Below are 111,694 nucleotides of genomic sequence, written 5' to 3' on the forward strand. Positions count from 1 at the left end.
CATGGACCGGGCGAAGCGCGGCGAATGTCCGGGAGCCCATAATCCGGATTGCCCGCGCTGTGACGCCGGCCCGCTGGACACCCAGGCGTACGCATACCTGCTCGGGCTCTACCTCGGCGACGGCCACATAAGTCACCACTCGGCCCACCGCGTGCCCAACCTCATGATCACCTGCGATGACAAATGGCCCGGCCTGACGAATTCCGCCGAACAGGCGATGGGCCGGGTCTTCCCGCAAAACCGCGTGTGCCGGGTCCGCAAGGCGGGCTGCCACAACGTCAAGGTCTACTCGAAGCACCTTGAATGCCTGTTCCCGCAGCACGGACCCGGGAAGAAGCACGAACGCCGGATCGCCCTGGAGGACTGGCAGCAGGAGATCGTCGATGCGCACCCCTGGGAATTCGTCCGGGGGCTGATCCACTCCGACGGGTGTCGGGTCACCAACTGGACCACCCGCGTGGTCGGCGGCGAGCGGAAGCGCTACGAGTACCCGCGGTACTTCTTCACCAACAAGTCGGATGACATCCGGGGGCTGTGCACGGACACGCTCACCAAGGTCGGCGTGCGGTGGACGGTCCTGGCCCGGGGCAGCGACCCGTTCAACGTGTCCGTCGCACGGAAGGAATCCGTGGCGCTCATGGACGCCCACATCGGCCCCAAGTACTAGGGCCTGTCCGGGCGGTTGGGAACGGGGACATGTCGATGGTTCTGCCGGGCAGGCGAGGGTGGCGGGCCGGCGCCCAGTCGGCGCGGAGGCGGGAAGGACGGGCGGCATGGGTGCGCAGCCGGTGGAGAGCGGTGTCCTGGAAGCGGTGAGCGCGGCCTACGGCGCGTTCGGCGATGTCGTGCGGGGGCTGGGCGACGCGCAGTCGTGGGCGCCGAGCGGGTGTACGGGCTGGGCGGTGCGGGATCTGATCTTCCACTGTGCGGGTGACGCGCAGCGCGGGCTGGTGGCGTTGCACACTCCGGCGGAGGGGCCGGCCGACCGTGACGCGGTCACGTACTGGCGGGACTGGCGGCCGGGCGGGGTGGGGGCAGCCCATGGGCGGCGTTGGTCCCGGGTGTGCGCAGGCATGTTCCTCGACTTCGGGCAGCTGCGGGAGCTGTATCTGGAGACGACGGCGGCCCTGGTCGTCGCCGCGGGGCGGGCGGATACCGGGCGGAGGGTCGGCACGCAGGGGCACGTGCTCAGCGTCGGGGACCTGCTGGCGACCCTGGCTGTGGAGGCCACCGTCCATCACCTGGACCTGATCGTCGGGCTGCCGGGCGCCCAGGGCCCTTCGGAGGCGGGGCTGGGGTGTGTCCGCGCGACGTTGGACGGTCTGTTGGGCCGGGCGGTGCCGGTGGGCTGGGGCGACGAGCACTATGCGCGGGCGGGCACCGGGCGGGTGCCGCTGACGGATCCGGAGCGGCGTCGGCTGGGCTCGGACGCGGAGCGGTTTCCGTTGTTCGGCTAGGGACGTGTGCGAACGATCGTGTGCGGGGTGATCGCGGATGTGGGCCGCGGTGGGCCGCGGTGCCCCGCGGTGCCGGGTGATCGCGTCGGGTTCCGGGGCGGCCTAGGGTGACGGCATGAGTGAGAGCATGCGCATGCGGATCAGGCTGGGTGGACCGGACGACGCGGTGGCCGTTCTCGGCATGCTCGACTCCGCGGTGGCCTGGATGAACGCGCGGGGCAATACGGAGCAGTGGGGTACGGCGCCGTATTCGCAGCGGCCGGGCGGGGTGGCGCGGGTCGAGCGGTACATGACCGAGAACGTGCCCTACGTCGCGGAGTTGGACGGGGTGCCGGTCGGGGCGCTGGTGTTGGATTCCGGGCCCAGTCCGCAGATGCCGATCGCTCCGGCCGGTGAGCCGGAGCGGTATGTCCGGCTGCTGGTCTCGGACCGGCGGTATGCGGGGCTGGGGATCGGGGCGGCGTTGTTGGCGCGTGCCGCGGAGGAGACCCGGCGGGCGGGTGTGGAGCTGTTGCGGGTGGACTGCTGGGCGGGCGGCGGGGGCGAGCTGGTCGCGTTCTACGAGCGCAATGGTTTCGCCCCCACCGAGCGTTTCCTGTCCGAGGACTGGCCGGGTCAGGTGCTGGCCCGGCGGGTCGGCTGACGACCCGGTACGGGGCCGGGCGCTCCGGGGAACGGCAGGGGGTCCGCCGGGAACCGTGCCTCGGGTTCACCTCGGCGGGTCCTCGCCCGTGAGGCCGTCGACGGATTCGCGGAGCCGAGCTGGTCCGGCCCGCCCTCGCCGAGTGCCGTGTCGACGACGGCACGGGAGCGGCCGACCCACTCCTGCCAGAGGGCGCACAGTTGCTCGGGGGTGTCCTCGGCAGCGGAGCGGTAGTCCCGGTCGGGGGTGAGGTCCCAGTCGACGGTGTCCCAGGGAGCGCCGACGGCGGAGCCGAGCCAGAGCCGGGGGAAGGGGCTGTCTTCTCCGTGCGCCAGATGGTGGAGCAGGCCGCCCAGTGTGAGGGGGGATGCGCCGACGGTGGCTCGCAGACCGGCGGCGTCCAGCCCGGAGCACTTCCAGCCGAGCGTGGCTCGCCCGGCGTTCGAGGGCGCCGATGACGGCTGCCGCCTCGGTGCCGCGAGTGGGGGTTCGGCCATGGCTCCGCTGTGGTCTCCGTCGTGCCTGCAGAGGCGGGTGCCGGGACTGACGGTGCGGCTGCGCCGGACGTCCCCGGGGAGGTAATCGTTGCCGCCGAGACGGGCGACCAGGAGGCCAGGGGGCTGGGTGAGGTGCCTGGGAGTATTCCTTGATCGTCATGTGATGAGCGGATGGCCTCGGGCTAGGTTGAGGTCAAGGTCGACAACGATGAGGGGAACCGTGATGAGTGAGAAGGCCCGCAAGCTGTTCGACGCGCTCGATCTGAACGAGGACGGTGAGTTGACCCGGGTGGAGGTGATCTCGGCCTTGCGGTCGAAGGGGCCGATGCTGGCCGCGCGCGGGGATCTGCCGTTCTGGGGCGTGGGTGATGCGGACGCCTCGTCGGCTCTGTTCGACGCGGCCGACGCGAACGGGGACGCGGTGTTGACCTTCGAGGAGTTCGCGGCCGTGGTCGACCGGCGCTTCGGCTGGTAGCGCCGGCGTGGGTGACCGCGTCGGGCCGGTGGTGCCTGCCCGACGCGGTGCGTCTCGTACGTGAGGTGCCGGAGCCGCGGCTGCCGCGGCGGGCGGGTTCAGCGGACCGCGTCGCCGATGTGGTGGATGCGGACGAGGTTGGTGGATCCGCTGACGCCGGGGGGCGAGCCGGCGGTGATGACGACGGTGTCGCCGGGGACGCAGCGGCCGATCCGCAGGAGCTCTTCCTCGACCTGGGCCACCATGGCGTCGGTGGAGTCGACGTGGGGGCCGAGGAAGGTTTCCACGCCCCAGGTGAGGTTGAGCTGGGAGCGGGTTGCGGGGTCGGGGGTGAAGGCCAGGAGCGGGATGGGTGAGCGGTAGCGGGAGAGCCGGCGGACGGTGTCTCCGCTCTGGGTGAAGGCGACGAGGAACTTGGCGTCGAGGAAGTCGCCCATTTCGGCGGCCGCGCGGGCGACGGCCCCGCCCTGGGTCCGGGGCTTGTTGCGGTCGGTCAGGGGCGGCAGGCCCTTGGCGAGGATGTCCTCCTCGGCGGCTTCGACGATGCGGGACATGGTCCGCACGGTCTCGACGGGGTATTTGCCGACGCTGGTCTCGCCGGACAGCATGACGGCGTCGGTGCCGTCGATGACGGCGTTGGCGACGTCGGAGGCCTCGGCGCGGGTGGGCCGGGAGTTCTCGATCATCGAGTCGAGCATCTGGGTCGCGACGATGACGGGCTTGGCGTTGCGCTTGGCGAGCTTGACGGCCCGCTTCTGGACGATCGGGACCTGTTCCAAGGGCATTTCGACGCCGAGGTCGCCGCGGGCGACCATGATGCCGTCGAAGGCGGCGACGATGTCGTCGATGTTCTCGACGGCCTGGGGCTTCTCGATCTTGGCGATGACGGGGAGGCGGCGGTCTTCCTCGTCCATGACGCGGTGCACGTCTTCGATGTCGCGGCCGCTGCGCACGAAGGAGAGGGCGATGACGTCGGCGCCGGTGCGCAGGGCCCAGCGGAGGTCTTCGATGTCCTTCTCGGACAGGGCGGGGACGGAGACGGCCACGCCCGGGAGGTTGAGGCCCTTGTGGTCGGAGACCATGCCGCCTTCGATGACCCGGGTGTGGACGCGGGGTCCGTCGACCGCGGTGACCTCGAGGGTGACGCGGCCGTCGTCGACGAGGATGCGTTCACCCGTGGTGACGTCGGTGGCGAGTCCCTTGTAGGTGGTGCCGCAGGTGTGGCGGTCGCCCTCGTGCTCTTCGACGGTGATGGTGAACTCGTCACCGCGTTCAAGGAGTACGGGTCCTTCGCGGAAGCGGCCGAGGCGGATCTTCGGGCCTTGAAGGTCGGCGAGGATGCCGACGCTGCGGCCGGTCTCGTCGGAGGCCTTGCGTACGCGCTGGTAACGCTCCTCGTGTTCGGCGTAGGTGCCGTGGCTGAGGTTGAATCGGGCGATGTCCATTCCGGCTTCGACCAGGGCTTTGATCTGGTCGTATGAGTCGGTGGCGGGGCCCAGGGTACATACGATTTTCGCTCGGCGCATGAAGGCGAGCGTATTCCCCTACCAGAGAGTAGGTAATCGCTTGCGGGTGTCCACTCAACAACCTTTGAGCAAAAGGTTGTTGACAACTGTTGAATGTGCATGGGGGTGCTCTGATGAGCACCCCCGGGGTGCCGATTTCGCGGGTTGTTCAGAGCCGCGGAGGGGTCATCGTGAAGCGGGCGTTCACCTGGGCGTGGACGGTCTGGCGCTGCGGTTCGAGGTCGAGCGGCGGCGGGCCGGCGTCCTCGGCGGCGCTGAAGGCCATGGTGCGCATTCCGGCGCCGGCGGCGGGGAACGGGTTGGCGTCCTCGGCGCCGAGGTCCGCCAGTTCGACGAGGGCGGCGAGTTGGGCACCGAGCGCCTCGGCGTATTCGCGGGCGCGCTGGACGGCTTCGAGCACGGCCTGGCGGCGGGCTTGGCCGTGGGCGGGCGAGGTGGGCCGCAGGGCCCACCAGGGGCCGTCGACCTGGGTGAGTTCGAGGTCGGCGAGGCGGGTGGTGAGTTCGCCGAGGGCGGTGAAGTCGCTCACCTCGGCGGTGAGGTGCACACGGCCGTGGTAGGCGCGGACGCGTTCGGCGCGGCCGTGGCGGGTGAGTTCGGGGGTGATGGAGAAGGAGCCGGTTTCCAGCTTCTCGACGGGGTCGCCGTAGCTCTTGATGAGGTCGAGGACGGTGTTGTTGCGCCGGGTGAGGTCGTCGAGTGCGGAGCGCCGGTCGGCGCCGCGGGCGCTGACGGTGACGCCGATCCGGGCGATCTCGGGGTCGACTTCGATGCGGGCTTCGCCGCGGACTGCGACGCGGGGTACTTCGGGGGTGCCGTAGGGCTGGTGCGATGCGTCCTGGGTCATGGCTTCACTCTCGCACTGTCGCCCGTTCGGGTGTGGTCATCGGATCGAAACCTGCCGGGGGTGTTGCTGCTTGTTACCAGTGGGTCAGAATCTACGCGCGTTGTTCATGGCTCAAAAGGGGAGATGGCATGGCGTTCGACCGCAGGACTTTTCTGGGGACCACGGCCGCGACAGGTGCGGCCGTCGCGCTGGCGGGGGCCACGAGCACCCCGGCCGCCGCGCAGCAGCAGGAGGTGGGGGCCCCGGCGCCGCGGACGTACTCGTTCACGGTGATGGGCACGACCGACCTGCACGGGAACGTCTTCAACTGGGACTACTTCACGGACAAGGAGTTCGACGACAAGGCGCACAACGACGTCGGCCTGGCGAAGATCTCCACGCTGGTGAACCAGGTGCGGGCGGAGAAGGGGCGGCGCAACACGCTGCTGATCGATGCCGGTGACACGATCCAGGGCACGCAGCTGTCCTACTACTACGCCAAGGTGGATCCGATCACCGCGCGGCGGGGCCCGGTGCACCCGATGGCGCAGGCGATGAACGCGATCGGCTATGACGCGGCGGCGCTGGGGAACCACGAGTTCAATTACGGGATACCGGTGCTGCGCAAGTTCGAAGAACAGTGCGACTTCCCGCTGCTGGGGGCGAACGCCCTGGATGCGAAGACGCTGCGGCCTGCGTTCGCGCCGTACAGCATGCACCGGCTGCGGACGCCCTGCGGGCGGGACGTGAAGGTGGCGGTGCTGGGGCTGACGAACCCGGGGATCGCGATCTGGGACAAGGCCAATGTGCAGGGCAAGATGACGTTCCCGGGGCTGGAGGAGCAGGCGGCGAAGTACGTGCCGAAGCTCCGTTCCATGGGGGCCGACGTGGTGATCGTGTCGGCGCACTCGGGGTCGAGCGGTACGTCCTCGTACGGGGACCAGCTGCCCCACATCGAGAACGCGGCCGGGCTGGTGGCGGAGCAGGTGCCCGGGATCGACGCGATCCTGGTGGGGCACGCGCACACGGAGATCCCCGAGTACCGGGTGAAGAACAAGGCGACCGGCAAGGACGTGGTGCTGTCGGAGCCGTTGAAGTGGGGTCAGCGGCTGACGCTGTTCGACTTCGAGCTGACGTGGGTGAAGGGCCGCTGGTCGGTGGCGAAGGTCGCGGCGAAGGTGCTGAACTCCAACACGGTGGCGGAGGACCCGAAGATCACGGGGCTGCTGTCGGACGAGCACCGCAAGGTCGTGGCGTACGTGAACCAGGTGATCGGTACGTCCACGCAGGCGATGTCCTCGGCGGACGGCCCGGTCAAGGACGTGGCGATCATCGATCTGATCAACCACGTGCAGGCGGAGACGGTGAAGGCGGCGCTGGCGGGTACGGAGTGGGCGGCGCTTCCGGTGCTGTCGCAGGCCTCGTGCTTCTCGCGGACGGCGGCGATCCCGGCCGGTCAGGTGACGATCAAGGACGCGGCGGGGCTGTACCCGTTCGAGAACACGATGGAGGCACGGCTGCTGACGGGTGCGCAGCTGAAGGACTACCTGGAGTACTCGGCGCGGTACTTCGTGCGGACGGCGCCGGGTGACGCGGTGGACCCGGCGAAGCTGACGAACGCCGAGAGCATCCCGGACTACAACTACGACGCCGTGTACGGGCTGGCGTACGACATCGACATCGCGCAGCCGGCGGGTTCGCGGATCACGGGGCTGACCTTCCAGGGGAAGGCCGTGGATCCGGCGGCGCGGTTCGTGTTCGCGGTGAACAACTACCGGGCCTCGGGCGGCGGGAACTTCCCGCACGTGCCGCAGGCGAAGCAGCTGTGGTCGAACTCGGACGAGATCCGGAACACGATCATCCAGTGGGTGAAGGCGAAGGGGACGATCGACCCGGCGCAGTTCGCCTCGGTGGACTGGCGGCTGACGCGGGCCGGCGTGCCGGTGTTCTAGTCCGTTCGCGGGCCGTGCGGCCGGGACCTGCTGTGGCGGGGTCCCGGCCGCTGTGCGTGGGGGCGGGGCCGCGGCCGTCGGCCGGGGTTCAGCACTGCCAGAGGAATGCCGCGCGGCCGCAGGGGGTGCAGGTGTGTGCGTAGGCGCGGCCGGAGCCGAAGTTCATGGCGGTGACCGGGTCGGGGCCCTCCGTCAGCTCGGCGGGGGAGGAGCAGGGCGAGGTTGCCGCCCGCGGTGGGGCTTCATTGTTCGCACCGCCCGGGGCGGTTCGCGCACATGAAGAGGGCCAGTACGCCCGGGGCGGGGGCGGTGGGGTCAGGGGTGTTCGACCAGCGGGAGCAGTTCGCCCGCGGGCCGGGGGCGGGTGTGCTCCCGCTGTTCGAGGCCGAAGGTGGTGAAGGCCGTGCGCGCGGGCTGGGGGTAGGGGTCCTTGCCGGTGAGGGTGTTCAGGATGGCGGCGCTGCGCCAGGCGGCGAGGCCGAGGTCGGGGGCTCCGACGCCGTGGGTGTGGCGTTCGCCGTTCTGGACGAAGATGCTGCCGGTCACGGTGGGGTCGAGGATCATCCGGTAGCGCTCGTCGATGCGCGGCCGGCCGGCCGAGTCCTTGCGCAGGTAGGGGTCGAGGCCTGCGAGGAGGCCGCCGGGGGGGCGTTCCCGGTAGCCGGTGGCGAGGACGACGGCGTCGGTGGTGAGGCGGGAGCGGGTGCCCTGTTCGACGTGTTCGAGGTGGAGTTCGACCTTGGTGGTGGCGACGCGGCCGGCGGTGCGGACGCTGACGCCGGGGGTGAGGACGGCGTCGGGCCAGCCGCCGTCGAGGGTGCGGCGGTAGAGCTCTTCGTGGATGGCGGCGATGGTGCCGGCGTCGATGCCCTTGTGGAGTTGCCACTGGGCGGGGACCAGCTGGTTGCGTACGGGCTCGGGGAGGGAGTGGAAGTAGCGGGTGTAGTCGGGGGTGAAGTGTTCGAGGCCGAGCTTCGAGTACTCCATGGGGGCGAAGGAGGGGGTCCGGGCGAGCCAGGTGAGGCGTTCGCGGCCGGCGGGGCGGGCGCGCAGGAGGTCGAGGAAGACCTCGGCGCCGGACTGGCCCGATCCGATGACGGTGACGTGGTCGGCGCCGAGGATGCGCGGGCGGTTGTCGAGGTAGTCGGCGGAGTGGATGACGGGGACGGTGGGGGCTTCGGCGAGAGGGCGCAGGGGTTCGGGTACGTAGGGGGCGGTGCCGATGCCGAGGGCGAGGTGGCGGGTGTAGGTGCGGCCGAGGGCCTCGACCTCGCCGGCGGCGTCGAGCTGGGTGAAGTCGACTTCGAAGAGGTCGCGTTCGGGGTTCCAGCGGACGGCGTCGACCTGGTGGCCGAAGTGGAGCCCGGGGACGCGGCCGGCGACCCAGCGGCAGTAGGCGTCGTATTCGGCGCGGTGGATGTGGAACTGCTCGGCGAAGTAGAAGGGGAAGAGCCGTTCCTTGTGCCTGAGGTAGCTGAGGAAGCTCCAGGGGCTGGTGGGGTCGGCGAGGGTGACGAGGTCGGCGAGGAAGGGGACTTGGAGGGTGGCTCCTTCGATGAGGAGTCCTGGGTGCCAGCGGAAGTCGCGTCGCTGGTCGTAGAAGGCGGTGGCGAGTTCGCCTGCGCCCTGCTGCGGCAGGCCGTGGGCGAGGGCCGCGAGGGACAGGTTGGAGGGGCCGATGCCGATTCCGACGAGGTCGTGGGGGGCATCGAGCTGGGCGGTCATCGGTGGGTGCTGCCTTCCAGGAGGGCGATGAGGGTGTCCAAGTCCCCCGCGGTGGTGTGCGGGTTGAGCAGCGTGGCCTTGAGCCACAGGCGGCCGTCGGCGCGGGTGCGGCCGAGGACGGCGCGGCCTTCGTGCAGGAGGGTGCGGCGCAGGGTGGCGAGCTGGTCGTCGTCGGCGTGGGTGGGCCGGAAGAGGACGGTGGTGATGGTGGGGGCGGAGTGGAGTTCGAAGCCGGGGTGGGCGTCGAGGAGTCCGGCGAGGTCGTGGGCGAGTTCGCAGGTGCGGTCGATCAGGCGGGCGAGGCCGTCACGGCCCAGTGAACGCAGGGTGGTGGCGATCTTGAGGGCGTCGGGGCGGCGGGTGGTGCGCAGGGAACGGCCGAGGAGATCGGGCAGGCCCGCTTCGGTGTCGTCGGTGGCGTTGAGGTAGTCGGCCTGGTGGGCGAGGGGGGCGAGCAGGGCCCGGTCGGGGACGGCGAGGAGTCCTGCGGCGACCGGCTGCCAGCCGAGTTTGTGCAGGTCGATGGTGAGGGAGCGGGCGCGGCCGAGTCCGGCGAGCTTGTCGCGGTGGCGGGGGCTGAGGGCGAGGAGGCCCCCGTACGCGGCGTCGATGTGGAGGTCGGCGCCGTACCTGTCGCAGAGGTCGGCGATGCGGTGGAGGGGGTCGATCAGTCCGGCGTCGGTGGTGCCGGCGGTGGCGGTGACGAGGGTGGGGCCGGGGTTCGCGGCGAGTTCCTCGGCGAGGCGGGCGGGGTCGAGTACGCCGGCGGGGGTGGGGAGTTCGGTGGCCGGGCGCAGGCCGAGGAGCCAGGCGGCGCGCGGGATCGAGTGGTGGGCGTTGGCTCCGTGGAGGACGGTCAGGGCGGAGCCGTGGCGTTCGCGGGCGAGGAGCAGGGCGAGCTGGTTGGCCTCGGTGCCGCCGGTGGTGACGAGGGCGTCGGCGTGGGGGGTGTCGTAGAACTCGGCGGCGAGGGCCTGGGTGAGGAGGGCTTCGACGGCGGAGGCGGCGGGCGCCTGGTCCCAGGAGTCGAGGGAGGGGTTGAGGGCGCTGGCGGCGAGGTCGGCGGCGGCCGCGACGGCGAGCGGCGGGCAGTGCAGGTGGGCGGCGCAGAGGGGGTCGGCGGGGTCGGCGGCGCCCGCGGCGAGGGTGTGCACGAGGGTGCGGAGCGCTTCGTGGTCGCCGGTTCCGTGGGCGGGCAGTACGTCGCCCAGTGCGGCCCGGACGCGGGCGGCCTGTGCCTCGGGACCGCCGGCGGGCAGCGGCCCGCCGCGGTCCCGGGCTCCGGCCCGCAGGGCGTCGAGGACGGTGTCGAGGAGGGGCCGCAGCGCCGCGGGGCCGGTGGCTCCGCCGGCGAGCGGGGGCGGAGTGCCTGTGCCAGTGCCTGTGCCAGTGCCGGGCGGCGCGGTCATCGGGGTCCTCCGGTGCTGGGAGGGGTGCGGGGCGGGGCACCCTGCCAGTACAACGATCCGACCCGAATGGGGTAACCGCCGGGGTTTGTCCGGTGTTTCCGGTGGGTGTGGTGTCCCTGCCCCGGCCCTCGCCTCATGCGCCGGCGGGGCTCGAAGACCCGGGGCTCCGCCCCGGACCCCGCTCCTCAATCGCCGGAGGGGCTGAAAGAGCAGGGCGGAGCCCCAGGGACGGGGTGGGGCCGGTCAGCCCGTGCGGACGCGGAGGGCGCGGGCGAGGTCGTCGAGCTGGTCGACGAGTTTGCGGCGCAGGAGGGGGAGGATGTCCGGGTCGGCGAGGCAGGCGTGGCCGGCCTGGAGGTTGGCCTCGTCGACGGCGTAGGCGGGGAAGGCCCAGCGGCCGGCGGCTTCGCCGATGGCGGGGCCGCGGCGGGCGCCGAGGGCGACGGCGTCGGGGTAGTAGCGGGCCACGTATTCCTGTACGAGCTCGGCCTGTTCGGGCTGCCAGAAGCCCTGGGCGGTGGCGCTGAAGAGGTAGTTGGACAGGCTGTCGTCGTGGAAGAGCCGGTCCCAGGCGGCGGCCTTGGCCTCCGGGGTGGGGAGAGAGGCGCGGCAGCGGGCCGCACCCTCCTGGCCGGTGGCGCTGGGGTCGGCGGCGAGGGCGGCGTCGATGTCGCTCTCCTCGACGGCGCCGAGGACGGCGAGGCGGGCGAGGATACGCCAGCGCAGCTCGGGGTCGAGTGCGGGGCCGCCGGGGACGGTGTCGTCGGCGAGCCAGGCGTCGATCGTGTCGGGCCGGGTGGCGCTGTCGATGAGGGTGCGTACGGCGGTGAGGCGCAGGCCGGCCCCCGAGCCGTCCTCGGTGCGGCGGATCAGGTCGCGGGCGATGGTGGTGAGGGTGGCCAGGGCGGCGGTCCGCTCCGCGGGGGCGACGTAGCGCACGGCGACCTGGGTGCGGGCGAAGGAGAGCACGCCCTGGACGATGGCCAGGTCGTGTTCCTGCGGCAGGTGCGCCTCGGCGGTCAGCAGGTAGTCCCGCGGGTCCAGTTCGCCGTCACGGACCATGTCGCGCAGGGCGTTCCAGACGACGGCGCGGGTGAGGGCGTCGGGGATGCCGGACAGGCCGTGCAGGACCGTTTCGAGGGAGGTCTCGTCGAGCCGGACCTTGGCGTAGGTGAAGTCCCCGTCGTTGAGGAGGAGCAGCGCCGGGCGGGCGCCGCTCACCGAGACGACCTCGTCGGAGGGGATGTCGAGGGCGAGGGGCTCGCGGGGTTCGAGGGTGCGGCCGTCGGCGGGGTCGCGGTCGTAGATGCCGACGGTGACGTGGTGCGGGCGGCTGCCGCTGCGGTCGACGGTGAGGGTCCAGCCTGCGGCTCCGTCGGCGCCGTGGGCGGCTTCCTCGATGCGCGGGGCGAGGGTGTCGATGCCGGTGGTGCGCAGCCAGATGTCGGCCCAGGCGCGGACGTCGCGTTCGGTGTGGGCGGCGAGGGAGTCGATGAAGTCGGCGAGGGAGGCGTTGGCGAACTTGTGGCGGGCGAAGTGGGTGTTGATGCCGGCCAGGAAGTCCTTCTCGCCGAGCCAGGCGACGAGCTGGCGCAGGGCGGAGGCGCCCTTGGCGTAGGAGATGCCGTCGAAGTTGAGGAGGGCGGAGGCGGTGTCGGGGACGTCTTCGGGAGCGGGGGCGACGGGGTGGGTGGAGGGCCGCTGGTCGGCGTCGTAGCCCCAGGGCTTGCGGGTGACGCCGAAGTCGGTCCAGGTGTCGGTGAAGCGGGTGGCTTCGGTGAGGGTCTGGTAGCCCATGTACTCGGCGAAGGACTCGTTGAGCCAGATGTCGTCGAACCAGGCGAGGGTGACGAGGTCGCCGAACCACATGTGGGCCATCTCGTGGGCGATGACCATGGCCCGGGACTGGCGTTCGGTGTCGGTGACGGCGGAGCGGTAGATGTACTCGTCGCGGAAGGTGACGAGTCCGGGGTTCTCCATGGCGCCGGAGTTGAACTCGGGTACGAAGGCCTGGTCGTACGAGTCGAAGGGGTACGGCTCGCCGAACTTCTCCTGGTACCGGTCGAAGCAGTCTTTGGTGATGGACAGGATCTCGTCGGCGTCGGCGTCCATGTGGGGGGCGAGGGACCGGCGGCAGTGGATGCCGAAGGGGAGTCCGGCGTGTTGGGCGGTCACGCTGTGCCAGGGGCCGGCGGCGACGGCGGCGAGGTAGGTGGAGATGACGGGCGTCGGGGCGGAGGTCCAGACGCCGGCGCCGTCCGTGTCGCGGTCGGCGAGGCGGGTGGTGATGCCGTTGGCGAGGACGGTCCAGTGGGCGGGGGCGGTGACGGTGAACTCGAAGACGGCCTTGAGGTCGGGCTGGTCGAAGGCGGGGAAGACGCGCTGGACGTCGTCCATGAACATCTGGCTGTAGACGTACGTCTCCCCGTCCGTGGGGTCGGTGAAGCGGTGCAGGCCCTCACCGGTGCGGGAGTAGCGCATGCGCGTGTCGAGGTGCAGCTCGTGGGGGCCCCGGGTGAGGCCGGTGAGCGGGAGGCGGTTGTCTTCGAGGGCGGCCGGGTCGAGGGGGCGGCCGTCGAGGGTGACGGAGCGCAGCTCCTGCGGCTTCAGCTCGACGAAGGTGTCACCGGGGGTGCGGGCGGTGAACCGGATGACGGTGGTCGAGTCGAAGGTTTCGTCGTCGTCGACGCCGCCGCCGCTGGTGAGGTCGAGGGTGACGGCGTAGTGGTGGACGTCGAGGAGCCGGGCTCGGAGCTGCGCTTCGTTGCGCGTCAGTGCGGACATGGGGCCCATGCTGCCCCAGCGGGCGACGGAGCCCGGTCTTCCGGTTCCCTCTTCGCTGCGCTTTGCGCGGCGCTTGCGCTGCGCCTTGCGCTGCGCTCTTGTGCCGGGCTCTTGCGCTGCCCTTTGCCCTGCCCTTTGCCCTGCGCTTTGTGCTGCCCTTTGCCCTGCCCTTTGCCCTGCGCTTTGTGCTGCGCTTTGTGCTGCGCGGCTGCTGCTCCGGTCCACGGCTCCCGAGCGGCGGCTACTCCTCGCCCGCGGCGATCGTCTCGTGGTGGCGGATGACCTCGGCGATGATGAAGTTGAGGAGCTTCTCGGCGAAGGCGGGGTCGAGCTTGGCGTTCTCGGCGAGCTGGCGCAGCCGGGCGATCTGGCTGGCCTCGCGGCCCGGGTCGGCGGGCGGCAGCTGGTGCCGGGCCTTGAGGTGGCCGACCTGCTGGGTGCACTTGAAGCGTTCGGCGAGCATGTGGACCACGGCCGCGTCGATGTTGTCGATGCTGTCCCGCAGGCGGGCGAGTTCGGCTGTGACGCTCTCGTCGATGCCGCCGGCGGCGCCCTTGCCGGTGCCCGCGCCCGGGCCCGCGCCGTTGTCGAGGTCGCTGATGTTCATGGTTCCCGAGAATACGTGGCGACGGCCGGTGAGTCTCCGGGCAGTCGGCCTGTGAGACGGGGTGGGCGGTGGGGGCGCCCGGGCCCGTCGTCGAGCGCCAGTCGGCTGCGCCGCTCGGGCCGGATACGGGGGGCCGGTTACGCCGAAGCGAGCGGGCGGGAGGCCTGTCGTGCCGGGGCCGAGCCGGCGGGGGCCGGTTGTGCCGGGGGCGGGCGCCGGGTGGCTGCGCCGCGCGGGCCGGCGGCGGGGCAGGGGCCGGTGCGCCGAAGCCAAGCGGGCGGGGGGGCCGGTTGTGCCGGGGGCGGGCGCGCGCCGGGGCGTCTCCTCGGGCGCCGAACGTGACGAGGGGTCGGAGGGTCTGGCGGAATTGCGTTCGACGCCCTGCGGGGATCACCCCGACACACACCCACCCCCGTCCCAACCGGCCCGGTTCGGCCTCACCGCCAATCCAGCCCCGCCGCACAATCCAGCCCCTCCGGCGTTTGAGGAGCGGGGTGCGGGGCGGAGCCCCGATCCTTGAGCCGCACCACCCAACCCCACCGCACCCTCCGGCCTCGCCCCGCCATCCAGCCCCTCCGCACCCCTCCAGCCCCGCCGGCGTTTGAGGCGCGGGGTCCCGGGCGGAGCCCCGATCTTTGGGCCGCACCACTCCAGCCTCCGCCGCACCATCCAGCCCCTCCGGCGATTGAGGAGCGGGGTGCGGGGCGGAGTCCCGGTCCTTCGGCTTCGCCGCACCACTCCAGCCTCGCCGGCGTTTGAGGCGTGGGGGGTGTGGGGCGGCCACAGAGGCGGCGCCGCACCGGGAGCCCGCAACCGCACGGTGCTCCGACCGGCCTTGCGCACGGGCGGGGCGGGGCGCCTCGTCCTTCCGGCCGGATCGCGCCGTGCGCGTCCGGCCGGAAGGACGAGGGGGTGCTACATGCTCGCCGCGGCGCTCTTGATCGCGGCGGCGAAGGTGGAGACCTCGGTGTAGACGCCGGGGTAGTTCGGCCGGGCGCAGCCTTCGCCCCAGCTGACGATGCCGACCTGGATCCAGGCGTTGTTGTTGTCGCGGCGGAACATCGGGCCGCCGGAGTCGCCCTGGCAGGTGTCGACGCCGCCCTGGGGCAGGCCGGCGCAGATCTCCTCGCTGGGGACGAGGTCGCTGCCGTAGGAGGACTGGCAGCTGGCGTCGGAGACGAAGGGGACGGTGGCCTTCATCAGGTAGCGCTGCTGGCCGCCGCCCTCGCGGGTGGCGCCCCAGCCGGCGACGGTGAAGGTGCCGTTGTCGTAGGCCTTCGTGTCGGCGATCTTGAGGGTGGGGAGGTTGATGGGCTTGGCGAGCTTGATCAGGGCCCAATCCTTGCCCTTGCCGTTGTAGCCGGGGGCCTGGAGGACCTTGGTGGACTTGACCTTGATGGCGCTGGAGCTGTTGAGGTCGACGACTCCGGCGGTGGCGGTGATGGAGGTGTTGTTGCCGGAGCCGTTCACACAGTGGGCGGCGGTGAGGACGATCTGCTGGGTGTAGAGGGCGCCGCCGCAGCCCATGGAGAGGCGCACCATGAAGGGGAACTCGCCCTGGGCGGCGCGGGTGCCGCCGACGACGGGGGCCGTACCGGCGGAGGCGGAGCCGGGCTGGAGGCTGACCGCCGCGAGGGCGACGGCTCCGACGGCGAGGCTGCGCTTCATGAACTGCACAAGGGTGGTCACAGTCAACACACTGCCTTTCGTGGGGGGTTGGGCCGTGCGCGTCATCGGGTGAATGACGGGTCCATGACACATCAGGGCTGCGGGCGCCATCAAGAACGCATTTTCGGCCAATCATGCGTTCGGACGGCAGGGATTGCGGCGAAGGGGACGCGATGACGCAGAACGGTGGGCCGGGAGGTCCGATCGAGCACGGATTTCCGCATCTGGCGACGGTGCGGGCCTCGATCACCGCGCTCTTCCGGCGCCTGTCGGCGGAGGGGATCCGCGCCTACGCCGCGAGCGTCGCGCCCGCCGACGCCGCCTTCGACGCCGCCGACGACGTGCACCTGGGCGCGCAGCGGGTGGCCTCGGCGATGGTGCGCGCCCTCCGGCTGCCCGATGCGCGCATGGTGGTCGCCTTCCGGCCGATGGAGCAGGCGGCCACCGTGGAACTGACCGCGGGTCCCGAGTACTTCGTCGAGGTCAGCGACCGCTTCCGCACCCACCGCCGGGACCTGGCGGCGGCCCTGTCCCACGAGGTCACCCACGTCCTGCTGCACCGGCTCGGCCTGCGCTTCCCCGGCACCGAGGAGAACGAGATCCTCACCGACACCGCCGCCGTCTACCTCGGGGCGGGCTGGCTGCTGCTCGACGCCTACCGCGAGGACGCGCTCACCCACCAGAAGTTCGGCTACCTCACACCGGAGGAGTTCGGCTACGTCCTCGCCCGACGGGCCGCCCTGTTCGGCGAGGACCCCTCCACCTGGTTCACCAGCCCGCAGGCGTACGAGGCGTACGTGCGCGGGCGCGCGCAGGCCGAGCGGGACCACCGGCGGCCCCCGCTGGCGGCCGCGGGCCCACTGGCGCGCCGGCGGTACGCGAAGGCCCGGCGGTCCGGGCCCACCCCGGCGGACGGACCGGCGAAGGGGTCGGCGGAGCGGTCGGCGGAGGGACCGGCGTACCGCTTCGAGCACGAGGACTCCGGCCCCGGGCTGCGAGTGAGCTTCCCGTGCCCGGTGTGCGGGCAGCGGCTGCGGCTGCCGGTGGGCGGGCGACTCCGGGCCCGGTGCGGCCTGTGCCGCACCGTCCTCGACTGCGAGACCTAGCGACGGGGGGCATCCGGACGATCTTCATTCACCGGTCGGCCACGAAAAGTTTCTTACCGGCCAGTAGACACGGGGGCGGATCTCGCCAACTCTGGTCGCGTACACGTCAATTCGTGACCGAGGAGCGCCCCCACATGCGCAGCACCCGCCGCACCCGTATGTCCCGTACCACCGCCATCGGCGTGGCCGCGGCAGCCACCGTCATGACGCTGGCTCCGGCCACCGCCGCCCAGGCGGCCCCCGCCGCCGCGCCGGCGCCGGCGCCCGCGTCCGTCTCCGTGTCCGCCTCCGCTCCCGGTGGCAACGCGGCGATCCTCGGCATCGACTACGCCACCTGGCAGCGGGACGTGGCCGCCGCCGTCGACGCGGCCCGCCCCGCCATCGAGCAGCGCATCGCCGCCTCGCCCGCCGGCGAGAAGCCGGCCCTCGTCCTCGACATCGACAACACCTCGCTGGAGACGGACTTCCACTGGTTCTGGACTTTCCCCACCCCGGCGATCACCAAGGTGCGCGACCTGACCCAGTACGCGAACGCCCACGGGGTCGCCGTCTTCTTCGTCACCGCCCGCCCGGGGATCATCCACTCCCTCACCGAGCGCAACCTCAAGGCCGTCGGCTACCCGGTCTCGGGGCTCTACGTGCGTGACCTGCCCGACCTGTTCGACGAGGTGAGCGCCTACAAGACGGGCAAGCGCGCGGAGATCGAGGCCCGCGGTTACACGATCATCGCCAACATCGGCAACAGCCCGACCGACCTCGTCGGCGCTCACGCCGAGCGCACCGTCAAGCTGCCGGACTACAACGGCAAGCTGTCCTGACCCGAGGGTTCCCGCCCCGGGGTTTCGAGCGCCGCGGCGATGGCGTTGACCGCCGCCCAGCCCAAGGCCATCGCCGGGCCGATCGTGGCGCCCGGGCCGGGTGGGTCCCGCCCGTCACCGCCGCCGAGCAGTTCCCGGAGGCGTAGAGGCCGGCGATCGGCGCGCCGTCCTCGCGGAGCACCCGGCCGTCCCCGTCCGTGACCAGGCCGCCCTTGGTGCCGATGTCCCCCGGGTGCACGGGGACCGTGTGGTAGGGCGCCTTGTCGAGGGGCGCCAGGTTGGGGTTGGCCGGCGTCGGGTCCGCCGCGATCCGCCGCTGTCCGGGGAGGAGGCCGACGAAGAGGTACCGGGCCCTCGAGCGGGGGTCGAGGACCAGCCAGGCACGGCCGCAGGGCCTGGCGCCGGCGGTCTCGGAACAGCCGATGGACAACATGATGGGCTGGCTGCGGTTCAGCGAGTGGATGTAGCGGGTAGTCATATCCCACCGCAAGAAACGAAGACCCGGTCCCGACCCCTCGCCAGGGGGCCGGGCCCGCTTCGTTTGGGCCCCGGAATCAGCGCGCCGGCCCCACCGGCTCCACCGTGCCGGAGCAGCGGGCCCGTTCGGCGGCCAGCACCGTCAGGTGGCTGGTGAGCGACTCCCGCGGGCCCGACCTGACCAGGCCCGGGTCGCCGGTGGCGACGGCGGCGACGAAGGCGTCCATGAGGCCGGCGTCCCCGCCGCCGTGGCCGCCCGCGGCGTCCATCGGGCCGCCCGCGCCGATGGCGACCCGCTCCTCGGTGCGGGTCAGGAAGTCGTAGACCGTGATGCCGCGGCCGTCGCCCCGCAGTTCGCCGCGGGTTCCGAAGATCCGGGTGTGGCGGTCCGCCTGCTCGGTGAAGGCGGTCATGGTGAAGGTGGCCGTCGCCCCGGAGTCGAACTCCATGGCCACCACCTGGTGGTCGACGACGTCGTTGTCGCACGCGTACACGCACCGCCCGTAGGGCCCCTCCCGCAGGGCGGTCTCCAGGGCCCGCGGGGTGAACTCGTCGATCAGCACGCTCAGCGGCCAGCGGTGGCGGCCGTCGGCCAGCCGGTCCCCGTACTCGCGTGCCGCCGAGTACGGGCAGTCGGGCTCCACCGCGCAGTCCAGGCAGCGGTCCGCCGCACCCGGCGGCCTGTTCTCGGGCCGGAAGTGGGAGAGGCGGCCGAAGCTGGAGACCCGTACGGGCGGGCGCCCCAGCACGTACTGGAGCCAGTCCAGGTCGTGGCAGGACTTGGCCATCAGCATGGTCGTCGCCTCGTCGGCGCGCCGCCAGTTGCCCCGTACGAACGAGTGGGCCTGGTGCCAGAAGCCGACCGGCTCCAGGTGCTGGACGCTCACGATCTCGCCGATGCGGCCGGAGTCGACGAGGTCCTTGAGGGTCCGCGTGTAGGGCGTGTAGCGCAGGACGTGCCCGACGGAGAGGATGACGCCGGCCCGCTCGACGGCGTCGACGATGCGCCGGCACTCGTCCTCCGTGAGGGCCATCGGCTTCTCCAGCATGATGTGGTAGCCGAGCGCGGCGAACGCGAGGACCGGCTCCAGGTGGTCGCGGTCCAGGGTGCAGACGAGCACCGCGTCCGCGATCCGGCCGAGGGCGGCCAGCTCCCGCCAGTCGCCGAGCACGTACCGGCCGTCGATGCCGTGGGCGGCGGCGAGCCGCTCCCGCCTGGGCGCGCGCGGTTCGGCTACCGCGACCACCCGGGCCCGGTCCGGATGGGCCAGGGCCCATCCGGCGTGGCCGCTCCCCCGCTCCCCCGCCCCGACGACGGCGAGCGTGATGGTGTCGGACATGGGCCCAGCCCCGCTTCCCGAACCGATTGCCGCGCGCCGCAAGCGCTTTCCCCGGAGAAGCTAGCGGCCGCGCGTCCTGCCCGACACCCCCTTCACCCGTACGTGATCCGCACGGCGGGGCCGAGCGGGAGGGCCTGGCAGGCCAGGACGTAGCCCTCGGCCGGGTCCGCCTCGTTTACCTTGTGCCCGGTGACGGCGGCGCCCTCGGCGCAGCGGCGGCGGATGTTGAGGAGCTGGATCCCGTACGCGTCCCGCGCGCCGATGCCCTCGTAGAGCTCGGTCAGCGGCCGGACCGGGAGCTCCGTCGCCGCGCGGCCTACAGGATCGCTACGGCCTCGCGCCGGTGCCGGTCGTTCAGCACGGGGGCCTCCCGGCTGCGGTGGTGTGTGGGTGGGGTGCGGCAGACGGGAGGCGCGGGGCGGCCGAGGGCGGGAGGGCGTGTTCCCGCCGAGCGGGAAAGGCTGTCGGAGCTCCGGGCCGGGGCCGGCCCTGGAGATGCTCGGCCTGGAGCAGCCCGGGCCGGGCGACGCCGAGGCCTGAGCGCGTCGCGTCACCCGCCCGCGCTGGGTGGGGCCGCGACGTTCAGCTGCCAGGAGACGCCGAAGCGGTCGTTGACCCAGCCGAACCGGTGGCTGAATCCGTACGAGCCCAGGGGCATCAGCTCCTGGCCCTGCTCGGCGAGCGCGCCGTAGAGGCGGTCGATCTCGGCCTCGTCCGCGCACTGGACGTACAGCGACACCGCGGGCGTGAAGCCGAACGCGTGCTTGGCCGGGCTGTCGATGCACATGAACTGCTGGCCGGCCAGGGAGAAGGTCGCGTGCCGTACGGTTACCTCGGGCCCGGCCCCGGGTCCGGTCTCGTCGGGGCCGTAGCGGCTGAGGGAGAGCACCTCCGCGTCGTCGAAGAGCGAGATGTAGAAGCCCATGGCTTCCTCGGCCCGCCCCTCGAACATCAGGAACGTGGTGATCTTCTGCGGGGTCGGTGTGACGGCCATCGTCGGTTCGTGTCCCTTCGGCTCGTGTCCCGGACCAGGAACCTTAGCCTCCGCCCCGGCCGCCGGGACCGGACCGGCCCCCGCTACCGCGCGCCGTACACCGGCAGCGGAGCCTGCGCCGCGGCGAGGAGTTTCAGCGTGGCCTCGCCTGCCTCGGCGGGGGTCCAGCGGGAGTCACGGTCGGCCGTGGGGCCGGGCCGCCAGCCCTCCATGACCGTGATCCGGCCGCCCTCCGCCTCGAAGACCCGGCCCGTGACCCCGGCCGAGGCGTCCGAGCCCAGCCACACCACCAACGGGGACACGTTCTCCGGTGCCATCGCGTCGAAGCCGCCCTCCTCCGGGGCGGCCATGGTCTGCGCGAAGGTCTGCTCCGTCATCCGGGTCCGGGCCGCCGGGGCGATCGCGTTGACCTGGACCCCGTACCGGCCCATCTCCGCCGACGCGACCATGGTGAGGCCGAGGATGCCGGCCTTGGCCGCGCTGTAGTTGCCCTGGCCGACCGAGCCCAGCAGCCCGGCCCCCGAGGAGGTGTTGACCACCCGGGCCGCGACCTGCCGGCCGGCCTTGGCCTCCGCCCGCCACCACCGGGCCGCCGCCTTCAGCGGCAGGAAGTGCCCCTTCAGGTGGACGCGCATGACCGCGTCCCAGTCGTCCTCGTCCAGGTTGACCAGCATCCGGTCCCGCAGGAACCCGGCGTTGTTGACCAGGGTGTCCAGACGCCCGAACGCGCCGAGCGCCGTCTCCACGAGGGAGGTCGCGCCCCCGGAGGTCGCGATGTCCCTGCCGTGCGCCACCGCCTCCCCGCCGAGCGCCTCGATCTCGGCGACCACCCGCGCCGCCGGACCGTCCGGCCCGGGCAGCCCGTCCAGGCCGACGCCCAGGTCGTTGACGACGACCCGCGCCCCCTCGGCCGCGAAGGCCAGCGCATGGGCCCGGCCCAACCCCCGCCCCGCGCCCGTCACGACCACGACCCGGCCCTCGCACAGTCCCGCCATCTCAACTCTCCTTGTTGACAGTTGCCGCATCCAGAAACGCCGGGCGCTCCCCGCCGCCGTGCACCAGCAGGCTCGCCCCGCTCACGTACGCCGCCCGGCCGGAGGCCAGGAACACCGCGGCCTCCCCCACGTCCGAGGGCTGTGCCAGCCGCCCGAGCGGGACGGTCGCGGCCACGGCCGCGACCCCGGCCTCGTCCCCGTAGTGCAGGTGCGTCAGCTCGGTCCGCACCATGCCCAGGACCAGCGAGTTCACCCGGACTTCGGGCGCCCATTCCACGGCCATGGACCGGGCCAGGTTCTCCAGGCCCGCCTTCGCCGCCCCGTACGCCGCCGTCCCCGGCGAGGGCCGGGTGCCGCTGACGCTGCCGATCATCACCACCGACCCGCGGGCCTCCCGCAGCCACGGGTACGCCGCGAGCGAGGCCGTCATCGGCGCCACCAGGTTCAGCCCGACGACCCGCGCGTGGCGTTCCGCCTCGCCCTCCCCCAGCAGCCGGTACGGGGTGCCGCCGGCGTTGTTGACCAGGCAGTCGAGGCGCCCGTACCGGCTGACGACCGTGCCGAAGAAGTCCTGTACGGCGGCGGGATCGCGCAGGTCGACGGCGTTGAAGGAGGCCTTCCGGCCATCCGCCGAGACCGGTTCCTCCGGCGGCCGCCGGGCGCAGACGACGACGTCCGCGCCGGCCGCGAGGAACGAGCGGGCGATCCCGGCTCCGACGCCCCGGGTTCCTCCGGTGACGACGACGACCCTCCCGTCGAGCTCCATGGGCTGCTACCTTCCTCACCTAACAAATGTTTGGTGGAAAGGTAGCTGATCCGCTCATGGGTGTCTCCACCTCCGGCCCGGACAAGGGCATCGCACTCGTCACAGTCGACTTCCCGCCCGTCAACGCGCTGCCCGTGCAGGGCTGGTACGACCTCGCCGACGCCCTCCGCGCCGCCGGCCGCGACCCCGAGGTCCGGTGCGTCGTCCTCGCCGCCGAGGGCCGCGGGTTCAACGCCGGGGTCGACGTCAAGGAGATGCAGCGCGACAGCGGTCACGCCGCCCTCATCGGCGCCAACCGGGGCTGTTACGAGGCCTTCGCCGCCGTCTACGAGTGCGAGGTGCCGGTCGTCGCGGCCGTGAACGGGTTCTGCCTGGGCGGCGGCATCGGCCTCGTCGGCAACGCGGACGCGATCGTCGCCTCCGACGACGCCGCCTTCGGCCTGCCGGAGCTGGACCGGGGCGCGCTCGGCGCCGCCACCCACCTGGCCCGCCTGGTCCCGCAGCACCTGATGCGGGCCCTGTACTACACCTCGCGCACCGCCACCGCCGCCGAACTGCACGCGCACGGCTCGGTCTGGAAGGTGGTCCCGCCGGGCGAACTGCGCGCCGCCGCCCTGGAACTGGCCGCCGAGATCGCCCGGAAGGACGGCTACCTGATCCGGCTGGCCAAGGCGGCCATCAACGGCATCGACCCCGTGGACGTCCGCCGCAGCTACCGCTTCGAGCAGGGCTTCACCTTCGAGGCCAACCTCAGCGGAGTGGCCGACCGGGTCCGCGACACCTTCGGGAAGGGAGAGCGCTCATGACCGACAAGTCCATGACCCCCGAGGAGGTGGTCGGACAGCTGCGCAGCGGAATGACCGTCGGCATCGGCGGCTGGGGATCCCGGCGCAAGCCCATGGCCCTGGTGCGGGCACTGCTCCGCTCCGAGATCACCGATCTCACCGTGATCTCGTACGGCGGCCCCGACGTCGGGCTGCTGGCCGCCGCCGGCCGCATCCGCCACCTCGTCGCCCCCTTCGCCACCCTCGACTCCATCCCCCTGGAGCCCCACTTCCGGGCCGCCCGCGAGCGCGCCGCCTTCACCCTCACCGAGCTCGACGAGGCCATGTTCATGTGGGGCCTGCACGCCGCCGCCAACCGGCTCCCCTTCCTCCCCGTCCGCGCCGGCCTCGGCTCCGACGTGATGCGGGTCAACCCCGAGCTGCGCACGGTCACCTCCCCCTACGCCGACGGCGAGGAGCTCGTCGCCGTCCCCGCGCTGCGGATGGACGCCGCCCTGGTCCACCTGAACCGGGCCGACCGCCTCGGCAACGCCCAGTACCTGGGCCCGGACCCGTACTTCGACGACCTCTTCTGCGAGGCCGCCGACGCCGCCTACGTCTCCTGCGAGCAGCTCGTCGAGAGCGCCGAGCTCGCCAACGCCGGCCCCCCGCAGTCCCTGCTCGTCAGCCGCCACTCCGTCACCGGCGTCGTGGAGACCCCGAATGGCGCGCACTTCACCTCCTGCGTCCCCGACTACGGCCGCGACGAGCCCTTCCAGAAGCTCTACGCGACCACCCCCTGGCCCGAGTTCTCGGCACGCTTCCTCTCCGGGGCGGGCGAGCACGACTACCAGTCCGCCGTACGGACCTGGCACGAGGAGCAGCAGCCGTGACCACCACGCCGCCCACCGCGACCGTCACCCGCGCCGAATACTGCGTGATCGCCTGCGCCGAGGCCTGGCGCGACAACGGCGAGGTCCTCGCCAGCCCGATGGGCCTGATCCCCTCCTTCGGGGCCCGGCTCGCGAAGCGGACCTTCTCCCCCGACCTGCTCCTGACCGACGGCGAGGCCCTGCTCGTCGGCCTCGACGGCACGGCTGAGGGCTGGCTCCCGTACCGGCGCCACCTGACCATGGTCACCGGCGGGAGGCGGCACGTGATGATGGGCGCCGGCCAGATCGACCGCTTCGGCAACCAGAACATCTCCTGCATCGGCGACTGGGAGCGGCCGGCCCGCCAGCTCCTCGGGGTGCGCGGGGCCCCCGTCAACACCTTGAACAATCCGGTGAGTTACTGGGTGCCCAAGCACTCCACCCGGGTCTTCGTCGCGCGCGTGGACATGGTCAGCGGGGTCGGCTACGACCGCGCCGAGGCGGCCGGGGTGACCCGCTTCCACCACCTCCCCCGGGTGGTCAGCGATCTCGGCGTCTTCGACTTCGGCGGCCCCGGCCACGCGATGCGGCTGGTCTCGGTGCACCCGGGGGTCACCGTAGAGGAGGTCAGGGCGGCCACCGGGTTCGAGCTGGCCGCCGCCGAGGAGGTCCCGTACACGCGGGAGCCGACGCCGGACGAGCTGCGGCTGATCCGCGAGGTGATCGACCCCGAGGGGCTGCGCGAGCGCGAAGTGCGGGGCTGATCCGATGGAGACGGCATTCACCAAGCTGGTCGGCGTCGAGCACCCGATCGTGCAGACCGGCATGGGCTGGGTCGCCGGCCCCCGCCTGGTGTCGGGCGCGGCGAACGCGGGGGCGCTGGGGATCCTGGCCTCGGCGACGATGACCATGGACCAGCTGCGGTCGGCGGTCCACGAGGTCAAGTCCCGCGTCCCGGAGGGAACTCCCTTCGGGGTCAACCTGCGCGCGGACGCCGGGGACGCGGCCGAGCGCGCCCAGCTGATCATCGACGAGGGGGTGCGGGTCGCCTCCTTCGCACTCGCGCCCTCCAAGGAGCTGATCGGGCGGCTCAAGGAGGCGGGCGTGGTCGTCATCCCCTCGATCGGGGCCCGGCGGCACGCCGAGAAGGTCGCGGCCTGGGGCGCCGACGCGGTGATCGTCCAGGGCGGCGAGGGCGGCGGGCACACCGGGGACGTGGCCACGACCGTGCTGCTACCCCAGGTGGTGGACGCCGTGGACATCCCGGTGGTCGCGGCGGGCGGCTTCAGCGACGGCCGCGGACTGGTCGCGGCCCTGTCGTACGGGGCCGCGGGCATCGCCATGGGCACCCGGTTCCTGCTGACCTCGGACTCCACCGTCCCGGACGCCGTGAAGGCCGAGTACCTGAGGGCCACGGTCAAGGACGTCACCGTCACCACCGCCGTGGACGGGCTGCCGCACCGGATGCTGCGCACCGCGCTGGTCGACTCCCTGGAGCGGGCGGGCCGCACCCGGGCACTGGCCCGGGCGGTCCGGCACGCGGCCGGCTTCCGGAAGCTGTCGGGGCTGAGCTGGCCGCAGATGGTCCGCGACGGCCTCGCGATGAAACACGGCAAGGACCTGTCCTGGAGCCAGGTCCTGCTCGCCGCGAACACCCCCATGCTCCTCAAGGCGTCCATGGTCGAGGGCCGTACGGACCTCGGCGTCATGGCATCGGGCCAGGTCGCGGGGGTGATCGACGATCTCCCGTCCTGCGCGGAGCTCGTCTCCCGCGTCATGGCCGAGGCACAACAGGCACTCGAAGCACTGCACTCGCTCCGCACCCTGCCACCACCAGGGTGATCCCCCTTCTCCGTCACAGGAGTCGCCTCCATGAGCCGTGCCCGCATCCGCCTGGCGAGAGCGGCGGCCGCCGCCGCTCTCGCCATCGGGACCCTGCCCGCCTCCGCGTACGCGGCGGCGCCCGGAGCCGGGGTCAGCGCCCGGCACCACCAGGCCCAGCCCCAAGCAGAAACGATTCGCCAGATCTCCCTCCAGGGCGCCGTCAACGTCCGTGACATCGGCGGCTACCGCACCTGGACCGGCGGCGAGGTCCGCCAGGGACTCGTCTACCGCTCCGACGCACTGAGCAAGCTGACCGACGCCGACGTCACCACCGTCTCCGGTCTCGGCCTCACGAAGGTCGTCGATTTCCGCATCCCCATGGAGCTCCAGTACGACGGCGCCGACCGGCTGCCGTCCGGGCTCACCGCCACCTCGCGCCCGGTCAGTGACCTGGGCCTCTACGGAACCCTCGTCGACGCGATCGCCAGTGGCGACCCCGTCACGCAGGAGCAGATGCTCGGCGGCGGCCGCGCCGAGGCCTACGTGCGCGACATCTACCGGACGTTCGTGACCGGCCCCGAGAACCGGGTGCAGTTCGCGGCGACCCTGCGGGAGCTCGCGGACGGCGGCCAGGGCCCGGTCCTCTACCACTGCACGTCCGGCAAGGACCGGACCGGCTGGATGAGTTACGTCCTGCTGCGCGCGCTGGCCGTCCCCGAGGACACCGCCGAGCGCGACTACCTGGCGTCGAACACCTTCCGCGCCGCCTACGACGCCCGGCTGCGGGCGGGCCTCAAGCAGTCGGGGCGCATGCAGAACCCCGACCTGCTGATCCCGCTCCAGGAGGTCCGCCAGGACTACCTGGACGCGGCGACGGCGCGGATGGAGGCGGACTACGGCAGCTTCTACGGTTACCTGACCGAGGGCCTCGGCCTGGACCTGTGGACGCTGGCGAAGCTCCAGAACAAGCTGGTCCGCTAGCGGACAGCACGACGCCGGGCAGTGCGCGAAGCACTGCCCGGCGTCGTGGTCACCGTGTACGTCAGACCGCGCGGCGGCGGCCCTGCCCGCCCGATCCGACGCGGCTGCGCGCCGAAGCCGCGGCCGCACCGCCGGAGGCCGCGCCGCCACCGGTACGCCGGCCGCGCTCGCCGGAGCCGGCCGCCGCGCCGCCGCCCTGACCGCCGCGGCGGGCCTGGCCCGACCCGGCGGCCGCCGGGGCCTGCCCGGAGGCACCGCCACCGGAACGGCGGCCGCGACCGCCGGCCGCCGGCTGGGCGCCGCCCGTGGCGGAGCCGGTGCGCGGCCCGCCCGAACGGCGGCGCGAGCCGGAGCCCGAACCGGAGCCGGAGCCGTTGCGCGGCTTCGGCGGGGTCGGCTGCGGCACGTCCAGCACCACCGGGATGCCCGAGGGCTCCTTGGCGCCGGTCAGCCGGGACAGCTCCTCGTCGGAGGACTTGATCTGCGCGGTGCGCGGGGAGATCCCGGCGTCCGACATCAGACGGGTCATGTCCCGCTTCTGGTCGGGCAGCACCAGGGTGACCACGCTGCCGGACTCGCCGGCACGGGCGGTACGGCCGCCGCGGTGCAGGTAGTCCTTGTGGTCGGTGGGCGGGTCCACGTTGACGACGAGGTCGAGGTCGTCGATGTGGATGCCGCGCGCGGCGACGTTCGTCGCCACCAGCGCGGTGACCTCGCCCGTCTTGAACCAGTCCAGGGTGCGGTTGCGCTGCGGCTGGGAGCGGCCGCCGTGCAGGCCGGAGGCGCGGACGCCGTCCGCGAGGAGCTTCTTGACCATGCGGTCGACCCCGCGCTTGGTGTCCACGAACATGATCACCCGGCCGTCGCGAGCGGCTATACGCGTCGCCACGGCCTTCTTGTCGGTCTCGTCCATGACGTACAGGACGTGGTGCTCCATCGTGCTGACCGCGCCGGCGGACGGGTCGACGGAGAAGGCGACCGGGTCGTGCAGGAACATCTTGACGAGTTTGTCGATGTTCTTGTCGAGCGTCGCCGAGAAGAGCATGGTCTGGCCCTCGGGCCGCACCTGCTTGAGCAGCGCGGTGACCTGCGGCATGAAGCCCATGTCGGTCATCTGGTCGGCCTCGTCGAGGACGGTGATGCCCACCTGCGAGAGGTCGGCGTCACCGCGGTCGATGAGGTCCTTCAGACGGCCGGGGGTGGCGACGAGCACCTCGGAGCCGCGGCGCAGGGCGCCGGACTGACGGTTGATCGACATGCCGCCGACGACGGTCGCGATGCGCAGGTTGACGGCCGTGGCGTACGGGGAAAGGGCGTCGGTGACCTGCTGCGCGAGCTCACGGGTCGGTACGAGGACCAGCGCGAGCGGCTGCTTCGGCTGCGCGCGGTGGCCGGCGGTACGGGCCAGCAGCGCCAGGCCGAAGGCCAGCGTCTTGCCGGAGCCGGTGCGGCCGCGGCCGAGCAGGTCACGGGCGGCGAGCGAGTTCGGCAGCGTCGCGGCCTGGATCGGGAACGGCTCGGTGACGCCCTGGGCGGCGAGGGTCTTCAGCAGCGCCTCGGGCATGTCCATGTCCTCGAACGCGGCGACCGGCGGGAGCGCCGGGGTCAGCGGTTCGGGCATGGTGAATTCCTGCGGCCTGGCAACGGGGGCGGACTTCTGCCGTCCCGCACCAGCCTTCGGACGTCCCTGGGCCGCGCCTCGGCCCCGGGTGGGGCGGCGGCTGGGTCGTGCGGAGCTGGAGCTGGTCATGCGGAAATGCCCTCCTGAAACCGGCAGGTACAACAAGGTCGAAACAGCAGACAAGCCGGGGTCCGCACCTCACGGTGCGGACCCCGGCAAGCTGAAATACTTAGTTGGCGGGGAGGATGTTCTCCGCCTGGGGGCCCTTCTGGCCCTGGGTGACGTCGAAGGACACGCGCTGGCCCTCCTGGAGCTCACGGAAGCCCTGGGTGGCGATGTTCGAGTAGTGGGCGAAGACGTCCGGGCCGCCACCGTCCTGCTCGATGAAGCCGAAGCCCTTTTCCGAGTTGAACCACTTCACGGTGCCAAGTGCCATTTTGAATCTCCTGAATAGGCGGCAAAGGGCCCCATCCGGAGAGTCCGGCAAAACAATAAAAGCGCCTGAGGATCATTCCCGTCAGGCGCACATAAAGTTCATGGGTACCACAACTGCAACGAGCTCTAAGCTAGCACACCTCCGTGCGTCGGTGTACCCACGGCCGTGTGACCTGCGCCGTCCGTGTGAAAAGTCCCGGCGGGGCCCGGCTCCGCCGGGGGTGTCGGGGCCCCCGCCGGGGCCGGGGTCAGAGCCGCTCGATGATCGTCACGTTGGCCTGGCCGCCGCCCTCGCACATCGTCTGGAGGCCGTAGCGGCCTCCGGTGCGCTCCAGCTCGTGCAGGAGCGTGGTCATCAGCTTCACCCCCGTCGCGCCCAGGGGGTGGCCCAGGGCGATCGCGCCGCCGTTGACGTTGACCCGCTCCGGATCGGCTCCGGTCTCCTTGAGCCAGGCCAGCACCACCGGGGCGAAGGCCTCGTTGATCTCCACCAGGTCGATGTCGGCCAGCGACATGCCGGTCTTCTTGAGCGCGTACGCCGTCGCCGGGATCGGCGCCGACAGCATGCGGATCGGGTCCTCGCCGCGGACCGAGAGGTGGTGGATGCGGGCGCGGGGCCGCAGGCCGTGTTCCCGTACGGCCCGCTCGGAGGCGATCAGCATGGCCGCCGCGCCGTCCGAGACCTGGGAGGAGACCGCGGCGGTGATGGTGCCGCCCTCGACCACCGGCTTGAGGGCCGCCATCTTCTCCAGCGTCGTGTCCCGGCGCGGGCCCTCGTCCACGCTCACGTCCCCGTACGCCACCGTCTCGCGCGCGAAGCGGCCCTCGTCGATGGCCCGGATCGCCCGCCGGTGGGAGCGGAGCGCGAATTCCTCCATGTCCTGCCGGCTGATCCCCCACTTCCGCGCGATGAGCTGGGCGCCGTGGAACTGGTTGACCGGGGCGTCGCCGTACCGGGCCCGCCAGCCCGCCGATCCCGCGTACGGGCCCTCCGTGAGCCCCAGGGGTTCCGCCGCCTGCCGCGAGGCGAAGGCGATCGGGATCATCGACATGTTCTGGGTGCCGCCCGCGACCACCAGGTCCTGGGTACCGGAGAGCACCCCCTGCGCCGCGAAGTGCACGGCCTGCTGCGAGGATCCGCACTGGCGGTCGACGGTGACCCCGGGCACCTCCTCCGGGAGGCCCGCGGCCAGCCAGGCCGTCCGCGCGATGTCGCCTGCCTGCGGACCCACCGTGTCGAGGCAGCCGAACACCACGTCCTCCACGGCGGCCGGGTCCACCCCGGACCGCTCGACCAGCGCCTTCAGGACGTGTGCACCCAGGTCGGCCGGGTGGACGGCGGACAGTCCGCCCTTGCGCCGCCCCACGGGGGTGCGTACCGCGTCGACTATGTAGGCCTCGGGCATCGGGACTCCTCGGATCGGATCTGTCACGTGGGGCGGAGGGCGATCCCGTCCAGCACCATCGACAGGTACTGGCGGGCGATCTCCTCGGGGCTGTGCTGTCCGCCCGGCCGGTACCAGGACGCCGCCACCCACACCGTGTCGCGCACGAAGCGGTAGGTGAGGCGGATGTCGAGGTCGGCGCGGAAGACCTTGGCGGCGACCCCCCGCTCCAGCGTCCCCAGCCAGGCCTTCTCGAACTTCTGCTGCGAGTCGGACAGGTAGTGGAAGCGGGGCTGCGCGCAGAGCGTGCGGGACTCCTTCTGGTAGATCGCGACGGCGGCGCGGTGCCTGTCGATCTCCCGGAAGGACTCGGTGACGAGGGCCTCGATGGTCTCCCTGGGGCCGAGGCCCGCGGCGAGGACGGTGTCGTACCCCTCCCACAGTTCGGTCAGGAAGGCGGAGAGGATCTCGTCGAGCATCGATTCCTTGGAATCGAAGTGGTAGTAGAGGCTGCCGGCGAGCATGCCGGCGGCGTCGGCGATCTTGCGGACGGTAGTGGCGTTGTAGCCCTGGGCGGCGAAGACCTCGGCGGCGGTGTCGAGGAGTTCACGGCGCCGCTCGGGCGAGGCCGTCACCTGCGGCTTCTTCTTGGGTGTCGGCTGGTTCGGCTGGTTCGTTGGCACGCGTCCATTCTCGGCCTAGGCGTGCTGGCTGCTGACCGACACGGTCTCGCCCGTCATGTACGAGGAATAGCCGCTGGCCAGGAAGACGATGACGTTGGCGACCTCCCAGGGTTCGGCGTACCGGCCGAAGGCCTCGCGGGCGGTGAGTTCGGCCAGCAGCTCCGCGCTGGTGACCTTCACCAGGTGCGGGTGCATGGCCAGGCTCGGGGCGACCGCGTTGATCCGTACGCCGAACTCCGCGGCCTCCAGGGCCGCGCAGCGGGTCAGTGCCATCACCCCGGCCTTGGCGGCGGCGTAGTGGGCCTGGCCGGTCTGGGCGCGCCAGCCGACGACGGAGGCGTTGTTGACGACGACCCCGCCCCCGCCGGACGTCCGGAACGAGCGCAGTGCGGCGCGGGTGCAGCGGAAGGTTCCGTTCAGGGTGACGTCGAGGACCTTGCCCCACTGTTCGTCGGTCATGTCGACGAGGGCGGCGGTGCCGCCGAGTCCGGCGTTGTTGACGACGACGTCGAGGCGGCCGTGGGTCTGTTCGGCGAGCGCGAAGAGGGCGGCGACCTGGTCCTCGTCGGTGACGTCGCAGGGCAGGGAGGTGACGCGGTCCGTCCCGAACTCGGCGGCGAGCGCCTCCTCGGTCTCCTTGAGGCGGCGGGCGTGGGCGTCGCCGATGACGATGCGGGCTCCCTCTTCCAGGAAGCGGCGGGCGGTGGCCCCACCGATCCCGGCTCCGGCGGCCGCGGTGATGACGGCGGTGCGGTCCTTCAGCAGTCCGTGCCCGGGGACGTAGTCGGGGGTGCTCACGCCCGTACCTCCTTGGGAAGGCCGAGGATCCGCTCGGCGATGAGGGTGCGCCGGATCTCGTCCGAGCCCGCGCAGATCGTGTCGGCGCGGGAGAAGGGGAAGAGCCGCTGCCGGTCGTCGGGCGCGTACGGGTCCCCGTGCGCGCCCGCCGCGAGGAGCGAGGCGGCGGCGCACACGTCCATGGCGAGCTCGCCGAGCTCGCGGTGCCGGCGGGACCAGGGCTCCCGGCCGGGTCCGCCGCGACCCTTGAGGGTGGCGAACTCGCCGGTGAGGTGGGCCCGTAGCCCACTCCGAACCTCGGTGCGGAACTCCTCGACGCTGCTCATGGCGGTACGTTAACCTACCAAACACTTGTTAGGGAAGGATCTCCGCATGCCCGAAGCCCCGGTGGTGCTGTACGAGCGGCGCGGCCCGGTCGCGTACGTGACCATGAACCGCCCCCGCTACCGCAACGCGCAGAACAGCGCCATGACCTACGCCCTGGACGACGCCTTCTACCGCGCCGCCGACGATCCCGAGGTGCGGGTGGTCGTCCTGGCGGGGGCCGGGGAGCACTTCTCCGTCAACCGGGCCGAGGACCTCCAGGGGCTGCACACCGGCATGGACTCGGTGTTCGGCCTGCACCACCCGGCGCACGCCCACCACGCGGAGACGGCCGCGGACTCGCTCGGCGGCATGAACGTGTCCGCCATGAAGAGCGCCGCCCTGAAGGAGGCGAACGGCTGATGGAGCTGGTGCACACGGCGGACACGGAGGCCTTCCGGGCCGAGGCGCGCGCCTGGCTGGCCGAGCACGTCCCGGCGCGGCCGTTGCCCTCGCTGGAGACGCGGGAGGGGTTCGCGGCCCACCGGGAGTGGGAGGCGCTGCTGCACGCGGACCGCTGGTCGGTGGTGTCCTGGCCCGAGGAGTACGGGGGCCGGGGCGCGGACCTCGTGAAGTGGCTGGTCTTCGAGGAGGAGTACTGGGCGGCGGGCTCGCCCGGCCGGGTCTCGCAGAACGGCATCAACCTCCTCGCGCCGACCCTCTTCGACCACGCGACGGCGGAGCAGCGGGCCCGGGTGCTGCCGTCGATGGCGAGCGGCGAGGTGATCTGGGCGCAGGCCTGGTCGGAGCCGGAGTCGGGCTCCGACCTGGCCTCGCTGAGGTCGCGGGCGGTGCGGACGGAGGGCGGCTGGCTGCTGTCCGGGCAGAAGACCTGGTCCTCGCGGGCGGCCTTCGCCGACCGCGCCTTCGGGATCTTCCGCACCGACCCGGACACCCCGAAACCGCACCAGGGGCTGACGTACCTGATGTTCGACCTGCGGGCGCCGGGGGTCACCGTGCGGCCCATCGGCCGCCTCGACGGCAAGCCGGCCTTCGCGGAGCTCTTCCTGGAGGGCGTCTTCGTACCGGACGAGGACGTGATCGGGGAGCCGGGGCAGGGCTGGCGGATCGCGATGTCGACGACCGGCAACGAGCGGGGGCTGACCCTGCGCTCCCCCGGCCGCTTCCTGGCGGCGGCGGACCGGCTGTCCGGGCTGTGGCGTGCGCAGGGGGACCCCTCGGACACCGCGCTGCGGGACCGGGTGGCGGACGCGGTGGTCGGGGCGCGCGCCTACGAGCTGTTCACCTGGGCGGGCGCCGCCCGGTTCGCGGCGGGCGGTGGGGGCACCCCCGCTCGAGCGGAGCCGAGAGTGGGGGACATCGGCGCCGAGTCCAGTCTGAACAAGGTGTTCTGGTCGGAGTACGACATCGCCCTGCACGAGACGGCGCTCGACCTGCTGGGCGCGGACGCGGAGCTGGCGGAGGGCGAGTGGGCCGAGCCATGGGTCTTCTCCCTGGCCGGGCCGATCTACGCGGGGACGAACGAGATCCAGCGCGACATCATCGCCGAGCGGCTGCTCGGCCTTCCGAAGGGCCGCCGCTGATGCGCTTCCTGCCGACCGACGAGCAGTCGGACTTCGCCCGTACGCTGCGCTCCCTGCTGGGCTCGGCGGGGGTCCCGGCGACGGTACGGGCCTGGGCGGGCGGCGAGCACGGGCCGGGGCGGGCGCTGCGGTCCCGGCTGGCGGGGACGGGCCTGTTCGCGCTGGCCGCGCCGGAGCCGTACGAGGGCCTCGGGCTGCTCCCGGTGGAGCTGTCGCTCGGCTTCGTGGAGCTGGGCCGGGCGGGGGTGCCGGGGCCGCTGGTGGAGAGCGCGGCCCTCTCGGTCCTCCTGTCGGAGCTGGGTGACGAGGGGCTGGCGAAGCGGTTCGTCCCGGGCCTGGTCGCGGGCGGGTCCTCGGCCACGCTGACCCTGCCGGGCGGCGGCCCGTACGCCCTGGACGCGGACGCGGCGACGCACTGCTTCACCGTGTCGCCGGCGGGCGAGCTGCGGCTGGCGGGCGGGCACGGGGAGCTGCTGGCCTCGACGGACCCGGCGCGGCGGCTGTACCGGCCGGCCCCGGACGGCGAACTGCTGGCCGCGGGCCCGGCGGTGGTGGCGGCGGCGGAGGTCGCCCTGCGCTGGGCGCGCCTGCTGACGGCGGCCCAGTGCCTGGGCGTGGGCGAGGCGCTGCTGGCCAGGACGGTGGAGTACGCGAAGCAGCGCACGCAGTTCGGCGCCCCGATCGGGTCCTTCCAGGCGGTGAAGCACCGCCTGGCGGACACCCTGCTCGCCCTGGAGTTCGCCCGCCCGCTGGTGTGGGCGGCGGCCCTGTCGCCGGCCGCGCCGGACGTGGCGGCGGCGAAGCTGTCGGCGGGCGAAGCCTGCCACCGGGCCGCGATGACCGCGCTCCAGCTGCACGGCGCGGTCGGCTACACGGAGGAGCTGGACCTGTCCCTGTGGCTGCGCAAGGCCCGCCCGCTGCGGGACGCGTGGGGCACGCCGTCGGCCTGCCGGGCGGAGGTCCTGCGGCCGCGCGAAGGGTAGGGGCCGGTTGGCTGCCGCGGGTCGGCTGCGCCGCGGGTTGGCTGCGCCGCCGGTTGGCTGCGCCGCTCGGGCCGGTCGTGCCGGGGCGGGGTCGGGCGGGGGGCCGGTTGAGGCGGGGGCGGGCGCGCGCCGGGGCGTCTCCTCGGGCGCCGAACGTTTCCAGGGGTCGGAGCGCGGAGGCACCTTGCGTTCGGCACCCTGCGGGGATCACCCCGACACACACCCACCCCCGCCCCAACCGTCCGGTCCAGCCCTGCCGCACCATTCAGCCTCCGCCGAACAATTCAGCCTCGCCGGCGTTTGAGGCGCGGGGTGCGGGGCCGAGCCCCGATCTTTCAGCCGGGCTGTCCAGCCGCGCCGCACCACTCCGGCCTCGCCGCGCAAATTCAGCCCCGCCGGCGTTTGAGGCGCGGGGTCCGGGGCGGAGCCCCGATCTTTCAGCCGGGCTGTCCAGCCGCGCCGCACCACTCCGGCCCCGCCGCACCAATTCAGCCCCGCCGGCGTTTGAGGCGCGGGGTGCGGGGCCGAGCCCCGGCAGCGGCGCCGCGCGTGCGCTACCGCCGGCGCGTCACGTCCGGGCGACGCTGAGGGTCACCACGTACTGCTCCTCGACCGTGCCGTCCGGGAAGAGCGGGGTCAGCAGCTCCCGTTCCGCCGCGAAGTACTCGCGGGTGCCGGCTTCGCCGAGGACCAGGAAGGCGGAGTGGCTGGCGAGGTTGGCGAGGTGGGCGTCGAGCGTGATGCGGCGGGACCAGCGCAGGGTGCGGGTGGTGAACTCGCCCAGCCCCTCCGGCAGGGTGCGGAAGCCGTTCACCCCCTCGGCGGCCCGGAAGAAGACGCGCAGCCGCTCCTCCTGCTCGGCGATCCACGGCACGCCTGAGTCCGTGTCGTTCCACCAGACTGCGAGCGCCCCGCCCGGACGCAGCACCCGGCGGGCCTCGGGGACGGAGCGGGCCGGGTCGGTCCAGTGCCAGGCCTGGGCGTAGGTGAGGAGGTCGAACGCGCCGCTCGCCAGCGGCAGCCGGTCCCCGTCCCCGCGCACGAGCGGGATCGAGGGGTTCGCCCGCCGGAACTCGGCGGCCATCCCGTCCCCGGGCTCCACGGCGACGACCTCGGCCCCGCGCTCGTGCAGCAGTGCGGTGGCGATCCCGGTTCCCGCCCCCACGTCGGCCACCCGCGCCCCGGCGAGGGGCCGCCCGGCGAGCTCCTCCAGGGCGTCGAAGAGGGCCGGCGGGTAGCCCGGCCGGTTCGCCGCGTACAGAGCGGCTGCGGAATCGAAGGAACGGGCGCGCGTCGTCATGCGTCCATTGTTTTCGATCACGCAAACGAGCAACAAGATCGGGGTACCGGAAACATGCGAAGGACGAAGACCGCGCTGTCCGCGATGACGCTGTGCGCGGCGGCGGTTCTCCTGACGGGCTGTGGCAGCGACGCCCCGAAGCCGGCCGTCGACAGCGGCAAGCCCGCTGCCGCCTCTCCGGCGCCCGCGTCGTCCGCGCCGCCGGCCAAGTCCGGCGGCGCGACGCACGAGGTGACCCTGGAGGTCGGCGGCACCGGCAAGACGGCAGTCATGTACAGCGGCATCGGAAGCGGTTTCGAGCAGCAGACCCTGCCGTGGTCGAAGTCGGGCACCGCCGAACTCACGGCCGCGGAGCGGAAGGTGGGCTACCTGGTGAACGTCGTCCCGGGCACGATCACGGGCGCCGACGGCAAGCTCCAGCAGGCCCCCTGCACCATCAAGGTCGACGGCAAGCAGGTCGCGGAGAGCGACGGCGTCAAGAACACGAAGGGCTGCTCCTACATCATCAAGGACTAGGTCGTCCCTTTCGGGTCCGGCGGCAGTTCCCGATCGCACACACGTACGTGGCCTGCGTTAGTCTCTCGGGGCGCAGAAGCGGAACGGAAGTGTAGACGGGGGAGCCGTGTATTCGGAGCGCTGGCAGGAGCTGTTCGGACCGGCCGAAGGCGGGCCCGCGATGAGGCTCGCCTCGGCGGCCCCCGATCCGGGGACCGGCGGGGGCGGGACCGGAGGCCTCAATCACAGCAACGGCCCTTGGACCAGTGCTTCCGGCACCGCCGGCGACCTGCGCACCAGCACGGAGACGAGCCGGTCGGCGCTCGGCCCCGGACACGAGGGCGTCGAATCGGGAGCCGCCGGATTCAGTTCCGTCGCCGCCCTCAAGAGCGTGCTGACGTCCTGGGAGGAACGCCTTCAGGCGGTGCGGGACGAGTGCGAGCAGCTCAAGGGAACCCTGCTGACGGTCGCCAAGGAGATGGGCGAGACGGAGACCGCGATCGAGACGTCCTTCAAGGGCGTCGACGGCGGCGGCAAGGCGGACGGGAAGCGATGACCGGAACCCTTACCTGGCAGCAGCTGCGCGACCTCAAGACCTCCGAGTTCACGGAGGCGGGCGACAAGTGGCACGAGGTCTCGGACCGCTCGGACTCCGACCGCGTACGGGTCGACCGCGCGATGTCCGCAAAGCTCCGCGAGACCCAGGAGAGCGAGTCGGCGGAGGCCGCCCTCGGCAGGCTCCAGCGCCTCAGCCGCAACTTCCAGTACCTGCACACCGAGTGCGGGCTCGTCCGTACCGCGCTCAACGGCCTCGCCGCCGACCTCGCCGAGCCCCAGAAGCAGTTGACGCAGGCCCTCGCGGACGCCGCCGCCCTGAACTTCACCGTCCACGAGGACGGTTCCGTCAGCTACCCGGCCACCGAGGTCCAGGACCTGACCGGGGCGAAGAAGGAGGCCCCGGGCAGTAAGGTCCAGGGCAGCTCCCGCCTCGCGCTGGAACCGCCCGGCCTCGGCACGCAGGGGCAGTCGCCGCTGTACCCCGGCTACTCGGGCTTCAAGCCGCTGAACCCGAACGCGGCGAAGGCGCAGGACGTGGCCGACCGTATCGCCCGGGCCATGCGGTCCGCCCAGGAGATGGACGCCCGGTACGCCAAGACCCTCAGCGGTCTGAAGGCGGAGAAGGGCCTTGATGTCACCGAGGCCACACTGAAAGACGTCTTCCGGGACACCTCCGACGTCCGTTCCACCGCCGCCAGGTACCTCGGCAAAGGCATCCCACAGGACAAAAACCCCGCCGAGCGAAAGCAGTGGTGGGACGGCCTGACCGATGAACAGCGCCAGGAGTACCTGGAGATCGCACCAGACCTGATCAGCGGCTTGGACGGCATACCGGCGGTCTCCCGCGACGAGGCAAACCGCAACTACCTGCCGGTCCTCATCGACAGCTTGGCGCACCAGGGCGGCGATGACGCGAAGACCAAGGTCGATGCCCTCCGCATGATCCAGGGCAAGCTGAACGAGCCGAGTCGCCCGCCCATGTTCCTCCTGGGCATCGGAGACGAGGGCAACGGACGCGCGATCGTCTCCTATGGCAACCCCGACACCTCCAAGAACGTCTCGGCCTACGTCCCCGGTCTCAGTACCAAGCTCAACGACGAGTTCGTCACGGGCACGATGAAGCGGGCCCAGGACACCGCCAAGGGTGCCCAGCGCGTGGACCCGTCCAGTGCCTCGATCGTCTGGTTGGGCTACGACGCCCCGCAGAACGTGGACGTGATGACGAGGGGCGATGCGCAGCGGGGCGCCCCGGCCTACAACCAGTTCATGGCGGGCATCTCGGCGACGAACGAGAACAAGGACCCGCATGTGACGGCGATCGGGCATTCCTACGGCTCGCTCACCGTGGGCACGGCCGCCAAGCAATCCGGCGGGATCCCCGGCGTGGACGACGTGATCCTGCTCGGCAGCCCCGGCGTGGACGCGCAGAAGGCGACGGAGCTCGGCGTGGGCAAGGACCATGTGTTCGTCGGCGCCGCCGACAACGACCCGGTCACCCACCTGCCCACGAAGGGCGAGACGGCGCTCGGCTGGGTGCTGGGAGGCCCGGTGGTGGGGGTTGCGGTCGGACGTGACCTCTTCGACATCGGCAACGACGACGTGTACTTCGGCAAGGACCCGGCGAGCAAGGCCTTCGGGGCACAGCGCTTCCTGGTCGACGACGGGCCCAGGATGATCCGCGACGGCGGAGGGTTCGATGCCCACTCCCAATACTTCACTCCGGAGAAGGACCAAACCTCGGCGAACAACATCGCCAGGATCGTCGCCGGACATCCGGAGGACATCGTGAGGGAGAAGCACCGATGAAGCGCACCACACGGACCGTTCGCCTGGCCTGTGCGATGGCTGTGGCCGGCGCGCTGCTCGCCGGGTGCGGGCCCACGGACGGCGGCAAGCAACGAGAAGGGGCAGTGGCAGGCATGGACATGCAGGGAGCGGCGGAGCGCGCCGACGCGATGTTCTACGCGACGGTCGGGGCGATCAAGCCGGAGATCGAATGGGTCCACGACACGACGACGACCGGCAGCTGCGACGTAACCCGCTACTGGACCGTGATGACGGTCGTCTCCGAGCAGCGCCGCGGCAACTTCCTCGGTGTGGTCGAGAACTTCTGGAAGGCGAGCGGCTACCGGATCAAGACAGTGAATCCGGACAAGGACATGCCTGAGATCATCGCCACGTCCCCGGACGGCTTCGGCATCATGGTCATGTTCGGTCACGCTGGGCAGGCCTTCTTCGAAGTCACCAGCCCCTGCGTGGACGAGTCGAAGGTGGCAGCGCCCACGAAGGTGGCGAACGGCCGCACGTACGAAGGCGACATCCCCACCCCCAACGTCCGCTCCGACTTCTGGTCCGCCGAGATGTGATCACACGGCCCGGGGCCGGCTTGCCGGTCGGGCCGGTTCAGGTGCGGGGGCGGCGCAGACAGAGCACGCCGAGGGTCGCGCTCTGCAGCAGGAGCAGCGCCGCGGTGCCGGCCGCCTGCCAGAGCGGGCGGCCGGGGCGCCCGCCCAGGGACCAGGACGGGCCGTCCGGGTCCGTCGTCACGGTCAGGCGGGCTCCGACCTGCCGGTCCAGGGTCACCGGTCCGGGCAGGTCGCGGCCCGCCTCCGTCCGCAGGTGCAGGGAGGGGACGTAGCCGGAGCCGTCCTCCACCATCGTGCGCGAGACGACGACCGCCGTCTCCTCCCGGCCGCGTTCGTGGAGGGTGTGCCGGTCCCAGGTGATCCCGGCGAGCACCACGATCCCCACCGCGAAGAGCGCGACCGCGGTGCGGGCGACGAACTCCGCGCCGGTGCCGTGGGGGACGGCCGCGCCGAGGACGAAGACGGCCAGCAGGACCGGGACCCAGGCCCACTCGGGCCCCCGCAGCAGCAGGACCGCACCGAATTCCGCTGCCAGGAGGAGGCCGTTGCGCAGGATCGCCCCGACCAGCCTCCGTATCAGTTCCGCCATGGACACATCATGCCCCGGGAAACTCCGGTGCGCCGTGCCCCCGCCCGCCCGTAGGATCCGGGGCAAGGGCGGGGTCGTAGCACAGAGGTAGTGCGCCTACACAGCATGGAGGAGGACGCCGGTTCGAATCCGGCCGCCCCGCCCCCCTATTCGCCCCCTTGCCGAGGGGTGGCCGCCAGCCAGGCCGCCGCCCCCGCGAGGGCGTCCCGCGCGGCCGGCAGCGGCAGCCCCAGGAACCCGTGGAAGACGCCGGGATGGAGCTGGACCGTGCAGTCGACGCCGGCCGCCGCGAGCCGGCGGGCATAGACGAGGCCCTCATCGCGCAGCACGTCGCAGTCCGCGAGGACGACCAGCGCGGGCGGGAGGCCCGAGAGGTCGGGGGCGCACAGCGGCGAGACGTGCGGATGCCGCGGGTCTCCGCCGTACTCGTCCCAGTACCAGGCCATGTGGGCGGCGGTGTGGAAGTAGCCCTCCGCGTACGTCTCCACCGAGGCGCGGCGCATCGAGGCGTCCAGCGGCGGATAGAACAGCAGCTGCCCCGCGAGGAGTTCGGGCGCGCGCAGCGCGGTCACCGCGGCGAGGTTGCCGCCGCTGGAGTCCCCCGCCACCACCACCCGGCCCGGGTCGCAGCCGAGTACGGTCGCCTCCTCGCGGGCCCACAGCAGGACGGCGAGCGCGTCGTCCACGGCCGCCGGCCAGGGGTGCTCCGGGGCGAGCCGGTAGTCGACGGAGACGACCACCGCGCCCGAGGCCGCCGCGAGCGTGCGGCACGTCGCGTCGTGGGTGTCCAGGCCGCACATCACCCAGCCGCCGCCGTGGAGGAAGACGACCAGGGGGCGCTCGCGCGCGCCCGGCGCGGGATCGTAGATCCGGACCGGGACCCCGCCCGCGACCGCGTCGGACACCGAGGCCACGGCCGGGCCCGGCCGGGCGGACACCGCCGCCGCCCTCAGGGCCGCCGTGTCGCCCGGCCCCGGGAAGCCCGCCGTCATCGCGTCGCACAGCAGCCGGGCCGCCGGCGACAGGGGATCGCCCGCGCCGTCGTGACCCGTACCGTCGTCGTGCGTGGGGGAGTCGCTCATGCCGTCGTCATCCCGCCGTCCACGGTGAACTCCGCGCCCGTTACGTACGAGGACGCGTCCGAGCAGAGGAAGAGGACGAGCTCCCCGACCTCCTCCGGCCGGCCCATCCGCCCCAGCGGCAGGTGCGACCAGTCCCGGCCCGCCACCGCCTCGGCCACCATCGGGGTGTCGATGGCCCCCGGGTGCACCGAGTTGACCCGGATCCGGTCCCCGGCCAGGTCGAGCGCCGCCGACCGGGTCAGTCCGCGCAGCCCGAACTTGGTGGATCCGTAGGCCGCGTGGCCCGGTATCCCGACCAGTCCGGCGGTGGAGGAGATGTTGACGACGGAGCCGCCCCCGCCCGCCCGCAGCACCGGGGCCACGGCCTGGATGCCGAGGAACGGCCCCAGCAGGTTGACCCGCAGCAGGGCCTCGAAGTCGTCGAGCCGCTGCTGCTCCACGTGGGCCGTGCGCCACAGGGCCGCGTTGTTGACCAGCGCCGATACGGTGCCGAAGGCACGGACCGACTCCCTCACCACCGTCGCCCAGCTCGCCGCGTCGGCCACGTCGTGGCGGACGTACAGACCCTGGTCGCCGAGTTCCGCGGCCACCGCCCGGCCCTCGTCCTCCCGTACGTCCGTGACGACCACCCGCGCCCCCGCCTCCGCGAACAGCCGGGCCCCGGCGGCGCCCTGGCCGCGCCCGGCGCCGGTGACCACGACGACCTTCCCTTCGAGGCAGACACCCACGGCTCAGCCCTCCAGCGCGCGGAAGTGCGGGATGACCTTCTCGCCCCACTGGCGGATGGTCTCCATGCACGCCTCCTGGGGCACCGTGCCCATCTGGATCAGGCACATCACTTCGTCGACGCCGATCTCGCGCAGCTGCTCGACGTAGGCGATGGCGGTCTCGGCGCTGCCGTACGCGTGGTCCGCGTTGTAGGTGCCGGTGTCCACCGGGCGGGCCGGGATGTTCGCCTCGTGCAGGCGGGCGACGAGCTCCTCGCGGCCCTTGGCCAGCGCCCCCACGTGGTCGTCCTCCTCCGCGTGCCCGGTGGGCACGGGACCGTTGCCGTACCAGTGCGCGATGGATTCGGCGAAGAAGCGCTGGCCGCGGGTGCCCAGCCGCAGGGCCCGCTCGGCGTCGTCGAGGACGACGGTCGGGCAGAGGGCGGACAGGTGGTCGTTGACCTCGGACGACACCAGGCGCTCGCCGGTGCGCGTGGCGATGGCCTCCTCGTACACCTTGCGCATGGCGCGTACGTCGTCGGCCCCGGCGAAGCCCATCACGAGGGCGCCGATGCCGAGTTCGGCGGCCAGCTTGAGCGTGTCGTGCTGGGAGCAGGCCATGAAGAGCGGCGGGTGCGGGTCCTGGACCGGGCGGGGCAGGATCGCGCCCGGCCCGATGTCGAGGGAGCCGTGCCATTCGAACTCCGGCTCCCGCCAGGCGGCGGAGAAGATCCGCAGCGCCTCCTCCATCTGCGGGTAGGTGTCCTCGGGCCGGACCCCGTACATGGACATCTCCTGGCGGGTGGCCCCGCGGCCGGCGCCGATGTCGACGCGGCCGCCCGAGAGCACGTCGAGCATGGCCGCGCGCTCGGCGACGCGCACCGGGTGCTGGTAGCCGAAGGGCATGGTGACGACGCCGTGGCCGATGCGGATCCGCCGGGTGCGGGCGGCCACCCAGGTCAGGAAGATCTCGGAGGCGCTCATGTGCGCGTACCGGGTGAGGGAGTGGTGCTCGACCGCCCAGACGCGGTCGAATCCCATCTCCTCGGCGAAGACGGCCTGTTCGACGCAGTCGTGGATGACCTGGCGTTCGCGCTCCGGGGTCGGGTCGACGAGCTGCGCCTCGAAGATCATCGAGAACTTCACGGGGCCTCCGTAGGTTCGGGACGAGGGGCGATATTTCTAATAGAAATACTTCTAGCAGTCATGACTTGCAGGGGGAAGGGTGCCGCGAGGACCGGTCGTAGACTGCGCTGCGTGGCAGACGAGACGAACAAGCGCGCGCTCCCCGCGACCAGCTGGGCTGTGCTCGGGCTGCTCTCCTTCGGGGAGGAGCTCTCCGGCTACGACCTGAAGAAGTGGTCGGACTGGTCGCTGCGGTTCTTCTACTGGAGCCCGTCGTTCAGCCAGATCTACAGCGAGCTCAAGCGCCTGGAGAAGGCCGGCTACGCCTCCTCGCGGATGGTCGCCCAGGACACCGGGACCCGCGACAAGCGGGTGTACCGGATCACCGACGAGGGCATGGCGGCCGTACGGGAATGGGCCCGCGAGGCCCCCGTCGACCCGCCCGTCCTCAAGCACGGGCCGATGCTGCGGCTGTGGCTGGGCCACCTGCTGGAGCCGGAGCAGATGCGCGAAGTCCTCGTACGGCACCAGGAGTTCGCGGAGCAGATGCGCCGGCGCGCGGTGGCCGACGTGGAGGTCGCGAAGGACGAGGCGGCGTGGGCGTACCCGACGCTCACCCTCAAGTGGGCGGAGCGGTACTACGCCTCCGAGCGCGACCTCGCGGCGAAGATGCTCGAAGACATCAACGAGCTCGGGGGGCCCGGGGAGCCCGGCAGGCCCGGGGAGCCCGGCAAGCTGCCGTAGGAGCGGAAGTACAGCAGCGGCGGAGCGCCGCGGTGCGCGGTCAGGCCGGTGACCCGGTCGAGCACGATGACATGGGTCACCACCGTCCAGCACGCCCTCCGGATCGCCAGCGGCTCCCTCCCAGGCCGTGGAGCACCGGCTCGCCGACATGCACACGGCGGTGGAGACGGCCGGGGCGCTCGCCCACGCGGCGGCCACAGCCGACGCCCCGCCGCGGCTCGCGGCCGGGCCCACGGCTCCGCCCTCCTGTTCGGCTCACCGGCCGCGCACCGGGCTCGGCTTGCGGCGGACCTCGGTTTCGGCGGGGCGCTCTGACGTACCCTCGCCCCATGACGGGCAGTGCGATAAACCTGTGCAAGGTCGAGGAGACGGCTCCGGCCCTCGTGAGCCTCTACAAGAGCGCCGGGGTCTCCCTGCGCAAGTACGGCCTGGAGGGCGGGCGCGCCGCGGTCTACCTGGTGCTGGACTACTCCGGGTCGATGCGCCCGTACTACGCGGACGGCAGTGTGCAGGCCCTCGCCGACCGGGTGCTGGGACTCTCCGCGCACCTGGACGACGACGGCCGGGTACCGGTGGTCTTCTTCTCCACGGAGGTCGACGCGGTGGAGGAGATCTCCCTCGCCGGGCACGAGGGGAAGGTCACCGCGATCGCCTCCCGTCTCGGCCACATGGGCAAGACGGCCTACCACGCGGCGATGGACGCGGTGATCGACCACTACCTGGACTCCGGCGCGACGGACCCCGCCTTCGTCGTCTTCCAGACGGACGGCGGGCCGATCAACAAGCTCGCGGCGGAGAAGTACCTGTGCAAGGCGGCCCGGCTGCCGCTGTTCTGGCAGTTCGTCGGTTTCGGCAACACGCGCAGCACTCAGTTCGACTTCCTGCGCCGGCTGAACGAACTGCCCGTCCCCTCCCGGCGCGTGGTGGACAACGCCGGCTACTTCCACGCGGGCCTGGATCCGCGCACGGTCCCGGACGCTGAACTGTACGACCGGCTGGTCGGGGAGTTCCCGGCCTGGCTGGCGGCGGCGCGCGGCGCGGGCATCGTGCGCGCCTGACCCGGGACCGCCCCGGCCACGCGCTTTCATGGACGTATGACGCACACCAGCTGGGCAGTCTTCGAGAAGGCGGAGCCGGAGTTCGCGGCGGCCGTCCAGGCGCGCTTCGCGCAGTACCCGCACCATGTCCTGGCCACCCTCCGCAAGGACGGCTCCCCCCGGGTTTCCGGGCTGAACGTCGACATCCGCGGCGGTGAGCTGTGGCTCGGCATGATGGCGGGATCGATGAAGGCCAGGGACCTCCAGCACGACCCGCGCTTCGCCCTGCACACCAACCCGGGCGCGGGCGAGGAGATGCCCGACGGGGACGTACGGATCTCCGGGCGGACGGTGGAGCTGGTGGACCCGCCCGAGCTGCACCGGTACGCGGAGGAGACGGAGACCCCGCACCCGTTCCACCTCTTCTACGCCGACCTGGCGGAGGTCGTCCACATCGGCGTGGAGGGCGATGAGCTGGTGCTGCGGTCGTGGACCCCGGCGCGCGGCGTGCACACCGTCCGCCGGGGCAACGACGACGAGCCGCCGCGCGAGGACCCGCAGCCGGGCGAGCAGGCACCGGGCGAGCCGGAGCCGGGCGGCGCGGCCGGCTGAGCGGTTCGGCCAGTTGAGCGGTTCGGCCAGTTGAGCGGTTCGGCTAGCTGAGCGGGGGCAGGCCGCCGATCGGGCCGAGGGCGGCCGGGTCCACGTCCACCCAGTTGCGGTCGATGTTGATGGTGACCCCGCCGTAGGTGGCGTTGTGGTCGCCGCGGAACTGGTGGGCCCGGCGCGGGCCGGCCCACCGGGCCGTGCCCCTCGGCAGGCCCATGTCGGCGTCGCCGACGGAGGCCGAGAGGTTCCAGCGGGCGGCCCACAGCACGTCCGGCATGGCCTGCGGGGCCTGGTGGTAGTGGGCGCTCAGCGCCTTGACCCCGGAGCTCACCGAGACGTAGGCGGCGGAGCGGAAGCCCAGCTCGTGCAGCCGCTCCGTCCAGGCGGTCAGGTAGGCGACGACCGGGGCGTCCCAGGTGACGCGGTCCGTGTAGTTCTCCAGGTCGTTGTAGAGCACCGTGCCCTCGGGCATTCCGAGGGACCGGGCGGCGTCCACCGCGCCCTCGGCGGCCTCCCGCCCCTGCCCGTTGGCCTCGGAGGGGTCGGTGGACAGGCCGGTGCTGGAGCTGTTCCAGGGCTGCGGGCCGACCCAGATCGGCATCAGGTGCCAGCCCGCGGCGGCCTGCCGCTCGACCCAGCGGGCCGTGAGCCGCGGCTGGGCGCATGCCCGGGCGCGGCCGCCGATGTAGATGCCGATCGCGCGGAAGGGGGAGTCGGTCCGCCAGGTGTCCATGGCCTGCTGCGTCGGGGCGGTGCAGGCGTCGAAGCCCTCGCCCTTGAACGCCTCCTGGACGCCGCGGTGCCCGGCGCCGCCGGGGGCGACGGCGGGCGTCGCGGGGCGCGGGTCGGGGGTGGCCGCGCCCGGGCTCGCGCTCAGGGCGCGCGCCCGGGTGAGGACCCTGCGTACGGCGTCGGGCGCGTCCCCGTAGGAGACGGTGGCCATGACCCCGGGCCGGAGCAGGGCGTAGCGCAGCTCGTTGCTGGCGGAGGGGTGGGGGGCCTCGGGCAGGGCGGTGGCGGTCTCGACGGTGACGGTGGGGACGTCGGCGCGTTCGGGAGCCCCGTCGAGGGGTTCGAGGTGCAGGGTGTCGGCGCGGTTGACGACGGCCCGGCCGGCGCATTCGCTCTGGGTACCGGCGTGGCCGAGGTACAGGGTGGGCAGGTCGAGCCGGAGGCAGGCGGCGGGATCGCGGTCGAGGTCGACGACCCGCCAGTCGGCGGGGACGGTGAGGCGCAGCCCGTGGTAGTCGACGGTCTGCCGGTCGGCGGCGGCTACGGAGGACTGGACGGACAGCAGCAGGGCGGCGGCGCCGAGCAGCCCGCTCAGCAGGGTTCGGGTGGGGGCCATGATCCGGATAGTTACCAGACGGCGCGGCCCTCAACGGTGCGGCGTTACACCCCGGATGGGCCGTCCGGCCCAGACCGGATCGTGCCGGTCCGCGGGCGCCCGCCGGGTCGGTCGCGAGGATCCGTCCCTCTCCTCGTCCCCGAGCTCGACGAACGGCGGGAGCGCCCCCTCCCGTCGGGCATCACCCGCACGAGCGAACCGATCCGAGCGGACCCGAGGGTCATGCCCGGGACGTCAGCAGGCGCGACCGCCTTCTCTGCCGGAGCGAGCCGTTCAAGTCTGCGCACATGTGGCGTATTCAGCCGCCACCGACTCGATCATGACGAGGGACGCCCCGAACGACAATGCAGCAACCCTGGCCAGGTCGTAATGCCTCCAGTGGCGGCGGACCAGAGCCGCGTCGTCGAACAACTGCCCCACGCTGGGCCCCTCCGTGTACACCACGTCGCCGGCGTCGGCGAACTGCATGATGCTCACAAACGAACCCAGGGCACCATGGGCTCCGGCCGAGAAGGGCACCACCTGCACGGTGATCCGATGGGCACGGACATACGAGGAGATGTGCCGCAACTGGGCAGCCATCACCACGGGCCCCCCGACCGCCGTACGCAACACCGCCTCGTGCAGGATGACCGAGAGTTCAGGGGTCGACGGAGCATCAAGGAGTCGTGCGCGCTCCAAACGGGACGCGACCAGGGCATCGACGTACTCGGCAAGCGCGGTGGGGTTGGCACCACGGATCACGGCCCGGGCGTAATCCTCCGTCTGGAGCAACCCGGGCACCAGAGTGGGGCCGTACTCATAGAGGGCTGTAGCCCGATGTTCCAGCTCGGCCACGACGGCGAAGTCCTCAACCTGCTTCGACTTGAACGCCCTGGACAGGCGCGTGAAGTAATCCCCGGTGTCCAGCGCCTTGTCGATGTGCGCAGCGATCTCCGGACGGAGTCGGCGCTGGCCGTTCTCCATCTGTCCGACGTACGAACCGGTGGCGAAGATCCTGTCGCCCAGCCTCTCCTGAGTCAGCCCGGCGGCCTCGCGGCTGCGCCGCAGTTCCTCGCGGGTGAACTCCTCCGGCGTCTGCGCCCCACCCTCGTCCTTCGGCTTGGCCATGAGCCAACTCCCCGCTTCCGCAGTGCCCGCACTCCGCGAAGGAGCGTAGTCCTCGCCGCGACGCCGGAACAACGGAACGCATTGATATGACCACGGAACGCCACAGCGCCCGCCATCCCTGGTCGGGGACATGGCGGGCGCTGTGTCAGAGTTCCGCACTCCGTTGTACGGACCGTATGAGGGGTCCCGCCCGAAGGGCGGGGGTACCGCGGGTATTACACCGTCAGGGAGCGGTCCGTCGGCTTGACCGGGTACGGGAGGGCGCTGGTGCCGGTCAGGAAGCGGTCCACGCCGCGGGCGGCCGAGCGGCCTTCCGCGATGGCCCAGACGATGAGCGACTGGCCGCGGCCCGCGTCACCGGCGACGAAGACGCCGTCGACGTTGGTCGCGTAGGAGGCGTCGCGCTCGATGTTGCCGCGGGCGTCCAGCTCCAGGCCGAACTGGTCGACCAGGCCGTTGGCCTGGTCCGTGCCCGTGAAGCCCATCGCCAGGGTGACCAGCTGGGCCGGGAGGACCCGCTCGCTGCCCGGCTTCTGCTCCAGCTTGCCGTCCTTGAACTCGACCTCGGCCAGGTGCAGCGCCTGGACGTTGCCGTCCTCGTCGCCCTCGAAATGGGTGGTCGAGACGGAGTAGACCCGCTCGCCGCCCTCCTCGTGCGCCGAGGTGACCTTGTAGAGCATCGGGAAGGTCGGCCACGGCTGGTTGGCGTTGCGCTCCTCGCCCGGCTTCGGCATGATCTCCAGCTGCGTGACCGAGGCCGCGCCCTGGCGGTGGGCGGTGCCCACGCAGTCCGCGCCGGTGTCGCCGCCGCCGATGACGACCACGTGCTTGCCCTCGGCGGTGATGGGGGGCGCCATGAAGTCGCCCTCCTGCACCTTGTTCGCGAGCGGCAGGTACTCCATCGCGAAGTGGATGCCGTTCAGCTCGCGGCCCGGGACCGGGAGGTCGCGGGAGACCGTGGCGCCCGCCGCGATGACCACCGCGTCGAACCGCTTGCGCAGGTCGGTGGCGGTGATGTCGCGGCCGACCTCGATGCCGGTACGGAACTTGGTGCCCTCCGCGCGCATCTGCTCGATGCGGCGGTTGATGTGCACCTTCTCCATCTTGAACTCGGGGATGCCGTAGCGCAGCAGGCCGCCCACGCGGTCGGCTCGCTCGTACACCACCACGGTGTGCCCGGCCCGGGTCAGCTGCTGGGCCGCGGCGAGACCCGCCGGGCCGGAGCCGATGACGGCGGCCGTCTTGCCGGAGAGGCGCTCCGGCGGCTGCGGGGTGACGTTGCCGTTGTCCCAGGCCTTGTCGATGATCGAGACTTCGACGTTCTTGATCGTGACGGCGGGCTGGTTGATGCCCAGCACGCACGCCGACTCGCACGGAGCGGGGCACAGACGGCCCGTGAACTCCGGGAAGTTGTTCGTGGCGTGCAGGCGCTCGCTCGCCGCCGACCAGTCGTCGCGGTACGCGAAGTCGTTCCACTCGGGGATCAGGTTCCCGAGCGGGCACCCGTTGTGACAGAACGGGATGCCGCAGTCCATGCAGCGGCCGGCCTGCTTGCTGATGATCGGGAGCAGCGAGCCCGGAACGTAGACCTCGTTCCAGTCCTTCAGCCGGTCGGCGACAGGACGGGTGCAGGCGGTCTCGCGCTGGGTGGTGAGGAAGCCCTTCGGGTCAGCCATGGGTCGCCGCCTCCATCATCTTCTCCGTGGTCTCGGATTCCGAGAGTCCGGCGAGCTCAGCGGCGTCCTTGGCGGCGAGCACTGCCTTGTACGTGGTGGGGATGATCTTGCTGAAGCGGTCCGCCGAGACGGACCAGTCGGCCAGGAGCTTCGCGGCCACGGTCGAGCCGGTCTCCTCCTCGTGGCGGCGCACCACATCGTGCAGCCACTGCTTGTCGGTGTCGGACAGGGCCTCCACCGCGCCCGCGTTGCCGACGTTGACGTTGTCCGGGTCGAGGTCGATGACGTACGCGACGCCGCCCGACATGCCGGCCGCGAAGTTGCGGCCCGTCTCGCCGAGGACGACCGCGGTGCCGCCGGTCATGTACTCGCAGCCGTGGTCGCCCACGCCCTCCGAGACGACCAGGGCGCCGGAGTTGCGGACGCAGAAGCGCTCGCCGGTACGGCCGCGCAGGAACATCTCGCCGCCGGTGGCTCCGTAGCCGATGGTGTTGCCGGCGATGGTGGAGTACTCGGCGAGGTGGTCGGCGCCGCGGTCCGGGCGGACCACGATCCGGCCGCCGGAGAGGCCCTTGCCGACGTAGTCGTTGGCGTCGCCCTCCAGGCGGAGGGTGATGCCCTTCGGCACGAAGGCGCCGAAGGACTGGCCGGCCGAACCGGTGAAGGTCAGGTCGATCGTGTTGTCGGGCAGACCCGCGCCACCGAACTTCTTGGTGACGTGGTGGCCGAGCATGGTGCCGACGGTCCGGTTGATGTTGCGGATCGCGACCTGGGCGCGGACCGGCTGGGCCGTCTGCGCGGACTCGGCGTTCAGCGCGTCGGCGGCGAGCTCGACGAGCTCGTTGTCGAGGGCCTTCTCCAGACCGTGGTCCTGCTCGATCAGGGCGTGGCGGACCGCGCCCTCGGGCAGCTCCGGCACGTAGAAGAGCGGCTCCAGGTCGAGACCCTGCGCCTTCCAGTGCGTGACGGCCTTCGTCGTGTCGAGCAGCTCGGCGTGGCCGACGGCCTCCTCGATCGTACGGAAGCCCAGCTCGGCGAGGAGCTCGCGCACCTCCTCCGCGATGAACTCGAAGAAGTTGACGACGAACTCGGGCTTGCCGGCGAAGCGCTCGCGCAGGACCGGGTTCTGCGTGGCGATGCCCACCGGGCAGGTGTCCAGGTGGCAGACGCGCATCATGACGCAGCCGGAGACGACGAGCGGCGCGGTCGCGAAACCGAACTCCTCGGCGCCGAGCAGCGCGGCGATGACCACGTCGCGGCCGGTCTTGAGCTGGCCGTCCGTCTGGACGACGATGCGGTCGCGCAGCCCGTTGAGCAGCAGGGTCTGCTGGGTCTCGGCGAGGCCGAGCTCCCAGGGGCCGCCCGCGTGCTTGAGCGAGGTGAGCGGGGAGGCGCCCGTACCGCCGTCGTGGCCGGAGATGAGGACGACGTCCGCGTGCGCCTTGGAGACACCCGCGGCGACCGTGCCCACGCCGACCTCGGAGACCAGCTTCACGTGGATGCGGGCGACCGGGTTGGCGTTCTTGAGGTCGTGGATCAGCTGAGCCAGGTCCTCGATGGAGTAGATGTCGTGGTGCGGCGGCGGGGAGATCAGGCCGACGCCCGGGGTGGAGTGCCGGGTCTTGGCGACCCACGGGTAGACCTTGTGGCCGGGCAGCTGGCCGCCCTCGCCGGGCTTGGCACCCTGCGCCATCTTGATCTGGATGTCGTCCGCGTTGACCAGGTACTCGGAGGTGACGCCGAAGCGGCCGGAGGCGACCTGCTTGATCGACGAACGCCGCGCCGGGTCGTACAGGCGGTCCGGGTCCTCGCCGCCCTCACCGGTGTTGGACTTGGCGCCCAGCTGGTTCATGGCGATGGCGAGGGTCTCGTGCGCCTCCTTGGAGATGGAGCCGTACGACATGGCGCCGGTGGAGAAGCGCTTGACGATCTCGGAGACCGGCTCGACCTCGTCGATGGAGATCGACGGGCGGTCGCTCTTGAAGCCGAACAGGCCGCGGAGCGTCATGAGGCGCTCGGACTGCTCGTTCACGCGGTCCGTGTACTGCCGGAAGATGTCGTACCGGCGGTTGCGGGTGGCGTGCTGGAGGCGGAAGACCGTCTCCGGGTCGAACAGGTGCGGCTCGCCCTCGCGGCGCCACTGGTACTCGCCGCCGATCTCCAGCGCGCGGTGCGTGGCCGCGATGCCGGAGACAGGGTACGCCTTGGCGTGGCGGGCGGCCACCTCCTTGGCGATGACGTCCAGGCCGGCGCCGCCGATCTTCGTGGCGGTGCCCGCGAAGTAGGTGCCGACGAAGTCCTCGTTGAGGCCGACGGCCTCGAAGACCTGGGCGCCGCGGTAGGAGGCGACGGTGGAGATGCCCATCTTGGACATGACCTTCAGGACGCCCTTGCCGAGCGCGTAGATCAGGTTCTTGATGGCCTGCTCCGGCTCCAGGCCGGTCAGGAAGGTACCGGCGCGCAGGAGGTCCTCGACGGACTCCATGGCCAGGTACGGGTTGACCGCGGCGGCGCCGTAGCCGATCAGCAGCGCGACGTGGTGGACCTCGCGGACGTCACCGGCCTCGACCAGCAGGCCCACCTGGGTGCGCTGCTTGGTGGCGATGAGGTGGTGGTGCACGGCGGAGGTGAGCAGCAGCGACGGGATCGGCGCGTGCTCGGCGTCCGAGTGGCGGTCCGAGAGGACGATGAGGTGCGCGCCGTTCGCGATGGCCGCGTCGACCTCGCCCCGGATCTCCTCGATCCGCGCGGCCAGCGCCTCGCCGCCGCCGGAGACCCGGTAGAGGCCGGAGAGCGTGGCGGCCTTCATGCCCGGCATGTCGCCGTCGGCGTTGATGTGGATGAGCTTGGCCAGCTCGTCGTTGTCGATCACCGGGAAGGGCAGGGTGACGCTGCGGCAGGACGCGGCGGTCGACTCCAGCAGGTTGCCCTGCGGGCCGAGCGAGGACAGCAGCGAGGTGACGAGCTCCTCACGGATGGCGTCCAGCGGCGGGTTGGTGACCTGCGCGAAGAGCTGGGTGAAGTAGTCGAAGAGCAGCCGGGGGCGCTCGGACAGGGCCGCGATCGGGGAGTCCGTACCCATGGAGCCCAGCGGCTCGCCGGCCGTGCGGGCCATCGGCGCGAGGATGACGCGCAGCTCTTCCTCGGTGTAGCCGAAGGTCTGCTGGCGGCGGGTGACCGAGGCGTGGGTGTGCACGATGTGCTCGCGCTCGGGCAGGTCCGACAGCTCGATCTCGCCGGTCTCCAGCCACTCCGCGTACGGGGCGGCGGCGGCCAGCTCGTTCTTGATCTCGTCGTCCTCGATGATCCGCTTCTGGGCGGTGTCGACGAGGAACATCTTGCCGGGCTGCAGGCGGCCCTTGCGGACGACCTTGGCCGGGTCGATGTCGAGCACGCCGACCTCGGAGCCGAGGACGACGAGGCCGTCGTCGGTGACCCAGTAGCGGCCGGGGCGCAGACCGTTGCGGTCGAGGACCGCGCCGACCTGGGTGCCGTCGGTGAAGGTGACGCAGGCCGGGCCGTCCCAGGGCTCCATCTGCGTGGAGTGGTACTTGTAAAACGCGCGGCGGGCCGGGTCCATGGAGGTGTGGTTCTCCCACGCCTCCGGGATCATCATCAGCACGCTGTGCGGGAGCGACCGGCCGCCGAGGTGGAGCAGCTCCAGGACCTCGTCGAAGGAGGCCGAGTCGGAGGCGTCCGGGGTGCAGATCGGGAAGATCCGGTCCAGCACGCCGTCGCCGAAGGCCTCGGAGGCCAGCTGGGACTCGCGGGCCTTCATCCAGTTCCGGTTGCCCTTGACCGTGTTGATCTCGCCGTTGTGCGCGACGAAGCGGTACGGGTGGGCGAGCGGCCAGGACGGGAAGGTGTTCGTGGAGAACCGCGAGTGGACCAGGGCGAGCGTCGAGGCGAAGCGACGGTCGGAGAGGTCGGGGAAGAAGGGCTCCAGCTGGCCGGTGGTCAGCATGCCCTTGTAGACGATGGTGCGCGCGGAGAGCGACGGGAAGTAGACCCCGGCCTCGCGCTCGGCGCGCTTGCGCAGCACGAAGGCCTTGCGGTCCAGCTCGATGCCGCTGGTGCCGTTGGACACGAACAGCTGCGAGAAGGCCGGCATGGTGGCGCGGGCGCCGTTGCCGAGCAGGTCCGGGGTGACCGGGACCTCGCGCCAGCCGAGGACCGTGAGGTTCTCCTGGGCGGCGATGGCCTCGATCTGCTCCACGGCGACGGCCTGTGCGGTGCCGTCGGCGGGGAGGAAGGCGATGCCGACGGCGTACGCGCCGGCCTCGGGGAGCTCGAAGCCGGCCACCTCGCGCAGGAACGCGTCCGGGACCTGGCTGAGGATTCCGGCGCCGTCGCCCGAGTCCGGCTCGGAGCCGGTCGCGCCGCGGTGCTCGAGGTTCCGCAATACGGTCAGGGCCTGCTCAACGAGGGTGTGGGTGGCCTCGCCGGTGAGGTTCGCCACGAATCCGACGCCACAGGCGTCCTTCTCGTTGCGCGGGTCGTACATGCCCTGCTGGGCGGGGCGACCGTCCATGGGCGACCAGGCGGTGGTGCTGAGGCCGGTCGCGGAGTGCGTGGATGCGGAACGCATCGGCTCTCCCGTCGTCGTCGTGGCATATGTGCATAGCCGAGGGACGACGTTGGCCCTCTGCGAAATTTCGTGCAGATTACATGATGACGACAATCCCGAGAAGCGGATACGCCATTCCAGCATGCGGACACTGCGCGAAGCAGAAAGAGGGGACTTCCGCGGCGTTCCACGAACGCAGACCGACGCGACACGAGGCGGAGGTCCCGGGTGCAGGGCGGGCATCGTTGCCCGGAGTCCTGGTCTGATTCCCGGCGGACACAGGATCGAAACCGCCGAGTAACGGAGTACTTATGTGGTGCGCTGCATAGTGTCTCACTCCGAGGCCGGTCAGCCTATGGCTCCGCCGATCCAGGTTCCCAGGATGTACGTCACACCGGCGGCCGCGCCACCCAGGACGAGCTGGCGCAGACCGCTGTACCACCAGGACCGGGCGGTGACCCTGGAGACGACGGCGCCGCAGGCGAAGAGCCCGACCAGCGCGAGCAGCACCGCGGGCCACAGGGCCGTGGCGCCGAGCAGGTACGGCAGTACGGGGAGCAGCGCGCCCAGCGCGAAGGAGCCGAAGGACGAGACCGCGGCGACGATCGGCGAGGGCAGGTCGTCGGGGTCGATCCCGAGCTCCTCGCGGGCGTGGATCTCCAGCGCCTGCTCGGGGTCGCGGGACAGCTGCGTGGCGACCTGGCGGGCGAGCGCGGGCTCGACGCCCCGGGAAACGTAGAGCTCGGCCAGCTCCTCCATCTCGTCCACCGGGTGCTTGCGCAACTGCTGCCGCTCTATGTCCAGTTCGGCGAGGACCAGTTCGCGCTGCGAGGCGACGGAGGTGTACTCGCCGGCCGCCATCGAGAAGGCGCCGGCCGCGAGGCCCGCCAGTCCGGTGATGACGACGGTCTGCGGGGCGACGGCGCCGCCGGCCACGCCGGTCATGAGGGCGAGGTTGGACACGAGCCCGTCCATGGCACCGAAGACGGCGGGCCGCAGCCATCCGCCGTTGACGTCGCGGTGGGTGTGGTTGTCCCGGTGCGCGGTGTGCAGCGGTGCTTCGATGTCGATGATGGACATGCTCAGATATCTCCCCATTTGTGCCAACGGGTGCCGCGAGACACCCCGCTCCCCTGAACACCTCGAAACTACGCACGATTTCTGCCGCCCGCCAGCAAGGAAGGCCGTACTTACCTGCGGTTTTGCGGGTCGGCGACCGGGTGACGACAGGGTTCGCGGGGTGTTTTGCGACGAGCGACAAACCACATGCCATGGCACAAATCCCCCAAGGGCTCATGATGAGCCCCATCCAATGTGGGAGAGGCGCGCCATGGAGCCGGTGAAGCTGATTGCATGCAATCCGCAGGTCCTCCTCGAACGGGCCAGGGGCGCTCTTCTCGGGCTCGCGGTGGGCGACGCGCTGGGCGCCCCGGCGGAGAACATGAAGCCTTCGGAGATCCGGGCGAAGTGGGGCCGCATCGAGGGCTTCGTGTCGGAGGACCCGGCGGGCACGGACGACACCGAGTACGCGATCTTCTCCGGGCTGCTGCTGGCCCGCCACGGCTCGGCGCTCACGGTCTCCCACGTGGAGCGGGCCTGGCACCACTGGATCGCGGACCTCGACGAAGGCCCGTTCCGGGGCGCGGGCTTCTCGGAGCGCGGCACGCTGGAGAACCTGCGCCGGGGGCTCGCGGCCCCCATCTCCGCCCAGCACCGGCACGCGTGGTCGGACGGTCTCGCCATGCGGGCGGCCCCGTTCGGCGTCTTCGCCGCGGGCCGGCCCGCCGAAGCGGCCCGGCTCGTCGCCATCGACGGCTCGGTCAGCCACGACGGCGAGGGCATCTACGGCGGGCAGGCGGTGGCGGCGGGCGTGGCGGCGGCCATGGCCGGCGGCAGCCCGGCGTCCGTCGTCTCCGCGGCCCTGTCCGTGATCCCGTCCGACTCCTGGACGGCCCGCTCCCTGCGCCGGGCGGTCACCGCCGCCCCGCGCGGGGAACGGGCCGTGCGCTCGGCGGTGGTCATCGGCGGCTACCCGTGGACGGACCTGGCACCCGAGGCCGTCGGCCTCGCCTTCGGCGCCTTCGCCGCCTGCCGGGGCGACTTCCCCTCCTCGGTCCTGACCGCGGTCAACATGGGCCGCGACGCCGACACCACGGCGGCGGTGGCGGGCGCCCTCTCCGGCGCGATGTCGGGCGCCGCCGCGATCCCCGCCGCCTGGTCCTCGGCCATCGGCCCGGTCCGCGGCAGCTGCCTCCCCTCGATGCGGGGCTACCACGTCGTCGACATCGCGGACCTCCTCACCCCCGAATACGAGGCCCCCCGATGACGCCCCCGGACCCCACCCCGCCTCCCGCCCCTACGGGCCCAGGACCTCGCGCACCACTGCCCGGGCCCCTGGCTGGGGCCGGAGCCGTAGCCACAACCGTGGCCGGCGCCGGGGCCGGAGCAGCAGCCACGGCCGGGCCCCTGGGCGGAGGCGGACCGCTGGTCGGGGCTGCGGTCACGGTCGGGTGGGGCGGGGGTGTGGGCTTCGGGGTGGTCGGCGGAGGGCCAGGCCTCCGCATCGCCGGGGTCCGGGTCATCGACCGGATCGTCGAGCGGGCCCCCGTGACCACCGAGCCCCCCGCGGGCGCCCCGAGGATCGTCGAGCCGGCCCCCGCACCCGCCAAGCCCCCCGCCGGGGCACGGACCGTCGAGCCGGCCCTCGCAGGGGCACCACGGACCGTCGAGCCGGCCCTCGCAGGGGCACCTCGGACCGCCGAGCAAGCCCCCGCAGGGGCACCACGAACCGTCGAGCCGGCCCCCGCACCCGCCGAGCCCCCCGCAGGGGCCCGGCGGATCGAGGGCCTCCTCCTCGGCCTCGCCGCAGGCGACGCGGCCGGGTGGCCCGCCGCCCGCCACCGCGCCAGCCGGATGCCCGAGTGGACCCGCCGTCTCACCCGCGAGCTCGACACCTTCGCCGAGCAGAACGCCACCACCACCCTCCCCGTCCCCATCGCCCTCAACCAGCCCCCCGAACCCCTGCGCCTCGGCCCGTCCGACGACGCCGAGTGGGCCGCCTTCGTCGCCGAGTCCGTGCTCACCGCCGCCGGCGTACTGCTCAGCGACCTCTCCCGGTCCCGCCGCATGCGCGCCGCGATCGACCTCGCGTGGAACGCCCTGGCCTCCGAGGTCGCCGCGGCAGCGGAACGCGCGCCCGAGGTCGAGTCCGCCGTCCTCCCCCTGCGCGCCCGGATCTCCGTACGCGCCGGCCTCGGCAACCTCGCCACCGGCCTGCGCCCGCCCGCCACCGGCCACGACAACCCGCACTACTTCGACGACGCCGCCTGCATCCGTGCCTGCGTGCTCGCCGTCGTCCACCCGGGCGACGCCGCGGCCGCCGCCGACCTCGCCGAGTTCGACGCCCGCTACACCCAGGACGGCGACGGCGTCCACGGCGCCCGCGCCATGGCCGCCGCCATCGCCACCGCCCTCACCACCGCGGACGTCGACGCCGCCGTGGAGGCCGCCCTCGCCCAGCTCCCCGAGGCCACCGAGATCGGCCGCAACGCCCGCCACGCCGTGAACCTCGCCCGGACCCGCACCGACGGCGGCGGCGCCTTCGCCATCGTCCCCATCCTCGAACACGAGATCGTGGACCACGTCTACAGCTACGGGATCGCCGCCGCCGAGACCGTCCCCGTGGCCCTCGCCCTCGCGACCGCCGCCCGCGGCAGGGTGACCGAGGCCGTCCCGGCGGCCGCCTGCCTGTCCCGCGTCGCGGACTCCGCCCCCGCCCTCGCCGGCGCCCTCACCGGCGTGCTCGGCGGCGGCGATTCGATCCCCGCCGCCTGGCGCGAGGCCTGCCGCACCCTGTCCGGCTGCGCCCTCCCCCGCCTCGCCGGCACCGACCTCGTGGAACTCGCCGCGCTCCTCGCGCGCACGGAACTCACCTCACCCACACCTCAGGGGATGATTCGGACATGACGCTCACGTTGGAAGACCGGGCCTGTGGCGCTCTCGTCGGAGCCGCCGTCGGTGACGCGCTCGGCGGCCCGGTGGAGGGCTGGACCCCGGACCAGATCGTGGAACGGCACGGCGGCCGCGTGCACGGCATCGTCGGCCCGTGGCACGAGAACTGGCGCACGGCCCGCCCCATCGCCCCGTACCACAAGGGCGACGGGCACGTCACGGACGACACGTTGATGACGCACGCGCTGGTCCGCGTGTACGAGGCCGTACGCGACCACCTCGACTCCCACGCGATCGCCGAGCACCTGGTCCCCGACCTCATGAACAACCCGCGCTGGATCCCCGAACTGGAGGCCGAGGCACTGCCGTTGCAGCGGATCTTCCTCGCGGAGAAGTGGATCGTCACCCGCCTGCACTACGCGCACGTCGACCCCCGCGAGGCCGGCAGCGGGAACATCGTCAACTGCGGGGCGGCGATGTACATGGCGCCGGTGGGCCTCGCCAACGCGGGCAACCCGGCGGGCGCGTACGCGGAGGCGCTGGACATCGCCGGCGCGCACCAGTCCTCGTACGGGCGGGAGGCGGCGGGCGTGTTCGCGGCGGCGGTGGCGGCCGCGTGCGTGCCCGGCGCGACGGCCGCCTCGGTGGTGGACACGGCCCTGTCCCTGGCCAAGGACGGCACGCGCGCCGCGATCGCCGCCGTCCGCGAAGTGGCCTCCGGCCACCGGGACTTCGAGTCGGCGCTGGCCCCGCTGCGGACGGCGGTGGCCCCGTACGACTCGGTCGGCCCGGACTACCGCGCCCCCTCGCTCGACGCCCGCCGCCCCTCCCGGCTGCACTCCATCGAGGAACTCCCGATCGCGCTGGGCATGCTGCTGGTCGCGGACGGCGCGTACGAGGCCTCGGTGCTCGGCGCGGTCAACTACGGCCGCGACTGCGACTCCATCGCCACCATGGCGGGGGCGATCGCCGGGGCCCTGGGCGGCGAGGCCGTGGTGCCGGCCGTCTGGGCCAAGCAGGTCGCCGAGGCCAGCCGCCTCGACCTGCACGCCCCGGCGCTGGCGATGGCCGCCGTGGCCCGGGAGGTCTTCGCGCTCGACCGGGACCGCCGCCGGACCCACGAGTCGGCCTTCACCACGATCTCGGCCCCGCGGTGACGGCGCGCGCGGCCTGCGCCCCGGACTCCGTCCGGCTCACGTGGGCCCAGCCCGAGGACCTCGTCGGGCACGAACTGCGCCAGGCGGCCGAGGACGGCCGGAACCCGGAGCCGGCCCGGCGCGCCTGGCTGGCGGCGGGCGGCAGCCCGCCCCCGGACCGCGCCGGCGCCTCCCCGACCCCGGCCCCGCCGGAGCTCCGCGCCCTCGCGGTCGGCCTGCTGGACGAACTCGCCGCGCAGAAGTCCCCGCTGTCCGCCGCCGAACCCCAGCCCTGGCAGGCGATCGTCGCCGCCTGCCCCGACTGGCCCCGCCCCACCCCCACACCCCCCGGCACCCCGCACACAGAGCGGGACCCCGCCCCGGCCGGGCACGACGTACGGCCCCGGCCGGAAGCCACCGGACAGGCCCGGGGTCCCGGCGGACGCGGCCCGGGCGCCTCGGCGGCAGAGCGGAACGCCGCCCGGTCCGGCCGGCCGCAGACCCCCGGCGGGGACGGCCCGGCCCCCTCCCCCGGAACCCCGGCCGCAGGACCGGACCCCGCCCGGGCCGGGCAGGACGTGGACCTGGAGCCGGACCTGGCGCTGCGGACCCGGCTGGAAGCCGCCTGGTTGGGGCGGGCCGTCGGCTGCCTGCTCGGCAAGCCCGTCGAGAAGCTCCCCCTGGAGGGGATCCGGGCGCTGGCCCGCGCCACCGGCAACTGGCCGCTGAACGACTGGTTCAGCGAACGCGGCGTACCGCGGGAGGTACTGGCCGCGTACCCCTGGAACCGCCGCTCCGCCCCCACCTCGCTCGCCGAGAACATCGACGGCATGCCCGAGGACGACGACCTCAACTACCCCCTGCTCGGCCTGGTCCTCCTCCAGCGCCACGGCAAGGGCTTCACCACCGCCGACGTCGCCCGCCTCTGGCTCGACGCGCTGCCCGCCGGGCGGACCTTCACCGCCGAGCGCGTCGCGTACCGCAACCTCCTCCTCGGGCTGGAGCCGCCCGCCACCGCCACCCACCACAACCCCTTCCGCGAATGGATCGGCGCCCTGATCCGCGCCGACGTCCACGGCTGGACCAACCCGGGCGACCCGGCCGCCGCCGCGGCCCAGGCCTACCGGGACGCCGCCCTGACCCACACCGGCAACGGCGTCTACGCCGCCCTCTTCGTCGCGGCCGCCACCGCCGAGGCCGCCACCGGCCGGGCCGACGTCCACACCGCGCTCCGGGCCGGGCTGGCCGTCGTACCGCCCCGCTCCCGCCTCGCCGAGGCCGTCCGCCTCGGGATCCGGGCGGCCGCGGACGAACCGGACTTCGACCTCGTCGTCGACCGGCTGCACGCGCGCTACGGGCACTACCACTGGGTGCACGCCGTCCCCAACACCGCCCTGATCGCCGCCGCCCTCACCCACGCCGACGGGGACTTCACCCGTTCCGTCTGCCGCGCCGTGTCCGGCGGCTGGGACACCGACTCCAACGGGGCCACCGCCGGCGCCCTCGCCGCACTGCTCGCCGGCTCCCCGAGCGCCCTCCCGGACCGCTGGAGAGCCCCCCTCAAGAACCGTCTCGCCACCACCGTCCCCGGCTTCGACGGCATCGGCTTCGACACCCTCGCCCACCTCACCGCACAGGAGGCAGCACGCTCATGACGGCAATCGCCGTGCTCGGCAGTACGAACATGGACCTCGTCGCCTACGTCCCCAAGGCCCCCCGCCTCGGGGAGACCGTCACCGGCCGGTCCTTCCGCACGGTCCCCGGCGGCAAGGGCGCCAACCAGGCCGTCGCCGCAGCCCGCTCCGGCGGGGAGGTGGTGATGATCGGCGCGGTCGGGACGGACGAGTTCGGCGTACGGCTGCGCTCCGCGCTCACCGCCGACGGGATCGACACCGCGGGCCTGCGGACCGTCGAGGGCGCGAGCGGCACCGCCCACATCACCGTGGACGACGAGGGCGGCAACAGCATCATCGTCATCCCCGGGGCCAACGCCCGCGTCACCGGCCTGGAGGCCGGGGACGAGGCCCGGATCGCCGCCGCCGGCGCCCTCCTCCTCCAGCTCGAACTCCCCCTCACCGCCGTCCTCGCCGGCGCCCTCGCCGCCCGCGCGCACGGCGTCCGTACGGTCCTCACCCCGGCCCCGGCCCAGCCGCTGCCCGCCGAACTCCTCGCCGCCACCGACCTCCTGGTGCCCAACGAGCACGAGGCGGCCGCCCTCACCGGCCTCACCGACCCCGGCCAGGCCGCCGAGGCCCTGCTCCACGACGTGCCCGAGGTGGTGATCACCCTCGGCGCGGCCGGAGTCCTGTACGCGTCCCGCGGCCGGGAGCCCCTCTCCGTCCCCGCGCCCCGGGTCCGGGCCGTGGACACCACCGCCGCCGGGGACACCTTCGTCGGCGCCCTCGCCGTGGCCCTGGGCGAGGGCCGGCCGATGCCCGAGGCGCTGCGCTGGGCCTCGGCGGCGGCCGCGCTGTCCGTCCAGCGCGCCGGCGCCCAGGACTCGATGCCGTCCCGCCCCGAAACCGACACCGCCGCCGGTGCCCTGGCCGGGCGGATGCAGGAGGGTGCCCGGGCCCCGCTCCCGGGATCCGGCGACGCGGGCCCCGCCCGCACGGACCGCACACCCGGGAACAACCCCGGGGCCGGCGCATGAGCCCCGGCCGGCAGACCCCGGCCGGGGCCCGGCAGGGGCCAGGGCCGCTGGAGGGGTTGCGCGTGCTCGACCTGGCCACCCTCTTCGCCGGGCCGCTCGCCGCCACCCTGCTCGGCGACTTCGGCGCCGAGGTGGTCAAGGTCGAGCACCCCGGCATCCCCGACCCCTCCCGCGGCCACGGCCCCGCCAAGGACGGCATCGGCCTGTGGTGGAAGCTGCTCGGCCGGAACAAGCGGACGATGACCCTCGACCTGTCCACCCCGGGCGGCCGGGACACCCTGCTGCGCCTGGCCGCCACCGCCGACGTGGTCATCGAGAACTTCCGCCCCGGCACGCTGGAGAAGTGGGGCCTCGGCTGGTCCGAGCTGTCCGTCGCCAACCCGCGCCTCGTCCTGGCCCGCGTGACGGCCTTCGGCCAGCAAGGCCCGTACGCCCACCGCCCGGGTTTCGGCACCCTGGCCGAGGCCATGAGCGGTTTCGCCGCGATCACCGGGGAACAGGACGGACCGCCGACCCTGCCCCCCTTCGGGCTCGCCGACTCGATCGCGGCGCTGACCACCGCGTACGCGGTGATGACGGCCCTGGCCGGGCGCGACCGCACCGGGCACGGCCAGGTCGTGGACCTGGCCATCATCGAGCCGATCCTCACGGTGCTCGGCCCGCACCCGCTCTGGTACGACCAGCTCGGCTACGTCCAGCCCCGCACCGGCAACCGCTCCGCGAACAACGCCCCCCGCAACACCTACCGCAGTGCCGACGGCCGCTGGCTGGCGGTGTCCACCTCCGCCCAGTCCGTCGCCGAGCGGGTCGTACGGCTGGTCGGCCGGCCGGAGCTGATCGCGGAGCCCTGGTTCGCGACGGGCGCGGGGCGGGCCCGGCACGCGGACGTCCTGGACGACGCGGTCGGCGGCTGGATCGTCCGGCACAAGGCCGAGGAGGTCGTCGCCGCCTTCGAGGACGCCGAGGCGGCCGTGGCCCTGGTGTACGACATCCGGGACGTGATGGCCGACCCCCAGTTCGCGGCCCTCGACACGGTCACCGAGATCGAGGACCCGGAGCTGGGCCCGCTGCGGATGCAGAACATCCTCTTCCGGCTGTCCGAGACCCCCGGCGGGATCCGCTGGGCCGGCCGCCCGCACGGCGCGGACACCGACGAGGTCCTGACCGAGCTCGGGCTGACCCGGGCCGAGATCTCCGCGCTGCGGACCGAGGGGGCCCTGTGATCCTGACCTGGCTGTACGCGCCCGGCGACCGCCCCGAGGTGGTCGCCAAGGCCCTCGGCTGCGGGGCGGACGCCGTGATCGTCGACCTGGAGGACGCGGTACCGGCCTCCCGCAAGGAGTACGCCCGCGCCGCGACCGCCGAACTGCTCGGCGAGCGGCCCGCGGTCCCGGTGCACGTCCGCGTCAACGCCCTGGACTCGCCCTGGGGCGGCGCCGACCTCAACGCGCTCGCCGGGCTGCGCGGGCTCGCGGGGCTGCGGCTGCCCAAGATCAGTGCCCCGGAGCAGATCGGCGCCGTCGCCGACCGCACCGGCGGGGTCAGCCTCCACGCGCTGCTGGAGTCGGCGCTGGGCGTGGAGCGCGCGTACGAGATCGCCCGCGCGCACCCCGCCCTGCGCGGGCTCTCCCTCGGCGAGGCGGACCTGCGGGCCGATCTCGCCGTGAGCGCGGAGGCGGGCCTGGACTGGTGCCGGTCGCGGGTGGTGGTGGCCGCCCGTGCGGCGGGGCTGGCGCCGCCGGCCCAGTCGGTGTTCCCGGACATCCGGGACCTGGAGGCGCTGGCCGACTCCTGTGCCCGCGGCCGGTCCCTCGGCTTCTTCGGCCGGGCGGCGATCCACCCGCGCCAGCTGCCGGTGATCGAGCGGGCCTATCTCCCGGCGCCGGAGGAGGTCAACGCGGCCGTGGAGGTCCTGAGCGCGGCGCGGGCCACACCGGGGGCGCTGGCGCTGCGGGACGGGCGCTTCGTCGACCCGGCGGTGGTGGCGGGGGCGCACCGCACCCTTGCGCTCGCCGCGCGCATGGCCGCCCGCTGATCGCTGCCCGCCGTCTCCCGGGCTCTGCCGCGCCCCGCGAGGGTCCCGCCGAGTCCGCGCGCGGCGCCGCGTCTCGGGGCTCCGCCCCGAACCCCGCGCCTCAAACGCCGGCGGGGCCCGATGATGCGGCCGGGCTGGATGGGATCGGCTGGAGTGGACGGTGCAGCGCGAAGGGGGGTGCCGCGGTGTGCGCGGGACCCCCCTTCGGGACCGATTCGGTCAGAGCTTGCCCGGTTCCGGGGCCTTGGCCTCCGCCTTGGCCTGCGCCTCGGCCTTGGCTTCGTCCTTGGTCTCGGCCTCGGTGTCCTTCGTCAGGACCGGGGCCTTCGGTCCGTCGGCGGCCTTGGCGGGGGCTTCCGCGTCGTCGCCCTCAGCGCCCGAGGTGACCGGTTCGACCACCGTTTCCCGGCCCGGCCGCAGCTTCGCCGACAACACCAGGTAGACCACGGCCAGGACGAAGACGACGATCGAGGTCCAGACGTTCAGCCGCACGCCCAGGATGTGGTGCGCCTCGTCGACCCGCATGTACTCGATCCAGCCGCGGCCCACGCAGTACGCGGCGACGTACAGGGCGAAGGCCCGTCCGTGGCCGAGCGTGAAGCGGCGGTCGGCCCAGATGACCAGCAGCGCGACGCCGATGCACCACAGCGACTCGTACAGGAAGGTCGGGTGGTAGGTGCCGGCGTCCCGGTTCGGGCCCGCGCTGATCTCCAGCGCCCACGGCAGGTCGGTGGCCCTGCCGTACAGCTCCTGGTTGAACCAGTTGCCCCAGCGGCCGCAGGCCTGGGCCAGCGCGATGCCGGGGGCCAGGGCGTCCGCCCAGGCCGGCAGCGGGATCCCGCGCAGCCGGCAGCCGATCCAGGCGCCCACCGCGCCCAGCGCGATCGCGCCCCAGATACCGAGGCCGCCCTCCCAGATCTTGAAGGCGTCGACCCAGTCACGGCCTTCGCCGAAGTACAGCTGGTAGTCGGTGATCACGTGGTAGAGGCGACCGCCGACGAGGCCGAAGGGCACCGCCCACACGGCGATGTCCGCGACCGTGCCCGGCTTGCCGCCGCGCGCGATCCAGCGACGGTTGCCGAGCCAGACGGCGACGAAGACGCCGATGATGATGCAGAACGCGTAGCCGCGGAGCGGGATCGGTCCGAGATGGATCACGCCGGTCGACGGACTGGGGATGTAAGCAATGTCCATGGCAGACATGACGCTACCCTGCCGGGCGGTGCGGACGGCAACCCGCCCGGCAAGACGAAACCAAATCCAGACATGGACCGGCTGGTAACCGGTGCTCCGTCAGTCCCCCGAGGAGCCGTTCGAGGAGCTGGTGGAGGAACTGGTCGACGAGCGGTTCGCGGAACCGTTGCCCGCCGTCTTCGTGGCCGACGGGGAGGCCTTCGCCCCGGACTTCGTCCCGGATCCGGTCGAGGGCGAGGCCTTCCCGGCACCGGTTTCCGCGCCGGTTCCGCCGGAGCCCTTGGCCGCGGCCTCCACCCGCTCCTTCAGCTTCTGCGGGGTCACCGGGTTGGCCTCGTCGGCGAAGATGTTCTTGCCGTCCAGCAGCACGGTGGGCGTGCCCCGGAACTTCCCGGCGGTGAACGCCTCGTGCGACTTGCCCACCCAGCTGTTGTGGGTGCCGTTCTCGACGCAGGAGCGGAACTCGGGGGTGTCCAGTCCGTTGACCTTGCCCGCCAGTTCCAGCAGCTTGGCGTTCTTGCCGTAGGCGTCGTCGACCTCCTGCGGCTGGTTCTGGAAGAGGACGTCGTGGTACTCGGTGAACTTGCCCGCGTCCTGCGCGCAGGCCGCGGCGTTCGCCCCCTTCAGCGAACCGCTGCCGCCCATGTTCCCGTCGATGAGCGTGACCAGGTGGTAGTCGACCTTGAGCAGGCCCTTGGCCTCCAGCTCGTGGATCGTGTCGCGGTAGTTGTCCTCGAAGGACTTGCAGGCGGGGCAGCGGAAGTCCTCCCACACGGTGAGGGCGGACTTCGCCTCGGGCTTGCCCGTCTGGATGGCGAGGGCGTCCTTGCCCGTGGCCCCGGAGGGGGCGACCACCGGGCCCGCCTTGGAGCTGCCGCTCTTGCCGGTGTTGGCCGCGATCACGCCGACGACGGTCGCCAGGCCGAGGACGCCGACCACCGCCGACGCCACGATGAGGGTTCGCCGGCGCTTGTCCCGGGTCTTCTGCCGCTGGCGCTCCTCCTGGAGTCGCTCCCGGGCCGATCGTTTCGTCGCATCGCGGTTGCCACCGTCGCTCTTCTCGCTCACGTTCGGCCAAACGAAGCAGGGAGGCACTCGCGTGCCCCCCTGCTCCCGTTTCCACCCGATCGGGCTACAGAACCCGATCACAGGTCCGCGCTTTCGATCGAACGCGCGCCGTCAGCTCCTGCGTACGCCTTCCGCGAGCTCGCCCGCGAGCGCCCGTACGGCGTCCAGCCCGGCGGGCAGGTCCGGGGCGTCCAGCAGGAGCTTCACGAAGGCCGAGCCGACGATCACCCCGTCGGCGAAGCCCGCGACCTCCTTGGCCTGGGCGGCGTTGGAGACGCCGAGGCCGACGCAGACCGGGAGGTCGCTGGTGGCGCGGGTGCGGCGCACCAGGTCCGCGGCCTGGTTGCCGACGGACTCGCGGGTGCCCGTGACGCCCATCAGCGAGGCGGCGTAGACGAAACCGGAGCCGGCCGCCGTGATGGTGGCCAGCCGCTCGTCCTTGCTGCTGGGAGCGACGACGAAGACGGTCGCCAGACCGTGCTTCTCGGCGTGCTCGCGCCACAGCGCGGACTCCTGCACCGGCAGGTCCGGCAGGATGCAGCCGGCGCCGCCCGCCGCCGCGAGCTCGGCCGTGAACCGCTCGACGCCGTAGCGGTCGATGGGGTTCCAGTACGTCATCACGAGGACCGGGGCCCCGGTGGCCTCGTGGGCCTCGCGGACCGTACGGATCACGTCGGCGATCTTGACTCCGCCGCGCAGGGCGATGTCGTCGGCGGTCTGGATGACCGGTCCGTCGAGGACCGGGTCGCTGTGGGGCAGGCCGATCTCGACGACGTCCGCACCGCCGGCGATGACGGCCTTGACCGCCTCGATGCCGCCGTCGACGGTCGGGAAGCCCGCGGGGAGGTAGGCGACGAGGGCGGCGCGGTCCTCGGACTTCGCCTTGGCGAGGGTGGCGCTCAGCAGCTCGATGTTGCCGCGTCCGTGCGTGGAGCTCACTTGTCGTCCCCCTCGGAGAACTCGTTGTCGGCGACTTCACCGTCGGTGTCGTACAGGTTGAAGTAGCGGGCGGCCGTGTCCATGTCCTTGTCGCCGCGGCCGGAGAGGTTGACGACGATCAGGCCGTCCTTGCCCAGCTCCTTGCCCAGGTCCAGGGCGCCGGCGAGGGCGTGCGCGGATTCGATCGCCGGGATGATCCCCTCGGTGCGCGACAGCAGCCGCAGGGCCTGCATCGCGGCGTCGTCGGTGACCGCGCGGTACTCGCCGCGGCCGGAGTCCTTGAGGTAGGAGTGCTCCGGGCCGATGCCCGGGTAGTCCAGGCCGGCCGAGATGGAGTACGGCTCGGTGATCTGGCCCTCCTCGTCCTGGAGGACGTACGAGCGGGAGCCGTGCAGGATCCCGGGCTCGCCGGCGGTCAGCGTGGCCGCGTGCTCGCCGGACTCCACGCCGTGCCCGGCGGGCTCGAAGCCGACCAGGCGGACGCCCGCGTCCGGGATGAAGGCGTGGAAGAGGCCGATGGCGTTCGAGCCGCCGCCGACGCAGGCCGCGACGGCGTCGGGCAGCCGGCCGGCGCGCTCCAGGATCTGGCGGCGGGCCTCGACGCCGATGACCCGGTGGAAGTCGCGGACCATGGCCGGGAAGGGGTGGGGGCCGGCGACCGTACCGAAGAGGTAGTGGGTTCGGTCCACGTTGGCGACCCAGTCGCGGAACGCCTCGTTGATCGCGTCCTTCAGCGTCCGGGAACCGGACTTCACGGCGATGACCTCGGCGCCCAGCATGCGCATGCGGGCGACGTTCAGCGCCTGGCGCCGGGTGTCGATCTCGCCCATGTAGATCACGCACTCGAGGCCGAAGAGCGCGCAGGCGGTGGCCGTGGCCACGCCGTGCTGGCCGGCGCCGGTCTCGGCGATGACCCGCGTCTTGCCCATGCGCTTGGTGAGCAGCGCCTGGCCCAGCACGTTGTTGATCTTGTGCGAGCCGGTGTGGTTCAGGTCCTCGCGCTTGAGGAAGATCCGCGCGCCGCCGGCGTGCTCGGCGAAGCGGGGCACCTCGGTGAGGGCGCTGGGGCGGCCCGTGTAGTTGACCATCAGGTCGTTGAGCTCGGCCGCGAAGGCCGGGTCGCCCTTGGCCTTCTCGTACTCGACGGCGACCTCGTCCACGGCGGCGACGAGCGCCTCCGGGATGAACTTGCCGCCGAAGTCGCCGAAGTAACCCTCGGCGTTGGGAACGTGACCCTCCGGGTCCGGAATGAAGAACTCGCTGGACATGTGCCAGTGCTCCTACGGGTGCGAGATGCGGCGGGGGTGGATTCACCGTATGGCGCCGCCCGCAAGTACCGCGCACACCCCGCTGGGGGATGTCGCGCGTACGGTGCGGAACGGCCCGCGTCCGGTGCCGGTCGGCTCGGACGGCAGGCCGTACGGGAGCTGGGCGCGGCGCGGTACGTCTCGCGTACCGGGCCACGGCGGCCCTCGTTACAGCGCGCCTCCGCGGCGCCATCGCATGCCGTTGACCTGACCGGGCTCGGAGCCGATCACGTACCGCACCCGCCGCCCGTGCACGCGCCGGGCCGGGGCGCGGCAGCCGCGGGGGCGGCAGCCGCGCGCCAGGGGCGCGTGCGCCGTCGGTACGCGGACCGGGCCGCGGCGAGCTGCCGGCGGCGCGGACTGCGTACGGACGGAGGGCGGGATGCGGGTCATGGGGACGGGTCAGCTCCGCCCGTGGCGCAGGGCGGGGTGGGCGCCGGCGGCGACGAGGTCGGCCACGGCCGCCTTCGGGTCGCGGCCGGTCACCAGGGACTCCCCGACGAGGACGGCGTCGGCGCCCTCGTTGGCGTAGGCGATCAGGTCGTGCGGCCCGCGGATGCCGGATTCGGCGACCTTGACGATGTGGGCCGGGATCTCTCCGACGACGCGCTCGAAGGTGGAGCGGTCGACCTTGAGGTCCTTGAGGTTGCGGGCGTTGACGCCGATGATCTTGGCACCGGCGGCGACCGCGCGCTCCACTTCCTCCTCGTCGTGGACCTCGACGAGCGGGGTGAGACCGATGGACTCGGCCCGCTCGATGAGGGAGACGAGGGCCTCCTGTTCCAGGGCCGCGACGATCAGCAGCACGAGGTCGGCGCCGTAGGCACGGGCCTCCCAGAGCTGGTACGCCGTGACGATGAAGTCCTTGCGCAGGATCGGGATGTCCACGCGGGCGCGGACGGCCTCCAGGTCGGCCAGCGAGCCGCCGAAACGACGCTGCTCGGTGAGGACGGAGATGACCGCCGCACCGCCCGCCTCGTAGTCGGCGGCGAGCCCGGCCGGATCCGCGATCGCGGCCAGCGCGCCCTTGGAGGGGCTGGAGCGCTTGACCTCGCAGATCACCTTGACGCTGTCGCCGCGCAGGGCAGCGACGCCGTCCTTGGCCTGGGGCGCCTTGGCGGCACGCTCCTTGAGCTCGTCGAGGCTCACGCGGGCCTGCCGTTCGGCAAGGTCTTCGCGGACCCCTTCGATGATCTCGTCGAGCACACTCACGCGAGCGGCCCCCTTCCGGGTCGATGACGGTCGGCCGCCTTGCAGACACGTACAACTGCAAGGTCAGCAATTCAAATGGTATCCGCAGGAGGCCTGGCCCTCCGCACGTGGTTGACGGCGTCCCAGTACCTGGACATCCGGAACCCGGCCTTCATATGGCCTGCTCAAAGGGCTCGGGGCGCTCAGGGGGCCAGCATCGAGCCGAAAGAAAGATTTCGGACGACGACGAAGACCAGGGCCAGCGCACCGAGCCCCCACCAGTACGGCGCCCGCATGACGATCCTGGGGACGGGGCCGCCGCGGAAGGCGCGGACCAGCCACAGGATCATGAACCCCGCGAAGAGGAAGTAACCGGTGACGGCGAGGGCGTTCGCGCCGAGAGCCGTGACCAGATCGCCGTGGGCGAACGCGTGCGCGCTGCGCAGTCCGCCGCAGCCCGGGCACAGGATTCCGGTCAGCCGGAACAGCGGGCAGACCGGATAGTGGCCCGGCTCGTTGGGGTCCACGGTCCCCACGTAGGCGAAGGCGGCGACGGCGCCGGCCAGGTAGGACGCGGGGACGGCGAGCCTGCGGGCCCGGGACCGCGGGGGCGCGGGAGGTGCGGGAGGCGCAGGGGGCACCTGGTGCGCCGAGTCCGCCGGGGGCGTGCCCGGCGGCAGGACATCGGGGGTGCGAGAGGCGTCCACCAGCTGATTCTCTCCGGTCATGACAAAAGGCGCAGCCCGGCGGGGCCACGCCTTTCGGCTGAGCTGCGTCTCGTCGCGCACCCCGTCGGTCGCGCTCAGACGTTGGCAGGGACCTTGCTGGCGGCGATGACCTCGGCGAGGTCCTTGTGGGTGGCCTTCGGCGCGCCCATGCCCGCGGCCTTCATCGCCATGCCGACGACACCGCCGAGCACGACGACGACGAGACCGGCCCAGAAGCCGAGCGGGTTCGCGATCACCATGAAGGCGCCGGAGATGCAGAAACCGATGAAGGCGATGATGACACCGGTCCAGGCGGCCGGGGTGTGTCCGTGGCTAGTGCCCGCCATGAGTTGCTCCTCGTTGCTCTGTCGCGCTGCTGTGTCGAACGTGCGGTCTGTGTCGAACGCTCGGCGACCATTGTCCCGCACCGGGCGGCTTCGCCGTCCAGGGGGGTCGGGTCAGTGGGACCGGTCGGCGCCCGGGTCGGTGGTCGGGTCCTCGCCGCGGTCCAGAGCCTTCCACAGATCTTCCGGCCGGTCCGGATCCACCGCCGCGACAGTCCGCCTACGGGGGCTGCCGTCACGCTCGTAGCGGCCTCCCATCGAGGGCCAGCCCCGGCCGAAGCGCAGCGCCAGCAGTCCGGCGGCCAGGATCAGGACCGCGCCGGCGGCCGTGACGTACGGCCACGTCGTCTGGGTCAGCGCGGCCGCGTGTGCGGCGCTGTCCGCGGTCGTACGGGCGGCCTCCGCGTCCAGGGCGCGACGGCCGTCCGAGCCGAAGAGCGCGGACAGCGCCGCGCCCAGGCCGCTGAGGGCCAGCAGGCCCGACACCAGCAGGCGGCTCCTGCCGCGTACGGCGAAGACGGCGACCAGCGCGGCCAGGCCCACGATGGCCAGGGCGGCCGGGAGCCCGGTGACGGCCCTGCCGTCGGCGGTCAGCTGGAGCGAGTCACCGCCGATGGCGGTGGTGCCCCGGGCCCAGGTCCGGCCCGAGGCGAGCAGGACGACGGTGGCGCCGAGGGCGCCCAGCAGCAGCGCGGCGGCCACGCTGCGGCGGGCGCTGCGGCTGTCGGGAGCCTCGGGTTCGGACGGCTCGGACGCGGCATCGTTTCGGGGCGGGGGTACGGCACTCACGTACCCCACTATCCCCTACGCCCTCAGGAGCCGTGGAGGCGGTTCGCCGCTGCCACCGCGCGCAGCACCGCGGCCGCCTTGTTGCGGCACTCCTTGTCCTCCAGCTCGGGCACCGAGTCGGCGACGACACCGGCGCCGGCCTGCACGTACGCCGTGCCGTCGCGCAGCAGCGCGGTGCGGATGGCGATGGCCGTGTCGGAGTCCCCGGCGAAGTCCAGGTAGCCCACGCAGCCGCCGTAGAGACCGCGGCGGGAGGGCTCCAGCTCCTCGATGATCTGCATGGCGCGCGGCTTGGGCGCGCCGGAGAGGGTGCCGGCCGGGAAGCAGGCGGTGAGCACGTCGAAGGCGCTCTTGCCCTCGGCGACGCGGCCCGTGACCGTCGAGACGATGTGCATGACGTGCGAGTACCGCTCGACGCTCATGAAGTCGACGACCTCGACGGAGCCGGGCTCGCAGACCCGGCCGAGGTCGTTGCGGCCCAGGTCGACGAGCATCAGGTGCTCGGCGCGCTCCTTGGGGTCGGCCAGCAGCTCCTCGGCGAGCTCGTGGTCCTCCTGCGGGGTCGCGCCCCGGTGGCGGGTGCCGGCGATGGGGTGGACCATGGCCCGCCCGTCCTCGACCTTGACGAGCGCCTCGGGGCTGGAGCCGACGACGTCGAAGCCGTTCTCGAAGCGGAAGAGGTACATGTAGGGCGACGGGTTGGTGGCCCGGAGCACGCGGTAGACGTCCAGCGCGGAGGCCCGGCAGTCGGTCTCGAACCGCTGCGAGGGCACCACCTGGAAGGCCTCGCCGGCCCGGATCCGCTCCTTGATGTCCTCGACGGCCGCCTGGTACTTCTCGCCGCCCCACAGGGCGGAGACTGTGCCGTCTTCAAAACTCGGCAGCTCGGAGGCGGGCAGCGGGGCCGGGGTGTACGGGGCGGGCCGGGCGAGGTCGGCCTCCATGGCGTCGAGCCGGGCCACGGCGTCGGCGTGGGCCTCGTCCACGCCCGTGTCGAGGTCGTTGTGGTTGATGGCGTTGGCGATGAGCTGGACGGTGCCGTCCCAGTGGTCCAGGACCGCCAGGTCGGAGGTGAGCAGCATGGTCAGCTCGGGCAGTTCGAGGTCGTCGGCCGTGTGCTCGCCGATCCGCTCCAGCCGGCGCACGATGTCGTAGCCGAGGTAGCCGACCATGCCGCCGGTGAAGGGCGGCATGGCCTCCGCGAGGTCGCGCGGGGTGTGGAGGGCCTCGACGGTGGCGCGCAGGGCGTCCAGGGGGTCGCCGTCGGTGGGTACGCCGACGGGCGGGGTGCCGATCCAGTGCGCGCGGCCGTCCCGGGCGGTCAGGGTCGCGTCGCTGCGTACGCCGATGAAGGAGTACCGGGACCAGGAGCGGCCGTTCTCGGCGGACTCCAGCAGGAAGGTGCCGGGGCGTTCGGCGGCCAGCTTGCGGTAGAGCCCCACCGGGGTGTCTCCGTCGGCCAGCAGCTTGCGGCTCACGGGGATGACGCGGCGGTCGGCCGCGAGCTTGCGGAACGTCTCGAGATCCATTGCGTGGGGACCCTACCTAGTCGGCTGCGCGGAGGAGGACATCGTCGTCGAAGCAGGTCCGGGCCCCGGTGTGACAGGCGGCTCCGACCTGGTCGACCTTGACGAGCACGGTGTCGGCGTCGCAGTCGAGGGCGACGGACTTCACGTGCTGGAAGTGGCCGGAGGTGTCCCCCTTCACCCAGTACTCCCGGCGGCTGCGGGACCAGTAGGTGCAGCGGCCGGTGGTCAGGGTGCGGTGCAGGGCCTCGTCGTCCATCCAGCCCAGCATGAGCACCTCACCGGTGTCGTACTGCTGGGCGATGGCCGGGACCAGTCCGTCGGCGGAGCGCTTGAGCCGGGCGGCGATGGCGGGATCGAGGGAGCCGGGGCGGGGGGACGTACTCATACGGCCATTGTGCCGGGCCGGGAAGGGGGCAATGATCCGCGTCCGCCTGATGGGCGGGCACACGACGGGTTCCGGCCGTAGGCTGGCCTGCATGTCTACCCATGCGAAGCGTGAACGTCTGTTGCTGGCGGACCTGTTGGAGGCGGCCGGACCGGAGGCCCCCACGCGGTGCGACGGCTGGACCTGCCGGGAGCTGGCCGCGCACGTCGTCGTCCGGGAGCGGCGGCCGGACGCGGCGGGCGGGATCCTGCTGAACGTGCTGAAGGCCCGCCTGGACAAGGCCATGGAGGAGTACGCAGCCAAGCCGTACGAGGAACTGATCCAGCTGATCCGCACCGGCCCGCCGCGGATGTCGGTGTACGCGCTGAAGCAGATCGACGAGGCGGCGAACGCGGTGGAGTTCTTCGTCCACGCGGAGGACGTCCGCCGGGCGCAGCCGGACTGGTCCCCGCGGGAACTGGACCCGGTGTTCTCGGACTCGCTGTGGTCCCGCCTGGAGAGGATGGCCCGCCTGACGGGCCGCCGCTCCCCGGTGGGCTTGGTCCTGCGCCGCCCGAACGGCCAGACGGCGGTGGCGCACAAGGGTGCGCCGGTGGTGACGGTCACGGGCGAGCCGGGCGAACTGACCCTGTTCTGCTTCGGCCGTCAGGACGCGGCCGACGTCTCCCTGGACGGGGAGAAGGAAGCCGTGGCGAAGTTGACGGTGGCGAAGCTGGGCATCTGACCCTGCGGGCCCGGGCTGAAAGATCGCCTCAACTCCGGCGGGGCTGGAAAATCCAGCCCCGCCGGCGGGCACCTCCCAGCGGTGGCTGGGGGAGTCTGAGGCGCGGGTCCCGGCAGGGCCCGGGCTCCGCGCAGCGGCCTAGCGGACGGGGTGCCCTGCGTCCCGCAGCGCGGCCTTGACCTCGGAGATCCGCAGGTCGCCGAAGTGGAACACCGACGCCGCCAGCACGGCATCCGCACCCGCCTCGATCGCCGGCGCGAAGTGCGCGAGCGCCCCCGCACCGCCCGACGCGATCACCGGCACGGTCACGTGCTTGCGTACGGCCGCGATCATCTCCGTGTCGTAGCCGTCCTTCGTCCCGTCCGCGTCCATGGAGTTCAGCAGGATCTCCCCGGCGCCCAGCTCGGCCGCCCGGTGGGCCCACTCGACGGCGTCGATGCCGGTGCCCCGGCGGCCGCCGTGCGTGGTGACCTCGAAGGAGCCCGAATCGGTCCGGCGGGCGTCGACCGACAGCACGAGGACCTGACGGCCGAAGCGCTCCGCGATCTCCTGGATCAGCTCGGGGCGGGCGATGGCGGCGGTGTTGACGCCGACCTTGTCCGCGCCGGCCCGCAGCAGCTTGTCCACGTCGTCCGCCCTGCGGACGCCGCCGCCGACGGTGAGCGGGATGAAGACCTGCTCGGCGGTCCTGCGCACCACGTCGTACGTGGTCTCGCGGTTGCCTGAGGAGGCGGTGATGTCGAGGAAGGTCAGCTCGTCGGCGCCTTCGGCGTCGTACAGCTTGGCCATCTCCACCGGGTCACCGGCGTCGCGCAGGTTCTGGAAGTTGACGCCCTTGACGACCCGGCCGTTGTCCACGTCCAGGCAGGGGATCACGCGTACGGCGAGGCTCATCCGGCCACCGCCCCGTACGCCTCGACCTCCACCTCGACGACCATCGAGGAGTCGACGAAGCCGGAGACGATGAGCATGGTCGCGGCCGGGCGGACCGCGTCGAAGAGTTCCTTGTGCGCGCGGCCCACCTCGTCCACGTCGCGGGCGTGCGTCAGGTACATGCGGGTGCGGACGACGTCCTCGGGGCCGAGCCCGGCCTGGGCGAGGGCCTTGAAGGCGACGCCGAAGGCCGCGACGGTCTGGTCGTACGGACCGCCCGCGTCGGCCGCGGTGCAGCCGGAGACGAGCACGAGCCCGTTCGGCAGCTGCACGGCGCGGGAGTACGCGATGACGTCCTCGTAGGGGCCACCGGAGGAGATGCGGCGTACTTCTGCGGAGCTCATGCGGAGACCACCTTCAGGGCTTCTTCCAGGGTGAAGGCCTTGGCGTACAGGGCCTTGCCGACGATCGCGCCTTCGACGCCCAGCGGCACCAGCTCGGCCAGGGCCCGCAGGTCGTCGAGGGAGGAGATGCCGCCGGAGGCGACGACGGGCCGGTCGGTGGCGGCGCAGACGTTCTTCAGCAGCTCCAGGTTGGGGCCGGTGAGCGTGCCGTCCTTGCCGATGTCGGTGACGACGTAGCGGGCGCAGCCCTCGGAGTCCAGGCGCGCGAGGGTCTTGTACAGGTCGCCGCCCTCGCTGGTCCAGCCGCGGCCCTTGAGGGTGGTGCCGCGCACGTCGAGGCCGACCGCGATCTTGTCGCCGTGCTCGGCGATGGCCTTGGCGGCCCACTCGGGGGTCTCCAGGGCGGCGGTGCCGAGGTTGACGCGGGTGCAGCCGGTGGCGAGGGCCGCGGCGAGCGAGGCGTCGTCGCGGATGCCGCCGGAGAGCTCGACCTTGATGTCCATGGCGCCGGTGATCTCGGCGACCAGGGCGCGGTTGTCACCGGTGCCGAAGGCCGCGTCGAGGTCGACCAGGTGCAGCCATTCGGCGCCGGAGCGCTGCCAGGCGAGGGCGGCCTCCAGCGGGGAGCCGTAGGAGGTCTCGCTGCCGGATACCCCGTGCACGAGGCGGACGGCCTGACCGTCGCGGACGTCGACCGCGGGGAGGAGTTCCAGCTTCGCTGAGGACACGGTCATCACAGGGTCTCGATCCAGTTGGTGAGGAGCTGGGCGCCGGCGTCGCCGGACTTCTCGGGGTGGAACTGGGTGGCCCACAGGGCCCCGTTCTCCACCGCCGCGACGAAGCGTTCGCCGTGGGTGGCCCAGGTGACCTTGGGGGCGCGGATGAGCGGGTTGGTGGTCTCCAGGCTCCACTCGCGCGCCGCGTAGGAGTGCACGAAGTAGAAGCGGGCGTCGGCGTCCAGGCCGGCGAAGGCCTGGGTGTCGGCCGGGGCCTCGACGGTGTTCCAGCCCATGTGGGGGACGATCGGGGCCTTGAGCGGGCCGACCGTGCCGGGCCACTCGTCCAGGCCCTCGGTCTCCACGCCGTGCTCGATGCCGCGTTCGAAGAGGATCTGCATGCCGACGCAGATGCCCATGACCGGGCGGCCGCCGGAGAGCCGGCGGCCGATGATCCAGTCGCCGCGGGCCCCGCGCAGGCCCTTCATGCAGGCGGAGAAGGCGCCGACGCCGGGGACGAGGAGTCCGTCGGCGTCCATGGCCTTGTCGTAGTCACGGGTGATCTCGACGTCGGCGCCGACGCGGGCGAGGGCGCGCTCGGCGGAGCGGACGTTGCCGAAGCCGTAGTCGAAGACGACGACCTTCTTGGTGGGGCGTGCTGTGCTCATTCCCAGATTCCTTGGATCCGCAGGACTCCGGCGGCGAGGCACATCGCGGAGCCGATGGCGAGCAGGACGATGACCGACATCGGCATCTTCTGCTTGTGGAAGGAGTAGACGCCGCCGGCCAGGAACAGGCCGAGGACGATCAGGATGGTGTTGAGGCCGTTCACGGCTAGAGGGCGCCCTTCGTGGAGGGCAGGATGCCGGCCGCGCGCGGGTCGAACTCGGCGGCGTAGCGCAGGGCCCGGGCGAGGGCCTTGAACTGGCACTCCACGATGTGGTGGGCGTTGCGCCCGTACGGGACGTGGACGTGCAGGGCGATCTGGGCCTGTGCGACGAAGGACTCCAGGATGTGCCGGGTCATCGTGGTGTCGTACTCGCCGATCATCGGCGCCATGTTCTCGGGCTCGGTGTGCACGAGGTAGGGGCGGCCGGACAGGTCGACGGTCACCTGGGCGAGGGACTCGTCGAGCGGCACGGTGCAGTTGCCGAAGCGGTAGATGCCGACCTTGTCGCCGAGGGCCTGCTTGAAGGCGGCGCCGAGCGCGAGGGCGGTGTCCTCGATGGTGTGGTGGCTGTCGATGTGCAGGTCGCCGTCCGTCTTGACCGTGAGGTCGAAGAGGCCGTGGCGGCCGAGCTGGTCGAGCATGTGGTCGTAGAAGCCCACGCCGGTCGAGACGTCGACCTTGCCGGTGCCGTCGAGGTTTATCTCGACGAGGACCGAGGTCTCCTTGGTGGTCCGTTCGACCCGTCCGATGCGGCTCATGCGTGCTGCTCCTTCTTCAGTGCGCGAACCGCTTCCAGGAACGCGTCGTTCTCTGCCGGGGTGCCGGCGGTGACGCGCAGCCACCCCGGTACTCCGTTGTCACGGACCAGGACACCCTGGTCGAGGATCTTCTGCCATGCGGTGTGGGAGTCGTCGAACTTGCCGAACTGGATGAAGTTCGCGTCGGAGTCGGTGACCTCGTAGCCGATGGCCCGCAGTTCGACGACCAGCCGGTCCCGTTCGGCCTTGAGCTGCTCGACGTAGCCCAGCAGGGTGTCGGTGTGCTCCAGGGCGGCCAGCGCGGTGGCCTGGGTGACGGCCGACAGGTGGTACGGCAGGCGCACCAGCTGGACGGCGTCGACGACGGCGGGGTGCGCGGCCAGGTAGCCCAGGCGCAGACCGGCGGCGCCGAAGGCCTTGGACATGGTCCGGGAGATCACCAGGTTCGGGCGGCCCTCGATGAGGGGCAGCAGCGAGGCGCGGTGGCTGAATTCCACGTACGCCTCGTCCACGATCACGAGGGAGGGCTTGGCGGCCTGGGCGGCCTCGTAGAGGGCCAGGACCGTCTCCGCCTCGACCGCGGTACCCGTGGGGTTGTTCGGCGAGGTGATGAAGACGACGTCGGGGGTGTGCTCGGCGATCGCCTGCTCCGCCGCCGCCACGTCGATGGTGAAGTCCTCCCGGCGCGGGCCGGAGATCCACCCGGTGCCGGTGCCGCGGGAGATCAGTGCGTGCATCGAGTACGAGGGCTCGAAGCCGAGGGCGGTGCGGCCGGGTCCGCCGAAGGTCTGCAGCAGCTGCTGGAGGACCTCGTTGGAGCCGTTGGCGGCCCAGACGTTCTCCTTGGCGACCGGGTGCTTGCCGGTACGGGTGAGGTAGGCGGCCAGCTCGGTGCGCAGCTCGACCGCGTCCCGGTCCGGGTAGCGGTTGAGGGTGCGGGCGGCCTCGGCCACCCGCTCGGCGATCCGCGCGACGAGCTCGGCGGGGAGCTCGTACGGGTTCTCGTTGGTGTTCAGCTGGACGGGCACGTCCAGCTGGGGGGCGCCGTACGGGGTCTTGCCGCGCAGCTCGTCCCGGATGGGGAGGTCGTCAATGCCGGTCACGCGGGGGGAACCTTCCATCCGAAGCGGGCCTTGAGGGCGGCGCCGTGCGCCGGCAGGTCCTCGGCCTCCGCGAGGGTCACCACGTGGTGGGTGACGTCGGCGAGGGCGTCCCGCGTGTAGTCGACGATGTGGATGCCGCGCAGGAAGGACTGCACGGACAGGCCGGAGGAGTGGCAGGCGCAGCCGCCGGTGGGCAGCACGTGGTTCGACCCGGCGCAGTAGTCGCCGAGCGAGACCGGGGACCACGGGCCGACGAAGATCGCGCCGGCGTTGCGGACGCGGGCGGCCCAGGCGGCGGCGTCGGCGGTCTGGATCTCCAGGTGCTCGGCGCCGTACGCGTCGACGACCTTGAGGCCGTCCTCCAGGCTGTCGACCAGCACGATCGCGGACTGCTTGCCGGCGAGTGCGGGCTTGATCCGGTCCTCGACGTGCTTGGTCGCGGCGACCTGCGGCTCCAGCTCCCGCTCGACCGCGTCCGCGAGCTCGGCGGAGTCGGTGACGAGGACGGCGGCGGCCAGCGGGTCGTGCTCGGCCTGGCTGATCAGGTCGGCGGCGACGTGCACCGGGTCGGCCGTGGAGTCCGCGAGGACCGCGATCTCGGTCGGGCCGGCCTCGGTGTCGATGCCGATCTTCCCGGTGAAGTAGCGCTTGGCGGCGGCGACCCAGATGTTGCCGGGGCCGGTCACCATGTTGACCGGGAGGCAGTCCTCGGTGCCGTACGCGAACATCGCGACGGCGACGGCGCCGCCGGCCGCGTACACCTCGTCGACGCCCAGCAGCGCGCACGCGGCGAGGATCGTCGGGTGCGGCAGGCCGCCGAACTCCCTCTGCGGCGGGGACGCGAGCGCGATCGACTCGACGCCCGCCTCCTGGGCCGGTACGACGTTCATGACGACGGAGGAGGGGTACACCGAGCGGCCGCCCGGGGCGTACAGGCCCACGCGCTCCACCGGAACCCACTTCTCGGTCACCGTTCCGCCGGGGACCACCTGGGTGGTGTGCTCGGTGCGGCGCTGGTTGCGGTGCACGATCCGGGCGCGCCGGATCGACTCCTCCAGGGCGGCGCGGACGGCCGGGTCCAGCTGCTCCAGGGCGGCCTTGACGGCCTCCGCGGGCACCCGGACCTGCGAGAGCTCGACCCCGTCGAACTTCTGCGCGTACTCGATCAGCGCCGCCGTGCCGCGATGATGGACGTCCTCGCAGATGGGCCGCACCTTCTCCAGGGCGGCTTCTACGTCGAACTCGGCACGGGGCAGCAGATCGCGCAGGGCGCCACCCTCGGGGAGGGCGTCACCGCGCAGGTCGATACGAGAGATCACCTCCCAATTCTCTCAGACCGCCTCGTGCCACCGTTCGCCCGTATCACTGGCTGATACACGTCCCGGATGTCACAGGCGCCCGATAACTTTGATCTACACGTACATGTCAGCGGAGGGGGGCCGCCATGACCGAGGCGCGCGCGGGCGAGGAACCGGCGGATCTCACCGCTTCCGAGCACCGCATGTGGGAGGCGTTCCGCACCGGCAGCGTCTGCGACCTCAGCGCCCGCGCAGCCGACCAGGACGATCCGCACGCCGACCGCGTCTGGGGTCCGGGGCGCAGCGTCCGCGCCCAGGTGGTGGCCCTGCTGCTGCTCCACGGTCCGCCGCCGGTGCCGGGCCGGGTGGCCTCCCTCAAGCTGCGGGGCGTGCGGATCGCGGGGCGGCTGGATCTGTCCGGTGGCACGGTGGCCCCGTACGTGGAGCTCCAGTCCTGCCGCTTCGACAGCGAGATCCAGCTGTCCGAGGCCCGCGTCGGCACGCTGCGCCTGATCAACTGCGCGATTCCGCGGCTGGAGGCGGCCCGCCTGCACACCGAGGGCGACCTGCACCTGCCGCGCTGCCGGGTGGCGCGCGGGATCCGGCTGACCGACGCCCAGATCGGCACCGACCTGCTGGTCAGCCAGGCCGTGGTGCAGCGGGACAGCAAGGGCCGGGCGATCGCCGGCGACGGGATGTCGGTCGCGCAGGACTTCCAGGGCGAGCTGCTGGAGACGTACGGGGAGGTGAGCCTGCGCGGCGCCAAGGTCGGCGTGTCGATGAACCTGCGCGGGGCCGCCCTGCGCAACCCGTCCGGGCGGTACGCGCTGAACGCCCCGCAGTTGACCGTCGAGCGGACGCTGTACCTGACCTCGATCGCGCTGGGCTACCTGCAGGGCGGGGACGGCTCCTCCACTCCCCCGTACGGGCTGGGGCCGACCCCGACGCGCGGGCAGCGGGCGCAGCGCTTCGAGTGCCGGGGCGGGCTGCGGCTGGACGACGGCCGCTTCGGGGACGCCATCGACTTCTACGGCGCGCGGTTCGAGCTCACGGACGAGCAGGAGATATCCCTGCGCCGGATCCAGACCCCCGAGCTCCGTTTCGTCGGGGAGCGGCCGGAGCACGGGCGTGTCGTGGTGTCCGGGGCCAAGGTGGTGAAGCTCGTCGACACCTCCACGAGCTGGCCGGGCCCGGGCGCGGTGTCCATCGAGGGGTTCGTCTACGAGAACCTCGCGCCCCGCGGCCACTTCCCGCTCGCCCGGCGCCTCGCCTGGGTGGCGGCGGCCACCCCCGAGTACTCCCCGGATCCGTACGAACGGCTGGCCGCCGTGCTGCGCGCCAGCGGCGAGGACGCGGACGCCCGCGAGGTGCTGCTGGCCAAGCAGCGGCGGCGCCGGACCACGCTGCCGCCGGGGCCGAAGGCGTGGGGGTACCTCCAGGACTGGACGGTGGTCTACGGGTACCGCCCGGGCCGGGCGGCGCTGTGGATGGCGGTGCTGTGGGCGGCGGGCGCGCTGATGTTCTCCCAGCACGAACCGCCGGCCCTCAAGGAGGACGAGCATCCGCAGTGGAGCGCCGCCCTGTACGCGCTGGATCTGCTGCTCCCGGTGATCGACCTCGGTCAGCAGGGCCAGTGGAAGCTGGAGGGCGGCTGGCAGTGGGGGGCGGCGGGCCTCGTCATCATGGGCTGGATCCTGGCCACGACGGTGGCCGCGGGAGCGTCCCGGCTGCTGAGGCGGGGGTGACGGGGTCTGTGCCCGGGCCATTACCCTGTGCCTCGTGACCACCGTTCGCCTGCCCCTCTTCCCGCTGAACTCGGTGCTGTTCCCGGGACTCGTCCTCCCGCTGAACATCTTCGAGGAGCGTTATCGCGCCATGATGCGCGAGCTGCTGAAGACCGGCGAGGAGGAACCGCGCCGGTTCGCGGTCGTGGCGATCCGCGACGGCCGTGAGGTCGCACCGACCGCGCCCGGCCTGCCGGACCAGACGGCCCTGCCCGAGCGCGGCCCCGCGGCGGGCTTCGGCTCCGACCCGATCCAGGCCTTCCACCGGGTGGGCTGCATCGCGGACGCGGCGACGATCCGGGAGCGGGAGGACGGCAGCTTCGAGGTCCTGGCGACCGGCACGACGCGGGTCCGCCTGCTGTCGGTCGACGCGTCCGGGCCCTTCCTGACGGCCGAGCTGGAAGAGCTCCCGGAGGACTCGGGCGACGGCGCGGGGGCCTTGGCCGAGGGGGTGCTGCGGGCGTTCCGCAACTACCAGAAGCGGCTGGCCGGGGCCCGCGAGCGGTCCCTGACGGGCGCGGAACTCCCCGATGAGCCGTCCGTGGTCTCCTACCTGGTGGCAGCGGCGGCGGTGCTGGACATCCCCGCGAAGCAGCGGCTGCTGCAGGCCCCGGACACGGCGACACGGCTGGCCGAGGAACTGAAACTGCTGCGTGCGGAGACGGCGGTGATCCGCCACCTCCCGTCCCTGCCGGCGGTGGACCTGACCCGTGCCCCGACCAGCCCGAACTGACGGATCACCGATGGCGAAGAAGACGAAGCAGGCGGCCGGCACCCCGGCGGTCGTCGCTCTCACGGCGGCAGGCGTCCCGTTCACCACGCACGCGTACGAGCACGACCCGGCGCACCCCTCGTACGGCGAGGAGGCGGCGCAGGCGCTCGGTGTCTCGCCCGCGCAGGTGTTCAAGACCCTCGTCGCCGATGTGGACGGGGTCCTGACGGTGGCGGTGGTCCCGGTCTCGGGGTCCCTGGACCTGAAGGCGCTGGCGACGGCGGTCGGCGGCAAGCGGGCGGCGATGGCCGATCCCGCGCTGGCGGAGCGCACCACGGGTTACGTGCGCGGCGGCATCTCGCCGCTGGGACAGCGCAAGCGGCTGCGCACGGTGCTCGACGCGTCGGCTTCGGGGCACGCCACGATCTGCGTCTCGGCCGGCCGCCGGGGCCTGGAGGTCGAGCTCGCCCCGTCGGACCTGACCACCCTCACCTCGGCGGTCCTGGCCCCGATCGCCCGTTCCTGACGTTCCTAAGGGCGTTCGAAGGCCTGGAGCACCCCGCCGACCGAGAAGCACAGGGCGCCGGTCAGCGTCCCCCAGTTGGCGATGCCGGCGTTGACCAGGCCTCCGGTGGCGGGCCGGGTGAAGGCGGCCAGGGCCGAGAGCATGAACAGCACCGACCCGAGCTGGTTCACCGCGACGATCCACCAGCCGAGGCTGCGCGAGCGGAGGCAGGGCCGGGGCCGGTGGCAGATCTCGGCGAACGCCAGGTGCCCCGAGACCAGGAACAGCACGCAGCCGATCACGTCGGGCGTCCAGATCAGCCGGTTGACCTGCTGGACGCTGAGCCCCTGCAGGAACGAGTCCAGCAGGTTGACGCCGAACACGAGCGTCCCGACGAACAGCACGAACGTGCTCAGCCAGTCCAGGCGCGTCGGCTCGTACCCCCACCACCTCCAGTCGGCCGTGACCAGTCGGCCGCCTCCCGGGGAGTGGCGGGGCGCGTTCAGCACCTGGAGGAGCGAGGTGTAGCCCCCGGTGTTGAAGAAGAGGCCCCCCGCGAAGTAGATCGCGGCGCTTTCGAGCGCGTCGCCCGAGCCGAACTGGGAGACCGCGGCGCCGAGGGCGAAGAGGGCTCCCCCGATGACGAACGCCCCCGAGGCGAGGGCGTTGAGGTCGCGCAGGCGGCGGAGCGCCTCGGCATCGGCGGTGGTGGTGGTCCGGTCGACGGTCTCCCCCGGACCGCGGACGGAGAGCACCCCGCGCCTGCGCGCGACCCGCGACTCCCACACCACCGTTTCCCCTTCGGGCCGGTACCAGGTGCGCCGGGTGGTGAACGGTCCTGCGCCTTCGGCGCGCTGCTCGGGCTGTGCCACGGGCCCGAGCGTAGCCGTGCGTGCGTCGCCCGCCCCCCAGCCCCGCCGACACGCGAAACGCGAAACGCGGACCCCGGTCTTTCACCCCCGCGGGGGCTCGGCGTCGGCCTGCGGGGGCTGGTAGTAGCCGGACCAGCCGTAGACCGGGACGGGGTCCGGTTCGCGGGGGGCCCACAGGGCCGTGAGGCCGAGGTGGAGCAGGACCGCGGCCATCGGCCACGCCAGCAGCGCCCCGTGCGCCAGCAACTGCAGCGGCGCGTCGAACGGCACCCCCTGCCCCGCCTTGGCGGCGGCGGCCGGCAGGTCCGAGGTCGGCCCCAGCCACAGCCCGAACCGCCATCCCACCAGCGCGGCGAAGCAGGAGCCGACGGCGAGCCCGATCACCAGCGGCACACCCCCGGCCCGGCGCCACAGGAACACGGCGACGGCGCTCAGCACGCCCAGTCCCACCGACAGCAGGACGAAGGTGCCGTCGGAGGCGATCCGCGCCTCGCTCTCGCTGTTGCGCAGGAAGACGGACTCCCCGTTGGCGACGTACTGCACGCGCGGCGCCAGCCACACCCACAGCGCGCCGAGGAGCAGGCCGGCCACTCCGATGGCGAGGGCGACGACGGCCGCGTCCCGGATGTCCTCCGGAGCGACGGCCCGGGCGGTCCCACCCGGCTTCTCGGGCGGGAGCGAGGGCGGGTCGAATGGAGACGGCGGGGTCACGGCTTCGGTCACCCCCACATCGTGCCAGGTGCGCCCGGCGGCGGTGTCGCCGGACCGCTTCAGCGGACCGCGGCCCGCCGGTACGCCCAGGTGGCGAGGGCCAGGGAGAGGACTCCGACGGCCCCGCACACGCCGAGGTCGAAGGCGACGGCGGCCCAGTCGGGTTCGGGGGCGAAGGTCCGCGCGAACGCCTCCACCCCGTACGTCGACGGCAGCAGGTCCCGCGCCCACACGATCACGTCCGGCATCCGCTCGGGCGGCAGCACCCCCAGCAGCAGCGCCGCCGACATGCCGAGCTGCCCGGCGAGCGTGGCCAGCTCCTGCCGCGGCGCCAGCAGTCCCAGCGCCGCGCCGAGCCCGGCCAGCGCGGCCCCGGCCAGCGGCACCACGGCCGCCAGGATCCACAGTCCGCTCATCGGCAGGCCGAAGAGCACGCACCCGAAGACGGCGGTGACCAGCGTCCCGGGCAGGGTGAAGGAGGCGTACGCGGCGGCCGCGCCGAGCACCACCGAAGCGGGCGGCACGGGCAGGGTGGCGTAATGGTCGAGCCCGCCGCCCGCCCGCAGCTGCCCGAAGTACTGCGCGAGCAGGTTCAGCGCGACGAAGGCGACGACCAGTACGGACGAACCCGCGACGACGGCCCGGGCCTCCGAGCCCCCGTCCACCACGCCCCGCATCAGGATCATGATCCCGACGGACTGGAAGGTGGCCACGAAGAGCAGCGGTATCCGCGCCACCCGGGCCCGCGACAGCTGGGCCCGGTACACGGCGGCCAGCGCGGGCAGGAACCGCGCCCGCGGGGCCAGCGGCGCGGCGGCGCGCTCCTTGGCAGGGGTCGGCAGGACAGCGCCCGCCGTACGGTCGCTCACGACTTCACCAGGCCTTTCGTCTTCCCGCCGAGAGCGAGGTACACGTCCTCCAGGCTCGGCGTGGCCAGCGTGAAGTCGTCGAGGGCGGCGAAGGCCGGCCCGCCGGTCACCGAGGCGACGGCCGCCCGGGCCTCGTCCGGCCCGAGCCGCAGGACCCAGCGCCGTCCGGACTCGACGGCGTGCCCGCGCAGCGCCGCGACCTCGGGGACGTCCAGCGGAGCGGTCTCCCGCCACACGAGCTCCAGCCGGACCTCGCCCGAGACCTCCGCCTTCAGCCCGGCCGGGGTGTCGCAGGCGATGACCCGGCCCTGGTCGATGACGGCGACCCGGTCGAGGACGGTCTCCGCCTCGATGACGTTGTGGGTGACGAGCAGGACCGTCGCGCCGTGCTGTGCGCGCCGCCGGTCCACGGCGGACCAGACCGCCCGCCGGGCCACCGGGTCCATGCCGGTGGTGGGCTCGTCGAGGACCAGTACGGGCCGCTCCCCCACCAGTGCGGCGGCGAAGCAGGCGAGGCGGCGTTGTCCGCCGGAAAGCTTCTTCAGGGGCCGCCCGGCGATCCCGGTCAGCCCGAGCTCCTCCAGTACCGCGTCGCGCGCGGTCCGCGCCGCCCGTGCGCCGAACCCGCGCAGCCGCCCGGTGGTCTCGGCGGCAAGCGCCACCGTGAGCTCGTCCAGGGCGGTGGACTCCTGCCCCAGGTAGGCGAGCAGTCGCGAGGCCCGCTCGGGGTGGCGTACGAGGTCGTGGCCGAGCAGGGTGACGGTGCCCGCGTCGGGCCGCATCAGGCCGGTGAGCTGGCGGACCAGGGTGGACTTGCCGGCGCCGTTGGGGCCGAGCAGACCGAAGATCTCGCCGCGCCGCACGTCCAGGGAGACGCCGTCGTTGGCGCGGGTCTCGGGGAGTGCGGGAGCCCCGCGCCGGCCGCGGACGGCGGGATACGTCTTGACCAGGTCACGCACCGCGCAGATCACGTCCGAAGCCGCTCCCGCGGCCGCCGCCGTGCTGTTTTCCGCTTGTGCTGTGCCCGTACTCACGAGGGAGCAGCCTACGGGGTTCCCGCCCCTACTCGGCCGCCGGGGTCAGCGGGGCGCCGAGGTCGCCGGTGCCGGATCCGGGCGCGGCGGCCGGTACGGCGGCCACGTGTTCGGCGGCCGCGCGGACGTCGATCTCGCGCCAGAACCCGGCGCGGATGGCGTAGCGGTCGTGCTCGTCGATCTGGTCGTCCTTGTGCGCGAGCAGCCCGAACCGGGCGGCGTAGCGCAGCAGCTCGCCGTCGATCCGGTGCGGGATGCGCGGGTACATGGTGGCCAGCTTCTGCAGGTGCACGGTCTCGGGGAGCCGTTCCATCCAGCGCCGGGCGAACACCTGTCCCACCTCGAACGGGTCCCCGCCGACGGTGGTGATGTCCTCCTCGCGGTCCGCCCAGCGCTGTTCGGCACTGGTGAGCTGGGCGAGGGTGGGCAGCGAGGCGGTCTCGGCGGGCTCGCCGAGCGGTCCGGCCCGGTCGATCCAGCCCTTGTCGGAGGACCAGCGCAGGGCGCTGGCCGGGGCCGGTCCGCCGGCGGCCCCGGTCTGCGGGCCGGGGGCGCGCAGGGCTCCGGCGAGGTCCTTGGGCGTGGGCACGGCCTTGCCCCCGGGGGCGGCCGGCGCCGGTACGGGTGCCCCCTCGCGGTCGTCGTCGCCGGTGGCGGCGGCGCCGTTGCGGGCGGCTTCCGCGAGCGCCGCCTCGGGCAGCGGGGCCGAGAGGATGGCGGCGATGTCGGGGCGCGGCGCGGGCGGCGGTGAGCACAGGCCGGTGAGGTCCTTGGCGCGGACGGCCCGGGTGATCCAGGCCCGGTCCAGGACGCGGCGTTCGTCGGCCTCGGCGACGAGGTCCTCGGACTGGTTGTAGTCCCCGTCGGCGGCCTGGACGGCCCACAGGTGGACGGCGACCCCGTGTTCCTTGGCGGACATCAGGCCGGGCAGCAGGTCTCCGTCGCCGGTGACCAGGACCACGTCGGAGCAGGCGCGGTTGCGCGCGAGCTCGGTGAGCTCGGCGTGCATGGCCGCGTCGACGCCCTTCTGGGCCCAGCGGCCGTCGCTGCGGGTCAGGGCGCCGAGGCGGACGGTGACGCGGGACATGACGCGCAGCCGCCGGTGTTCGGGCTGGGGCACCCGGTCGGGTGCGCCGTCGAACCAGTAGATGCGCAGCAGGGGCTGCTGGGTGTCGGCCTCGGCCCGCTCGCGCAGGCCCTGGATGAGGGCGGCATGGTCCACGGTGATCCGGGAGCGGGAGGGCTCCCCGGCGAGAAGGCTGGCGGCGGCGCCCAACAGGTAGCCGGCGTCCACCAGGACGACGCAGCGGTCCACGCGTTCCACCCTCTTCCCTGGGGGTCCTCTGTGTTTCGGCGGGTGCCCCGAGTCTGCCCGACCTCAAGGGTGTTGAAGGCCGGAACTCGATCATCGGCGTGGCGGATCTCACGGAGGGGCCGGGAACCACACCCGGCTACGCGCAGTAATGATCCAAAATGCGCGGTTTCGGGCGCTGTGTGAGTGTGAAGGCGGTCCTGGCCCCTAGACCCTCACGGAGGTTCCACCATGGCCAAGAACAAGAATCAGAAGCAGCCGTCGAAGCAGCAGCAGGCCCGCTCTTCTCAGGACCCGTCGAAGGGCTCGATGGGCAGCCCGAGCGAATCGGTGAACCCGTCGCCGAGTCCGATGGACATGGCGCACAAGAGCAAGCAGAAGAAGTTCGGCCACAACTGACGGCGCGCGACGCGATGTGACGGAAGGGCCCGCCCGGCGATGCCGGGCGGGCCCTTCCGTACGTGCGGCGCCGGTGGGCGAGTGTCGCTATCCGGCCAGGCAGGACGGCCCGAGCAGCACCTTGAGGTCGCCGAAGAGGGCCGGGTCGGGCTGCACGCGGTGCTTGTCTAGGCGCAGCACGGTGGTGGTACGCGGCCCCTGGAGCTTGATCCGCACCTCGGTGTTGCCCTTGTGGTGGCGCAGGATCTCGCCCAGACGGGTGACCATCGGCGGGGTGACCTTGACGGTGGGGATGGTGAGGACCACCGGGGCGTTGGTGCCGGCCGAGGAGAGGTCGGGGACCATCATCTCCATGGCGACCAGGCGGGGGACGTCCTCGCGCTTGTCGAGGCGGCCCTTGACGAAGACGACGGTGTCCTCGACCAGCTGGGTGGAGACGAGCTGGTAGGTCGCGGGGAAGAACATGCATTCGATGGAGCCGGCCAGGTCCTCGACGGTGGCGATGGCCCAGGCGTTGCCCTGCTTGGTCATCTTGCGCTGGAGGCCCGAGATGATGCCGCCGATGGTGACGACCGCGCCGTCGGAGTGCTCGCCGCCGGTCAGCTGGGAGATTCCGGCGTCCGTCTTGTCGGAGAGCACGTGCTCCAGGCCGAAGAGCGGGTGGTCGGAGACGTAGAGGCCGAGCATCTCGCGCTCCTGCGCGAGCAGGTAGGACTTCTCCCACTCGACGTCGGAGAACTCCACGTCGAGGCCGAAGCCGGGCTCGTCGCTCGCGGTCTCGTCACCCATTGCGCCGAAGAGGTCGAACTGTCCCTCGGCCTCCTTGCGTTTGACCGCGACCACGTTGTCGATCATCGGCTCGTGATGGGCGACCAGGCCCTTGCGGGTGTGGCCCATCTCGTCGAAGGCGCCGGCCTTGATCAGCGACTCGACGGTCCGCTTGTTGCAGACCACGGCCTCGACCTTGTCCAGGAAGTCGGGGAAGCTGGAGAACTTCCCCTTGGCCTTCCGGGACTTGATGATCGACTCGACGACGTTCTGGCCGACGTTGCGCACCGCGGTGAGGCCGAAGAGGATCACGTCGTCGCCCTGGGCGGCGAAGTTCGGCTCGGACTCGTTCACGTTCGGCGGGAGCACCTTGATGCCCATGCGCCGGCACTCGTTCAGGTAGATCGCGGACTTGTCCTTGTCGTCCTTGACCGAGGTGAGCAGGCCGGCCATGTACTCGGCCGGGAAGTTCGCCTTGAGGTAGGCGGTCCAGTAGGAGACCAGGCCGTACGCGGCCGAGTGGGCCTTGTTGAAGGCGTAGCCGGCGAAGGGGACCAGGACGTCCCACAGGGCCTGGATGGCCTTGTCGCTGTAGCCGTTCTTCTTCGCGCCCTCCTGGAAGATGACGAAGTTCTTCGCCAGCTCCTCGGGCTTCTTCTTGCCCATCACGCGGCGCAGGATGTCGGCCTCGCCGAGCGAGTACCCGGCGATGATCTGGGCGGCCTTCTGGACCTGCTCCTGGTAGACGATCAGGCCGTAGGTGACCGCGAGCACCTCTTCGAGGGGCTCCTCCAGCTCCGGGTGGATCGGGGTGATCTCCTGCTGCTTGTTCTTGCGCAGGGCGTAGTTCGTGTGCGAGTTCATGCCCATCGGGCCCGGCCGGTACAGGGCCGAGACGGCGGAGATGTCCTCGAAGTTGTCGGGCTTCATCAGGCGCAGCAGGGAGCGCATGGGCCCGCCGTCGAACTGGAAGACGCCGAGGGTGTCGCCGCGGCCGAGCAGTTCGAAGGTCTTGGGGTCGTCGAGCGGGAGGGCCAGGAGATCGATGTCGATCCCCTTGTTGGCCTTCACCATCTTGACGGCGTCGTCCATGATCGTGAGGTTGCGCAGGCCGAGGAAGTCCATCTTCAGCAGGCCGAGCGACTCGCAGCTCGGGTAGTCCCACTGGGTGATGGTGACGCCGTCGGTGTGCCGCACCCAGACGGGTACGTGGTCGGTGATCGTCTCGCTGGACATGATCACGCCGGCGGCGTGCACGCCCATCTGGCGGACGAGGCCCTCCACACCGCGGGCGGTGTCGATGACCTTCTTCACGTCCGGCTCGTTCTCGTACATCGAGCGGATCTCGCCCGCTTCGCTGTAGCGGGGGTGGTTCGGGTCGAGGATGCCGGAGAGCGGGATGCCCTTGCCGAGGACGTCGGCGGGCATCGCCTTGGTGAGGCGGTCGCCCATCGCGTACGGGTAGCCGAGGACGCGCGCCGAGTCCTTGATCGCGTTCTTGGCCTTGATGGTGCCGTACGTGCCGATCATGGCGACCTTGTCGGCGCCGTACTTCTCGGTCACGTACCGGATCACCTCGACGCGCCGACGCTCGTCGAAGTCGATGTCGACATCGGGCATCGAGACGCGCTCGGGGTTCAGGAAGCGCTCGAAGATCAGACCGTGGGTGAGCGGGTCGAGGTCGGTGATGCCCATGGCGTACGCGACGATCGAGCCGGCCGCGGAGCCTCGGCCCGGGCCCACCGCGATGCCCTGGTTCTTGGCCCACATGATGAAGTCGGCGACCACGAGGAAGTAGCCCGGGAAGCCCATCGAGATGATCGTGTCCATCTCGTACTCGGCCTGCTTCATCCGGTCCTCCGGGATGCCTCCCGGGTAGCGGCGGTGCATGCCGCGCATGGTCTCCTCACGGAACCAGCTGACCTCGGTGTGGCCTTCCGGGATGTCGAACTTCGGCATCAGGTTCCGGAACTTGAACATGCCCTCGGTGTCGATCTGGTCCGCGACCAGCTTCGTGTTGGCGCAGCCCTCCTGCCAGGCGTCCGAGGAGTCGATGGCGTACATCTCGTCGGTCGACTTCAGGTAGTAGCCGGTGCCGTCGAAGCGGAAGCGGTCCGGGTCCGAGAGGTTCTTGCCGGTCTGGATGCAGAGCAGGGCGTCGTGGGCGCCGGCCTCGCTGGCGTACGTGTAGTGCGAGTCGTTCGTCACGAGCGGCGGGATGCCGAGCTTCTTGCCGATCTCCAGCAGGCCGTCGCGGACCCGGCGCTCGATCTCGATGCCGTGGTCCATCAGCTCCAGGAAGTACCGGTCCTTGCCGAAGATGTCCTGGTACTCGGAGGCGGACTTCAGGGCCTCGTCGAACTGGCCGAGGCGAAGGCGCGTCTGGAGCTCGCCGGAGGGGCAGCCGGTGGAGGCGATGAGCCCCTCCGACCACTTGCTGATCGTCTCCTTGTCCATGCGCGGCCACTTCGTGAGCCAGCCCTCGGCGTACGCGTCGGAGGACAGCCGGAAGAGGTTGTGCAGGCCGGTGGCGTTCGCCGCCCAGATCGTCTTGTGGGTGTAACCGCCGGAACCGGAGACGTCGTCGCGCTTCTGGTGGGGCTGGCCCCACTGGATGCGGCGTTTGTTGCGCCGGGACTCGGGGGCGACGTACGCCTCGATGCCGATGATCGGCGTGATGCCGGCCTTCTGGGCCGTGTGGAAGAAGTCGTAGGCCCCGTGCAGGTTGCCGTGGTCGGACATGGCGATGTGCGTCATGCCCATCTCGTTGCACGCGTTGAACATGTCCTTCAGCCGCGCGGCACCGTCCAGCAGCGAATACTGGGTGTGGACGTGCAGGTGCGTGAACGGCGGCTTGGTCACGGTGTGAGTCCTCCGGAGGGGAGAGAGGGGGCAGCTCTGAATCCTACGTCGACCGGGTGACAATCCACGGGCACCGACGGGTACGGTCGTGCGTTGCAGAACCAAGGACACCTGTCCGAAATGCGATCGACACCGATCCGCCCCGCACCACCAGGAGGCATCCGCCATGGCGGTTCCCGAGACGACAGACGAGCAGCGCGCCGAGCAGATCCTCGACGTGTTCGACACCGCCTTCGGTGAGCTGCTCGCCGCCGACCCCGCTGCCTTCCAGGTCAAATTCCGGAAGATGGCCGCCTCCGCCTTCGCCTTCTACCGGGGCACGGCCTGCCTCTTCTACTCCGACCTGGAGCGGGACCGGCACGGCGGCCCGTACCTGGACGAGCGGACGGGCCGGGTGTGGATCCACGGCGATCTGCACGCCGAGAACTTCGGCACGTACATGGACTCCAACGGCCGGCTGATCTTCAACGTCAACGACTTCGACGAGGCCTACGTCGGCCCCTTCACCTGGGACCTGAAGCGCTTCGCCGCCTCCGTCGCCCTGATCGGCTACACCAAGGCGCTCAGCGACGGCCAGATAAGCGAGCTGGTGCGGATCTACGCCGGCGCCTACCGGGAGCGGATCCACCGGCTCGCGGCGGGGGCCAAGCACGAGGAGGTGCCCTCCTTCACCCTGGACACCGCCGAGGGCCCGCTGCTGGACGCGCTGCGCTCGGCCCGCTCCCGCACCCGCTTCTCCCTGCTGGACTCCATGACGGAGACAAGGGACTACGAGCGCCGCTTCACCGCCGGCGGGGGCTCCATCGAGCTGGACGCCGCCACCCGCTACAAGGTGCTGGCCGCCTTCGACGGGTACCTGGAGACCCTCCCCGACGAGTCCCTCGTGCGGCCCGACTCCTACCGGGTCAAGGACGTGGTGGGACGCCGGGGCGTCGGCATCGGCTCGGCGGGCCTGCCCTCCTACAACATCCTGCTGGAGGGGCACAGCGACGCCCTGGAGAACGACGTCGTCATCTACCTCAAGCAGGCGCAGACCCCCGCGGTGTCCCGGCACATCACGGACCGGGCGGTGCGGGAGTACTTCCGGCACGAGGGGCACCGCACGGTGATCTCCCAGCGCGCCCTGCAGGCCCACGCCGACCCGTGGCTGGGCTGGACCGAGCTGGACGGGGCCGGACAGCTGGTGGCCGAGGTCTCCCCGTACGCGGTGGACCTGGACTGGTCGGACCTGGACGACCCGGAGGAGATCGCGGCCGTGGTCGCGGACCTGGGCCGGGCGACGGCGACCATGCACGCTGCGGCCGACGAGGCCGAGAGCGGGCACTCCCTGGTCCCGTTCTCCACCGAGCGGGCCATCGACGCGGCGATCGCGGCCGATGAGGAGGGCTTCGCGGAGCTGCTCGTGGACTTCGCCCACGCGTACGGCGCCCGGGCCCGCGCCGACCACCAGATCTTCGTCGACCTTTTCCGCAACGGGCGGCTGACCTCGTAGTTCGTGCCCGTGGCCGGGGCCGGGACGCGGCTTTCACAGGTACGCATGGCAGACTCGCGACGATGGACATCTCAGGAGTGGGGCTTCGAGGGCTGCGGGCCGCGCTGTTCAGCGCGCTCGTCGTGCTGCTCTCGGCCGGCTCGCACGTCCTCATGTCCCGCGTCCCGCTGCCGCCCGCGCTGGTGGGCGGGGCCTTCGCCGCCGTGTTCGTGATCGCCTACGCGCTCGCGGGCCGCGAACGGGGCTTCGGCCCCATCGCCGGGCTGCTCGTTCCGCTCGAACTGGCCGCCGACACCGTCTTCACCGCCGGACAGCACCTCTGCTACGGCCCGGCCGGCGGCCCCGTCTCGGGTCCGCTGCGCGCGATGGGCCTGGACGAGCTGTGCGGTGGCACGCCCGTGGGCGGGCCGCTGACCGAGGTGGCCGGGCCCGTCACCGATCCGGCCGCGCTGCTGGCGGCGCCCGGGCCGTGGACGCCCTGGCTGCTGCTAGGCGCCCACGTCTCGGTCGGGCTCCTCGCCGCCGCGTGGCTGCGCCACGGCGAGCGGGCCCTGGGGCAGCTGCTGCGCGCGGTGGCCGCCTTCGCGTTCCGGCCGCTGCTGCTGGCGGCGGCCTCGGTGGCGGCCGCCTGCCGTCCGGCGCGGCGGACGCCGCGGCCGGGCCGCGCGGGCCCCGGGGCCCGTACGCGATTCCCCGCACACTCCGTGGGTCGGCGGGGACCTCCCGTGCTCGGCGCGCTCGCACGCGCCTGACACACGTACTGGGGGCACGTCCCAGCGGTAGCCGGGAGACGGTCCCTTTGACACGTCACACCCCACGGAGATCACGATGAGTTCACGCAACAGCCACGCGAACAAGGCAGCGGCCCGCGAGCGTCTGCGCGCCGAGCGCGAGGCCCAGGCCAAGAAGGACAAGGTGCGCCGCCAGGTGATCGTGGCGGGCGCCGTGCTCGCCGGGCTCGGCCTGATCGGCGCCATCAGCTACGCGGTCGTGCAGGCCAACCAGCCCGACTACTGGGAGAAGGCCGCCAAGGCCGAGCTGGTCAAGCCGAAGAACACCGAGGGCGAGGACGGCACCACGGTCGTCATCGGCAAGCCCGACGCCAAGAAGACGCTGGAGCTGTACGAGGACTCGCGCTGCCCGGCCTGCGCCGGCTTCGAGCAGGCGGCCGGCGAGCAGATCAAGAAGGACGTGGACGCGGGCAAGTACAAGATCCAGTACTTCGGCGCCACCTTCATCGACAACGCCGTCAAGGGCGAGGGCTCGAAGAACGCGCTGAGCGCGCTGGGCGCGGCGCTGAACGTCAGCCCGCAGGCCTTCCTCGACTACAAGGCCGCGCTGTACTCCAAGGAGCAGCACCCCGAGGAGACCGTCGACAGCTTCGCCAAGGACGAGTACCTGCTGAAGGTCGCGGACACGGTTCCGGCGCTCAAGGGCAACGCCGAGTTCAAGAAGGCCGTCGAGGACGGCACCTATGACCGGTGGGCCATGGACATGTCGAAGGCCTTCAACAAGTCCGGCGTGACGGGGACCCCGACGCTGAAGATGGACGGCAAGAAGATCGACACCCCGCAGACGGTGGAGCTGTTCACGGCCGCGATCGACAAGGCCCTGCAGGGCTGATCCCCGGACATTCCGGGACACGCTTCCCGGAGGGGCCGCGCCATGGGCGGGCGAACTCCCAGAGTTCGCCCGCCTGTTGCATTCCGACATCTGTTCCCTCGGGTGTACCCGTCGGTAATGTGACCCGTCGTGACCAGTCATCTCACCCCTTCTCAGACCCCGGCGACTCCCCGTCGCCGTACGGTCGTTCTCGCCGCCGCGGCCACGGCCGCGCTGGCCCCGCTGACCTCGCTCGGCGCCTCGGCGGCCCACGCGGCGACGCAGGACGCGCCCGCCTTCCTGCATGGCGTCGCCTCGGGCGACCCGCTGCCCGACGGGGTCCTGCTGTGGACCCGCGTCACCCCGACCCCGGAGGCCGTGCCCGGCTCCGGCCTCGGCCCGGCCACCGAGGTCGGCTGGGAGGTGGCGTCCGACCAGGCCTTCTCCCGCATCGTCGGCTCCGGCACCGTCACGGCGAGCGTCACCTCCGACCACACCGTCAAGGTGGACGTGCGCGGGCTGCAGCCGCAGACGCCCTACTGGTACCGGTTCACCGCCGGCTCCGCCGTCTCCCCCGTCGGCCGCACGCTGACCACGCCGGGCCACGACGTGACGACCGCCGGGGTCCGCTTCGGCGTGGTCTCCTGCTCCAACTGGGAGGCCGGCTACTTCTCCGCGTACCGTCACCTGGCCGCCCGCACCGATCTGCACGCGATCCTGCACCTGGGCGACTACATCTACGAGTACCAGACCGGGGGGTACCCGGAGGCGAAGTACGTCGTGCGCCAGCACGAGCCGAAGCACGAGATCGTCTCGCTGGCCGATTACCGCACGCGGCACGGCACGTACAAGACGGACGCCGACCTCCAGGCGCTGCACCACGCGCACCCGGTCATCGCCATCTGGGACGACCACGAGTTCGCCAACGACACCTGGGCCGGCGGCGCCGAGAACCACACGCCGGGCGCCGAGGGCGAGTGGGCGGCCCGCGCGGCCGCCGCCAAGCAGGCGTACTTCGAGTGGATGCCCGTACGCACCTCCGTCGCGGGCACGGTCTACCGGCGGCTGCGCTTCGGCACCCTCGCCGATCTGCACCTGCTCGACCTGCGGTCCTTCCGTTCGCAGCAGGCCAAGGTGGGCAGCGGCGCGGTGGACGACCCGGAGCGCACCATCACCGGGCGCGCCCAGCTGGACTGGCTCAAGTCGGGCCTCACGGGATCCAACGCGACCTGGAAGCTGGTCGGCACCTCGGTGATGATCTCGCCGGTGGCCTTCGGCTCGCTGCCCGCGCACCTGCTGAAGCCGCTGGCGAAGCTGCTCGGCCTGCCCGAGGGCGGCATAGCGGTCAACGCGGACCAGTGGGACGGGTACACCGACGACCGCAAGGAGCTGCTGGGCCACCTCAAGGACCGGAACGTCAAGAACGCCGTGTTCCTGACCGGTGACATCCACATGGCGTGGGCGAACGAGGTCCCGTTGAACATGGCCACGTACCCGGGCTCGGGGACCGTCGCGACCGAGTTCGTCGTCACCTCGGTGACCTCCGACAACATCGACGACATCCTGCACGTGCCCGCGGACACCGCCTCGCTGGTCGCCGAGACGGCCATCAAGGCCGCCAACTGGCACGTGAAGTGGCTGGACATGGACGCGCACGGCTACGGCGTGCTGGACGTGACGGCGGAGCGCTCGCAGATGGACTACTACGTGGTGTCCGACAAGCGGAGGCAGGACGCCACGACCTCGTGGGCCCGCTCGTACCGGACCCTGAACGGGACGCAGAAGGTGGAACGGGCGTACCAGCCCGTCCACTGATTCATCTGATTGACCGTCAATCATCCCGCCGCATGGGGCACCTGGTTCATACCAGGTGCCCCATGTGCGTTTCCGGCAACAAATCTTTTACGCAAGACACTTGACCTGAATATGTCATGCACACATAAGCTTCGCGCCAGCTGAAGAAGATCCTTCAGGCCATCACCCCCCACCACCCCCACCCGCGAGGAGCACACGTGCGCGCAATTGCCCGCATATCCCCCCTTCTTCGCCGCCGCCTGATGGGCACTGCGGTTCTGGCCGGAACCCTGGCCTTCACCCCGCTCGCGGCCCCCACCACGCTCGCCGCAGCCAAGGCCCCCGCCGAGCAGTGCACCGAGCAGCCCGCCGGAGGCGCCGCCAACGCCCGCGTGAGCCGCGCGCACGACGAGCACGCGAACGAGCCCAACGCGATCACCGACGCGCAGGCCCAGGTCATGGACGCCGACCTCAAGGCGAAGCTGGACAAGGCCCTCAAGAACCAGCCGCAGCGCAGCCTGCGCGCCGCCGAGGCCGCCACGACCATCCCGGTGTACTTCCACGTGATCCACTCCGGGACCACCGGAAAGCTGACGTCCACCCAGATCAACAGCCAGCTGGCGGTCCTCAACGCGGCCTACGGCGGCCAGGGCACCGGCAACGTCAACACGAACTTCCAGTTCACCCTGGCCGGGACCGACTACACGGACAACGCCGGCTGGTACAACCTGGCCGACGGCTCCACGGCCGAGAAGGACATGAAGAACACCCTGCGCAAGGGCGGCCCCGGCGCGCTGAACTTCTACACCGCCAACCTCTCCGGCGGCCTGCTCGGCTGGGCGACCTTCCCGACCTCCTACGCCTCCAGCCCCAAGATGGACGGCGTGGTCGTGCTCGACTCCTCGCTGCCGGGCGGATCCGCCGCCAACTACAACGAGGGCGACACCGCGACCCACGAGGTCGGCCACTGGATGGGTCTCTACCACACCTTCCAGGGCGGCTGTAACGGCAACGGCGACTACGTCTCCGACACCCCGGCCGAGAAGACCGCGGCCTTCGAGTGCCCGACCGGCCGCGACAGCTGCACCTCCAAGTCCGGCGTGGACCCGATCCACAACTTCATGGACTACACGTACGACTCCTGCATGTACCAGTTCACCGCGGGCCAGGTGGCCCGCATGAGCAGCAGCTGGACCGCGTACCGCGCAGGCTGACCCCCTGCCACGACGAAGGGCACGGCCCGGCATCCGCCGGACCGTGCCCTTTCCCGTACCGCCTGCCCGGCGGCCGTCCACCCGCCTACAGGCTGTCGAGGAACCCGATCGCGACCTTCCACAGCTGCTCCGCGGCCTCCGCGTCGTAGTCGTCCAGCTCCGGGTCCGTGAACAGGTGCCCGGCACCCGGGTAGCTGTGGACCTCCACGTCCGCCCCGGCCCGCTGCATCCGCAGGTACCAGGCGGTCAGCCAGTCGTGCGGCTCGAAGGGGTCCGGGTCCGCGATGTGCAGCTGCACCGGCAGCTCGTCCACCGAGGCGTCCTCCTCCAGGTCCGCCGTCCCGTGCAGGAGCAGCAGCCCGCGCGCCTTCTCGTCGGCCATCGCCAGGTGCTGGGCGACGGAGCCGCCGAAGGAGAAGCCCGCGTAGACCAAGCCCTGGTCGGAGTGGGGGGCGGAGGCCAGCACCGCGCGCTTCAGCAGCTCGTCACGGCCGATCTCGTCCCGGTGGGCCATGCCCTCTTCGACGGTGTCGAAGGTGCGTCCCTCGAAGAGATCCGGCACCTGGACCTGGTGCCCGGCCGCGCGCAGCCGGTCGGCCGCCGCGTGCACCGCGGGCCGCAGCCCGTACGTCGAGTGGAAAAGCATGATGTTCATGCCTCCATCGTGCCAGCCCCCGAACGGAAGGTGCCCGCGGACCGCTTCCCGCTACGTTCCTCCCATGGAGATGGAGAACTTCCTTCGCCCCGCCCTCGTCATCGGCGGCGCGCTGGTCGCCACCCTGATCGCAGGCCGGCTGCTGGACCTGCTGCTGCGCCGGGCCGACGCCCGGCACACCGAGACCCCGCTGTGGGGCCTGCTGCGCCGCTGCCGGCCGCCCTTCCAGGTGGTTCTCTGCGCCTCGCTGCTCAGAGGCTCCTACCGGTGGGCGGGAGTCCTCCCCGACCACCCCTTCGGCGTCGGCCGCTTCCTCACGCTGGTGCTGATCGCCTCCGTGGCCTGGCTGGCGGTGCGCATCGCGACGGCCGCCGTCGACTCGACGTACGCGCGCTACGCCGCCGTGACCGAGGACGACGCCCGGGTCCGCCGGGTCCGCACCCAGGTCACGCTGATCCAGCGGGTGGTGACGGCGGTGGTGATCGTGGTCGCCGCGGCGGCGATGCTGCTGACCTTCCCGCCGATGCGTACGTTCGGCGCCTCGATGCTGGCCTCCGCGGGCGTCCTCGGCATCGTGGCGGGCATCGCCGCGCAGGCCGCGCTCGGCAACCTCTTCGCCGGCCTGCAGATCGCCTTCGGCGACACCGTCCGCATCGGCGACACGGTGGTGGTCGACAAGGAGTGGGGCCGCGTCGAGGAAATCACCCTGACCTTCCTCACCGTCCGCACCTGGGACGAGCGGCGCATCACGATGCCGGTGTCGTACTTCACGAGCAAGCCCTACGAGAACTGGTCGCGCGGCGGCGCGCAGATGACCGGCACGGTCTTCTGGCACCTGGACCACAGCGCACCGCTCGACCTGATGCGGGAACAGCTCCAGGAGATCCTGACGGGCCTCCCGGAGTGGGACGGCCGCGGCGGCGGCCTGGCCGTGACGGACACCACACCGCACACCGTCCAGGTCCGCGCGGTGGTCACGGCGAAGGACTCGGACGACCTGTGGACCCTCCGCTGCGCGGTCCGCGAACGCCTGATCAACTGGCTCGTCACCCACCACCCCTACGCCCTCCCCCGCATCACCACGACCGAAGCCACCCCGAGGCCGGACGCCTGAGCCCGGCTCGGACCATCCAGCCCCGCCGGCGTTTGAGGCGCGGGGTCGGGGGCGGAGCCCCGGGAAGCGGCGCTCGGCCATGACTCAGAACGTCAGCCGGAACAACGCGCCCCCACCCGCGGCAGGTTCGCAGCGAGGTCCAACGGCTGCTCTCGGACAACTCCCGCGCCCGCGACTGGGCGGCCTGGAAGCCCGAGGTCTCCCTGGCCGAAGGGCTGCGCCGCACCCCGGACTGGATCGCGGCGCACCCGCACCTCTTCGCCCCGGACCGCTACCGGGTCTGGAGCAGTGCGGCCGCGGACTCCTCGGCGAGGTCCTCGGCGTGCGGCGGCAGCGGCCCTCCGGCGCGCAGGTGCCGGCGGACGACCGAGAGCGGCAGGTCGATCAGGGCGAGGACGACGCGGTCCCGGCCCTGGGGGCCCGTCGCGCCGAGGGCGCCGGCGAGGGTGCCGAGGGCGGCGTACACGCGCTGGTTGCCGGAGTCGGCCCGTCGGGTGTGCTCCTCGGACCAGTCGGCGCGGCCGAACTCCGCGGGTCCGTACAGCAGGAGGGCGGCCTCCTCCTGGTGGGCGCGGCTCCAGGCCACGACGTGCCGGGCGGCCGCGCGGGCGGCCCGGCGGGGGTCGGGGTCGCTGTGGAGGGTGGCGAAGTAGCCCTCCTGGAACCGCTCGACGCTGCGCAGCCACACCTCGGCGAGCAGGGCCGGGCGTCCGGTGAAGCGGTGGTACATGGAGCCGCTCGGCGCGCCGACCGCCTGGGCGACGGCGGACATGGTCACGCCGCCCGGTCCGGCGGAGGCCGCCAGGCGGACGGCGGCGTCGAGGATCTGCTCGGTGTCGAAGCGGGGTGGTCTCGCCATGAATCAGAGAGTACCCTCCAGATTATTAGAGACCAATCTCTAATAATCGGAGGGGAGGACGCATGGGCGTCTACAACGTGCACGAACGCATGCTGGGGGCCGAGCAGAGCGAGGTCGGCGCGCTCATCGACACGCTGTCCAGCGGGGAGGGCGACCGGCTGTGGCCCGGCCGCCTGTGGGAGGAGATGGAGCTCGACCGCCCCCTGGGCGTCGGGGCGGCGGGCGGACACGGACCGGTGCGCTACACCGTGGCCGCGTACGTGCCGGGGACCTGGGTCCGCTTCGACTTCACCGGGCCCCGCGGGTTCCACGGCTTCCACGAGTTCACCGCGCTGGCCGTCGACGCGGAGCGGACCGTGCTGCGGCACACCATCGCGATGTCCGTCAGCGGCCTCTCCCGCATCACCTGGCCGCTCGCCTTCCGGCCGCTGCACGACGCCTTCCTGGAGGACAGCCTCGACCGCGCCGAACTGGCCTGCACCGGCACCATCGCCCGCCCGGCCCGCTGGTCCCCGTACGTCCGCTTCCTCCGCACCCTGGAACGGGTCGTGGCCTAGGGAGCGCGCAGGCTCCGTACGTCGAGGTGCCGCAGCACCCGGTCGACGACCTCCGGGTCGGAGCCGGGTTCGCTGCGGGCGGCCAGCACCTCGTGGCGGGCGGCCGACATCATCTCCCGCTGGATCCGCTGGATGTCGTGGAGCCGCTGCACCCGCTTCGCGTACGCCTCGCGCCGTTCCTCGTCCACCATGTCCGGGCTGATCCTGGCCCCCACGTCGTACGCGCGCCGGGTCAGCTGCTCGACCAGGTCCTCCGGCAGCTCCTCGGCCTCGTCGATCTCCTTCAGCCGCCGCTTGGCGGCCCTCGCGGCGCGGATCGCCAGCTGCCGCTCGGCGTCCCGCCGCACGTCCGTGTCGGCCTCCACACCCAGCCGCCGCACCAGCCAGGGCAGCGTCAGCCCCTGGCACACCAAGGTCGCCATGATCACCGCGAACGCGATGAAGATGATCTCGTCACGCGCCGGGAAGGGCTCGCCCGCGTCCGTCTTCAGCGGGATGGCCAGGGCCAGGGCCACCGATGCCACCCCGCGCATCCCGGCCCACCACATCACCACGCTCTCCCGCCAGCTCAACGGGATCTCCTCGTCGTAGTCGCGCAGCTGGTGCAGCTTCTTCGCGAGCCAGCCGGCCGGCAGCAGCCACACCAGCCGTACGCCGACCACCACCGCGACCACGACCGCCGCCCATCCGACCATCTGCCACTCGCGGTCCTGCGCCGTCCCGAAGACGTTGTGCAGCTCCAGCCCGATCAGCCCGAAGGCCACCCCGGTGACCAGCGTGTCCACGACCTCCCAGAAGGTGTGCCCGGCGAGGCGCCCCAGCACGTCGTCGGCGTCGGACGCGTACTCGGCGAGGAACAGGGCCGTCGTCAGCACGGCCAGCACCCCCGATCCCTGGAGCTCCTCCGCGACCACGTACGACACGAAGGGCACCAGCAGCGTCAGTCCGATCTGGAGGGTGGCGTCGTCGAGCCGGCCCATCAGCCGGTGGGTGATCCAGCCGAGGGCCAGGCCGACGACCACCGCCACGACCGCGGACAGCACGAACTCCCCCAGCGCGTCGGGCCAGGAGAAGCTGCCGCTGACGGCCGCGGCGATCGCCACGTGGTAGAGCACGATCGCCGTCACGTCGTTGAAGAGCCCCTCGCCCTCCAGGATCGACACCATGCGGCGGGGCAGCCCGAGCGATCCGGCGACGGCGGTGGCGGCGACGGGGTCGGGCGGGGCCACGAGCGCTCCGAGCGCGACGGCGGCGGCGAGCGGCAGCGCGGGCACCACGGTGTACGCGACGGCGGCGACGGCGGCGGTCGTGACGAACACCAGGGCCACGGCCAGCAGGAGGATGGGCCGCACGTTGGCGGCGAACTGCCGCCACGAGGTCCGCTGCACGGAGGCGTACAGCAGCGGCGGCAGCACCAGCGGCAGGATGAAATCGGGCGGGACGTCGACCTCCGGCACGGCCGGCACCAGCGCGAGGACCACCCCGCCGAGGGTCATGAGGACGGGCGCGGGCAGTCCCAGCCGGTCCCCGAGCGGCACCATGACCACGGCGCCGAGCAGCAGCACGAAGAGCAGAGCAAGCTGATCCACTCCCCCACCCTGCCAGTCCGCTGCGCTTGGCCCGGGCGGTGACTGCGGCGACCCCGCGTGTCGCCCCCGCGAGGCGCCGCCCCGCACCCCCACGGCGCTCCGCGCCCGCGCCTCAAACGCCGGCGGGGCTGAAAAGCCAGGGCGGCGTCTGAGGCGCGGGGGGGCAGGGCCTCCGCAACGGCGCCGCAGGGCTACGGTAAGGGGCGCCGCATCGCGCGGTGGGGGATGCCCGCGTCCTGGAACTCCGGCCCGTAGGCCACGTACCCGAGGCGCTCGTAGAAGCCCAGCGCATGCGTCTGCGCGCCGAGGTCGACGGCCGTCAGCCCGAGCCGGGACGCCTCGGCCTCGATCGCCCGGACCAGGGCCACGCCCACGCCCAGCCCGCGCGCGACCTTGCGTACGGCCAGCCGGCCCAGCGAGCCGACCGCCGGGTCGCCGGTCTTGGCCCGCCCGGCGGCGCCGTGGAGCAGCCGGCCGGTGCCCAGCGGCTCCCCGTCCGCCCCGACGGCCAGTACGTGCACCGCGCCCGCGTCGTACGCGTCGTACTCGATCGACTCCGGCACGGACTGCTCGACCACGAACACCTCGGTCCGCACGGCGAAGCACGCCGCCATGTCGGCCTCGGAGTCCGCGACCCGCACCTCGAAGCCGACGGCGGTCACTCGCTCTCCGCCCGGATCACGTCCAGGGCGTGCTGCAGGTCGGCCGGGTAGCCGCTCTCGAACTCCACCCACCGGCCGTCGGACGGGTGCTCGAAGCCGAGCCGCACCGCGTGCAGCCACTGCCGGGCCAGGCCCAGCCGCTTCGCGACCGTCGGGTCCGCGCCGTACGTCAGGTCGCCGACACAGGGGTGCCGGTGCGCGGACATGTGCACGCGGATCTGGTGCGTACGGCCGGTCTCCAGCTTGATGTCGAGCAGCGAGGCGGCGCGGAAGGCCTCGATCAGGTCGTAGTGGGTGACGGAGGGCTTGCCCTCCTGGATCACGGCCCACTTGTAGTCCGCGCTGGGGTGGCGGCCGATCGGCGCGTCGATCGTGCCGCTCATCGGGTCCGGGTGCCCCTGCACCAGCGCGTGGTAGCGCTTGTCCACGACCCGCTCGCGGAACTGGTTCTTCAGCGAGGTGTACGCGCGCTCCGACTTCGCGACGGCCATCAGGCCGGACGTGCCGACGTCGAGGCGGTGCACGATGCCCTGGCGCTCGGAGGCGCCGGAGGTGGAGATGCGGTAGCCGGCCGCGGCGAGGCCGCCGATGACGGTGGTGCCGGTCCAGCCGGGGCTCGGGTGGGCGGCGACGCCCACCGGCTTCATGATGACCACGATGTCGTCGTCGTCGTGGACGATCTCCATGCCGGGGACCGGCTCGGAGACGACCTCGACCGCGCGCGGCGGCTCGGGCATCTCGACTTCGAGCCAGGCGCCACCGTGCACACGCTCGGACTTCCCGACGACACTGCCGTCGACCGACACCTTCCCCGCGGCCGCGAGATCGGCCGCCTTCGTCCGGGAGAAACCGAACATACGGGCGATGGCGGCGTCCACGCGCTCGCCTTCGAGGCCATCGGGAACGGGCAGGGTGCGGATCTCGGGAATCGTACTCACCCGTCGAGTATGCAGGACTCGACGGCGCACCCGTCCCGCGATCAGTCCTTGTGGACGGTGCCGTCCGGGTCCAGGCCCTTGAAGGACAGCAGGACGATCAGGATGCCGCCGCACACGATCGCCGAGTCGGCGAGGTTGAAGACCGCGAAATGGGCCGGCGCGATGAAGTCGACGACCGCGCCCCGGAACACCCCCGGCGAACGGAAGATCCGGTCGGTCAGATTGCCCAGCGCACCGCCCAGCAGCAGGCCCAGCGCGATCGCCCACGGCAGGCTGTAGAGCTTGCGCGCGAGCCGCACGATCACCACGATCACGGAGGCCGCGATGCAGGTGAAGATGATGGTGAACGCCTCGCCGAAGCCGAAGGCGGCGCCCGGGTTGCGGACCGCCTCGAACTTCAGCAGGTCACCGATGATCTCGATCGGCGGCTGGTGCTCCAGCTTCGCCACGACCAGCATTTTGGTGCCGAGGTCCAGCAGGTAGGCGAGCACCGCCACGACGAGCAGCGCCGCGATCCGCCGGCGCCCCTTGGGCACGGCGGACTCCGGCTGGGCGTCGTCCCCGACCTCCGGCGTACCGATGATGCGCTCCGCCTCTGCCACGTGAGTCCCTCGAACTAGCTCGAACCAGGCTCCTCCTGGACCCTGACGAGACACGAGGGTACGTCAGGGCCCCCGCGCACCGCCTGCCCCACCTCCACCTGATTCCGGGCCCGGGCCGCCGCCTAGTGCCGCCGCTCCTGCTTCTGCTTGCAGTCCACGCACAGGGTGGCCCGTGGGAAGGCCTGCATCCTGGCCTTGCCGATGGGCTGCCCGCAGTTCTCGCAGAGCCCGTACGTGCCCGCCGCCAGCCGTTCCAGGGCCCGCTCGGTCTGCTCCAGCATCGAGGTGGCGTTCGCCGCGAGGGCCAGCTCGGACTCCCGGGTGATGTTCTTGGTGCCGGTGTCGGCCTGGTCATCGCCCGCGCCGTCGCCCGAGTCCCGCATCAGGCCGCTGATCGCCACTTCCGAGGCGTCGAGCTCGGCGCGCAGCCGCAGCACCTCGCTCGTCAGCTCGCTGCGGGCCTCGTCGACCTCCGTTTGGGTCCAGGGGTCCTCGCCGGGCCGTACGGCGAGCTCGCCGGGGGTGAGGGCCGCCGTGGCCCGCACCTTGGGCAGCCCGCTGGTGGCGGCCGCAGCCGTCTTCCTCGCCGTGCCGGTGCTCTTCTTGGCAACCACTTTCCGGACTCCCGTCTTCTTCGCGGCATGCGCCGCCCCCTCGGTCGCGTCCTGCTTGGCCGCTACCGTCCGCTTGTCGACGGCGGTCGTCTTCGTGACGGTGGTCGCCTTGTCGGCCGGCGCCTTCCTGGCCGGAACCTTCTTCACCGCAGTCGACTTCACCGCAGTCGTCTTCACCGCAGTCGTCTTCACCGGCGCCTTCTTCACCGCAGTCGTCTTCGGCGGAGCCTTCTTGGCCGCGGCCTTCTTCGCCGGAGCCTTCGTGGCAGCGGCGGCCTTCCCGGCAGCGGTCGCCTTCCTGGCGGGAGCCGTGTCCTCGGAGGCCTCCGCCTTCCCTGCGGCCTTCCCGACAGCCTTCTTGGCAGTACTCCCGGCGGTCTTCTTCGCCACCATGGCCGCGGCCCCTTCACATACTGTGATCATTGCTCGCGAATCATGCCGGAACGATAAATCGACTCCAGCCCCGCGGCAACGGGGCACGCATCCATCGAGGTCAACCTGCATCCGTTGTGCCCATCCGGAGCCCCGGTAATCCGCCACTCCCGCCCCACCCGCGTCCGTACCGGCGCCCTGGGTCCATTCGGGTCACGCACGGCCCGCCCCGCGCTCCCGGCCGCGCTCCGCCCGCGCCCCCGCCACGCCGTGCCGCCGCCCCCCGCACGGGCCCCCGCAAACCGGTCGGCCGCGCGTGCCCCCGGCCCGTACACTGGGCCCAGCGAAAGGCATGGACGGGGACGAGTAGCGCCGTACGCAGCCAGGAGCGACCCGGGGACGGTGAGAGCCCGGGGGCGAGCGCGACGCGAAGGATCACCCCTGAGCCGCCGGAAGAAACCCGCACGGATCCCCGTACGGCGAGTAGAACCGGCTTCGCACCCCAATGAGGGGGCCACCGGATCCGTCCGGCGGCCAAGGAGGGTGGTACCGCGGGAGCAGGCGTCCTGGATCTTCCAGAACGGCTCTCGTCCCTCCGGACGGAAGTGACACCCCGCCGGAGGAAGAGTTCAGCCTCATGACCACACCGCCGCAGTACCGCCCGGTACCCGCCCAGGTCGACCTGCCTGCCCTCGAGCATGCGGTCCTCGACTTCTGGCGCGAGAGCAAGACCTTCGCCAAGACCCTGGAGCAGTCCGAGGGACGCCCCGAGTGGGTCTTCTACGAGGGCCCGCCGACCGCGAACGGCATGCCCGGCGCGCACCACATCGAGGCCCGCGTCTTCAAGGACGTCTTCCCCCGCTTCCGCACCATGCGCGGCTACCACGTGGCCCGCAAGGCCGGCTGGGACTGCCACGGCCTGCCCGTCGAGCTCGCCGTCGAGAAGGAGCTCGGCTTCAACGGCAAGCAGGACATCGAGGCGTACGGCATCGCCGAGTTCAACGCCAAGTGCCGCGAGTCCGTGACCCGCCACACCGACGCGTTCACCGAGCTCACGACCCGGATGGGCTACTGGGTCGACCTGGACGACGCCTACCGGACCATGGACCCCGAGTACGTCGAGTCCGTGTGGTGGTCGCTGAAGGAGATCTTCAACAAGGGTCTGCTCACCCAGGACCACCGCGTCGCCCCCTGGTGCCCGCGCTGCGGCACCGGCCTCTCGGACCACGAGCTGGCCCAGGGCTACGAGACGGTCGTGGACCCCTCGGTCTACGTCCGCTTCCCGCTGACCTCCGGCCCGCTCGCGGGCGAGGCGGCGCTGCTGGTGTGGACGACGACCCCGTGGACCCTGGTGTCCAACACGGCCGTCGCCGCGCACCCCGAGGTCACCTACGTCGTCGCCACCAACGGCGAGGAGAAGCTGGTCGTCGCCCAGCCGCTGCTGGAGAAGTCCCTGGGCGAGGGCTGGGAGGCCACCGGCCAGACCTTCACGGGCAAGGAGATGGAGCGCTGGACGTACGAGCGCCCCTTCGGCCTCGTCGAGTTCCCGGCGCCCGCCCACTACGTCGTGAACGCCGAGTACGTCACGACCGAGGACGGCACCGGTCTGGTCCACCAGTCCCCCGCCTTCGGCGCCGACGACCTCGCGGTCTGCCGCGCGTACGGCCTGCCCGTCGTGAACCCGGTCCGCCCCGACGGCACCTTCGAGGAGGAGGTCCCGCTGGTCGGCGGCATCTTCTTCAAGAAGGCCGACGAGAAGCTGACCGCCGACCTCGACGCGCGCGGCCTGCTCTTCAAGCACATCGCCTACGAGCACAGCTACCCGCACTGCTGGCGCTGTCACACGGCCCTGCTCTACTACGCGCAGCCGTCCTGGTACATCCGCACCACCGCCGTCAAGGACGCGATGCTGCGGGAGAACGAGAAGACGAACTGGTTCCCGGACTCGGTCAAGCAGGGCCGCTTCGGCGACTGGCTGAACAACAACATCGACTGGGCGCTCTCCCGCAACCGCTACTGGGGCACCCCGCTGCCGATCTGGCGCTGTGAGGAGAACCACCTCACCTGCGTCGGCTCCCGCGCCGAGCTGAGCGAGCTCTCCGGCCAGGACCACTCGAACCTGGACCCGCACCGCCCGTACATCGACGACGTAACCTTCCCCTGCACCGCCGAGGGCTGCACCCTCACCTCGGTCCGCGTGCCGGAGGTCATCGACGCCTGGTACGACTCGGGCTCGATGCCGTTCGCGCAGTGGGGCTACCCGTACAAGAACAAGGAGATCTTCGAGAAGCGCTACCCGGCGCAGTTCATCTCGGAGGCCATCGACCAGACCCGCGGCTGGTTCTACACGCTGATGGCGGTCGGCACCCTCGTCTTCGACAAGTCCTCCTACGAGAACGTGGTCTGCCTGGGCCACATCCTCGCCGAGGACGGCCGCAAGATGTCCAAGCACCTGGGCAACATCCTCCAGCCGATCCCGCTCATGGACCAGCACGGCGCGGACGCGGTGCGCTGGTTCATGGCGGCCGGCGGCTCCCCGTGGGCGGCGCGGCGCGTCGGCCACGGCACGATCCAGGAGGTCGTGCGCAAGACGCTCCTCACGTACTGGAACACGGTCGCCTTCCAGGCGCTGTACGCCCGTACGTCGAACTGGGCGCCCTCCGCGGCCGACCCGGCCCCGGCGGACCGCACGGTCCTCGACCGCTGGCTGCTCTCCGAGCTCCACACCCTCGTCGCCGAGGTCACGGACGCGATGGAGGCGTACGACACCCAGCGCGCCGGCAAGCTGCTGTCCGCGTTCGTGGACGACCTGTCGAACTGGTACGTCCGCCGCTCGCGCCGCCGCTTCTGGCAGGGCGACAAGGCTGCCCTGAGCACCCTGCACGAGGTCGTCGAGACGGTCACGCGCCTGATGGCCCCGCTCACCCCCTTCATCACCGAGCGGGTCTGGCAGGACATGATCGTCCCGGTCACCCCGGACGCCCCGGAGTCGGTGCACCTGTCGACGTGGCCGGCCGCCGACACCTCGGCGATCGACCCGACCCTCTCTCAGCAGATGCTGCTGGTCCGCCGCCTGGTGGAGCTGGGCCGGGCCACGCGGGCCGAGTCGGGCGTGAAGACCCGCCAGCCGCTTTCCCGGGCCCTGGTCGGCGCGACGGGCTTCGACGCCCTGTCCCCCGACCTCCAGGCCCAGATCACGGAGGAGCTGAACGTCTCCTCCCTGGCCTCCCTGTCGGAGGTCGGCGGCTCGCTGGTCGACACGACGGCGAAGGCGAACTTCCGGGCGCTGGGCAAGCGCTTCGGCAAGGGCGTCCAGGACGTGGCGAAGGCGGTGGCCGCGGCCGACGCGGCGGCGCTGTCCCTGGCCCTGCGGTCCGGCTCGGCGGTCATCTCGCTGAACGGCGAGGAGATCTCCCTCTCCCCGGAGGAGGTCATCATCACGGAGACCCCGCGCGAGGGCTGGTCGGTGGCGTCCGACTCCGGCGCGACGGTGGCCCTGGACCTGGAGATCACCCCGGAGCTGCGGCTGGCGGGCCTGGCGCGTGACGCGATCCGCCTGATCCAGGAGGCCCGCAAGAACTCGGGGCTGGACGTGGCGGACCGCATCGCCCTGCGGTGGTCCTCCGCGGACCCGGAGGTCGTGACGGCCCTGACGGACCACGCCGGCCTGATCGCGGACGAGGTCCTCGCCACGGACTTCGCCTCCGGCGAGGCCGACGGCGCGTACGGTGACCCGTTCACGGACGAGTCCCTGTCCCTGACGTTCCGCCTCCGCAAGGCGTAACCCTCGGACCGAGCGGCCCGTACCTCCCCCGGCCGGGAGGTACGGGCCGTTTCCCTTTCTTGGGGCTCCGCCGCACCATCCAGCCTCGCCGCACCATCCAGCCCCGCCGGCGTTTGAGGCGCGGGGTTCGGGGCGGAGCCCCGGTCTTTCAGCCCCGCCGGCGTTTGAGGCGCGGGGGCTCGGGGGCAGCGCCCCCGCAACCGCGCCGCACCCGGGTACGCAAACGGGCCGGGCCCGAGGTTCCGTGGAACCTCGGGCCCGGCCCGGAAAGCGCGGCTGCCGACCGCAGAGACGGCGGCGGCGCCTAGTTGTCGTCCTCGTCGATCAGAAAGCCCCGCATCGGCGACGGCGCCTGCATCGGCTGCGGCGCAGCCGGCCGCACCGGAGCCATCGGCTGGGTCATCGCCGGGGACATCTGCTGCTGGCCGCCGTACGACGGGCCCGCGCCCATCGGGGAGGGACCGCCCATGGGCGACGGGCCGCCCATCGAGGGACCACCCATGGAGTGCCCCATCGCGCCGGCCGGAGCCATCGAGGGCGACGGCGACGGCGGCAGTGCGGGACCGGCCGGGTTCCGCGGCGGGGCGAGCGAGTCGTCGGCCTGGGTCTCCAGCTGGCGCAGCTGCGACTCCAGGTAGGACTTCAGACGCGTACGGTACTCACGCTCGAAGCCCCGCAGGTCCTCGACCTTGCGCTCCAGCGTGGCGCGGGCGGACTCCAGGGAGCCCATCGCGACGCGGTGCTTCTCCTGCGCGTCCCGCTCCAGCGCGTCGGCCTTGGCGCGGGCGTCCCGCTCCAGGCCCTCGGCGCGCGACCGGGCCTCGCCGACGATCTTGTTGGCCTCGGAGCGGGCCTCCGCGATCGCCTGGTCGGCGGTCTGCTGCGCCAGGGACAGGACGCGGGCGGCGCTGTCGCCACCGGGGCCCTGCTGCGGGAGCTGCGGCTGCTGCTGCATCTGCTGCATCGGCTGACCCATGGGCTGCATCTGCTGCCCCATCTGCTGCATCTGCTGGCCCATGGGCTGCATCTGCTGGCCGAGCGGGTTCTGACCGCCCATGGACTGCTGCTGGCCCATGCCCTGCTGGCCCATGCCCTGCGGTCCACCCATGGGGTGCTGCTGCATGGGGCCGCCCATGGGGCCGCCCATCTGGCCGGGGCCCTGCTGGCCCTGACCGCCGGGGCCCGGCGGGAGCTGCGGCTGGCCGCCCGGGAGCTGCGGCGGGCCCATCTGCTGCTGCTGCTGCGGCGGGCCGGATATGGCCGCGGGCACGGGGGCGCCGGGGCCGCGCTGGTCCTGGGGTTCCGGCTTGCGCATGCCCTGCTGCTGCTGGTTCTGCGCGGCGGCACGCGTGGCGGCTGCCAGCTTGGCGCGCAGGTCCTCGTTCTCGCGCAGCAGGCGCGTCAGTTCGGACTCGACCTCGTCGAGGAAGGCATCGACCTCGTCCTCGTCATAGCCTTCTCGGAGGCGGACGGTCGTGAACTGCTTGTTCCGCACGTCCTCGGGAGTCAGCGGCATGTCTTCTTCACCTCTACGTAGTCGTCGGCAGTCGGCAAGACCGTATCGGGACTGTCCCCGCGCGCGCGGAGAAGTTCATCGTTCACACGCTTCTCGCAGCGGTGCTCACGAAACTGATGAGGATGTAAACGATGATCATCAGAACGAAGAAGGACAGGTCGAGTGCCACGCCCCCGAGACGCAACGGCGGGATGAGCCGCCGAAGAAGCTTGAGCGGTGGATCGGTGACAGTGTAGGTGGCCTCCAGAACGACCACCATCGCCTTGCCGGGGGCCCATGAACGTGCGAACTGGAACACGTAGTCCATGACCAGTCGGAAGATCAGCACGATGAGGAAGCACATCAGCGCGATGTAGACCACCTGCAGTGCGACGCCCATCCCGCGCTTCCCTCTCCCCGTTTCCCGCTCTGTTCCCGGTCCCGTATCTGACGGATCGGTCTAGCTTTGGTTGAAGAACCCGCCCTCCGCGATGCGAGCCTTGTCCTCCGCCGTGACATCGACGTTAGCAGGCGACAGCAGGAACACCTTCTGTGTCACGCGTTCAATGCTGCCGTGCAGACCGAAGACGAGTCCGGCGGCGAAGTCCACGAGACGCTTCGCGTCCGTGTCGTCCATCTCCGTGAGATTCATGATCACCGGAGTGCCCTCACGGAAGTGTTCCCCGATGGTACGGGCCTCGTTGTAGGTCCGGGGGTGCAGCGTCGTGATGCGGTACGGCTCCCGCTCGGAGACGACCTTGGGCATGATCACGGGGGCGTTCTTCTCCAGGTTCGTGCGATCAGGTGTGATGGATGCCACGGGGGCAATTCGCGCAGGACGTCCGTTTTCCACCGGAATTGGGATGGGCTCCCGCTGCGCCGGAGGCTGTACGGCTCGTACCGGTTCGTCCGAAATGGGCGATTGGTGCACGGGCTGCTGTCGGCGATCCCGCTCCCGAGCCCGTTCCATCTCCGGCTCGGGCTCGAACTCGTCGTCGGGGTCGTACCCCGGGTTGTCGTACCGGTCGTCCTCCACGAGGCCGAGGTAGACCGCCATCTTGCGCATCGCGCCGGCCATTCTCCGAGTCCTCCGCTCTGTGGTGGATCGCCCTGTCGCA

106 protein-coding genes, 1 tRNA gene and 2 pseudogenes (1 of these 109 running past the window's edge) are annotated in these 111,694 nt (G+C 72.2%); 44 read left to right on the forward strand and 65 right to left on the reverse strand.

The annotated features are described in order from the left end of the window. From IF88_RS0103570 to IF88_RS0103580, 3 genes are all read left to right on the forward strand, one after another. Positions 1-667, forward strand: partial view of a hypothetical protein gene (locus tag IF88_RS0103570; protein ID WP_030707137.1) — the 3' portion only. Its footprint begins 122 nt before the window's first position; only the last 667 of its 789 coding nucleotides appear in the window; the start codon falls outside the window, past its left edge; the stop codon is at positions 665-667. Positions 668-773: 106 nt separating this feature from the next. Beyond that, positions 774-1,457, forward strand: coding sequence for a maleylpyruvate isomerase N-terminal domain-containing protein (locus tag IF88_RS0103575; RefSeq protein ID WP_030707139.1), 684 nt, complete (start codon positions 774-776; stop codon positions 1,455-1,457). A 115-nt stretch (positions 1,458-1,572) separates the two neighbouring features. Beyond that, the gene (locus IF88_RS0103580) at positions 1,573-2,100 is read left to right on the forward strand and encodes a GNAT family N-acetyltransferase (RefSeq protein ID WP_030707141.1); all 528 of its coding nucleotides are present in this window, start codon (positions 1,573-1,575) and stop codon (positions 2,098-2,100) included. Here IF88_RS0103580 and IF88_RS40020 read toward each other — a convergent pair. Next, positions 2,073-2,597, reverse strand: a complete 525-nt coding sequence (locus IF88_RS40020) for a DUF664 domain-containing protein (RefSeq protein ID WP_234323431.1) — start codon at positions 2,595-2,597, stop codon at positions 2,073-2,075. The genes IF88_RS0103580 and IF88_RS40020 overlap by 28 nt on opposite strands. 223 nt (positions 2,598-2,820) lie before the next feature. On the opposite strand from IF88_RS40020, the gene IF88_RS0103590 reads away from it, so the two are divergent. Continuing rightward, entirely contained in the window at positions 2,821-3,072 is a 252-nt protein-coding gene (locus tag IF88_RS0103590; protein WP_030707143.1) for an EF-hand domain-containing protein, read from the forward strand. 98 nt (positions 3,073-3,170) lie between these two features. Here IF88_RS0103590 and pyk read toward each other — a convergent pair whose 3' ends face one another. Then, positions 3,171-4,598, reverse strand: a complete 1,428-nt coding sequence (gene pyk, locus IF88_RS0103595; protein ID WP_030707145.1) for a pyruvate kinase — start codon at positions 4,596-4,598, stop codon at positions 3,171-3,173. A 148-nt stretch (positions 4,599-4,746) separates the two neighbouring features. Beyond that, positions 4,747-5,445, reverse strand: a complete 699-nt coding sequence (locus tag IF88_RS0103600; RefSeq protein ID WP_030707147.1) for an SIMPL domain-containing protein — start codon at positions 5,443-5,445, stop codon at positions 4,747-4,749. Between the two features lie 128 nt (positions 5,446-5,573). Here IF88_RS0103600 and IF88_RS0103605 point away from each other — a divergent pair, with 128 nt between their 5' ends. Further along, the gene (locus IF88_RS0103605; protein ID WP_030707149.1) at positions 5,574-7,376 is read left to right on the forward strand and encodes a bifunctional metallophosphatase/5'-nucleotidase; all 1,803 of its coding nucleotides are present in this window, start codon (positions 5,574-5,576) and stop codon (positions 7,374-7,376) included. A gap of 315 nt (positions 7,377-7,691) precedes the next feature. Here IF88_RS0103605 and IF88_RS0103610 read toward each other — a convergent pair whose 3' ends face one another. From IF88_RS0103610 to IF88_RS0103630, 5 genes are all read right to left on the reverse strand, one after another. Continuing rightward, the gene (locus IF88_RS0103610) at positions 7,692-9,101 is read right to left on the reverse strand and encodes a lysine N(6)-hydroxylase/L-ornithine N(5)-oxygenase family protein (RefSeq protein WP_030707151.1); all 1,410 of its coding nucleotides are present in this window, start codon (positions 9,099-9,101) and stop codon (positions 7,692-7,694) included. Then, positions 9,098-10,510 (reverse strand): pyridoxal phosphate-dependent decarboxylase family protein, encoded by a 1,413-nt coding sequence (locus IF88_RS0103615; RefSeq protein ID WP_051836390.1) that lies wholly within the window; start codon positions 10,508-10,510, stop codon positions 9,098-9,100. The genes IF88_RS0103610 and IF88_RS0103615 overlap by 4 nt, the downstream gene beginning before the upstream one ends. A 243-nt stretch (positions 10,511-10,753) precedes the next feature. Then, positions 10,754-13,294, reverse strand: coding sequence for an aminopeptidase N (gene pepN / locus IF88_RS0103620; protein WP_030707155.1), 2,541 nt, complete (start codon positions 13,292-13,294; stop codon positions 10,754-10,756). Positions 13,295-13,535: 241 nt separating this feature from the next. Then, entirely contained in the window at positions 13,536-13,901 is a 366-nt protein-coding gene (locus IF88_RS0103625) for a chorismate mutase (protein ID WP_234323432.1), read from the reverse strand. A 915-nt stretch (positions 13,902-14,816) separates the two neighbouring features. After that, positions 14,817-15,569 carry a trypsin-like serine protease gene (locus IF88_RS0103630; RefSeq protein ID WP_030707159.1) on the reverse strand — a complete coding sequence of 251 codons (753 nt, stop codon included), beginning with the start codon at positions 15,567-15,569 and terminating at the stop codon, positions 14,817-14,819. Positions 15,570-15,742: 173 nt separating this feature from the next. On the opposite strand from IF88_RS0103630, the gene IF88_RS0103635 reads away from it, so the two are divergent. Both IF88_RS0103635 and IF88_RS0103640 read left to right on the forward strand, forming a co-directional pair. Further along, positions 15,743-16,675, forward strand: coding sequence for a hypothetical protein (locus tag IF88_RS0103635; RefSeq protein ID WP_030707161.1), 933 nt, complete (start codon positions 15,743-15,745; stop codon positions 16,673-16,675). Between the two features lie 134 nt (positions 16,676-16,809). Then, on the forward strand, positions 16,810-17,493 hold the full coding sequence (locus tag IF88_RS0103640; protein WP_037805482.1) for an HAD family acid phosphatase: 684 nt from the start codon (positions 16,810-16,812) through the stop codon (positions 17,491-17,493). On the opposite strand, the gene IF88_RS43145 is transcribed toward IF88_RS0103640, so the two are convergent. From IF88_RS43145 to IF88_RS0103665, 6 genes are all read right to left on the reverse strand, one after another. Further along, a complete protein-coding gene (locus tag IF88_RS43145; protein ID WP_324617180.1) occupies positions 17,459-17,971 on the reverse strand; it encodes an FAD-binding protein in 513 nt (170 codons plus the stop codon). The two genes, IF88_RS0103640 and IF88_RS43145, sit on opposite strands and share 35 nt — an antisense overlap. A 76-nt stretch (positions 17,972-18,047) precedes the next feature. Beyond that, entirely contained in the window at positions 18,048-19,310 is a 1,263-nt protein-coding gene (locus IF88_RS0103650) for a Gfo/Idh/MocA family protein (protein WP_030707167.1), read from the reverse strand. A 92-nt stretch (positions 19,311-19,402) separates the two neighbouring features. Next, a complete protein-coding gene (locus IF88_RS47160) occupies positions 19,403-19,864 on the reverse strand; it encodes a hypothetical protein (protein ID WP_078892699.1) in 462 nt (153 codons plus the stop codon). Next, on the reverse strand, positions 19,861-20,304 hold the full coding sequence (locus IF88_RS0103655) for a VOC family protein (protein WP_030707173.1): 444 nt from the start codon (positions 20,302-20,304) through the stop codon (positions 19,861-19,863). The genes IF88_RS47160 and IF88_RS0103655 overlap by 4 nt, the downstream gene beginning before the upstream one ends. A gap of 83 nt (positions 20,305-20,387) precedes the next feature. Next, complete coding sequence (locus IF88_RS0103660; RefSeq protein ID WP_030707175.1) at positions 20,388-21,299, reverse strand: SDR family oxidoreductase; 912 nt, start codon at positions 21,297-21,299, stop codon at positions 20,388-20,390. Position 21,300: 1 nt separating this feature from the next. Further along, a complete protein-coding gene (locus IF88_RS0103665) occupies positions 21,301-22,065 on the reverse strand; it encodes an SDR family oxidoreductase (protein WP_030707177.1) in 765 nt (254 codons plus the stop codon). Between the two features lie 56 nt (positions 22,066-22,121). Between IF88_RS0103665 and IF88_RS0103670 the strand changes: the two genes are divergently transcribed. From IF88_RS0103670 to IF88_RS0103690, 5 genes are read left to right on the forward strand one after another with little or no spacing between them, the layout of a single operon-like run. Further along, positions 22,122-22,871, forward strand: coding sequence for an enoyl-CoA hydratase family protein (locus tag IF88_RS0103670; protein WP_037805483.1), 750 nt, complete (start codon positions 22,122-22,124; stop codon positions 22,869-22,871). Next, the gene (locus IF88_RS0103675) at positions 22,868-23,722 is read left to right on the forward strand and encodes a CoA transferase subunit A (RefSeq protein ID WP_030707181.1); all 855 of its coding nucleotides are present in this window, start codon (positions 22,868-22,870) and stop codon (positions 23,720-23,722) included. Before IF88_RS0103670 ends, IF88_RS0103675 begins: the two co-directional genes overlap by 4 nt. Continuing rightward, on the forward strand, positions 23,719-24,465 hold the full coding sequence (locus IF88_RS0103680; RefSeq protein WP_030707183.1) for a CoA-transferase subunit beta: 747 nt from the start codon (positions 23,719-23,721) through the stop codon (positions 24,463-24,465). The genes IF88_RS0103675 and IF88_RS0103680 overlap by 4 nt, the downstream gene beginning before the upstream one ends. Before the next feature lie 4 nt (positions 24,466-24,469). Then, positions 24,470-25,543, forward strand: a complete 1,074-nt coding sequence (locus IF88_RS0103685) for an NAD(P)H-dependent flavin oxidoreductase (RefSeq protein WP_030707185.1) — start codon at positions 24,470-24,472, stop codon at positions 25,541-25,543. A gap of 30 nt (positions 25,544-25,573) precedes the next feature. Then, entirely contained in the window at positions 25,574-26,506 is a 933-nt protein-coding gene (locus tag IF88_RS0103690; RefSeq protein WP_030707187.1) for a tyrosine-protein phosphatase, read from the forward strand. A gap of 61 nt (positions 26,507-26,567) precedes the next feature. Here IF88_RS0103690 and IF88_RS0103695 read toward each other — a convergent pair whose 3' ends face one another. The 6 genes from IF88_RS0103695 to IF88_RS0103720 form a co-directional block, all read right to left on the reverse strand. Further along, complete coding sequence (locus IF88_RS0103695) at positions 26,568-28,256, reverse strand: DEAD/DEAH box helicase (protein ID WP_030707189.1); 1,689 nt, start codon at positions 28,254-28,256, stop codon at positions 26,568-26,570. Between the two features lie 100 nt (positions 28,257-28,356). Continuing rightward, complete coding sequence (locus IF88_RS0103700; protein WP_030707191.1) at positions 28,357-28,563, reverse strand: cold-shock protein; 207 nt, start codon at positions 28,561-28,563, stop codon at positions 28,357-28,359. 247 nt (positions 28,564-28,810) lie between these two features. Beyond that, positions 28,811-29,968, reverse strand: a complete 1,158-nt coding sequence (locus IF88_RS0103705) for an acetyl-CoA C-acetyltransferase (protein ID WP_030707193.1) — start codon at positions 29,966-29,968, stop codon at positions 28,811-28,813. Between the two features lie 23 nt (positions 29,969-29,991). Continuing rightward, on the reverse strand, positions 29,992-30,630 hold the full coding sequence (locus IF88_RS0103710) for a TetR/AcrR family transcriptional regulator (RefSeq protein WP_078892700.1): 639 nt from the start codon (positions 30,628-30,630) through the stop codon (positions 29,992-29,994). A 15-nt stretch (positions 30,631-30,645) separates the two neighbouring features. Then, positions 30,646-31,428, reverse strand: coding sequence for an SDR family oxidoreductase (locus IF88_RS0103715; protein WP_030707196.1), 783 nt, complete (start codon positions 31,426-31,428; stop codon positions 30,646-30,648). Then, a complete protein-coding gene (locus IF88_RS0103720) occupies positions 31,425-31,754 on the reverse strand; it encodes an acyl-CoA dehydrogenase family protein (protein ID WP_030707197.1) in 330 nt (109 codons plus the stop codon). Before IF88_RS0103720 ends, IF88_RS0103715 begins: the two co-directional genes overlap by 4 nt. A gap of 46 nt (positions 31,755-31,800) precedes the next feature. Between IF88_RS0103720 and IF88_RS0103725 the strand changes: the two genes are divergently transcribed. The 3 genes from IF88_RS0103725 to IF88_RS0103735 are packed head-to-tail and all read left to right on the forward strand — an operon-like array spanning position 31,801 to position 34,318. Next, on the forward strand, positions 31,801-32,154 hold the full coding sequence (locus IF88_RS0103725; RefSeq protein WP_030707198.1) for an enoyl-CoA hydratase-related protein: 354 nt from the start codon (positions 31,801-31,803) through the stop codon (positions 32,152-32,154). Then, positions 32,154-33,335 carry an acyl-CoA dehydrogenase family protein gene (locus IF88_RS0103730; protein ID WP_030707199.1) on the forward strand — a complete coding sequence of 394 codons (1,182 nt, stop codon included), beginning with the start codon at positions 32,154-32,156 and terminating at the stop codon, positions 33,333-33,335. Before IF88_RS0103725 ends, IF88_RS0103730 begins: the two co-directional genes overlap by 1 nt. Then, positions 33,335-34,318: an acyl-CoA dehydrogenase family protein gene (locus tag IF88_RS0103735; RefSeq protein WP_030707200.1), complete on the forward strand. Its 984-nt coding sequence runs from the start codon at positions 33,335-33,337 to the stop codon at positions 34,316-34,318. Before IF88_RS0103730 ends, IF88_RS0103735 begins: the two co-directional genes overlap by 1 nt. 568 nt (positions 34,319-34,886) lie before the next feature. Here IF88_RS0103735 and IF88_RS0103740 read toward each other — a convergent pair. Next, positions 34,887-35,618, reverse strand: coding sequence for a class I SAM-dependent methyltransferase (locus IF88_RS0103740; RefSeq protein WP_030707201.1), 732 nt, complete (start codon positions 35,616-35,618; stop codon positions 34,887-34,889). Between the two features lie 54 nt (positions 35,619-35,672). Here IF88_RS0103740 and IF88_RS0103745 point away from each other — a divergent pair, with 54 nt between their 5' ends. The 4 genes from IF88_RS0103745 to IF88_RS0103760 all read left to right on the forward strand — a co-directional run bounded on the left by IF88_RS0103745 (position 35,673) and on the right by IF88_RS0103760 (position 39,037). Next, positions 35,673-36,134: a hypothetical protein gene (locus tag IF88_RS0103745; RefSeq protein ID WP_030707202.1), complete on the forward strand. Its 462-nt coding sequence runs from the start codon at positions 35,673-35,675 to the stop codon at positions 36,132-36,134. Positions 36,135-36,294: 160 nt separating this feature from the next. Next, complete coding sequence (locus tag IF88_RS0103750) at positions 36,295-36,669, forward strand: hypothetical protein (protein ID WP_051836447.1); 375 nt, start codon at positions 36,295-36,297, stop codon at positions 36,667-36,669. Continuing rightward, positions 36,666-38,477 carry an alpha/beta hydrolase gene (locus IF88_RS0103755; RefSeq protein ID WP_030707206.1) on the forward strand — a complete coding sequence of 604 codons (1,812 nt, stop codon included), beginning with the start codon at positions 36,666-36,668 and terminating at the stop codon, positions 38,475-38,477. The genes IF88_RS0103750 and IF88_RS0103755 overlap by 4 nt, the downstream gene beginning before the upstream one ends. Further along, a complete protein-coding gene (locus IF88_RS0103760; protein ID WP_078892701.1) occupies positions 38,474-39,037 on the forward strand; it encodes a hypothetical protein in 564 nt (187 codons plus the stop codon). Before IF88_RS0103755 ends, IF88_RS0103760 begins: the two co-directional genes overlap by 4 nt. A 37-nt stretch (positions 39,038-39,074) precedes the next feature. Here the strand turns inward: IF88_RS0103760 and IF88_RS0103765 are convergent, their stop codons facing one another. Continuing rightward, on the reverse strand, positions 39,075-39,626 hold the full coding sequence (locus tag IF88_RS0103765) for a hypothetical protein (RefSeq protein WP_030707208.1): 552 nt from the start codon (positions 39,624-39,626) through the stop codon (positions 39,075-39,077). A 68-nt stretch (positions 39,627-39,694) separates the two neighbouring features. On the opposite strand from IF88_RS0103765, the gene IF88_RS0103770 reads away from it, so the two are divergent. Beyond that, positions 39,695-39,769: transfer RNA gene (locus IF88_RS0103770), tRNA-Ala, on the forward strand. A gap of 3 nt (positions 39,770-39,772) precedes the next feature. Here IF88_RS0103770 and IF88_RS0103775 read toward each other — a convergent pair. The 3 genes from IF88_RS0103775 to IF88_RS0103785 are packed head-to-tail and all read right to left on the reverse strand — an operon-like array spanning position 39,773 to position 42,561. Beyond that, the gene (locus IF88_RS0103775; protein ID WP_051836398.1) at positions 39,773-40,708 is read right to left on the reverse strand and encodes an alpha/beta hydrolase; all 936 of its coding nucleotides are present in this window, start codon (positions 40,706-40,708) and stop codon (positions 39,773-39,775) included. After that, the gene (locus tag IF88_RS0103780; RefSeq protein WP_030707210.1) at positions 40,705-41,436 is read right to left on the reverse strand and encodes a glucose 1-dehydrogenase; all 732 of its coding nucleotides are present in this window, start codon (positions 41,434-41,436) and stop codon (positions 40,705-40,707) included. The genes IF88_RS0103775 and IF88_RS0103780 overlap by 4 nt, the downstream gene beginning before the upstream one ends. A 3-nt stretch (positions 41,437-41,439) precedes the next feature. Beyond that, on the reverse strand, positions 41,440-42,561 hold the full coding sequence (locus IF88_RS0103785) for an LLM class flavin-dependent oxidoreductase (RefSeq protein ID WP_030707211.1): 1,122 nt from the start codon (positions 42,559-42,561) through the stop codon (positions 41,440-41,442). Positions 42,562-42,663: 102 nt separating this feature from the next. Here IF88_RS0103785 and IF88_RS0103790 point away from each other — a divergent pair, with 102 nt between their 5' ends. The 3 genes from IF88_RS0103790 (at position 42,664) to IF88_RS0103800 (ending at position 44,933) form a co-directional block, all read left to right on the forward strand. Next, complete coding sequence (locus IF88_RS0103790; protein WP_420710906.1) at positions 42,664-43,284, forward strand: PadR family transcriptional regulator; 621 nt, start codon at positions 42,664-42,666, stop codon at positions 43,282-43,284. Between the two features lie 329 nt (positions 43,285-43,613). Further along, positions 43,614-44,342 (forward strand): VWA domain-containing protein, encoded by a 729-nt coding sequence (locus IF88_RS0103795; RefSeq protein WP_030707213.1) that lies wholly within the window; start codon positions 43,614-43,616, stop codon positions 44,340-44,342. 36 nt (positions 44,343-44,378) lie between these two features. Next, positions 44,379-44,933, forward strand: coding sequence for a pyridoxamine 5'-phosphate oxidase family protein (locus IF88_RS0103800; protein ID WP_051836403.1), 555 nt, complete (start codon positions 44,379-44,381; stop codon positions 44,931-44,933). 43 nt (positions 44,934-44,976) lie between these two features. Here IF88_RS0103800 and IF88_RS0103805 read toward each other — a convergent pair whose 3' ends face one another. The 5 genes from IF88_RS0103805 to IF88_RS0103825 form a co-directional block, all read right to left on the reverse strand. After that, positions 44,977-46,278, reverse strand: coding sequence for a DUF1906 domain-containing protein (locus tag IF88_RS0103805; protein WP_051836405.1), 1,302 nt, complete (start codon positions 46,276-46,278; stop codon positions 44,977-44,979). 273 nt (positions 46,279-46,551) lie between these two features. Next, positions 46,552-47,388: a helix-turn-helix domain-containing protein gene (locus IF88_RS0103810; RefSeq protein ID WP_030707217.1), complete on the reverse strand. Its 837-nt coding sequence runs from the start codon at positions 47,386-47,388 to the stop codon at positions 46,552-46,554. A gap of 215 nt (positions 47,389-47,603) precedes the next feature. After that, positions 47,604-49,064 carry a glutamate synthase subunit beta gene (locus IF88_RS0103815; protein WP_030707219.1) on the reverse strand — a complete coding sequence of 487 codons (1,461 nt, stop codon included), beginning with the start codon at positions 49,062-49,064 and terminating at the stop codon, positions 47,604-47,606. After that, positions 49,057-53,595: a glutamate synthase large subunit gene (gene gltB, locus IF88_RS0103820; protein ID WP_030707221.1), complete on the reverse strand. Its 4,539-nt coding sequence runs from the start codon at positions 53,593-53,595 to the stop codon at positions 49,057-49,059. The genes IF88_RS0103815 and gltB overlap by 8 nt, the downstream gene beginning before the upstream one ends. Positions 53,596-53,979: 384 nt before the next feature. Then, positions 53,980-54,711, reverse strand: coding sequence for a VIT1/CCC1 transporter family protein (locus IF88_RS0103825; protein ID WP_030707223.1), 732 nt, complete (start codon positions 54,709-54,711; stop codon positions 53,980-53,982). A gap of 259 nt (positions 54,712-54,970) precedes the next feature. Here IF88_RS0103825 and IF88_RS0103830 point away from each other — a divergent pair, with 259 nt between their 5' ends. The 7 genes from IF88_RS0103830 (at position 54,971) to IF88_RS0103860 (ending at position 63,406) form a co-directional block, all read left to right on the forward strand. Beyond that, positions 54,971-55,957, forward strand: coding sequence for an ADP-ribosylglycohydrolase family protein (locus IF88_RS0103830; RefSeq protein WP_234323433.1), 987 nt, complete (start codon positions 54,971-54,973; stop codon positions 55,955-55,957). Positions 55,958-56,055: 98 nt separating this feature from the next. Then, the gene (locus IF88_RS0103835) at positions 56,056-57,597 is read left to right on the forward strand and encodes an ADP-ribosylglycohydrolase family protein (RefSeq protein ID WP_234323434.1); all 1,542 of its coding nucleotides are present in this window, start codon (positions 56,056-56,058) and stop codon (positions 57,595-57,597) included. After that, positions 57,594-58,739, forward strand: coding sequence for an ADP-ribosylglycohydrolase family protein (locus tag IF88_RS0103840; protein ID WP_030707234.1), 1,146 nt, complete (start codon positions 57,594-57,596; stop codon positions 58,737-58,739). Before IF88_RS0103835 ends, IF88_RS0103840 begins: the two co-directional genes overlap by 4 nt. A gap of 74 nt (positions 58,740-58,813) precedes the next feature. Further along, positions 58,814-60,373 (forward strand): ADP-ribosylglycohydrolase family protein, encoded by a 1,560-nt coding sequence (locus IF88_RS0103845; RefSeq protein ID WP_078892714.1) that lies wholly within the window; start codon positions 58,814-58,816, stop codon positions 60,371-60,373. Continuing rightward, positions 60,370-61,371: a ribokinase gene (gene rbsK / locus IF88_RS0103850; RefSeq protein WP_078892702.1), complete on the forward strand. Its 1,002-nt coding sequence runs from the start codon at positions 60,370-60,372 to the stop codon at positions 61,369-61,371. Before IF88_RS0103845 ends, rbsK begins: the two co-directional genes overlap by 4 nt. Further along, entirely contained in the window at positions 61,368-62,594 is a 1,227-nt protein-coding gene (locus IF88_RS0103855; protein WP_051836411.1) for a CaiB/BaiF CoA transferase family protein, read from the forward strand. The genes rbsK and IF88_RS0103855 overlap by 4 nt, the downstream gene beginning before the upstream one ends. After that, the gene (locus IF88_RS0103860; protein WP_030707242.1) at positions 62,591-63,406 is read left to right on the forward strand and encodes an HpcH/HpaI aldolase/citrate lyase family protein; all 816 of its coding nucleotides are present in this window, start codon (positions 62,591-62,593) and stop codon (positions 63,404-63,406) included. Before IF88_RS0103855 ends, IF88_RS0103860 begins: the two co-directional genes overlap by 4 nt. Before the next feature lie 219 nt (positions 63,407-63,625). Here the strand turns inward: IF88_RS0103860 and lgt are convergent, their stop codons facing one another. The 11 genes and pseudogenes from lgt to hisI all read right to left on the reverse strand — a co-directional run bounded on the left by lgt (position 63,626) and on the right by hisI (position 72,859). Beyond that, a complete protein-coding gene (gene lgt / locus IF88_RS0103865; protein ID WP_030707244.1) occupies positions 63,626-64,600 on the reverse strand; it encodes a prolipoprotein diacylglyceryl transferase in 975 nt (324 codons plus the stop codon). Between the two features lie 276 nt (positions 64,601-64,876). Further along, positions 64,877-65,668 (reverse strand): annotated as a pseudogene (locus IF88_RS0103870) (DsbA family protein); the annotation flags it as partial. A 111-nt stretch (positions 65,669-65,779) separates the two neighbouring features. After that, positions 65,780-66,607, reverse strand: coding sequence for a tryptophan synthase subunit alpha (trpA, locus tag IF88_RS0103875; protein WP_030707247.1), 828 nt, complete (start codon positions 66,605-66,607; stop codon positions 65,780-65,782). Continuing rightward, positions 66,604-67,875 (reverse strand): tryptophan synthase subunit beta, encoded by a 1,272-nt coding sequence (trpB, locus tag IF88_RS0103880; protein ID WP_030707248.1) that lies wholly within the window; start codon positions 67,873-67,875, stop codon positions 66,604-66,606. Before trpB ends, trpA begins: the two co-directional genes overlap by 4 nt. 207 nt (positions 67,876-68,082) lie before the next feature. Then, on the reverse strand, positions 68,083-68,307 hold the full coding sequence (gene trpM, locus IF88_RS0103885; RefSeq protein WP_030707249.1) for a tryptophan biosynthesis modulator TrpM: 225 nt from the start codon (positions 68,305-68,307) through the stop codon (positions 68,083-68,085). A gap of 9 nt (positions 68,308-68,316) precedes the next feature. Beyond that, on the reverse strand, positions 68,317-69,126 hold the full coding sequence (gene trpC, locus IF88_RS0103890; protein WP_030707250.1) for an indole-3-glycerol phosphate synthase TrpC: 810 nt from the start codon (positions 69,124-69,126) through the stop codon (positions 68,317-68,319). A gap of 182 nt (positions 69,127-69,308) precedes the next feature. Beyond that, positions 69,309-69,833: a DUF2752 domain-containing protein gene (locus IF88_RS0103895; protein WP_078892704.1), complete on the reverse strand. Its 525-nt coding sequence runs from the start codon at positions 69,831-69,833 to the stop codon at positions 69,309-69,311. 74 nt (positions 69,834-69,907) lie between these two features. Continuing rightward, the gene (locus IF88_RS0103900; RefSeq protein ID WP_030707254.1) at positions 69,908-70,159 is read right to left on the reverse strand and encodes an HGxxPAAW family protein; all 252 of its coding nucleotides are present in this window, start codon (positions 70,157-70,159) and stop codon (positions 69,908-69,910) included. Between the two features lie 111 nt (positions 70,160-70,270). Next, positions 70,271-70,954 (reverse strand): TIGR02234 family membrane protein, encoded by a 684-nt coding sequence (locus IF88_RS0103905; protein WP_030707256.1) that lies wholly within the window; start codon positions 70,952-70,954, stop codon positions 70,271-70,273. A 14-nt stretch (positions 70,955-70,968) separates the two neighbouring features. Next, a complete protein-coding gene (locus IF88_RS0103910) occupies positions 70,969-72,474 on the reverse strand; it encodes an anthranilate synthase component I (protein ID WP_030707259.1) in 1,506 nt (501 codons plus the stop codon). 16 nt (positions 72,475-72,490) lie between these two features. After that, positions 72,491-72,859: a phosphoribosyl-AMP cyclohydrolase gene (gene hisI / locus IF88_RS0103915; RefSeq protein ID WP_030707261.1), complete on the reverse strand. Its 369-nt coding sequence runs from the start codon at positions 72,857-72,859 to the stop codon at positions 72,491-72,493. 91 nt (positions 72,860-72,950) lie between these two features. Between hisI and IF88_RS0103920 the strand changes: the two genes are divergently transcribed. After that, complete coding sequence (locus tag IF88_RS0103920) at positions 72,951-73,583, forward strand: TIGR03085 family metal-binding protein (protein WP_030707263.1); 633 nt, start codon at positions 72,951-72,953, stop codon at positions 73,581-73,583. A gap of 138 nt (positions 73,584-73,721) precedes the next feature. Here the strand turns inward: IF88_RS0103920 and hisF are convergent, their stop codons facing one another. The 8 genes from hisF to hisD are packed head-to-tail and all read right to left on the reverse strand — an operon-like array spanning position 73,722 to position 79,426. Further along, complete coding sequence (hisF, locus tag IF88_RS0103925; protein ID WP_030707269.1) at positions 73,722-74,477, reverse strand: imidazole glycerol phosphate synthase subunit HisF; 756 nt, start codon at positions 74,475-74,477, stop codon at positions 73,722-73,724. Next, the gene (locus IF88_RS0103930) at positions 74,474-74,860 is read right to left on the reverse strand and encodes a RidA family protein (protein ID WP_030707271.1); all 387 of its coding nucleotides are present in this window, start codon (positions 74,858-74,860) and stop codon (positions 74,474-74,476) included. The genes hisF and IF88_RS0103930 overlap by 4 nt, the downstream gene beginning before the upstream one ends. After that, positions 74,857-75,588, reverse strand: coding sequence for a bifunctional 1-(5-phosphoribosyl)-5-((5-phosphoribosylamino)methylideneamino)imidazole-4-carboxamide isomerase/phosphoribosylanthranilate isomerase PriA (gene priA, locus IF88_RS0103935; RefSeq protein ID WP_420710901.1), 732 nt, complete (start codon positions 75,586-75,588; stop codon positions 74,857-74,859). The genes IF88_RS0103930 and priA overlap by 4 nt, the downstream gene beginning before the upstream one ends. A gap of 5 nt (positions 75,589-75,593) precedes the next feature. Beyond that, entirely contained in the window at positions 75,594-76,244 is a 651-nt protein-coding gene (gene hisH / locus IF88_RS0103940; RefSeq protein WP_030707275.1) for an imidazole glycerol phosphate synthase subunit HisH, read from the reverse strand. Next, complete coding sequence (locus tag IF88_RS47165; RefSeq protein WP_030707277.1) at positions 76,241-76,408, reverse strand: hypothetical protein; 168 nt, start codon at positions 76,406-76,408, stop codon at positions 76,241-76,243. Before IF88_RS47165 ends, hisH begins: the two co-directional genes overlap by 4 nt. 2 nt (positions 76,409-76,410) lie before the next feature. Then, on the reverse strand, positions 76,411-77,004 hold the full coding sequence (hisB, locus tag IF88_RS0103950) for an imidazoleglycerol-phosphate dehydratase HisB (protein ID WP_030707279.1): 594 nt from the start codon (positions 77,002-77,004) through the stop codon (positions 76,411-76,413). After that, positions 77,001-78,125 carry a histidinol-phosphate transaminase gene (locus IF88_RS0103955; protein ID WP_107050462.1) on the reverse strand — a complete coding sequence of 375 codons (1,125 nt, stop codon included), beginning with the start codon at positions 78,123-78,125 and terminating at the stop codon, positions 77,001-77,003. The genes hisB and IF88_RS0103955 overlap by 4 nt, the downstream gene beginning before the upstream one ends. Further along, positions 78,104-79,426, reverse strand: coding sequence for a histidinol dehydrogenase (gene hisD, locus IF88_RS0103960; RefSeq protein WP_030707282.1), 1,323 nt, complete (start codon positions 79,424-79,426; stop codon positions 78,104-78,106). The genes IF88_RS0103955 and hisD overlap by 22 nt, the downstream gene beginning before the upstream one ends. Positions 79,427-79,551: 125 nt before the next feature. Between hisD and IF88_RS0103965 the strand changes: the two genes are divergently transcribed. Genes IF88_RS0103965 through ybaK form a run of 3 tightly spaced genes read left to right on the forward strand, consistent with a single transcriptional unit; the run spans position 79,552 to position 82,427 of the window. Further along, positions 79,552-81,150: a hypothetical protein gene (locus IF88_RS0103965; protein WP_030707284.1), complete on the forward strand. Its 1,599-nt coding sequence runs from the start codon at positions 79,552-79,554 to the stop codon at positions 81,148-81,150. Between the two features lie 34 nt (positions 81,151-81,184). After that, positions 81,185-81,922, forward strand: coding sequence for an LON peptidase substrate-binding domain-containing protein (locus IF88_RS0103970; protein WP_030707286.1), 738 nt, complete (start codon positions 81,185-81,187; stop codon positions 81,920-81,922). A gap of 10 nt (positions 81,923-81,932) precedes the next feature. Further along, complete coding sequence (gene ybaK / locus IF88_RS0103975; RefSeq protein WP_030707288.1) at positions 81,933-82,427, forward strand: Cys-tRNA(Pro) deacylase; 495 nt, start codon at positions 81,933-81,935, stop codon at positions 82,425-82,427. Positions 82,428-82,432: 5 nt separating this feature from the next. Here the strand turns inward: ybaK and IF88_RS0103980 are convergent, their stop codons facing one another. From IF88_RS0103980 to IF88_RS0104000, 5 genes are all read right to left on the reverse strand, one after another. After that, positions 82,433-83,278: a hypothetical protein gene (locus IF88_RS0103980; protein WP_030707290.1), complete on the reverse strand. Its 846-nt coding sequence runs from the start codon at positions 83,276-83,278 to the stop codon at positions 82,433-82,435. Positions 83,279-83,359: 81 nt separating this feature from the next. After that, positions 83,360-84,001, reverse strand: a complete 642-nt coding sequence (locus IF88_RS40025) for a DUF2567 domain-containing protein (protein ID WP_051836417.1) — start codon at positions 83,999-84,001, stop codon at positions 83,360-83,362. 47 nt (positions 84,002-84,048) lie between these two features. Next, the gene (locus tag IF88_RS0103990; RefSeq protein WP_051836419.1) at positions 84,049-84,858 is read right to left on the reverse strand and encodes an ABC transporter permease; all 810 of its coding nucleotides are present in this window, start codon (positions 84,856-84,858) and stop codon (positions 84,049-84,051) included. Then, entirely contained in the window at positions 84,855-85,892 is a 1,038-nt protein-coding gene (locus IF88_RS0103995; RefSeq protein ID WP_420710902.1) for an ABC transporter ATP-binding protein, read from the reverse strand. The genes IF88_RS0103990 and IF88_RS0103995 overlap by 4 nt, the downstream gene beginning before the upstream one ends. Positions 85,893-85,920: 28 nt before the next feature. Further along, entirely contained in the window at positions 85,921-87,216 is a 1,296-nt protein-coding gene (locus IF88_RS0104000; protein WP_051836421.1) for an NYN domain-containing protein, read from the reverse strand. A gap of 219 nt (positions 87,217-87,435) precedes the next feature. On the opposite strand from IF88_RS0104000, the gene IF88_RS47170 reads away from it, so the two are divergent. Beyond that, a complete protein-coding gene (locus tag IF88_RS47170; protein WP_199808023.1) occupies positions 87,436-87,603 on the forward strand; it encodes a hypothetical protein in 168 nt (55 codons plus the stop codon). An 87-nt stretch (positions 87,604-87,690) separates the two neighbouring features. Here IF88_RS47170 and dnaE read toward each other — a convergent pair whose 3' ends face one another. Beyond that, the gene (gene dnaE, locus IF88_RS0104010) at positions 87,691-91,233 is read right to left on the reverse strand and encodes a DNA polymerase III subunit alpha (protein ID WP_030707300.1); all 3,543 of its coding nucleotides are present in this window, start codon (positions 91,231-91,233) and stop codon (positions 87,691-87,693) included. 166 nt (positions 91,234-91,399) lie between these two features. On the opposite strand from dnaE, the gene IF88_RS0104015 reads away from it, so the two are divergent. From IF88_RS0104015 to IF88_RS0104035, 5 genes are all read left to right on the forward strand, one after another. Then, positions 91,400-92,725 carry a DUF2252 domain-containing protein gene (locus tag IF88_RS0104015; RefSeq protein WP_030707301.1) on the forward strand — a complete coding sequence of 442 codons (1,326 nt, stop codon included), beginning with the start codon at positions 91,400-91,402 and terminating at the stop codon, positions 92,723-92,725. Between the two features lie 62 nt (positions 92,726-92,787). Continuing rightward, the gene (locus tag IF88_RS0104020) at positions 92,788-93,477 is read left to right on the forward strand and encodes a hypothetical protein (RefSeq protein WP_030707302.1); all 690 of its coding nucleotides are present in this window, start codon (positions 92,788-92,790) and stop codon (positions 93,475-93,477) included. Between the two features lie 76 nt (positions 93,478-93,553). Then, a complete protein-coding gene (locus IF88_RS0104025) occupies positions 93,554-94,348 on the forward strand; it encodes a DsbA family protein (protein WP_030707303.1) in 795 nt (264 codons plus the stop codon). Positions 94,349-94,477: 129 nt separating this feature from the next. Then, positions 94,478-96,142, forward strand: coding sequence for an alkaline phosphatase D family protein (locus tag IF88_RS0104030; protein ID WP_030707305.1), 1,665 nt, complete (start codon positions 94,478-94,480; stop codon positions 96,140-96,142). A gap of 242 nt (positions 96,143-96,384) precedes the next feature. Then, positions 96,385-97,335 carry a zinc metalloprotease gene (locus IF88_RS0104035; protein WP_030707307.1) on the forward strand — a complete coding sequence of 317 codons (951 nt, stop codon included), beginning with the start codon at positions 96,385-96,387 and terminating at the stop codon, positions 97,333-97,335. An 85-nt stretch (positions 97,336-97,420) separates the two neighbouring features. On the opposite strand, the gene IF88_RS0104040 is transcribed toward IF88_RS0104035, so the two are convergent. Next, on the reverse strand, positions 97,421-97,990 hold the full coding sequence (locus IF88_RS0104040; RefSeq protein WP_030707309.1) for a dienelactone hydrolase family protein: 570 nt from the start codon (positions 97,988-97,990) through the stop codon (positions 97,421-97,423). Positions 97,991-98,060: 70 nt separating this feature from the next. On the opposite strand from IF88_RS0104040, the gene IF88_RS0104045 reads away from it, so the two are divergent. Both IF88_RS0104045 and IF88_RS47630 read left to right on the forward strand, forming a co-directional pair. Continuing rightward, positions 98,061-99,104, forward strand: a complete 1,044-nt coding sequence (locus IF88_RS0104045) for a mechanosensitive ion channel family protein (RefSeq protein ID WP_078892715.1) — start codon at positions 98,061-98,063, stop codon at positions 99,102-99,104. Between the two features lie 131 nt (positions 99,105-99,235). Further along, positions 99,236-99,385 (forward strand): annotated as a pseudogene (locus IF88_RS47630) (NAD-dependent dehydratase); the annotation flags it as partial. Here IF88_RS47630 and IF88_RS0104050 read toward each other — a convergent pair. Beyond that, complete coding sequence (locus IF88_RS0104050) at positions 99,376-99,963, reverse strand: TetR/AcrR family transcriptional regulator (protein WP_030707313.1); 588 nt, start codon at positions 99,961-99,963, stop codon at positions 99,376-99,378. The pseudogene IF88_RS47630 and the gene IF88_RS0104050 overlap by 10 nt on opposite strands. 62 nt (positions 99,964-100,025) lie before the next feature. Between IF88_RS0104050 and IF88_RS0104055 the strand changes: the two genes are divergently transcribed. Beyond that, a complete protein-coding gene (locus tag IF88_RS0104055; RefSeq protein ID WP_030707315.1) occupies positions 100,026-100,520 on the forward strand; it encodes a hypothetical protein in 495 nt (164 codons plus the stop codon). On the opposite strand, the gene IF88_RS0104060 is transcribed toward IF88_RS0104055, so the two are convergent. The 5 genes from IF88_RS0104060 to IF88_RS0104080 all read right to left on the reverse strand — a co-directional run bounded on the left by IF88_RS0104060 (position 100,517) and on the right by IF88_RS0104080 (position 105,318). Next, positions 100,517-102,109 (reverse strand): Na+/H+ antiporter, encoded by a 1,593-nt coding sequence (locus IF88_RS0104060; protein WP_030707317.1) that lies wholly within the window; start codon positions 102,107-102,109, stop codon positions 100,517-100,519. The two genes, IF88_RS0104055 and IF88_RS0104060, sit on opposite strands and share 4 nt — an antisense overlap. A gap of 191 nt (positions 102,110-102,300) precedes the next feature. Beyond that, positions 102,301-102,723 carry a GNAT family N-acetyltransferase gene (locus IF88_RS0104065; protein WP_051836451.1) on the reverse strand — a complete coding sequence of 141 codons (423 nt, stop codon included), beginning with the start codon at positions 102,721-102,723 and terminating at the stop codon, positions 102,301-102,303. A gap of 44 nt (positions 102,724-102,767) precedes the next feature. After that, positions 102,768-103,709 (reverse strand): RluA family pseudouridine synthase, encoded by a 942-nt coding sequence (locus tag IF88_RS0104070; protein ID WP_030707321.1) that lies wholly within the window; start codon positions 103,707-103,709, stop codon positions 102,768-102,770. A 41-nt stretch (positions 103,710-103,750) separates the two neighbouring features. Then, a complete protein-coding gene (gene lspA / locus IF88_RS0104075) occupies positions 103,751-104,311 on the reverse strand; it encodes a signal peptidase II (RefSeq protein ID WP_030707323.1) in 561 nt (186 codons plus the stop codon). A gap of 122 nt (positions 104,312-104,433) precedes the next feature. After that, positions 104,434-105,318 (reverse strand): TraR/DksA family transcriptional regulator, encoded by an 885-nt coding sequence (locus tag IF88_RS0104080; RefSeq protein WP_030707325.1) that lies wholly within the window; start codon positions 105,316-105,318, stop codon positions 104,434-104,436. Positions 105,319-105,934: 616 nt separating this feature from the next. Here IF88_RS0104080 and ileS point away from each other — a divergent pair. Beyond that, complete coding sequence (gene ileS, locus IF88_RS0104085) at positions 105,935-109,081, forward strand: isoleucine--tRNA ligase (RefSeq protein WP_030707327.1); 3,147 nt, start codon at positions 105,935-105,937, stop codon at positions 109,079-109,081. 304 nt (positions 109,082-109,385) lie between these two features. On the opposite strand, the gene IF88_RS0104090 is transcribed toward ileS, so the two are convergent. The 3 genes from IF88_RS0104090 to IF88_RS0104100 all read right to left on the reverse strand — a co-directional run bounded on the left by IF88_RS0104090 (position 109,386) and on the right by IF88_RS0104100 (position 111,654). Next, positions 109,386-110,597: a DivIVA domain-containing protein gene (locus tag IF88_RS0104090; RefSeq protein ID WP_030707329.1), complete on the reverse strand. Its 1,212-nt coding sequence runs from the start codon at positions 110,595-110,597 to the stop codon at positions 109,386-109,388. Positions 110,598-110,679: 82 nt separating this feature from the next. Then, complete coding sequence (locus tag IF88_RS0104095) at positions 110,680-110,976, reverse strand: YggT family protein (RefSeq protein ID WP_030707331.1); 297 nt, start codon at positions 110,974-110,976, stop codon at positions 110,680-110,682. Positions 110,977-111,036: 60 nt separating this feature from the next. Continuing rightward, positions 111,037-111,654: a cell division protein SepF gene (locus IF88_RS0104100; RefSeq protein ID WP_030707332.1), complete on the reverse strand. Its 618-nt coding sequence runs from the start codon at positions 111,652-111,654 to the stop codon at positions 111,037-111,039. Between the last annotated feature and the right edge of the window lie 40 nt (positions 111,655-111,694).

Source organism: Streptomyces sp. NRRL F-2580, assembly GCF_000720115.1.
Lineage (GTDB): Bacteria > Actinomycetota > Actinomycetes > Streptomycetales > Streptomycetaceae > Streptomyces.

What these genes read in the sequence shown, in the direction of transcription:
- IF88_RS0103575 (WP_030707139.1), top strand. Translation starts at nt 774, where the DNA reads ATGGGTGCGCAGCCGGTGGAGAGCGGTGTCCTGGAAGCGGTGAGCGCG.
- IF88_RS0103580 (WP_030707141.1), top strand. Translation starts at nt 1,573, where the DNA reads ATGAGTGAGAGCATGCGCATGCGGATCAGGCTGGGTGGACCGGACGAC.
- IF88_RS40020 (WP_234323431.1), bottom strand. Translation starts at nt 2,597, where the DNA reads ATGGCCGAACCCCCACTCGCGGCACCGAGGCGGCAGCCGTCATCGGCG.
- IF88_RS0103590 (WP_030707143.1), top strand. Translation starts at nt 2,821, where the DNA reads ATGAGTGAGAAGGCCCGCAAGCTGTTCGACGCGCTCGATCTGAACGAG.
- pyk (WP_030707145.1), bottom strand. Translation starts at nt 4,598, where the DNA reads ATGCGCCGAGCGAAAATCGTATGTACCCTGGGCCCCGCCACCGACTCA.
- IF88_RS0103600 (WP_030707147.1), bottom strand. Translation starts at nt 5,445, where the DNA reads ATGACCCAGGACGCATCGCACCAGCCCTACGGCACCCCCGAAGTACCC.
- IF88_RS0103605 (WP_030707149.1), top strand. Translation starts at nt 5,574, where the DNA reads ATGGCGTTCGACCGCAGGACTTTTCTGGGGACCACGGCCGCGACAGGT.
- IF88_RS0103610 (WP_030707151.1), bottom strand. Translation starts at nt 9,101, where the DNA reads ATGACCGCCCAGCTCGATGCCCCCCACGACCTCGTCGGAATCGGCATC.
- IF88_RS0103615 (WP_051836390.1), bottom strand. Translation starts at nt 10,510, where the DNA reads ATGACCGCGCCGCCCGGCACTGGCACAGGCACTGGCACAGGCACTCCG.
- pepN (WP_030707155.1), bottom strand. Translation starts at nt 13,294, where the DNA reads ATGTCCGCACTGACGCGCAACGAAGCGCAGCTCCGAGCCCGGCTCCTC.
- IF88_RS0103625 (WP_234323432.1), bottom strand. Translation starts at nt 13,901, where the DNA reads ATGAACATCAGCGACCTCGACAACGGCGCGGGCCCGGGCGCGGGCACC.
- IF88_RS0103630 (WP_030707159.1), bottom strand. Translation starts at nt 15,569, where the DNA reads ATGAAGCGCAGCCTCGCCGTCGGAGCCGTCGCCCTCGCGGCGGTCAGC.
- IF88_RS0103635 (WP_030707161.1), top strand. Translation starts at nt 15,743, where the DNA reads ATGACGCAGAACGGTGGGCCGGGAGGTCCGATCGAGCACGGATTTCCG.
- IF88_RS0103640 (WP_037805482.1), top strand. Translation starts at nt 16,810, where the DNA reads ATGCGCAGCACCCGCCGCACCCGTATGTCCCGTACCACCGCCATCGGC.
- IF88_RS43145 (WP_324617180.1), bottom strand. Translation starts at nt 17,971, where the DNA reads ATGACTACCCGCTACATCCACTCGCTGAACCGCAGCCAGCCCATCATG.
- IF88_RS0103650 (WP_030707167.1), bottom strand. Translation starts at nt 19,310, where the DNA reads ATGTCCGACACCATCACGCTCGCCGTCGTCGGGGCGGGGGAGCGGGGG.
- IF88_RS0103655 (WP_030707173.1), bottom strand. Translation starts at nt 20,304, where the DNA reads ATGGCCGTCACACCGACCCCGCAGAAGATCACCACGTTCCTGATGTTC.
- IF88_RS0103660 (WP_030707175.1), bottom strand. Translation starts at nt 21,299, where the DNA reads ATGGCGGGACTGTGCGAGGGCCGGGTCGTGGTCGTGACGGGCGCGGGG.
- IF88_RS0103665 (WP_030707177.1), bottom strand. Translation starts at nt 22,065, where the DNA reads ATGGAGCTCGACGGGAGGGTCGTCGTCGTCACCGGAGGAACCCGGGGC.
- IF88_RS0103670 (WP_037805483.1), top strand. Translation starts at nt 22,122, where the DNA reads ATGGGTGTCTCCACCTCCGGCCCGGACAAGGGCATCGCACTCGTCACA.
- IF88_RS0103675 (WP_030707181.1), top strand. Translation starts at nt 22,868, where the DNA reads ATGACCGACAAGTCCATGACCCCCGAGGAGGTGGTCGGACAGCTGCGC.
- IF88_RS0103685 (WP_030707185.1), top strand. Translation starts at nt 24,470, where the DNA reads ATGGAGACGGCATTCACCAAGCTGGTCGGCGTCGAGCACCCGATCGTG.
- IF88_RS0103690 (WP_030707187.1), top strand. Translation starts at nt 25,574, where the DNA reads ATGAGCCGTGCCCGCATCCGCCTGGCGAGAGCGGCGGCCGCCGCCGCT.
- IF88_RS0103695 (WP_030707189.1), bottom strand. Translation starts at nt 28,256, where the DNA reads ATGACCAGCTCCAGCTCCGCACGACCCAGCCGCCGCCCCACCCGGGGC.
- IF88_RS0103700 (WP_030707191.1), bottom strand. Translation starts at nt 28,563, where the DNA reads ATGGCACTTGGCACCGTGAAGTGGTTCAACTCGGAAAAGGGCTTCGGC.
- IF88_RS0103705 (WP_030707193.1), bottom strand. Translation starts at nt 29,968, where the DNA reads ATGCCCGAGGCCTACATAGTCGACGCGGTACGCACCCCCGTGGGGCGG.
- IF88_RS0103720 (WP_030707197.1), bottom strand. Translation starts at nt 31,754, where the DNA reads ATGAGCAGCGTCGAGGAGTTCCGCACCGAGGTTCGGAGTGGGCTACGG.
- IF88_RS0103725 (WP_030707198.1), top strand. Translation starts at nt 31,801, where the DNA reads ATGCCCGAAGCCCCGGTGGTGCTGTACGAGCGGCGCGGCCCGGTCGCG.
- IF88_RS0103730 (WP_030707199.1), top strand. Translation starts at nt 32,154, where the DNA reads ATGGAGCTGGTGCACACGGCGGACACGGAGGCCTTCCGGGCCGAGGCG.
- IF88_RS0103735 (WP_030707200.1), top strand. Translation starts at nt 33,335, where the DNA reads ATGCGCTTCCTGCCGACCGACGAGCAGTCGGACTTCGCCCGTACGCTG.
- IF88_RS0103740 (WP_030707201.1), bottom strand. Translation starts at nt 35,618, where the DNA reads ATGACGACGCGCGCCCGTTCCTTCGATTCCGCAGCCGCTCTGTACGCG.
- IF88_RS0103745 (WP_030707202.1), top strand. Translation starts at nt 35,673, where the DNA reads ATGCGAAGGACGAAGACCGCGCTGTCCGCGATGACGCTGTGCGCGGCG.
- IF88_RS0103750 (WP_051836447.1), top strand. Translation starts at nt 36,295, where the DNA reads ATGAGGCTCGCCTCGGCGGCCCCCGATCCGGGGACCGGCGGGGGCGGG.
- IF88_RS0103755 (WP_030707206.1), top strand. Translation starts at nt 36,666, where the DNA reads ATGACCGGAACCCTTACCTGGCAGCAGCTGCGCGACCTCAAGACCTCC.
- IF88_RS0103760 (WP_078892701.1), top strand. Translation starts at nt 38,474, where the DNA reads ATGAAGCGCACCACACGGACCGTTCGCCTGGCCTGTGCGATGGCTGTG.
- IF88_RS0103765 (WP_030707208.1), bottom strand. Translation starts at nt 39,626, where the DNA reads ATGGCGGAACTGATACGGAGGCTGGTCGGGGCGATCCTGCGCAACGGC.
- IF88_RS0103775 (WP_051836398.1), bottom strand. Translation starts at nt 40,708, where the DNA reads ATGAGCGACTCCCCCACGCACGACGACGGTACGGGTCACGACGGCGCG.
- IF88_RS0103795 (WP_030707213.1), top strand. Translation starts at nt 43,614, where the DNA reads ATGACGGGCAGTGCGATAAACCTGTGCAAGGTCGAGGAGACGGCTCCG.
- IF88_RS0103800 (WP_051836403.1), top strand. Translation starts at nt 44,379, where the DNA reads ATGACGCACACCAGCTGGGCAGTCTTCGAGAAGGCGGAGCCGGAGTTC.
- IF88_RS0103805 (WP_051836405.1), bottom strand. Translation starts at nt 46,278, where the DNA reads ATGGCCCCCACCCGAACCCTGCTGAGCGGGCTGCTCGGCGCCGCCGCC.
- IF88_RS0103810 (WP_030707217.1), bottom strand. Translation starts at nt 47,388, where the DNA reads ATGGCCAAGCCGAAGGACGAGGGTGGGGCGCAGACGCCGGAGGAGTTC.
- IF88_RS0103815 (WP_030707219.1), bottom strand. Translation starts at nt 49,064, where the DNA reads ATGGCTGACCCGAAGGGCTTCCTCACCACCCAGCGCGAGACCGCCTGC.
- gltB (WP_030707221.1), bottom strand. Translation starts at nt 53,595, where the DNA reads ATGGACGGTCGCCCCGCCCAGCAGGGCATGTACGACCCGCGCAACGAG.
- IF88_RS0103825 (WP_030707223.1), bottom strand. Translation starts at nt 54,711, where the DNA reads ATGTCCATCATCGACATCGAAGCACCGCTGCACACCGCGCACCGGGAC.
- IF88_RS0103840 (WP_030707234.1), top strand. Translation starts at nt 57,594, where the DNA reads ATGACGCTCACGTTGGAAGACCGGGCCTGTGGCGCTCTCGTCGGAGCC.
- rbsK (WP_078892702.1), top strand. Translation starts at nt 60,370, where the DNA reads ATGACGGCAATCGCCGTGCTCGGCAGTACGAACATGGACCTCGTCGCC.
- IF88_RS0103855 (WP_051836411.1), top strand. Translation starts at nt 61,368, where the DNA reads ATGAGCCCCGGCCGGCAGACCCCGGCCGGGGCCCGGCAGGGGCCAGGG.
- lgt (WP_030707244.1), bottom strand. Translation starts at nt 64,600, where the DNA reads ATGGACATTGCTTACATCCCCAGTCCGTCGACCGGCGTGATCCATCTC.
- trpB (WP_030707248.1), bottom strand. Translation starts at nt 67,875, where the DNA reads ATGTCCAGCGAGTTCTTCATTCCGGACCCGGAGGGTCACGTTCCCAAC.
- trpM (WP_030707249.1), bottom strand. Translation starts at nt 68,307, where the DNA reads ATGACCCGCATCCCGCCCTCCGTCCGTACGCAGTCCGCGCCGCCGGCA.
- IF88_RS0103895 (WP_078892704.1), bottom strand. Translation starts at nt 69,833, where the DNA reads ATGACCGGAGAGAATCAGCTGGTGGACGCCTCTCGCACCCCCGATGTC.
- IF88_RS0103900 (WP_030707254.1), bottom strand. Translation starts at nt 70,159, where the DNA reads ATGGCGGGCACTAGCCACGGACACACCCCGGCCGCCTGGACCGGTGTC.
- IF88_RS0103910 (WP_030707259.1), bottom strand. Translation starts at nt 72,474, where the DNA reads ATGGATCTCGAGACGTTCCGCAAGCTCGCGGCCGACCGCCGCGTCATC.
- hisI (WP_030707261.1), bottom strand. Translation starts at nt 72,859, where the DNA reads ATGAGTACGTCCCCCCGCCCCGGCTCCCTCGATCCCGCCATCGCCGCC.
- IF88_RS0103920 (WP_030707263.1), top strand. Translation starts at nt 72,951, where the DNA reads ATGTCTACCCATGCGAAGCGTGAACGTCTGTTGCTGGCGGACCTGTTG.
- hisF (WP_030707269.1), bottom strand. Translation starts at nt 74,477, where the DNA reads ATGAGCCTCGCCGTACGCGTGATCCCCTGCCTGGACGTGGACAACGGC.
- IF88_RS0103930 (WP_030707271.1), bottom strand. Translation starts at nt 74,860, where the DNA reads ATGAGCTCCGCAGAAGTACGCCGCATCTCCTCCGGTGGCCCCTACGAG.
- hisH (WP_030707275.1), bottom strand. Translation starts at nt 76,244, where the DNA reads ATGAGCACAGCACGCCCCACCAAGAAGGTCGTCGTCTTCGACTACGGC.
- hisB (WP_030707279.1), bottom strand. Translation starts at nt 77,004, where the DNA reads ATGAGCCGCATCGGACGGGTCGAACGGACCACCAAGGAGACCTCGGTC.
- IF88_RS0103955 (WP_107050462.1), bottom strand. Translation starts at nt 78,125, where the DNA reads ATGGAAGGTTCCCCCCGCGTGACCGGCATTGACGACCTCCCCATCCGG.
- IF88_RS0103965 (WP_030707284.1), top strand. Translation starts at nt 79,552, where the DNA reads ATGACCGAGGCGCGCGCGGGCGAGGAACCGGCGGATCTCACCGCTTCC.
- ybaK (WP_030707288.1), top strand. Translation starts at nt 81,933, where the DNA reads ATGGCGAAGAAGACGAAGCAGGCGGCCGGCACCCCGGCGGTCGTCGCT.
- IF88_RS47170 (WP_199808023.1), top strand. Translation starts at nt 87,436, where the DNA reads ATGGCCAAGAACAAGAATCAGAAGCAGCCGTCGAAGCAGCAGCAGGCC.
- IF88_RS0104015 (WP_030707301.1), top strand. Translation starts at nt 91,400, where the DNA reads ATGGCGGTTCCCGAGACGACAGACGAGCAGCGCGCCGAGCAGATCCTC.
- IF88_RS0104020 (WP_030707302.1), top strand. Translation starts at nt 92,788, where the DNA reads ATGGACATCTCAGGAGTGGGGCTTCGAGGGCTGCGGGCCGCGCTGTTC.
- IF88_RS0104025 (WP_030707303.1), top strand. Translation starts at nt 93,554, where the DNA reads ATGAGTTCACGCAACAGCCACGCGAACAAGGCAGCGGCCCGCGAGCGT.
- IF88_RS0104035 (WP_030707307.1), top strand. Translation starts at nt 96,385, where the DNA reads ATGGGCACTGCGGTTCTGGCCGGAACCCTGGCCTTCACCCCGCTCGCG.
- IF88_RS0104040 (WP_030707309.1), bottom strand. Translation starts at nt 97,990, where the DNA reads ATGAACATCATGCTTTTCCACTCGACGTACGGGCTGCGGCCCGCGGTG.
- IF88_RS0104045 (WP_078892715.1), top strand. Translation starts at nt 98,061, where the DNA reads ATGGAGAACTTCCTTCGCCCCGCCCTCGTCATCGGCGGCGCGCTGGTC.
- IF88_RS0104050 (WP_030707313.1), bottom strand. Translation starts at nt 99,963, where the DNA reads ATGGCGAGACCACCCCGCTTCGACACCGAGCAGATCCTCGACGCCGCC.
- IF88_RS0104055 (WP_030707315.1), top strand. Translation starts at nt 100,026, where the DNA reads ATGGGCGTCTACAACGTGCACGAACGCATGCTGGGGGCCGAGCAGAGC.
- IF88_RS0104065 (WP_051836451.1), bottom strand. Translation starts at nt 102,723, where the DNA reads ATGGCGGCGTGCTTCGCCGTGCGGACCGAGGTGTTCGTGGTCGAGCAG.
- IF88_RS0104080 (WP_030707325.1), bottom strand. Translation starts at nt 105,318, where the DNA reads ATGGTGGCGAAGAAGACCGCCGGGAGTACTGCCAAGAAGGCTGTCGGG.
- ileS (WP_030707327.1), top strand. Translation starts at nt 105,935, where the DNA reads ATGACCACACCGCCGCAGTACCGCCCGGTACCCGCCCAGGTCGACCTG.
- IF88_RS0104090 (WP_030707329.1), bottom strand. Translation starts at nt 110,597, where the DNA reads ATGCCGCTGACTCCCGAGGACGTGCGGAACAAGCAGTTCACGACCGTC.
- IF88_RS0104095 (WP_030707331.1), bottom strand. Translation starts at nt 110,976, where the DNA reads ATGGGCGTCGCACTGCAGGTGGTCTACATCGCGCTGATGTGCTTCCTC.
- IF88_RS0104100 (WP_030707332.1), bottom strand. Translation starts at nt 111,654, where the DNA reads ATGGCCGGCGCGATGCGCAAGATGGCGGTCTACCTCGGCCTCGTGGAG.